The sequence below is a fragment of the Pseudidiomarina tainanensis genome (assembly GCF_004214835.1).
Classification (GTDB): Bacteria; Pseudomonadota; Gammaproteobacteria; order Enterobacterales; family Alteromonadaceae; genus Pseudidiomarina; species Pseudidiomarina tainanensis.
Genome location: NZ_PIQJ01000001.1, coordinates 518124 through 633466, shown reverse-complemented (window position 1 = coordinate 633466; position 115343 = coordinate 518124). Strand labels below are relative to the sequence as shown.

At 47.5% G+C, this 115343-nt stretch carries 104 protein-coding genes (2 of these 104 cut by a window edge); 21 read left to right on the top strand and 83 right to left on the bottom strand.

The window, feature by feature from the left end; translation table 11 throughout:
- The 4 genes from CWI82_RS03065 to CWI82_RS03050 all read right to left on the bottom strand — a co-directional run.
- Nucleotides 1–1051 carry the 5' portion of a sodium:solute symporter family protein gene (locus CWI82_RS03065; protein ID WP_130202637.1) on the bottom strand. The gene continues 662 nt to the left of window position 1, outside the view, so only the first 1051 of its 1713 coding nucleotides appear in the window; the start codon lies at nt 1049–1051; its stop codon lies off the left edge, out of view.
- Nucleotides 1052–1062: 11 nt separating this feature from the next.
- Complete coding sequence (locus CWI82_RS03060) at nt 1063–1329, bottom strand: DUF4212 domain-containing protein (protein WP_092856100.1); 267 nt, start codon at nt 1327–1329, stop codon at nt 1063–1065.
- A 160-nt stretch (nt 1330–1489) separates the two neighbouring features.
- Nucleotides 1490–2935, bottom strand: coding sequence for a tetratricopeptide repeat-containing sulfotransferase family protein (locus CWI82_RS03055; RefSeq protein WP_130202636.1), 1446 nt, complete (start codon nt 2933–2935; stop codon nt 1490–1492).
- A gap of 112 nt (nt 2936–3047) precedes the next feature.
- A complete protein-coding gene (locus CWI82_RS03050) occupies nt 3048–6020 on the bottom strand; it encodes a TonB-dependent receptor (RefSeq protein WP_130202635.1) in 2973 nt (990 codons plus the stop codon).
- A 335-nt stretch (nt 6021–6355) separates the two neighbouring features.
- On the opposite strand from CWI82_RS03050, the gene CWI82_RS03045 reads away from it, so the two are divergent.
- On the top strand, nt 6356–9802 hold the full coding sequence (locus CWI82_RS03045; RefSeq protein ID WP_130202634.1) for a PAS domain-containing hybrid sensor histidine kinase/response regulator: 3447 nt from the start codon (nt 6356–6358) through the stop codon (nt 9800–9802).
- Nucleotide 9803: 1 nt separating this feature from the next.
- Here the strand turns inward: CWI82_RS03045 and CWI82_RS03040 are convergent, their stop codons facing one another.
- The 5 genes from CWI82_RS03040 to acs form a co-directional block, all read right to left on the bottom strand.
- Entirely contained in the window at nt 9804–10271 is a 468-nt protein-coding gene (locus tag CWI82_RS03040) for a hypothetical protein (protein WP_130202633.1), read from the bottom strand.
- Nucleotides 10272–10346: 75 nt separating this feature from the next.
- Entirely contained in the window at nt 10347–14279 is a 3933-nt protein-coding gene (locus CWI82_RS11530; protein WP_165383869.1) for a S8 family serine peptidase, read from the bottom strand.
- Between the two features lie 97 nt (nt 14280–14376).
- Nucleotides 14377–16185 (bottom strand): Ig-like domain-containing protein, encoded by a 1809-nt coding sequence (locus tag CWI82_RS03030; protein WP_165383868.1) that lies wholly within the window; start codon nt 16183–16185, stop codon nt 14377–14379.
- A 434-nt stretch (nt 16186–16619) separates the two neighbouring features.
- Nucleotides 16620–17267: a response regulator transcription factor gene (locus CWI82_RS03025; RefSeq protein ID WP_130202630.1), complete on the bottom strand. Its 648-nt coding sequence runs from the start codon at nt 17265–17267 to the stop codon at nt 16620–16622.
- 7 nt (nt 17268–17274) lie between these two features.
- Nucleotides 17275–19218, bottom strand: a complete 1944-nt coding sequence (gene acs, locus CWI82_RS03020; RefSeq protein WP_130202629.1) for an acetate--CoA ligase — start codon at nt 19216–19218, stop codon at nt 17275–17277.
- Between the two features lie 327 nt (nt 19219–19545).
- Here acs and CWI82_RS03015 point away from each other — a divergent pair, with 327 nt between their 5' ends.
- Nucleotides 19546–20493 (top strand): DcaP family trimeric outer membrane transporter, encoded by a 948-nt coding sequence (locus CWI82_RS03015; protein WP_130202628.1) that lies wholly within the window; start codon nt 19546–19548, stop codon nt 20491–20493.
- On the opposite strand, the gene CWI82_RS03010 is transcribed toward CWI82_RS03015, so the two are convergent.
- From CWI82_RS03010 to gspC, 36 genes are all read right to left on the bottom strand, one after another.
- Nucleotides 20433–21287 (bottom strand): glycosyltransferase family protein, encoded by an 855-nt coding sequence (locus CWI82_RS03010; RefSeq protein ID WP_130202627.1) that lies wholly within the window; start codon nt 21285–21287, stop codon nt 20433–20435. The genes CWI82_RS03015 and CWI82_RS03010 overlap by 61 nt on opposite strands.
- Before the next feature lie 84 nt (nt 21288–21371).
- On the bottom strand, nt 21372–22538 hold the full coding sequence (locus tag CWI82_RS03005) for an O-antigen ligase family protein (RefSeq protein ID WP_130202626.1): 1167 nt from the start codon (nt 22536–22538) through the stop codon (nt 21372–21374).
- A 604-nt stretch (nt 22539–23142) separates the two neighbouring features.
- Nucleotides 23143–23673, bottom strand: a complete 531-nt coding sequence (locus tag CWI82_RS03000) for an acyltransferase (protein ID WP_130202625.1) — start codon at nt 23671–23673, stop codon at nt 23143–23145.
- Nucleotides 23674–24805: 1132 nt separating this feature from the next.
- Entirely contained in the window at nt 24806–26074 is a 1269-nt protein-coding gene (locus CWI82_RS02995) for an oligosaccharide flippase family protein (RefSeq protein WP_130202624.1), read from the bottom strand.
- A gap of 2 nt (nt 26075–26076) precedes the next feature.
- Nucleotides 26077–27240: a glycosyltransferase gene (locus CWI82_RS02990; RefSeq protein ID WP_130202623.1), complete on the bottom strand. Its 1164-nt coding sequence runs from the start codon at nt 27238–27240 to the stop codon at nt 26077–26079.
- The gene (locus CWI82_RS02985; RefSeq protein WP_130202622.1) at nt 27237–27998 is read right to left on the bottom strand and encodes an AglZ/HisF2 family acetamidino modification protein; all 762 of its coding nucleotides are present in this window, start codon (nt 27996–27998) and stop codon (nt 27237–27239) included. The genes CWI82_RS02990 and CWI82_RS02985 overlap by 4 nt, the downstream gene beginning before the upstream one ends.
- The gene (hisH, locus tag CWI82_RS02980; protein WP_130202621.1) at nt 27998–28621 is read right to left on the bottom strand and encodes an imidazole glycerol phosphate synthase subunit HisH; all 624 of its coding nucleotides are present in this window, start codon (nt 28619–28621) and stop codon (nt 27998–28000) included. The genes CWI82_RS02985 and hisH overlap by 1 nt, the downstream gene beginning before the upstream one ends.
- A complete protein-coding gene (locus tag CWI82_RS02975) occupies nt 28618–29772 on the bottom strand; it encodes an N-acetyl sugar amidotransferase (protein WP_130202620.1) in 1155 nt (384 codons plus the stop codon). Before CWI82_RS02975 ends, hisH begins: the two co-directional genes overlap by 4 nt.
- A gap of 26 nt (nt 29773–29798) precedes the next feature.
- A complete protein-coding gene (locus tag CWI82_RS02970) occupies nt 29799–30317 on the bottom strand; it encodes an acyltransferase (RefSeq protein ID WP_130202619.1) in 519 nt (172 codons plus the stop codon).
- Nucleotides 30318–30332: 15 nt separating this feature from the next.
- Nucleotides 30333–31448: a DegT/DnrJ/EryC1/StrS family aminotransferase gene (locus tag CWI82_RS02965; RefSeq protein WP_130202618.1), complete on the bottom strand. Its 1116-nt coding sequence runs from the start codon at nt 31446–31448 to the stop codon at nt 30333–30335.
- A 1-nt stretch (nt 31449) separates the two neighbouring features.
- Complete coding sequence (locus CWI82_RS02960) at nt 31450–32442, bottom strand: NAD-dependent epimerase/dehydratase family protein (RefSeq protein WP_130202617.1); 993 nt, start codon at nt 32440–32442, stop codon at nt 31450–31452.
- Nucleotides 32443–32470: 28 nt separating this feature from the next.
- Nucleotides 32471–33580, bottom strand: a complete 1110-nt coding sequence (locus CWI82_RS02955; protein ID WP_325049915.1) for a DegT/DnrJ/EryC1/StrS family aminotransferase — start codon at nt 33578–33580, stop codon at nt 32471–32473.
- A gap of 4 nt (nt 33581–33584) precedes the next feature.
- Entirely contained in the window at nt 33585–34172 is a 588-nt protein-coding gene (locus tag CWI82_RS02950; RefSeq protein WP_130202616.1) for an acyltransferase, read from the bottom strand.
- Nucleotides 34169–35140 carry a Gfo/Idh/MocA family protein gene (locus CWI82_RS02945; RefSeq protein WP_130202615.1) on the bottom strand — a complete coding sequence of 324 codons (972 nt, stop codon included), beginning with the start codon at nt 35138–35140 and terminating at the stop codon, nt 34169–34171. The genes CWI82_RS02950 and CWI82_RS02945 overlap by 4 nt, the downstream gene beginning before the upstream one ends.
- Nucleotides 35140–36444 carry a nucleotide sugar dehydrogenase gene (locus CWI82_RS02940; RefSeq protein ID WP_130202614.1) on the bottom strand — a complete coding sequence of 435 codons (1305 nt, stop codon included), beginning with the start codon at nt 36442–36444 and terminating at the stop codon, nt 35140–35142. The genes CWI82_RS02945 and CWI82_RS02940 overlap by 1 nt, the downstream gene beginning before the upstream one ends.
- A 43-nt stretch (nt 36445–36487) precedes the next feature.
- Nucleotides 36488–37402, bottom strand: coding sequence for a Wzz/FepE/Etk N-terminal domain-containing protein (locus CWI82_RS02935; protein WP_130202613.1), 915 nt, complete (start codon nt 37400–37402; stop codon nt 36488–36490).
- A gap of 19 nt (nt 37403–37421) precedes the next feature.
- The gene (locus CWI82_RS02930) at nt 37422–40145 is read right to left on the bottom strand and encodes an SLBB domain-containing protein (RefSeq protein ID WP_233340180.1); all 2724 of its coding nucleotides are present in this window, start codon (nt 40143–40145) and stop codon (nt 37422–37424) included.
- A gap of 265 nt (nt 40146–40410) precedes the next feature.
- Nucleotides 40411–40905, bottom strand: a complete 495-nt coding sequence (rfaH, locus tag CWI82_RS02925) for a transcription/translation regulatory transformer protein RfaH (RefSeq protein WP_130202612.1) — start codon at nt 40903–40905, stop codon at nt 40411–40413.
- A gap of 6 nt (nt 40906–40911) precedes the next feature.
- On the bottom strand, nt 40912–42408 hold the full coding sequence (gene pgi / locus CWI82_RS02920; protein WP_130202611.1) for a glucose-6-phosphate isomerase: 1497 nt from the start codon (nt 42406–42408) through the stop codon (nt 40912–40914).
- A 44-nt stretch (nt 42409–42452) separates the two neighbouring features.
- Entirely contained in the window at nt 42453–45515 is a 3063-nt protein-coding gene (locus CWI82_RS02915) for a YjbH domain-containing protein (protein ID WP_165383867.1), read from the bottom strand.
- 8 nt (nt 45516–45523) lie between these two features.
- Nucleotides 45524–46234: a YjbF family lipoprotein gene (locus tag CWI82_RS02910; protein WP_130202609.1), complete on the bottom strand. Its 711-nt coding sequence runs from the start codon at nt 46232–46234 to the stop codon at nt 45524–45526.
- A gap of 118 nt (nt 46235–46352) precedes the next feature.
- On the bottom strand, nt 46353–46655 hold the full coding sequence (locus tag CWI82_RS02905; RefSeq protein ID WP_130202608.1) for a hypothetical protein: 303 nt from the start codon (nt 46653–46655) through the stop codon (nt 46353–46355).
- A 151-nt stretch (nt 46656–46806) separates the two neighbouring features.
- Nucleotides 46807–47430, bottom strand: coding sequence for an outer membrane protein (locus CWI82_RS02900; RefSeq protein ID WP_130202607.1), 624 nt, complete (start codon nt 47428–47430; stop codon nt 46807–46809).
- A 101-nt stretch (nt 47431–47531) separates the two neighbouring features.
- A complete protein-coding gene (locus CWI82_RS02895; RefSeq protein ID WP_130202606.1) occupies nt 47532–48350 on the bottom strand; it encodes a mechanosensitive ion channel domain-containing protein in 819 nt (272 codons plus the stop codon).
- Between the two features lie 12 nt (nt 48351–48362).
- Nucleotides 48363–49136 (bottom strand): type II secretion system protein N, encoded by a 774-nt coding sequence (locus tag CWI82_RS02890; RefSeq protein ID WP_130202605.1) that lies wholly within the window; start codon nt 49134–49136, stop codon nt 48363–48365.
- Nucleotides 49133–49663, bottom strand: coding sequence for a type II secretion system protein GspM (gene gspM / locus CWI82_RS02885; RefSeq protein WP_130202604.1), 531 nt, complete (start codon nt 49661–49663; stop codon nt 49133–49135). The genes CWI82_RS02890 and gspM overlap by 4 nt, the downstream gene beginning before the upstream one ends.
- Nucleotides 49660–50886, bottom strand: coding sequence for a type II secretion system protein GspL (gene gspL, locus CWI82_RS02880; RefSeq protein ID WP_130202603.1), 1227 nt, complete (start codon nt 50884–50886; stop codon nt 49660–49662). Before gspL ends, gspM begins: the two co-directional genes overlap by 4 nt.
- 3 nt (nt 50887–50889) lie before the next feature.
- Nucleotides 50890–52140 carry a type II secretion system minor pseudopilin GspK gene (gene gspK / locus CWI82_RS02875; RefSeq protein WP_130202602.1) on the bottom strand — a complete coding sequence of 417 codons (1251 nt, stop codon included), beginning with the start codon at nt 52138–52140 and terminating at the stop codon, nt 50890–50892.
- Entirely contained in the window at nt 52121–52741 is a 621-nt protein-coding gene (gene gspJ / locus CWI82_RS02870; protein WP_130202601.1) for a type II secretion system minor pseudopilin GspJ, read from the bottom strand. The genes gspK and gspJ overlap by 20 nt, the downstream gene beginning before the upstream one ends.
- Nucleotides 52738–53145 (bottom strand): type II secretion system minor pseudopilin GspI, encoded by a 408-nt coding sequence (gspI, locus tag CWI82_RS02865; RefSeq protein WP_130202600.1) that lies wholly within the window; start codon nt 53143–53145, stop codon nt 52738–52740. The genes gspJ and gspI overlap by 4 nt, the downstream gene beginning before the upstream one ends.
- Nucleotides 53145–53771 carry a prepilin-type N-terminal cleavage/methylation domain-containing protein gene (locus CWI82_RS02860; protein ID WP_130203192.1) on the bottom strand — a complete coding sequence of 209 codons (627 nt, stop codon included), beginning with the start codon at nt 53769–53771 and terminating at the stop codon, nt 53145–53147. The genes gspI and CWI82_RS02860 overlap by 1 nt, the downstream gene beginning before the upstream one ends.
- 35 nt (nt 53772–53806) lie before the next feature.
- Nucleotides 53807–54223 (bottom strand): type II secretion system major pseudopilin GspG, encoded by a 417-nt coding sequence (gspG, locus tag CWI82_RS02855; RefSeq protein WP_130202599.1) that lies wholly within the window; start codon nt 54221–54223, stop codon nt 53807–53809.
- Between the two features lie 116 nt (nt 54224–54339).
- Entirely contained in the window at nt 54340–55590 is a 1251-nt protein-coding gene (gspF, locus tag CWI82_RS02850) for a type II secretion system inner membrane protein GspF (protein ID WP_130202598.1), read from the bottom strand.
- A gap of 3 nt (nt 55591–55593) precedes the next feature.
- Complete coding sequence (gspE, locus tag CWI82_RS02845; protein ID WP_130202597.1) at nt 55594–57117, bottom strand: type II secretion system ATPase GspE; 1524 nt, start codon at nt 57115–57117, stop codon at nt 55594–55596.
- Nucleotides 57110–59218 (bottom strand): type II secretion system secretin GspD, encoded by a 2109-nt coding sequence (gspD, locus tag CWI82_RS02840; protein ID WP_130202596.1) that lies wholly within the window; start codon nt 59216–59218, stop codon nt 57110–57112. Before gspD ends, gspE begins: the two co-directional genes overlap by 8 nt.
- A 9-nt stretch (nt 59219–59227) precedes the next feature.
- Nucleotides 59228–60133: a type II secretion system protein GspC gene (gene gspC / locus CWI82_RS02835; protein ID WP_130202595.1), complete on the bottom strand. Its 906-nt coding sequence runs from the start codon at nt 60131–60133 to the stop codon at nt 59228–59230.
- Between the two features lie 150 nt (nt 60134–60283).
- On the opposite strand from gspC, the gene hslO reads away from it, so the two are divergent.
- Complete coding sequence (hslO, locus tag CWI82_RS02830; protein ID WP_130202594.1) at nt 60284–61129, top strand: Hsp33 family molecular chaperone HslO; 846 nt, start codon at nt 60284–60286, stop codon at nt 61127–61129.
- 338 nt (nt 61130–61467) lie between these two features.
- Nucleotides 61468–62028, top strand: coding sequence for an REP-associated tyrosine transposase (locus CWI82_RS02825; protein WP_092856261.1), 561 nt, complete (start codon nt 61468–61470; stop codon nt 62026–62028).
- On the opposite strand, the gene CWI82_RS02820 is transcribed toward CWI82_RS02825, so the two are convergent.
- The 10 genes from CWI82_RS02820 to ndk form a co-directional block, all read right to left on the bottom strand.
- Nucleotides 62029–62406, bottom strand: a complete 378-nt coding sequence (locus CWI82_RS02820; protein WP_092856941.1) for an RNA-binding S4 domain-containing protein — start codon at nt 62404–62406, stop codon at nt 62029–62031.
- A gap of 403 nt (nt 62407–62809) precedes the next feature.
- Nucleotides 62810–64408, bottom strand: a complete 1599-nt coding sequence (gene der, locus CWI82_RS02815) for a ribosome biogenesis GTPase Der (protein ID WP_130202593.1) — start codon at nt 64406–64408, stop codon at nt 62810–62812.
- A 6-nt stretch (nt 64409–64414) separates the two neighbouring features.
- Complete coding sequence (bamB, locus tag CWI82_RS02810) at nt 64415–65602, bottom strand: outer membrane protein assembly factor BamB (protein WP_130202592.1); 1188 nt, start codon at nt 65600–65602, stop codon at nt 64415–64417.
- Nucleotides 65599–66204 carry a YfgM family protein gene (locus tag CWI82_RS02805; RefSeq protein ID WP_092856267.1) on the bottom strand — a complete coding sequence of 202 codons (606 nt, stop codon included), beginning with the start codon at nt 66202–66204 and terminating at the stop codon, nt 65599–65601. The genes bamB and CWI82_RS02805 overlap by 4 nt, the downstream gene beginning before the upstream one ends.
- Nucleotides 66205–66380: 176 nt before the next feature.
- Nucleotides 66381–67619 (bottom strand): histidine--tRNA ligase, encoded by a 1239-nt coding sequence (gene hisS / locus CWI82_RS02800; RefSeq protein WP_130202591.1) that lies wholly within the window; start codon nt 67617–67619, stop codon nt 66381–66383.
- Nucleotides 67620–67696: 77 nt separating this feature from the next.
- Nucleotides 67697–68806 carry a flavodoxin-dependent (E)-4-hydroxy-3-methylbut-2-enyl-diphosphate synthase gene (gene ispG, locus CWI82_RS02795; RefSeq protein ID WP_092856272.1) on the bottom strand — a complete coding sequence of 370 codons (1110 nt, stop codon included), beginning with the start codon at nt 68804–68806 and terminating at the stop codon, nt 67697–67699.
- Between the two features lie 138 nt (nt 68807–68944).
- The gene (locus CWI82_RS02790) at nt 68945–70006 is read right to left on the bottom strand and encodes a RodZ domain-containing protein (RefSeq protein ID WP_130202590.1); all 1062 of its coding nucleotides are present in this window, start codon (nt 70004–70006) and stop codon (nt 68945–68947) included.
- Between the two features lie 9 nt (nt 70007–70015).
- Nucleotides 70016–70783 (bottom strand): type IV pilus biogenesis/stability protein PilW, encoded by a 768-nt coding sequence (gene pilW / locus CWI82_RS02785; protein WP_092856276.1) that lies wholly within the window; start codon nt 70781–70783, stop codon nt 70016–70018.
- Between the two features lie 108 nt (nt 70784–70891).
- Nucleotides 70892–72025: a bifunctional tRNA (adenosine(37)-C2)-methyltransferase TrmG/ribosomal RNA large subunit methyltransferase RlmN gene (locus tag CWI82_RS02780; protein ID WP_092856278.1), complete on the bottom strand. Its 1134-nt coding sequence runs from the start codon at nt 72023–72025 to the stop codon at nt 70892–70894.
- Between the two features lie 143 nt (nt 72026–72168).
- Nucleotides 72169–72600 carry a nucleoside-diphosphate kinase gene (ndk, locus tag CWI82_RS02775; RefSeq protein ID WP_130202589.1) on the bottom strand — a complete coding sequence of 144 codons (432 nt, stop codon included), beginning with the start codon at nt 72598–72600 and terminating at the stop codon, nt 72169–72171.
- A 243-nt stretch (nt 72601–72843) separates the two neighbouring features.
- Here ndk and CWI82_RS02770 point away from each other — a divergent pair, with 243 nt between their 5' ends.
- Nucleotides 72844–73401 (top strand): acyloxyacyl hydrolase, encoded by a 558-nt coding sequence (locus CWI82_RS02770; RefSeq protein WP_233340179.1) that lies wholly within the window; start codon nt 72844–72846, stop codon nt 73399–73401.
- A gap of 107 nt (nt 73402–73508) precedes the next feature.
- Complete coding sequence (gene msrA, locus CWI82_RS02765) at nt 73509–74042, top strand: peptide-methionine (S)-S-oxide reductase MsrA (protein ID WP_130202588.1); 534 nt, start codon at nt 73509–73511, stop codon at nt 74040–74042.
- Nucleotides 74043–74085: 43 nt separating this feature from the next.
- Here msrA and CWI82_RS02760 read toward each other — a convergent pair whose 3' ends face one another.
- From CWI82_RS02760 to suhB, 11 genes are all read right to left on the bottom strand, one after another.
- Nucleotides 74086–75288: a type II toxin-antitoxin system HipA family toxin gene (locus CWI82_RS02760; protein WP_092856286.1), complete on the bottom strand. Its 1203-nt coding sequence runs from the start codon at nt 75286–75288 to the stop codon at nt 74086–74088.
- A complete protein-coding gene (locus CWI82_RS02755) occupies nt 75278–75565 on the bottom strand; it encodes a helix-turn-helix domain-containing protein (protein ID WP_092856288.1) in 288 nt (95 codons plus the stop codon). The genes CWI82_RS02760 and CWI82_RS02755 overlap by 11 nt, the downstream gene beginning before the upstream one ends.
- Before the next feature lie 128 nt (nt 75566–75693).
- Nucleotides 75694–76032, bottom strand: a complete 339-nt coding sequence (fdx, locus tag CWI82_RS02750; protein ID WP_092856290.1) for an ISC system 2Fe-2S type ferredoxin — start codon at nt 76030–76032, stop codon at nt 75694–75696.
- 154 nt (nt 76033–76186) lie between these two features.
- Nucleotides 76187–78133, bottom strand: coding sequence for a molecular chaperone HscA (gene hscA / locus CWI82_RS02745; protein WP_130202587.1), 1947 nt, complete (start codon nt 78131–78133; stop codon nt 76187–76189).
- Between the two features lie 99 nt (nt 78134–78232).
- Nucleotides 78233–78736, bottom strand: a complete 504-nt coding sequence (gene hscB, locus CWI82_RS02740; RefSeq protein ID WP_130202586.1) for a co-chaperone HscB — start codon at nt 78734–78736, stop codon at nt 78233–78235.
- A gap of 10 nt (nt 78737–78746) precedes the next feature.
- Nucleotides 78747–79070: an iron-sulfur cluster assembly protein IscA gene (gene iscA, locus CWI82_RS02735; protein ID WP_092856297.1), complete on the bottom strand. Its 324-nt coding sequence runs from the start codon at nt 79068–79070 to the stop codon at nt 78747–78749.
- A 12-nt stretch (nt 79071–79082) separates the two neighbouring features.
- The gene (gene iscU, locus CWI82_RS02730) at nt 79083–79466 is read right to left on the bottom strand and encodes a Fe-S cluster assembly scaffold IscU (protein ID WP_130202585.1); all 384 of its coding nucleotides are present in this window, start codon (nt 79464–79466) and stop codon (nt 79083–79085) included.
- 15 nt (nt 79467–79481) lie between these two features.
- On the bottom strand, nt 79482–80696 hold the full coding sequence (locus CWI82_RS02725; RefSeq protein WP_130202584.1) for an IscS subfamily cysteine desulfurase: 1215 nt from the start codon (nt 80694–80696) through the stop codon (nt 79482–79484).
- A 25-nt stretch (nt 80697–80721) separates the two neighbouring features.
- Nucleotides 80722–81204 (bottom strand): Fe-S cluster assembly transcriptional regulator IscR, encoded by a 483-nt coding sequence (iscR, locus tag CWI82_RS02720; RefSeq protein WP_092856303.1) that lies wholly within the window; start codon nt 81202–81204, stop codon nt 80722–80724.
- Nucleotides 81205–81432: 228 nt separating this feature from the next.
- Nucleotides 81433–82149, bottom strand: coding sequence for a tRNA (cytosine(32)/uridine(32)-2'-O)-methyltransferase TrmJ (trmJ, locus tag CWI82_RS02715; protein WP_130202583.1), 717 nt, complete (start codon nt 82147–82149; stop codon nt 81433–81435).
- Nucleotides 82150–82253: 104 nt separating this feature from the next.
- A complete protein-coding gene (gene suhB / locus CWI82_RS02710) occupies nt 82254–83054 on the bottom strand; it encodes an inositol-1-monophosphatase (protein ID WP_130202582.1) in 801 nt (266 codons plus the stop codon).
- 171 nt (nt 83055–83225) lie between these two features.
- Between suhB and CWI82_RS02705 the strand changes: the two genes are divergently transcribed.
- Entirely contained in the window at nt 83226–83393 is a 168-nt protein-coding gene (locus tag CWI82_RS02705; protein WP_092856309.1) for a DUF3545 family protein, read from the top strand.
- Between the two features lie 71 nt (nt 83394–83464).
- On the opposite strand, the gene ung is transcribed toward CWI82_RS02705, so the two are convergent.
- A complete protein-coding gene (gene ung / locus CWI82_RS02700) occupies nt 83465–84130 on the bottom strand; it encodes a uracil-DNA glycosylase (protein WP_130202581.1) in 666 nt (221 codons plus the stop codon).
- A 90-nt stretch (nt 84131–84220) separates the two neighbouring features.
- On the opposite strand from ung, the gene CWI82_RS02695 reads away from it, so the two are divergent.
- Both CWI82_RS02695 and CWI82_RS02690 read left to right on the top strand, forming a co-directional pair.
- Nucleotides 84221–85006, top strand: coding sequence for a glycosyltransferase family 2 protein (locus CWI82_RS02695; protein WP_165383866.1), 786 nt, complete (start codon nt 84221–84223; stop codon nt 85004–85006).
- A 22-nt stretch (nt 85007–85028) separates the two neighbouring features.
- Nucleotides 85029–85787: a glycosyltransferase family 25 protein gene (locus CWI82_RS02690; protein ID WP_130202579.1), complete on the top strand. Its 759-nt coding sequence runs from the start codon at nt 85029–85031 to the stop codon at nt 85785–85787.
- A gap of 21 nt (nt 85788–85808) precedes the next feature.
- On the opposite strand, the gene CWI82_RS02685 is transcribed toward CWI82_RS02690, so the two are convergent.
- From CWI82_RS02685 to CWI82_RS02665, 5 genes are all read right to left on the bottom strand, one after another.
- Complete coding sequence (locus CWI82_RS02685) at nt 85809–87824, bottom strand: S9 family peptidase (RefSeq protein ID WP_130202578.1); 2016 nt, start codon at nt 87822–87824, stop codon at nt 85809–85811.
- Nucleotides 87825–88054: 230 nt separating this feature from the next.
- Nucleotides 88055–89881 carry a DUF1302 domain-containing protein gene (locus CWI82_RS02680; RefSeq protein WP_130203190.1) on the bottom strand — a complete coding sequence of 609 codons (1827 nt, stop codon included), beginning with the start codon at nt 89879–89881 and terminating at the stop codon, nt 88055–88057.
- 255 nt (nt 89882–90136) lie between these two features.
- Complete coding sequence (locus tag CWI82_RS02675; RefSeq protein WP_130202577.1) at nt 90137–91012, bottom strand: hypothetical protein; 876 nt, start codon at nt 91010–91012, stop codon at nt 90137–90139.
- 273 nt (nt 91013–91285) lie between these two features.
- A complete protein-coding gene (locus CWI82_RS02670) occupies nt 91286–92215 on the bottom strand; it encodes an electron transfer flavoprotein subunit alpha/FixB family protein (RefSeq protein WP_130202576.1) in 930 nt (309 codons plus the stop codon).
- Nucleotides 92212–92961 carry an electron transfer flavoprotein subunit beta/FixA family protein gene (locus CWI82_RS02665; RefSeq protein ID WP_130202575.1) on the bottom strand — a complete coding sequence of 250 codons (750 nt, stop codon included), beginning with the start codon at nt 92959–92961 and terminating at the stop codon, nt 92212–92214. Before CWI82_RS02665 ends, CWI82_RS02670 begins: the two co-directional genes overlap by 4 nt.
- A 141-nt stretch (nt 92962–93102) precedes the next feature.
- Between CWI82_RS02665 and CWI82_RS02660 the strand changes: the two genes are divergently transcribed.
- Nucleotides 93103–93498: a SufE family protein gene (locus CWI82_RS02660; protein WP_130202574.1), complete on the top strand. Its 396-nt coding sequence runs from the start codon at nt 93103–93105 to the stop codon at nt 93496–93498.
- A gap of 34 nt (nt 93499–93532) precedes the next feature.
- Here CWI82_RS02660 and tcdA read toward each other — a convergent pair whose 3' ends face one another.
- The 10 genes from tcdA to rppH form a co-directional block, all read right to left on the bottom strand.
- On the bottom strand, nt 93533–94291 hold the full coding sequence (tcdA, locus tag CWI82_RS02655) for a tRNA cyclic N6-threonylcarbamoyladenosine(37) synthase TcdA (protein WP_130202573.1): 759 nt from the start codon (nt 94289–94291) through the stop codon (nt 93533–93535).
- Nucleotides 94292–94371: 80 nt separating this feature from the next.
- Entirely contained in the window at nt 94372–94758 is a 387-nt protein-coding gene (locus CWI82_RS02650) for an SH3 domain-containing protein (RefSeq protein WP_165383865.1), read from the bottom strand.
- A 17-nt stretch (nt 94759–94775) separates the two neighbouring features.
- The gene (locus CWI82_RS02645; protein ID WP_130202571.1) at nt 94776–96587 is read right to left on the bottom strand and encodes a hypothetical protein; all 1812 of its coding nucleotides are present in this window, start codon (nt 96585–96587) and stop codon (nt 94776–94778) included.
- A 101-nt stretch (nt 96588–96688) separates the two neighbouring features.
- Nucleotides 96689–98005, bottom strand: a complete 1317-nt coding sequence (locus CWI82_RS02640; protein ID WP_130202570.1) for a type II toxin-antitoxin system HipA family toxin — start codon at nt 98003–98005, stop codon at nt 96689–96691.
- Nucleotides 97999–98325 (bottom strand): helix-turn-helix transcriptional regulator, encoded by a 327-nt coding sequence (locus tag CWI82_RS02635; protein ID WP_092856339.1) that lies wholly within the window; start codon nt 98323–98325, stop codon nt 97999–98001. The genes CWI82_RS02640 and CWI82_RS02635 overlap by 7 nt, the downstream gene beginning before the upstream one ends.
- 477 nt (nt 98326–98802) lie before the next feature.
- Nucleotides 98803–99654 carry a thymidylate synthase gene (locus CWI82_RS02630; RefSeq protein WP_092856341.1) on the bottom strand — a complete coding sequence of 284 codons (852 nt, stop codon included), beginning with the start codon at nt 99652–99654 and terminating at the stop codon, nt 98803–98805.
- Nucleotides 99651–100481: a prolipoprotein diacylglyceryl transferase gene (lgt, locus tag CWI82_RS02625; protein WP_233340178.1), complete on the bottom strand. Its 831-nt coding sequence runs from the start codon at nt 100479–100481 to the stop codon at nt 99651–99653. The genes CWI82_RS02630 and lgt overlap by 4 nt, the downstream gene beginning before the upstream one ends.
- Before the next feature lie 3 nt (nt 100482–100484).
- Nucleotides 100485–101276, bottom strand: coding sequence for a sulfite exporter TauE/SafE family protein (locus CWI82_RS02620; protein ID WP_092856343.1), 792 nt, complete (start codon nt 101274–101276; stop codon nt 100485–100487).
- A 9-nt stretch (nt 101277–101285) separates the two neighbouring features.
- Entirely contained in the window at nt 101286–103559 is a 2274-nt protein-coding gene (gene ptsP / locus CWI82_RS02615) for a phosphoenolpyruvate--protein phosphotransferase (RefSeq protein WP_130202569.1), read from the bottom strand.
- 30 nt (nt 103560–103589) lie between these two features.
- Nucleotides 103590–104105 (bottom strand): RNA pyrophosphohydrolase, encoded by a 516-nt coding sequence (gene rppH, locus CWI82_RS02610; protein WP_092856347.1) that lies wholly within the window; start codon nt 104103–104105, stop codon nt 103590–103592.
- 57 nt (nt 104106–104162) lie between these two features.
- Here rppH and mutH point away from each other — a divergent pair, with 57 nt between their 5' ends.
- From mutH to arcA, 8 genes are all read left to right on the top strand, one after another.
- Complete coding sequence (gene mutH / locus CWI82_RS02605; protein ID WP_130202568.1) at nt 104163–104873, top strand: DNA mismatch repair endonuclease MutH; 711 nt, start codon at nt 104163–104165, stop codon at nt 104871–104873.
- Complete coding sequence (locus tag CWI82_RS02600; RefSeq protein ID WP_130202567.1) at nt 104866–105552, top strand: DUF2982 domain-containing protein; 687 nt, start codon at nt 104866–104868, stop codon at nt 105550–105552. The genes mutH and CWI82_RS02600 overlap by 8 nt, the downstream gene beginning before the upstream one ends.
- 150 nt (nt 105553–105702) lie before the next feature.
- Nucleotides 105703–106134: an ATP-dependent zinc protease family protein gene (locus tag CWI82_RS02595; protein ID WP_092856353.1), complete on the top strand. Its 432-nt coding sequence runs from the start codon at nt 105703–105705 to the stop codon at nt 106132–106134.
- Nucleotides 106131–107036, top strand: coding sequence for a 30S ribosomal protein S6--L-glutamate ligase (gene rimK / locus CWI82_RS02590; protein ID WP_092856355.1), 906 nt, complete (start codon nt 106131–106133; stop codon nt 107034–107036). The genes CWI82_RS02595 and rimK overlap by 4 nt, the downstream gene beginning before the upstream one ends.
- Before the next feature lie 152 nt (nt 107037–107188).
- Entirely contained in the window at nt 107189–108211 is a 1023-nt protein-coding gene (locus CWI82_RS02585; RefSeq protein ID WP_130202566.1) for a succinylglutamate desuccinylase/aspartoacylase family protein, read from the top strand.
- A gap of 18 nt (nt 108212–108229) precedes the next feature.
- Nucleotides 108230–109288: a class I SAM-dependent methyltransferase gene (locus CWI82_RS02580; protein ID WP_130202565.1), complete on the top strand. Its 1059-nt coding sequence runs from the start codon at nt 108230–108232 to the stop codon at nt 109286–109288.
- Between the two features lie 15 nt (nt 109289–109303).
- Nucleotides 109304–110950 carry an ATP-binding protein gene (locus CWI82_RS02575; RefSeq protein ID WP_165383864.1) on the top strand — a complete coding sequence of 549 codons (1647 nt, stop codon included), beginning with the start codon at nt 109304–109306 and terminating at the stop codon, nt 110948–110950.
- A 109-nt stretch (nt 110951–111059) separates the two neighbouring features.
- On the top strand, nt 111060–111815 hold the full coding sequence (gene arcA, locus CWI82_RS02570; protein WP_092856363.1) for a two-component system response regulator ArcA: 756 nt from the start codon (nt 111060–111062) through the stop codon (nt 111813–111815).
- Here arcA and CWI82_RS02565 read toward each other — a convergent pair.
- Complete coding sequence (locus tag CWI82_RS02565; protein WP_130202563.1) at nt 111795–112151, bottom strand: Hpt domain-containing protein; 357 nt, start codon at nt 112149–112151, stop codon at nt 111795–111797. The genes arcA and CWI82_RS02565 overlap by 21 nt on opposite strands.
- Before the next feature lie 140 nt (nt 112152–112291).
- Between CWI82_RS02565 and folE2 the strand changes: the two genes are divergently transcribed.
- From folE2 to ahcY, 3 genes are all read left to right on the top strand, one after another.
- On the top strand, nt 112292–113230 hold the full coding sequence (gene folE2 / locus CWI82_RS02560) for a GTP cyclohydrolase FolE2 (RefSeq protein WP_233340177.1): 939 nt from the start codon (nt 112292–112294) through the stop codon (nt 113228–113230).
- A gap of 92 nt (nt 113231–113322) precedes the next feature.
- Entirely contained in the window at nt 113323–114336 is a 1014-nt protein-coding gene (locus CWI82_RS02555; protein ID WP_130202562.1) for an adenosine kinase, read from the top strand.
- Nucleotides 114337–114460: 124 nt separating this feature from the next.
- Nucleotides 114461–115343, top strand: partial view of an adenosylhomocysteinase gene (gene ahcY, locus CWI82_RS02550; RefSeq protein ID WP_092856369.1) — the 5' portion only. 482 nt of this gene lie beyond the right edge of the window; only the first 883 of its 1365 coding nucleotides appear in the window; it begins with the start codon at nt 114461–114463; its stop codon lies off the right edge, out of view.

The window sequence follows — 115343 nt, the reverse complement described above, 5'->3', positions numbered from 1 at the left end:
TCTTGCCGTCTTCGTTCTTGTCTTCCCACGTGATCAAACCGGTTTTTTCCCAGTTTTTCACCCAATCTGGTGCAGCGTCATATTCAACGCCTTGCAAATCAGGACCATTCACGGTGTTAATGAGGTTTACTTTAGCGAAACCAGCAATTGACGGTGCAGTGAGGTAAACCACAGAGATGAATACCAATGCCCAACCAGCTGAACGACGTGCATCACGTACTTTCGGTACCGTGAAGAAGCGGACGATAACGTGTGGCAAACCAGCAGTACCAACCATCAACGCACAGGTAATGGCGAATACGTCAATTTTCGACTTAATACCGGACGTATAAGCAGCCAAGCCCAATTCAGCGGACAAGCCATCTAACCGGTCGAGCAAGTAAGTCCCCTCGCCCGCAACACCCTCAGCGATGGTTGCACCAAAGCCAGTTTGTGGCAGCACGTGACCCGTCATATAAATTGAGATGAATACGGCAGGGACAATGTATGCAAACGCAAGTACACAGTATTGTGCAACCTGTGTATAGGTAATCCCTTTCATACCACCCAATACAGTGTAGAAGAACACGATAACCGCACCGATGAATACACCTGTTGCGATATCAACTTCTAGGAAACGCGAGAATACCACGCCTACACCACGCATCTGACCCGCAATATAAGTAAATGAGATCAAGATTGCGCAGATAACTGCGATAGTACGTGCGGTTTGTGAATAGTAACGGTCACCAATGAAGTCAGGTACGGTGAACTTACCGAACTTACGCAAGTATGGCGCCAAACACAGAGCCAAGAGAACGTAACCACCGGTCCAACCCATCAAGTACACGCTGCCGTCATAACCAGCAAAAGCGATAATACCCGCCATGGAAATAAACGATGCAGCAGACATCCAGTCGGCGGCGGTTGCCATACCGTTCATCACTGGGTGTACGCCACCACTGGCAACATAGAAGTCAGAAGTCGAGCCCGCGCGTGACCAAATTGCAATAGCAATATACAGAGCGAACGTCAGGCCGACGATAATAAACGTGAGAGTTTGAATATCCATGATTCGGCCCCTTACTCTTCGTGAACTTCATATTTGTTATCTAACGCCGCCATACGCTTCACGTACACGAAAATTAGAATCACAAAGGTGATAATTGACCCTTGTTGAGCAAACCAAAAACCCAACTTGAAGCCGAAGAAAGTAAACTGATTCAGCCAGTCTACCAAGATGATGCCAAACCCGTATGAAACGATAAACCACACCGCCAGCAACTTCAGTACTAGGCTGATATTATCGCGCCAGTAGGCTTTTGCGAGTTCTTCGCTTTTGAAAGCCATACGCCCTCCAGATTGTTCTGTTATTGTTTATGTTGTTATGAGTGATTTATTCACTTATAGAATCACATATGCAATCTAGACGGGATATGGCAATAGGGGAAATAAGACATTGGTCTAAGTTGAAAAAAGCTTGAGCGGCAGCTCAGCGCAAAGCGCTGAGCTACGACTGCCGCCAAGCATCCAGGAAGTCTTTATATTGTGCCGATAAACCAATGCGTTTTTGATGAATCGGTTCATGCACCTGCCCCACACTTGAAGTGAATACAGGGCCGTTGTCTTTGTAAAAATGCAGCATGTTCGGTTCGAACGTCATACCTAAGTGAGCGCAGACCTGCTTTAAAGTTTGCTCTGGCTGCTGACACAAATCTTCGTATCGAATACTCAGAACACGGTCACCAAACACATCCAACCAATGCTTCATTAAGCGCTCTTCATGGCGCATATAACTCGCAATATCGCTCGGGCTCCAGCTCCAGTCTGCGCGGCTACGGAAGTTACTCTTAAAACACGACCACGCGACGTCTTCTGGACTACGCTGAATATAAATCGCTTTGCCCTGCGGAAACGCTTGAGCCCAAATAGCAAAATGACGGCTCAATTGGATAGTTTTATCCACCACCAAATTCGCACCACTAAACTGCTGATTAACCACATGTGCATACACATCAGAAATATGATCAATTGCGCCTTGTGGATCACCATGTTGCTTCATAAAACCTGGAAAATCGGCAAAATTGTCATTGCGCAAGTGCATGCTGGCATAACCAATCGCACCGGTTTCCGCAGCGCCTTTCACTTTGGAATGCGCCGCCAACATTTGCCCAAGTAGCGTTGTTCCGCTTCGCGGTAAACCAAGTAACGCGACTGCACGGTTATAGCTGGTTCGACTCTGTGGCAATTTCGCCACCGCTTCGGCACTGTGATTAGCAATAATGTCATTGATAAATTGTTCGTCAGCGCTCGCGGAAAAACGGCTAGCTTGTTGCATGATGGCAGCGCCAGCCGAATACGCTTGGTACGCGTCATCAAAGCGCCCCACATCGCTATAAGCTTTACCTAAGCTGTAATAAAACTGCTGACGATTCTTGGCATCAGCTTCAGGAATTGTCGCGAACGCTTGCTCAAGTTTGTTGAGCAATTCAGGATATTTTTTATAGTCCGTAATACTACTTAATGTGAACCACGTAATGCCCGACTGTGGCATTTTACGCAGCGCATGAATCAGATAATTTCGAGCACGGTCTAATTCACCGAGCTGAGCTTGGGCGGTTCCCGCAAAGTGATAAACACTGGGGTCGTCCAACTCTTTTTTAATCAACGGTTCAATCAGTTTCAGGCCCCGTTGAATGTCGCCAGTTTCTGCATAAACACCAGCGTAATTAATTAAATGACGCAATGTTTGCGGCATTTCTGCGCGATAGATATCCGCAGCTTGTTTCGCTTTGTCTAACTCGCCTATACGAATAGCTAACCCTGCAATTTTTAACCAATCACCGCCTATCTTTGGCTTACGCTCGAGAAAATCATTGAGTATTGCAACGGTTTCCGAACGGTGTCCTTGTCGCACAGCCGTTAAGGCATCATTCAGTGTGTACTGCTTTTGCAAGTGACTATCCTCATTATTATCGTGTTTTGAGTCAGAAAACTTGGGGAAATAAAGCCGGAAACCTGATGAGGTTTCCGGCTACTTTAGTTACTTAATTTAAGCTAAACGCTGCTTAGAAGCGAACGTCTACGCTGAAACGGAAGTAACGTGGCGTTTGATACGCATCTGGCAAGTTATACAAATAACTCTCAGCTGCACTATCCGTACCGTTCGGGTTGGCACCGCCGTCCCAGTATTCTGCAACTTCGTTACGCTCGGTAACAGCATCGTTGTTGAATACGTTGAACACGTCGGCACGCAACACAACTGGAATGTCGTTAACGTTCAACTCGTAGCGAGCTGTTAAGTCAAGTGACCAGTTGTTGTCGGTACGACCAACAGAACCACGTGGAACTAACTCACCGCCTTTGTAGAACGACTCAGCGCCGTACCAAGAAGCGAATACGTCAGTACCGTGAAGACCAAATGCACTCAACGGACGACCAGTTTCCCAACGGAAGTTAGCACCAAGTGTTAACGCTTCAGTGAACTGGTAAGCCGATTGAACTTTCAGCATGTGACGACGGTCGTTCGGAAGGTTACCGTACGCGCCATCAGTCAATCCTGGTTGGTCAAAGTTAGTGGTTAAGCCAGCGTCGGTTTGGCCGTTATCTGAACGTACGAAACCTTCGTTGTTACCCCAGCTATGTGACCAAGTATAAGTTGCGTCAACCATCCAGTTGTCGGCAAATGCACGACGAAGGTTGATATCAACAGCAGCATACTGACGCTTAGCTTCTGGGTAACCTAAGTAAGAACCAGGAATAGTGTACTGGCCGTACTCTAATGGACCATCGTAATCAGGGTCAGTTGTAACCGTTACATCATCACCTGGATTAGTCAGTACATAGTAATGGAAGCCAGAACAAGCAGTACAGCTTGAACCGAATTCAGCTTCTAAGTACTCATTAAAGCCGTAGTCAATCGCGATATCTTCAAGCGAGCTCTTCAGATCACGATACGTTGCTTTAACACCCATGCTCCAGTTGTCAGACAATACTTGCTCAAAGCCTAAGATGAATTCATCTTGGTACATTGGGTCAAAGTCTGCGTCAACGGTTTCGCCAGTACCTTTCAAAGTACCATCAGCGTATACCGCACCAGCAAGGATTTCGTCCTCGTTCACGATTGGCGATAAGTCCTCATTGATACCCAATAATTCATAAATGAAGATGGTGTATAACTCGTCACCCGCCAAACGGATGTTGGTGTTGGTAGCAACTGGTAAGAAATAACGGCCGTAGTTAGCAAACGCTTTAGTTTCGCCATCGCCGAATACGTCCCATGCCACACCGATACGTGGTGCCCACTGGTCAGAAACATCGACGAACTTCTCGCCAGCTTTGTTAAAGTTTTCGAACGTTTCGTTACGCAAACCAATACGTGCCGTAATAGTATCGGTCACGTTCCAAGTATCTTGCACGTAGAACGCACTTGATTTGGTTTGGAAAGAACCGCTGTTCACGTAAGTGTTGAAACGTACTAAAGCACAATCAGCATTCAGCAAGTCGCCTTCAGTTACTGCGTCCATGTTTGCACATGATTGATATTGATACAGCGTGTTACCAACACGTGCAGTTTCTTCAATCGCACTCATGTCTTCGTAATCGATACCGAAGCGCAAGGTGTGATCCATGCTCACGTACCAGTCAACATCGAAACGATAAGCTTTACGCTCATCTTCCATGATTGATGGCGTGTTCAAACCGAACTGAGTGAACTGACGACCAGATGGATAGTGCACTGCACCGACTGGTGTATTTGCAGCATTCACGTTGCTGTAAGTTGCTTTGTTCACGCCGTATAACGCGCTGATAGTAATATCATCAGAAACGATACCGGTGTATTGAACCGCATACGATTGACCACCGCGCTCAAGCACGTAGTCACCGAACAACTCACCACGCGTTTCAGTGCGGCTATCAAAGCCATACTTCGACGTATCGAGGTCGCTTGAGTTATCCCAACCAGTGAATTCAAGAATATGATCTGGTGTGATGTACCAGTCTAACTTCAATGCATACAACACGTCGCTACCATCGCGGTCATACGCAAGCGTATTGCCGGTGTAGTCGCTGGTGCGATCTTTGAAGTTAACCAAACCAAAGAAGAACAACTTATCTTGTACCAACGCACCACTTGCCCACAAGTTGTAGTTGGTTTCAGAAATCTTGTCGTTATGGTTTAAGCCGTAGTACTCGTAACCACCCAATTCTGCGATTGCGTTAGGATCAGTAACGATAGTGTCTGGTGCATTTTCACGCAGTGAATCCGGCTCAAAGTAAGCACTGAAGCCAGCTTCAAACTCGTTCGAACCAGATTTAGTGGTTGCGTTTACAACACCACCGGTTGAACGACCGTACTCAGCTGAGTAACCACCTGTTTTCACTTCAAACGTTTCGTACATTTCGAATGGCAACTCTGCGCCACCCAAGCCGTTACGGAAGTTAGTTACGTTCAAACCGTTCACGTAGTAAACGTTTTCACCAACCGAAGCACCACCAAAAGAGGTCAAATTACCAAACGATGAATCACCTTTGGTTGTACCTGGCGCTAATAGTGCTACCGATGCGATGTCACGAGGAACTGGAACCTTCTCAAGGAAGTCTTGAGTAACAACCAGTTGCGACTCTGATGACGTCGTGTCGATCATTGATACGCTTGAACCACGCACAGTCAATGTTTCCATTGCATCTGCAGTAGCCATCGTTAGGTTGATAGTCGTTGTACCAGCAACACCAACGTTAACACGTTCTTCAGCAACGGTGCCGTAGCCAGACTTCTCAGCTTTCAGTGAGTAAGCGCCCGGTGGCAACAATGGGAAACGGAAGTTACCGCTTTCATTGGTTGTTGAACTACGCGTCAAGCCAGTTTCAAGGTTGGTGATTGTTACCGTTACTTCGCTAACCACTTGACCAGATTGGTCAGTTGATTGGCCTTGTAAATAACCTTTTGAGTTATCCTGCGCCATAGCAGGAGCGGCAACACCAAGTGCAGAAGCAACTGCTGCAGCAGCCAACGTACTTCTAAAGAAAGTACTCTTCATTCTGTTATTCTCCATGGGTTGTTTTTATTGTTCTAAAAAAGATGTGAAGCGGGGAATCCCGTTTTAAGACGCACATCCAATTTGTGACAAAGTGTAACGAAGTGTTACACATACCCTGTTTTAGCAGTAATAGGTGGAAATTTAAACCCCCGAATAAGAAAAACATCATATGACAACAGAGATATTAGCTATTGGATATTAGATATTAGAGAAAACACAAACACTCGGTACAACGGCTCTCAAATCTTGTGGCTAATAGCTAACATCGTCTTTGCTTTTCAGCTCTTGGTGTTAATATCTAATATCTAATAGCTAATATCGATTTTGGTTTTCACATGACACTACTACTCATCTTAGCCTCATTGGCCTATATCGCCCTGCTCTTTGCCGTTGCGCACTGGGGTGATAAACCCAACTCATTGGCCAATAAAATTAGCTATAAACCAATCATTTACAGTATGTCATTGGCAATTTATTGCACCAGCTGGACGTACTATGGTGCGGTGGGTAATGCGGCAACTGACGGCTGGGCTTATATTCCGATTTTACTCGGGCCGTTCTTATTATTTATCTTTGCGTTGCCATTGCTGGAAAAGCTGGTAAGCGTGTCGAAACAGCAGAACATCACCTCGATTGCTGACTTCATCGCCAGTCGTTATGGCAAGCGTCAGCGTCTCGCTTTATTTGTAACTTTGATTGCGGCACTGGCAACAATTCCTTACATCGCGCTGCAATTAAAAGCTGTTGGTCTGACCTTTGTAGTGCTGACCGAAAACACCTCAGCGTTGACCCAATTTTCGATTAATGAGCTCGTCGCCGCCGGAATTATGGCGGTATTCGCCATGTTGTTCGGTACTCGTCACATTGAGGTCACCGAATATCGTAACGGGATGATTCTAGCGATTGCGTTTGAATCCGCAGTGAAGTTGCTTGCGCTATTAGCGGCTGCGGTGTTTGCATACTTCTTATTTAATGATGTCTCACCCGTTAGCATGTGGGAGCAAGTCACCACACCAAGTTCAAAAGCTTGGAGCTGGGAGGCGCTGACCGAGTTTGATTTCATTGTTCAAACTTTTATGGCAGCCGGCGTTATTCTGTGTCTACCGCGCCAATTTCACGTGGCGGTAGTGGATAACGTGAATGTAAACCATCTCAAAACCGCGCGTTGGGGCTTTCCGGTTTATTTAGTTTTAGTTGCCGTCGCCATTGTGCCAATTGCACTCAGTGGCGATCTATTTTTCGGTAACGGCTTTGATGGCGATACCTATGCCCTGCGCCTACCGTTGCTGCATGACCAGACTTGGCTTGCCGTATTTATCTTTATCGGTGGATTTTCTGCAGCAACCGCGATGGTAATTATCGCTTCAGTTACGCTCAGTACCATGGTCACAAACGACGTGATTATGCCGGTGATTTTGCAACGTCGTAGCCGCTTCCCCACAAGCTTTCAAAAGCGCCTCTTGTTTATTCGGCGCGTTGCCATCGCCATCATCTTATTATTGAGCTACTTATGTTACTACTTCTGGGCAGCCGGCACGGGGCTCGTCAGTATTGGCTTATTAGCATTCTCGGTGGTGTTACAACTATTACCGGCGGTATTGGGCGGCTTGTATTGGCGTCGCGGTCACGCACGTGGTGTGTATGTTGGCTTAGGAACCGGTTTGATAGCTTGGTTATTCGCAGTAGCGGTACCGATGTATTTACCGCACGACAGCACCGACACCAGCATCATCACTCAAGGTACTGTGATCAGTTTGGCAGTGAACACCGCTTTCTACTTTGTGTTTTCACTGCTGGCACAGCCGCGCTTGATTGACCGTATTCAGGCAACGGCCTTTGTGAAGCCGCGCACTCGAGTGCAAGAACACACCGTAGGTCGTCATCATCAAGCCACCAATGGCGATATGATGTTATTGCTACAAACCTTTGTCGGCGAGCAACGCACCGCACAGTTACTCGATTACTTTGCCGAAGCACAAGGCGATGACAGCAGCCATACCAATAAAGAAGACGTCGCATCGCGTGAATTCATCGATTACGTGGAGCGCGTGCTCACTGGCGTACTCGGTGCCGCAACAGCGCGTTCGTTGGTTGAAGCCGCGTTACGCGATCGCCGCTTGCATCTCGAAGAAGTGGTGCACTTTTTTGATGACACCACCCAAGCGCTTCAAACCCAACAGGCCATCTTGTTCAGCTCACTCGAGAACTTAGCGCAAGGTATTTCGGTGGTCGATGCCGACTTACGTTTGGTGGCGTGGAACAAGCGTTACCTTGATCTATTTGATTATCCCGACGGCATGGTGAAACCAGGCCAACCTATTGCCACACTGATTCGTTACAACGCCGAGCGCGGTGAATGTGGTCCTGGTGAAATTGACGAACTGGTCGCGAAACGTCTGAAACACATGCAAGTAGGTTCACCACACCGCTTCATTCGTCGCCGTGGCGATGGTCGGGTCATTGAAATGGTGGGCAACCCGCTACCCAATGGCGGTTTTGTAACCTCGTTCACGGATATTACCGAACACGTTGAAACACAACAGGCGCTCGAAGAAGCGAATATCGATCTTGAGCAGCGCATTAACGTGCGCCAGAAAAAAATCCGCGAAATCAACAATGAGCTCACTGAAGAAATTGAACGTCGCCGCAAAGTGGAAGTAGAGCTGAAAAAGGCCACGCAACAAGCTGAAGAGGCCAACGCCTCAAAAACGCGATTCTTGGCATTAGCGAGTCACGATATTCTACAGCCATTAAACGCCGCTCGACTGTATTTGTCAGCCATGGACGAAAACAACCTCAACCACAATAATTTGCAATTGGTGAGTAAACTCGATACCGCATTAGCTTCTACCGAGCATTTGCTGAGTACGTTGCTACAAATTGCGAAAATGGACCAAGGCGCGCTGCAACCAAGCTTTCGCCATGTGCGCTTAAGCACCATTTTGGAGCCGCTGATTCATGAATACGGTGTATTAGCCGAACAACGTGGTATTACTTTAAAAACCAATTTGCACGACGGGGTGGTGTATACCGACCCGACCTATTTGCGTCGCATTATTCAAAACTTCTTGTCCAATGCGGTGAAATACAACCGCGACCAAGGCAAAGTATTACTTGCGGTGCGCAAACGTGGTGAGCACTTACTTATCGCCGTTTACGACACCGGCCCAGGTATTACCGCGCAGCAGCGCCACCGCATTTTTGATGCCTTCTACCGTGGCTCGCAAACCCGTGTTGAAGGGGTCGGTTTAGGCTTGAGTGTGGCGAAACGTATGAGCGAACAGTTGCACTGTGAACTGCGGCTTAAAACAGTTGAAGGCTCAGGTAGTTGTTTCTCAGTACAAGTACCGCTTGGCAACCCTTCGCAGGTTTACGAAAAGCCACAACAAGCCAATACAGCAGACGTGAACCGTGGCATGCAGGTGGTTTGCGTTGATGACGACCAAGAAAACTTAAGCGCCTTACGCGCACTTTTAGAGAAGTGGGGCTGTACTGTCGAAACCTTCACCAGCAGCGCAACCGCGCTTGAATACGCCAGCACCCATGAACGCCCCGATGGCATCTTGTTAGATTATCAATTAGGTGATGACGAACATGACGGCTTAAGTCTAGCGCGAGCGCTACGGCATTACTGGGGTGACACGTTATCCGGTGCGTTAGTAACCGCCATGCGCGATGACTCGGTGCGTAAACAAGCGCGTGAACAAAACTTGCACTTTCTGGCCAAGCCAGTCAAACCAGCCGCTCTCAAATCACTACTGAAATATTTGGAGCGGCAATAAGTTACATGCGCGCGAGTGGCGTCGCGCGACAAATACCATTTTCAAGCGATAATTGAGGCTCAGGAATCACCTCGCAGGTGCTCATTTCCTGAGTCGCTTGAATATGCTCAATACGCAATTGCGTATACTCGTCTATCAATTGCTGCAGCGTCTTCTCATCCGTCTCTTGGGTTGAGTAGGCAATGTAATACTCAGGCCCACCGCAGGCGCGTTTGCCAACAGCCGCCATACGGCACTGATCAAACGAATCGGCGCGAGCAATCCCCACCATCGTACGAATCTGATTATCAAGCTCGGCAATGCGCGCATCGCGACTCGCATCAGCAGCAGGATCGACACTTTGTTCTTGCTCAGTTTCATGGGTCATGGACACACTCCCATCGCTATTGGCTTGTTCGGCATCAACACAGCCAGTTATTGCAACAGCGAAAACTAACATGCCCAGTGCTTGAGTTAATCCTTTAGTCATAGCAACACCTCGTTGAATTACGGCGACAGAATCATCCTATCGCCGTTTTATTATGAATTATAGCAACTTAACATTCTAAGCATGGCGGCGGCGTAACCACACTAAGGGCAGTGCTAACAACACCATTAACCAGCCAAACGCGCCTGAGCTTTTCTTCGGTGGCGTAATACTCACCGACACCGTTTGCTGAGCGGTTGCTAGGCCGTCTGAGACTATAACCCGCACTTGTACCGTGGTTGCCGTCTCAACCGTTGGCGCAGTGAAACTTGCTGTAGCTGAAGTCGCACCAGAGAGTGAAACACCAGAGCCACTGACAACCGCCCATTCGTAAGTCAACACATCGCCATCGGCATCGCTGCTTGCAGAGGCATCAAGCCGCACCGTGTCACCTGAAGTTGCGGAATTTGGTGCATCCACGCTCACGACTGGTGCCGTATTGGTAATTTCGACCGTCACCGTCGCTGTTGCAGTAGGCGAGCCAGCTTCATCAACCAAACGCACGTTGAAACTATCACTGCCCGTATAATCGGCATCCGGTGTATAGCTCAGCGTCGCGCCAGTGAATGTCGCTGAACCATGCGCAGGCTGACTCACCAACACGCCAGTCAACGCGCCTTGTGGCTGAATCGAAATTGGTAGCTGGGCAGCATACTCAACCGGCGAACCGGCATCGGTGCTGGTAATATTCATCAACACCACGTATTCACGCCCTAACTCGGCCGTTGCTGTCGCGAAATCAACTTCAGCAGTCTGGTTGGCGGTGCCGGTTACCGTCACATCCGCGAGCGGGCCAATGTTACTTACCATGACTGGCACATTCATTAACACTTCAGCGCGCTCACCATACGTAAAGCTAGCCGCCAGTGTCGCGCCATCCGTTGGATAGCTACCAATACTTGCAGCCGATGAATAATGCGTTGCACCTACATCACCGCGCAAGTTCTCTAAGCCAATCGCAAGCTTGTAAGTTGGTGTGCCGCTATTCACGTCGACATAGTTATAAATCACTTCATTGGTGCCCAACTTGAACCACACGTTGAAAGTAAAACGTACGCCACTGTCGGTGCTGCCTGAGGCAACCCAACTGCGGGCATTTTGCCATTCCAGCACCAAATAGGTATCCGACCCTTCAGTGACAATGGCGTAATTCATCTCACCATCACCGTTCACGAACTCAAGGTCCGTCCAAAACGGTGCAACAATGCCATTCGGCTCACTCTCATTTGGGAACGAATCAGCGGCAACGGCAGTAAACAATGCGCGGCTTGCACCCAGCTCAACCACACCGTTACTCCACATCGAGAAAACGTTATGGTCAATGCCATCAAAACTCCAAGTAGCACCATCGCCTTCAAGCTCAACTTCCGCTACCAAATCATCACAGCCTTCACTACAAACACTGGAGATACTGATATCGTTGCTGAGCGCCACATCGGCTAATGACATACCGGCAAAAGCAAAACCCGACATTGTTGCAATATTGGCCGCATCCGGCGCATCATTTTGATCGCCCTGCCAAATCACCGAGCCAATCGTTTCTTCAACTGTTAACGCCGTTTGCGTGCTACGTTTTAGCTGTAAATCGATCGTATCGTAATCAACCGCAATACCGCTGCTGGTCGGTAGCGCCACTGAAAAGGTGGTCGCACCATCGGTAAAGCCCAAGCCACCACGCAATTGTAACTGCATTGCCTCGCCAGCTACCGCCGCACCCGAGGCAATCGAACCCGAAATGATCCGTGGGTCATCGGACGTTGAGGTATATACGGCAACCGGCAAACGTGCTGGCGAATAGCCGCCCGAGTTCGCAGTAAAGGTTACGCCACCATACTGCCAACCTGCTTGTGCAAACGCCGTATTCACAGTAATCGTGAATGCCTTGGTTTCGTTCGCTGCCAGCGTAAACGTGGCTGGGAAAGTCGCCGACATATCTGGGTCATCAAAAGTTGCAGTGACATTCCACGTTTGCGCGCTATTTGTTAGGTTGGTCACACTGCGTGTAAATTCGCACATGCCTATACATGCATTGTTATTCAAATAGGCACGATCAAAGCCGATTCCTGAATCGGCCGCAGCAGCCAGATCAATGCGTCCAGCACCCACTTGATGCGGTGTCGCTTGATTGTCGTTGTCACTTTGCTTAATCGCAGGATTTGCCGCAGTCATCAACACCGACTTAATTTGCTGATGCGTCCAGCTTGGTTTGAGATCACGTAATAACGCTGCCGCGCCGGCCACATGCGGGCTCGCCATTGAAGTTCCGCTCAATAACGCCACTTGGCCGCCCGGATAAGCCGACAAAATTCCGGTTCCTGGCGCCGCTACTTCTGGTTTCAAGATCGTACTATCGCGATTTGGTCCCCGCGAACTAGAAGCGGCCAAACGGTCTTGAGCTGATTCATTGATCGTGCGCTCAGGCGGATTAATCGTCACCTGCTCACCTGCGGTCCAGTCGGTTTCAAGTTGGTCGCCGGTAACTTTATCAATCGAAACGCTAGGAAGTGTCGCCGCCCCCATATCCATGCTAATTGAACCGTCAACATTGTTATAAAGCACCATGGCGCGGGCGCCAGCGGCTTGTAAATTATTCGCCTTTTGCTCGAAGGTACAGGTACCGCGCTCTACCAACACAATCTCATTGGTGAACAATCCCGAACTAAAACTACTACAAGCTAGTGGATTCGACGGCGCATCGTTCTTAACAGTGCGAAAAGCACCACTAATCGGGCTTGAAATAGTGAAATCCCCTTGCCCAATTAGCACAGGAATCGCATTACTATAATCACTGTGTTCCATCGTGACCGCAAAGCTGCGACCGGTTTGGGTATTGGCTACCGCAAACATTTCATCCAGACACGCAGGGCATCCCATGCTGCTCTCAGTCGGGCCATCGTTACCGGCAGCCGCGACATTAATAATGCCCATTTCGTCAATAGCGCGCACAATATCGGCTTCGTATGGCGCCACGCCATTATCTAAGCTACCCCATGAGTTGTTAATCACATCAGCGCCGTCATCCGCGGCTGCTTCAAGCGCCTGAGCTAAACTGATCGACGAGCCCGTGGTGGTGCCATCAGCATTCACCCACAGCGCTTTGTAAACCATCAAATTAGCGCCTGGCGCAACACCTGAAAAGTTAACGGCAACGCCATTGAAGGTCGTACTCACTGGGTTACCAGCGGCGGTACCCGCCACGTGCGTGCCGTGACCATCTAAATCTTCCGGTGAATTTAAGAATTCATCTGGGTGCAAGTCAGCACCGGTTGGTGCGAAATAGCGCGCAACCACTAATTTGTCATTACAGAATGACGGTGTGGTCGCACAATAATCATCGGTCACGCCCAAATCTGGTCGGGTATGTCCGTTATCTTCAAACATGATGTGATCTGGGTCGATACCGGTATCTAAAATAGCAATGTTCACCCCAGCACCAGCTTGTGCTTGGCCACCTAAGCGTTGCCATAATTCTGGCGATTCAATAATGCCGTTCGATGTATCTGTTTGCACAAAAACTTCACGGTCGGCATACACACCTTTCACACCTGGCATACCCGCCAACCGCTGCGCTAAATCATCACCGTCATATTCCACCACCATGGCGTTCAACAACAGTTTCATTTGCTGCTTCATCGCCACCGCTGGTACTTTCTGCGCTATCGCCGCAAACACGTCTTTCTGGCGCTTCTGCACATAATTTGAATAATCAGCAACCGCTTGGCTACCAACCTTTAAGCGCTCGTTACCGGTTACACTGGCTGAAGTTGCCGCATAACCAGCAATACCACCTTTGTAAGTCGCCACACTCGGCTCATCGAGTTGAATTAAGTAGCGTTTAGGCGCATTAATGCGCACCTTGGCCTCGTTTGCTTGCGGAAGTTTACGCTGTGGTGCTGGCACGGTGCGCTCGTTCACTTTCACCTGAATATCAGTGGTAAGAGCCGTAGCCGAAGCGCCGCCAGTCAGCAGCGCAGCAATGGTTAGTGCAAGGGTTGTCTGTAGTGTTTTCATAGTTCTTTTTATACTCATAAAAAACGGCGATAGTTCATACTATCGCCGTTTTAGACCAAATTACAAAAGAATAAATTTTGTAATAATTTATTTTAACTTAACCTTTACTACGGCGTAGCCATACCAACGGCAGAGCTAGCAATACGAACAACCAACCCATTGAACCGCTTGATTTTTCTTCTGGCTCAATCGTAATGGTGATCATTTGCTGGCTGCTCGCACGACCATCAGAAACCGTCAGCACAAAGTTCGCTTGAGCTTCTTCAAAGACACGCGGTGCCGTGAAGGTCGCAACCGCAGTATTTGCGTTATTCAACGATACCGTTGCACCGCCAGCGAACTGCCAATTGAAGGTTAAGGTGTCATCCTCGGCATCAGTGGTACCAGATGCATCCAGACGCACAATTTCATCGGCTGAAACTGAACTTGGCGCATTGATATTGATTACCGGCGCGGTGTTTGGATCAGCTAACACAGTCATCACCACATCGCTCGTCGCAGAAGCAAGACCATCGCTCACGGTTACCGTGAATCCAAAGTCAGTGTCCTCTTCTTCAAACAATGGTGCGGTGAAACTAGCCTGCGCTGTATCTGCACCGCTCAGCTCAAGTTCAGGACCAGCAGTTTGCACCCAGCTGTAGGTTAACGCATCGCCGTCAGCATCCGCTGCCGATGATGCATTTAACACCACGGTATCGCCGTTTTCAGCGGTTTCCGGTGCCGTTGCAGTTACGGTTGGTGTTGCGTTGGTAACCGTCATTGAAACCGTATTTTCCGTTGACGTTGCGCCTGAAGCATCGACCACACGATAACTGAAGCTATCGGTACCCACATAACCTGCATCCGGTGTGTAGGTTGCGGTCATGCCATCAAGGCTGACGCTACCGTGCTCTGGTTGCACCGTCACTTCAACGGTTAAACCGCCGTCTGGTTTAATCAGCAACTTCAATTCAGCGTCATGAGATGTCGCGCCGCTCGAAATATTCAAATCTGTTACTAACTCTCGTTGCGGTTTCCCAACACTTTCAGTCAAGTCAAGAATAAACGGTCGACTATGAACACCAGAGCCAGTAGCTGCACCCACAACTCCAAACGTCGGCACAAGAAAATCAATATCAATTTGCATAGACGCAAGTTGGGCATCATCAGCTTTCGCCGCAATTACTTGTCCATCAATGGGGAAATCACCACTTCCATTATAAAATTTTAATTGCCCAGAAATTCCATCGGAGCTTTCCAATCCAATAACACCGTACGTCAGAGCACCAGCTGCAGTAATATCAAGGTAGTTAAAATAAACTTCGTTGGTATTAAGGCGAAACCACGCGTTGAAACTATAACTGGCGCCACTCGTTTCACCCCACTCTTGCACTTTGTACCACTCAAAAATTAACCACTGGTCGGTGCCATCATCATAAATGTTGTAGCGCAACTCACCCTGTCCGCCGATAACCTCAAAATCTGACCATAGCGGCGCCAATAATCCGTTTGGCGTGGTAACATTTGGTAATTCCTGCAACTTCCATGTTGTCGAAACATCCGTATGACCAATCTCAACTAAGCCATTCTCCCAAAATGTAAGCGTCGTAAAATCTTGCCCTTCATATTCCCAAGTACCAAAAACGGAAATATCAATTAAGACTGACTTTTCATCACAGCCTGAGGCACACTCGACATAGGCAGTCACATGCTCACTTAATTCATCAAAACCCACGCCTGCATAACCAAAGTCAAAATCGTCGACAAAAGCTAATTGCCCTTCGGCATCTGCCTGTACACCTATCCATGTGTACTTGTTTATTGAAGCGTCAAAGTATGACGTTGAAGTCGTGCTCAAAATCTCGGTCAGCTCGACAGAATGTTCATCGACCACAAAGTACTTATTACTCGGAAAATCAATCGTCATGATCACATCTTCAGTAGCATGCCCGAGCTTACCTAGCGCCGATATGGTTATTGGTTGTCCGGCGGCAATTTCTCCAGCGGCAATACTTGCATGAATTGCGGATGAACTCTCTGTGGAAGCCGAATAAACGACAGTGGGTTGGTTTGATTGATCGTACTTTTGGATAGTTTTGGTAATACTTGGTGAGGGATTCGTTTCTGTGTTTGTTGGTGGAGCTTGAGGTCTTGCTTGCGATTGGGGAACTAGTGATAAAATTGTCAGTGAAAATAAAATGCCCCAACACGTTCGTTTGGTTAAATACATAAATCGTCCTTAATTTTTAGTTGTGTTTGTACGACATTTCCTGCCGTAAATTAAGAACTTACTGACACACGATTAATAAATACACAGTTAATGAACAATTTTTGTAACAAATTGTAACAAGGTTTAACAAATCAGGTGGGATTAGGTTCGAGTTGTAGACGCTCAGCCAAGAGGACGGCTTGCGTACGGCTGTATACACCTAGTTTACGGAAAATCGCTGTGATGTGCGCTTTCACTGTGGCTTCGGTGATGTTGAGTTGATAGGCAATTTGCTTATTCAGCAAACCTTCATGCAACAAATACAACACGCGATATTGTTGGGGGGTGAGATCAGCGACTTTTTTCGCTAATTCTTGGTCTTCATCGGAGATGTTATCTAAGCGCCCACGCATTTCTTCAGGCACCCAAGTGTCGCCTTGCAGAATCACGTCGATGGCTTCGGCAATCTTCGCTGACGATAACGATTTAGGAATAAAGCCCAGCGCGCCAAAACCAATACATTTGGCCACTACCGCTGGGTCTTCAGAGCCGGAGATGATGGCAACGGGAAGTAATGGGAAATCTTCGCGAATACGAATCAACCCATACAAATCGCCGCTGCCCGGCATGTGCAAATCTAATAACAACAAATCAAGATCATCGTCCTCAGCAAGCCCCGCCAGGGTTGCGTCTAAATCGCCCGCCTCGCGCAACTCAAGCTCAGGATAATGGTTCGCGAGCGCCCCTTGCAGGGCCTCGCGAAACAAAGGATGATCATCTGCAATTAAAAATTTGGCCATGCCACCGTCATTTGTTCAATCGATTTTCGATTAACGAATCTACCACAGACGGATCGGCAAGCGTAGAGGTATCGCCTAAATTTTCAAACTCATTAGCGGCGATTTTACGCAGAATACGGCGCATGATTTTTCCTGAACGCGTTTTCGGTAAATCTGGCGTCCAATGAATAAAATCAGGCGTTGCAATGGGGCTTAATTCTTTGCGTACCCAATCGCGCACTTCTTTGGTCAGCTCGTCGGTAATTTCGGTACCTGCCATCGCTGACACATACACATAAATGCCCTGACCTTTCACATCATGCGGATAACCCACCACCGCAGCTTCAGAAATCTTCGTGTGTTCAACCAACACCGACTCAATCTCAGCCGTACCTAAGCGGTGACCTGACACGTTCAATACATCATCCACACGGCCCGTGATCCAGAAGTAACCGTCTTCATCGCGGCGCGCACCATCACCAGTGAAGTACACATTTTTGTATGCCGAGAAATAGGTTTGCTCAAAGCGTTCATGATCGCCCCACAGCGTGCGCGCTTGGCCTGGCCATGAATCTTTGATCACCAAGTTCCCATCAACCGCGCCGTCAAGTTCTTGACCGTCAGCATCCACCAACGCAGGCTGCACCCCAAAGAACGGACGAGTCGCCGAACCTGGTTTCAAATCTGTCGCACCTGGTAATGGCGTGATCATGATGCCGCCAGTTTCGGTTTGCCACCAGGTATCGACAATCGGACAACGCTTCTCACCGATAACTTTGTAATACCATTCCCACGCCTCAGGGTTAATTGGCTCACCGACTGAACCCAACGTGCGCAATGACTTACGCGTTGAGGTTTCAGCCGCAGCGGTACCTTTCGCCATCAAAGCACGAATCGCTGTCGGTGCAGTGTAAAGAATATTAACGCCGTGCTTATCGACAACTTCACCAATACGACCCACGCCAGGATACGTTGGCAAGCCTTCAAAAATTAATGTGGTCGCGCCATTCGCAAGCGGACCGTACACAATATAACTGTGACCCGTAATCCAGCCCACGTCGGCTGCACACCAGTACACATTATCTTCGTGGTAATCGAACACCAACTCGTGCGTCATTGACGCATACACCATGTAGCCGCCGGTAGTATGCAACACGCCTTTCGGCTTACCCGTTGAGCCTGAGGTGTACAAAATAAATAGTGGGTCTTCCGCGTTCATCACTTCCGGCTGACATTCAGACGGCACGTCTTTAACCAGTTGATCCCACGCCACATCGCGACTGTCATCCCACTCGGTTTCGCCATGCGTGACTTTCGCTACCACAACCTTCTCAACGGTCGCACAACGACCGCCGCGCAATGCTTCATCCACATTCGCTTTCAATGGCGTCGTTTTACCACCGCGACGACCTTCGTCGGCAGTCACAATCACTTTCACGCCGCAGTCATTCACACGGTCAGCAATCGCATTTGGCGAGAAACCACCAAAAATAACCGTATGCACCGCACCGATGCGCGCACAGGCCAACATCGCATAAGCAGCTTCAGGCACCATCGGCATATAAATCGCCACACGGTCACCTTTTTGCACGCCGAGCTTCTTCAAGCCATTGGCAAAGCGTGATACCTCATGGTGCAACTGCTTATAGCTAATCTCTTCACTAACACTTGGGTCATCACCTTCCCAAATAATCGCCGTTTTATCACCACGCTCCGCCAGATGGCGGTCCACGCAGTTGTAGCACGCATTCAAGGTGCCATCTTCAAACCATTTTATGCTCACATTACCCGGCGCAAAGCTCGTATTTTTCACTTTTGAGTACGGGCTAAACCAGCTAATCCGTTGCCCCTGCTCTCGCCAAAATCCTTCCGGATCTTTCACGCTTTGCTCATACATCGCTAAGTAATCGTCATTCGTTACGAGTGCCCGCGCTTTGGCATCCGCCGGCACTTTATAAACGTCATGTTGCATAAAACCTCCTAATGAACTGCAAATTCGATATTAGCTATTGGATATTAGATATTGGAAGAGCCAGAGTTGTTTTGGGTTTTTGCTAATATCCAATATCCAATATCCAATAGCTAATATCGCTCTTGTTTTTTATGCCTATACCTTCAGTTATTGCGCTCGATCAAGCCATTAGACCATAGTCTAGATTGATAATTACGCCTGCATGTTAAAAGCTTAACCCAACGTATATTTGCTGTTCGATATGACCGAGTAGGTGCCACCTACGGTTCTAATATCAAATATCGAATAGCTAATATCGCCTTTGATTTTCACAACAGGAGCACAGCAATGTTGCACAAAACTTTAACCAAATCGCTAGTTGCCAGTGCAGTTTTTGCCAGCTTAGCAGGCGGCTTAGTCACCAAGGCTCACGCAGCAGAAGGCCCAGAGTGGTCATTCAGCGGTTATGTCAAACTCGATGCCATGATCTCTGACTATGGTGACGGTTCAGCCGGCGCCGGTACCGACAAAAACATCGGTCGCCAGTTCTATATTCCTAGCTTAACGCCAGTGGGCGGTCAAGGCGATGACGCCGTAACCGATTTCCATGCGCGCCAATCACGCTTCTTCTTCGACGTGAAGCAAAAGCTTGAGAACGGCGAAGACATCAGCGGCCGTATCGAGATCGATTTCATGACAGTGCCAAGTGGCGATGAGCGTATCACCAACTCTTACGCACCACGCTTACGTCAAGCCTACCTGCAATACAAAAACTGGTTGATTGGTCAGGCTTGGTCAAACTTCCAAGACTTAAGCATCTTGCCAGAATCTGTTGATTTCGTAGGTGCAACCGACGGTATGGTGTTCATGCGTCAACCGCAAGTTCGCTACACCAGCGGCGCTTGGAGCTTCTCAATTGAAAACCCAGAAACCACAGTGAGCTTGGTGAACCCAGACACGGGCGCCGTATCGCGTGCCGCTACCAGCGAAGGCATCATGCCAGACTTCACCGCCAAGTATAAAGGCAAAAGCGGTAACTTCAGCTACAGCGTGGCCGGTTTAGTACGTCAATTAGCGTACGACATCGACAGCGATGGTAGCGACGAAACCGCAACCGGCTACGGCGTCACCTTAGGTGGTAAATTAGCGTTTGATAACGGCAACGACATCCGTGCAAGTTTCACCGCAGGCTCAGGTATCGGCCGTTACATGGGCTTAAATACCTTCAACGGTGGTTACGTTGACCCGAACAACAGCCTCGAATCACTCGACGTGATGGGCGTGACTTTTGCGTAGGGGAGACCTAGGGCTATGTAATCATAAACTTTAGTCCCAAAGTCGTAGTCCGGGTCACGAATAATTGTTAAACCGTAATCCGCATCTAGCATATGTTGATACATTTCTTCCTCTTCCATTCTAGGAAGAATATCTACTTCTCCAAAGCCATTAGTTAAATTTTTATAATAGTTCACTAACCAATCGTTTCTTTTAGGATCAGCTCCTATCAATCTCACTAAATTCGGTTGATCTCCATAACGTTCCGAAATGACTTTTAATAATTTCTTTACTTTATTAACCCCATATTCGGAAAATTGACCTGCACACACAAACGTAAGCCTTTTACGAATAGAGTTGCCATGTGCGGTGATCTTTGACTTTTTAAGTCTTTTTATCAGATTAATACGTTCATCAGAAATACCATTTGGAATCATAATTATATTCCTACCAGAAACACTCTCTAGATGCCTTTGTAAGCCCGGTGTACAAGTAATCGTTAAATAGGACCGTTGAATAAGAAACCATTCTACTTTTCTACTTACCCAAGCTTTTATTGGTTTTCTTCTAACATTACCTCCATAACCTGTCGCCTGAGCAATCGACCAACCGTCACGAATGTCAAGAATGATTCGTTTTCTAAGGCAAAAAAACTTATAAAAGTTCCGAAATGGTGGCATAGATACAAAAATTTTCTGGTTTAAGGATAAATTTCGTGTACTTTCTAACTCCTCAAAATAATTCTTGAAAGATAACAATCTTGAGTACGATGGTTTTCCCGCCATTCTTTCATCAATATGAAATTTTATTTCCATTTAAAATTAAACCTAAAAAATAAATTAAATCAATAAAAATTGGGATTATTTAAAATAATAATCATAAAAAATTTAAATCCGTCATCACAAATTTCGTTCCTGACGGTAATGTGTATAAAAAATTACCAATAGTAGTGATATTTTCGGCACCAAGTAGTAAGAGGACGGCCACGCCAAAGGAATACCGATTATAAATGGCAAAGTGAAAAACAAAGATATGCTATTCTCTCGTTTGAAATAGCGTAAAATAGAAAAAAGTAAAGAGATAGCAAAAATGGAATATATGACAAGCCCCCAAACAGCAAGTATATATAAATGCTCGTTATCCATCGCTCTTGAGTAGTTCCCGAAAAACTCTTTACCATACCCACTAATTAAACCTAAAGGACTCTCCGACATCAAATGCCATATGTAAATAGTTTTCTCACCGCGTGCCTGATAGGAGCTTCTTTCTAGGCCTTGCGAAAAAAGTGTAAACAAATATCGTAACTCGTTGCTGAACATAATAATCACACACGCAGCCAATAGAACAAGTAAGCATAAAAAAAGAACTGCACGCCTTCTAGATATCAAGTAATTTCTGTAGTAAAAGAGAGTGAAAATCAAAGTGAAAACAAAAAATAACAATCCAACAAACGCAGTCTGCGATTGACTCATTAAAATTGTTACGTAACCAATTAAAATATAAATCAAGTCATTCGAACGGTGGCTATTTAATTGAAAGAAATAATTTACCGACAAAATGATGGTTATAAATAAAACCATCAATCCATGAGTCCCTGGGTCTGGGCTAAGTCCGAGTGATCGACGCGATATATAGAGTGCATTTTCGACGTGTGAACGAGTCGAATAAAGATCTGTAGCAAGATCAATTAATCGCCCGCCGACATCGAAAAATTGAAATGAGCTTAGAACAAAATCCGTTAACAGATAAACTTTTAAAATTAGAATTAAATCAGATAGGTTTAGTCGGATTTTTTTTACTGAAATATATATAATTACAAGGAAGAATACTCGACCGTACTCCAAAATATCTCGATAATCGAAATTTTCGATTCCTATAATAAAATATCTAAAAATGAATAACAAAAACAACACTAAAAAGAACACTAACAAACAATAAACATCGAAGCGAGTAACGGATACCCCATAAAGCCCGATTGTAAAAACCACGAGTAAAAAAAGAACTGCATAAAACTCAAGAATATCCTTTGCCGGTGACAAAATGACGACCAGAAGTAAAAGTTTCAAAATGGAATAACTACGTATTCTCAACATAACCAAGGCATCTTTCCTTTAGTCAGATAATGAAAGCAACGTTCAGTGAAATCATTGTATCGGAACGCACCTCAACAACTGATATATCGTTAAGTTCTGATTTTTATGGATAAATCCTATTCATTTAGAAGATTCAAGATCAAAGTTTTTGGGGCTTTCTCTAATTTTTTGTGCGGCGCCGTGCAGAATAGTTTCATCCTTTGATTTTTAGTTTGGGAGGTTCTCGGAATGAATTGCTCGCGTTAATTTTTTGGAAAAAATACTCTCAAAGAGAGTATTAAATGTTTTGTTACCTTAAACAGCCAAAACGCCAATGATTAGAAATATTTTATGCATATTCTGCGTTTACACTAGGTGTAAATCGAACCAATCAGGACTATCTATTGCGTGAAATCACTCAACATGGTTATTATAGGCTTGATTAAGAGTTGGCCTTGTAAATAGTATTTATATGACCTTTTCTCTCCAGCTTTTCGGAATAATCCAATAGAATTTTTGCGGTCTAATCGATAAAGCGCGATACAGGTTCAAAATAGTTTCTGAGAAGCCTATTCATAAATAGGAATGCAATCTATGATTACCTTTCCCGCACCTTTCGTGCTGGATTGCCAGCAACTATGGTATAGCTATCGAATTTTTTAGATATAACGCTTCCCGCGCCAACAACAGTTCCTGTAGCTATGGATTCCATTATTATACTGCCTGTCCCTATCCAAACGTCATTTGCAATTGTTATTTTTCTCAGAACCCCCGGCTGCTGATTGATAGGAGTATCTTTACTGCTAAATCCATGTTGATTTTTACCACTTAGAAAATGACAATACTGGCCTATCAAGATATTATCTGAGAAATCGACTAAGCCAACAGTATTGTAAGGACCAAATCGAACGTTGCTGCCAATTTTAATATTCTTGTGGCTAAATATTACACCGTAAGAGAATAGAACACCCTCTCCAACCGAGTCTAAAGTACGTTTATAAAATTCATATCGAATAGCACTTCCTAATGTGAAGGGAATCTTAGATACTAATATACTTACGTTAATAAATTTTGAGTAACGTGAAATTAGAACGAAAAAATAGACCACCGGAATTAAAAAAATCTTCATTTTATTTACCTAATAAAAATATAAACTATACATATACTTTATTGATCCAGATGTGTATCGCTTCTGGCATACCTTTTTACGGTATCCACATAATCCTCGCTTGAATTCAATATTAACAGCAACACTTTCTAATCAATCATAGTGCTTCACATTTTGTGAATACATCCTCGTGGACGAGGATAGAATAAATTTCATTGATTTCAGAGTTAAAAGTTACTTTTTTAGATCAAGGAGGCTCAGCCGCAAACTCTACAAATAACTTCATTAGAAATGATGCTAGTGAAATAGACCATTTAGATATTCACTTTACTTCCAAAAATTATAAAGTTTGGCGAGGTTGATATGGGGTTTTAAGGTCTTTCTTCTAAACGCCCCCTTTAAAATAAATGCGCACACATTATGTAACGCTCTCTATCCGTTTGAAATTACTCTGAAGCCTCCTGCGGTAGAATCGACCAATCTAGCTTTGAATCTTTTCTTATAAATTAGCAACTAAAATTGACACTTAATGGATTTACCTTTGTTAAATTTCGTACCTACATTTAATCGGGTTTATTTCCCGATTTAACTCGACTAACATTTTTATCGACGCAGGCTAACCATTTTGACAGTTTAAGATCTTTCTATTCGGCTTCTAGTATTATCTAGATTGATTAACGCTAGAGCTCGTATAGCAGCTGGTCACTATCACGATTATAAAACACAAGTAAATTGTATATATTTTCGTTACGGACTACTAGTGGCCTGGTAGTTCCAAAACTCATAGGTAGTCGTTTAAGATTCTGTTTTCTATAATGCGTAATCAACAATACGATTTATTTTCATCTAGAAGTTCTCTGTAATACTTTTGGGGCTAATTTTTTATTGCTCATAAGCCAAATCAGTCAAATGCGTTCTTATTAGATTACATATTAATTTGGTGTCTATTGCCCTATTCCAAAGAGAAACCCCACATTTTCTATTTTCCCCACAAGATATTTTAACGAGACAAGCAATTAAATATCAAAACCTAATACCTCGAGCTATTATCAACTATTCATTTTATAATTCATCTGCTATTTGAAAACTTAACCTACAACATTTGAGTAGCTAACAATTTCTATTGGCCTAGACCTTATTGTTAGTATTTTAGTTATGATTTCCGATAAGAATTCATAAAGATAGGAAAGTATCGTTCTGAAAACATAGCATTCAAAGCGAAATAAACAAACGATGAAATCAATGTAGCGTAAGCAGCTCCTAATACACCCATTTTTTGAATTAAAAATATGTTCAATATCAAATTTAATATCCCTGATAATATATTTATGAAGGCTAAAATAACTGTTCTTTTGGAGAGCACCAATCCCGGGAAAAATATATAACCTGCGTGAATGAGAACAGATACACTCAATATCGGTACTAATGCAGCAGACTCGTTATATTCTTTGCCAGCAACCAAAGCAACCGCAAATTCAGATAGAAGATTTATCGCTAAATACACAATCACACCACAAAATACAAATAACACAAATAGCTTCTGCAGGTCCTTCTTAAGATGTTCGTTCTTGCTATTCGCATAAATTAGTGGCGATAGCGCAGTCTGAAAACCAATAGTAATCAACACCATTACGGATGCAAACTTTGCCGCTACTCCATAAATTGCTACATCATCGTATGACATGTAATGTCGAATCACGATTCTATCAACCATTGTTAGTGTGATAACGCTAATACTTGAAACCACCAGCGGTGATGAGAACTTTAACATTTCAAGCAGTATCTTGGGTTGAAACTTAAAAGTTAAACTATCTCGGATGAGATAAAAACACAAAGTACTAACTATTGACTGACCAATTATCAGACTTGCGAAAACGCCATAAACTCCAAAATCAAAAAACTTGAACACTAATATGGTGGTAGTTGCTACAACAGAAGCATTTAAAAATGACGAATATGCCGCTAATTTCGATTTTAGTTGTGATCTAAAAATAACATTACTTAGATAGCTGAGAGCCGCTGTAAAAAAAGCTAGTAATGCTAATAACGTTAGCATCAGATTATCTTTTGAATCAGTTAAGAACAGACTTACCTCATCTAAAAAAAGAAGTGCTACCGATAGAAAGACAAGATAACAAATTATCGTGAACCAAAAACCGTGAGATATATAAAGCCGCTGAATATCCTTATCGTGACTACTTTCCGCTCCAAATCTGATAACACTTTGCGAGATTTCCAACGCTACGATCACTGTAATAAAACTGCCAACAGCGATTATATAATCATACATGCCAAGTTCCGTTTTAGTTAAATACGAAACATATATTGGTAGCATTAAAAGCCCAATGCCTTTTGTAAAGACAATTGCGAATACAAAGAGCATAGAATCGGAGAAGAATTTCTTAATAATTCCACTACTCATTATTATCGCGCTTCTGAAATGAGTTTTGCGAACCTTTCATATGCCACATCGTCAGCTACATTATTAATTGCCCACAGATATCCGGCTTCTGCATACTTCTTCTGTAGACTCGGTTCATCTAATAACTTCTTTAAATGATCGTACACAAGCCAATATGGAGTTACCATCCATGCCTCGGTTACATTTTCAGATAAAGTTGTTTCTATCTCAGGGTCTGCCGAAGTCAACACAGCACATGAGTTTGCCAAGGCTTCCATAGTAAAGACTCCGGGCATAAATGCATAGAATTCATTTAAAACGATATGTGCTTGCTTTAAGTTATCTAAGATTACTTGATGTGGAACATTTATTAATTCACGATACTCAAACTCATATCCCTCTTGCTGTAACTTTTTAATTGCCGCTCTTACTAAAGGCGTCCCTTTGATTAAGGGCGAAGATGGACCATGCACAATAACTGGCTTAAAAGTACCTACATACTTACCAAGATTGAGGCTGAATAAATTTTTATCTACAAAATACTGACAAGGAAGCGTTTCACTTGTCATATATGACATCTGATCCATGGGTGGATTGAATATAAAGTCTGCATATTTATCAGAAGCTAAAGCAAGTTTATAACGTCTACACTCAGCCTTCGGACTAGCTAATGCTGGATTCGTTATAGCTTGATAGGTTGTCAAAACGTCAATTCCATTTTTTGCTGCATATTCATTAAGTAGTTTAAAAGAACGAATTTCACTCCCCCCGTAGTAACAAACGATTGTCTTTTTTTTGCATTTTAGAAATTTAAATTCCCACTCACGACCATCATCGTAGAAACTACAAAATCCCGAGCTGCCTAAATAAATAAAATTATTGTGGTCTGCAGCAAGCTTCCCCAATAGCCAAGGCCTAACCAATAAAAGATTGAAAATTTTGAACCGATTAGAGGTTGAAAAATCATAATCATATTCAAACTTATAATACTTATTCTTCTCAAAGTTAACCGAGATGCTATTTGGAAGCGCACTTGCTAAATTATAAAGCATGCTGGCTGTCTCAGCGCCTGCTATCACCCATTTTCTCTGAAGTGAGTATGGAAAAAATAATTTATAAAAATAAAAGCTAAACAAAACAATAGCTTGCTGTGTACGAAAGAAAGCTCCTTTGACATAAGCTCTCATTTCAATGCTGCTCCTAGCGCTACTTTATCTGGAAAGTTAACCAGGACCCCCATATCTTTAGCTTGGTAAACCACCATATTTCCTAGGCCTACTGCAGATACACGTCCTTCCTTCACAACTTTTGCAATGCTATCAATACTATCGCATCCACCGTTTGCAATAACCGGTACAGATAACACATCAGTTGCTTGGCGATACAAATCGATATCAAAACCACTCCAACATCCTTCGTTGTCAATATCCGTAAGTAAAATTTCACCTGCGCCGAGGTCTTGCATATACAACAGCCAATCTACTAAATTCCTCGGAGTCTTCCGGCTACCGCAACCGGTCATCACAAACCGTCTTTTGAGCCAATCCTTCTTCACATCCACAGAAACAATGACAGCTTGCGAGCCATATTTCTCCGAAATTTGCTTCACTAAATTAGGGTTAGCGTGCGCGGAACTATTAAGAACAATTTTTTCAAATCCCATAGTAAACAATTGTTCGGCTTGGCTTAACGAGTTAATACCTCCGCCATACGAAAGCGGCATAAAACATTCGTTAGTAATGGTCTGTAATAATTCAAAATTAGGCGGCTTATGGTTTCGACTTGCAGCGATATCTAAAATACAAAGCTCATCAACTTCAAGTTCATTGAATATGCGAACTGTGTTTATCGGATCACCAATATACCGAGGGCTTTTAAAACGTTTGGTTTTGACTAACACTTCACCTTGGAGCAGCAGGCACGGAATAACTCGAGTTCTTAACATTACATTTCCGAAAAGTTTTTAAGTAGTCGCATTCCAAATTTGTGGCTTTTTTCTGGGTGGAATTGAACCCCCATAATATTATCTTTGATTATCCCACAATCGAACTTCAACCCATAATCACATGTCATCAAAGAGTTCTCTGATGAGTGAACTTCGACAAAATATGAATGCACAAAATAAAAACGGACTTCGTCTAAATTCTGAAATCCGTCTACCAAAGAACATTGACGTTCGAAATTGGAGTTAACGACATTCCACCCCATATGTGGAACTCGATATTCCCTCTCAATTCGGCCTCGAAATGCTTTCGTTTCTGCGTCAATATAGCCTAATCCCGCTAGTTTCCCTTCATCTGAGCGAGCTGTTAGTAACTGCATGCCTAAGCAGATGCCTAATACCGGAACTTTCTCTTCTAACGTTTTGTAATCAAGAACTTCTCTAATACCACTTTCATTGACTTTGGTCATTGCGGCGTCGAATGCGCCTACTCCAGGTAGAAGAATTTTTTCGGCATCTCTTATTTCGTCTAGGTTACTCGTAACTTTGCTCTCTACACCAATATACCTAAACATATTGGAAATAGAGCCTAGATTTCCCATGCCATAATTAATAATTGTGATCATTTTGCATCGTCTAGTGGGAAACAATATTTTAAATAGAAACTGGTTGGAACCAGTTTCGCTTTAACAAGGATTTTGAACAAAGGTCGTAGTCTCTCAAATCGCTTTTTATAAGTTTTGAAATCTCTGAACGTTCGCTTCTCCCCCTGAACGATGTCAGTTAAGTCTTGCTCGGTTAAATTCAGACGTTTCCTTACATAGTTTATCAATTCAGGGTCAGCTATCACCGGCTGTCGATAAATCTCTAATGCGTCTTCTTGGCTCATTTTACCGGCACGAACATCAGCTGAGAGAGTCCAGTTTCGATTATCGATATTGAATTTCACTGGATTATAATAAGTATGCAAAAACGCCGCCGAACGGTTTTCTAAATGGTGTCCCCCATAATATTGCCAACCGGTGCGTTCAATAAGTAATTCTCGAGCCTGTTCTTTTGAATAATCTAGGTACCATAATGGACGAATAAACTTCTGTCTATAAACTAGCGCCCATTTCATAAACTGAAAGAAGGTCATATTGGGGTAGGTTCTTAATTTCTTTAAGCGGCCGTACTTCTTGTGAATGTCTTTGATATACTTGCCATCAAAATAGTTTTTGCCCATTGGAGAAACCCCTTCAGCAACAAATGAATGCCCTTCAAGGATATATTTCACCCCGAATTTTGCTGCTGTACTTCGGATTACTTGAACAAAGCCGATATCGGTTGACGCATCAAACTCCGGAACACCTGCAAATAGGAAGGAACGAAATAAGTCTTCTGATTCGCGGTTGTCCAAAACATGCGTATAAAGGTCTATCTTTAATGCACTTGTCACTTTTCGAATATTCTCAGTGGCTATTGCGCTGTTCCATGTATTGTCATAATGAACAGCTAATGGTCTGAGGCCCCACTCAAGTGCTTTTATTAACAAATATGAGGAGTCTGTACCACCGCTTACACCAATAACACAGTCGTATTTTTTGCCTTTGCCATCTTTTTTAATTTGCTCAATAATCGACATTAATACTTGTTCACCCTCGGGTTGCCCAGTACTAAAATCAACTTTCAGTTGTTCGACTTGTCGGCAGTAATTGCAAACTCCTTCAGCGTCGAATTTGATAGCTGGTACGTGCTCATCATAAATACAGGTTTTGCAAATCTGAACTTCTGACATTATTTAAAGATATCCCTAAAACTATTTTATTTGACGTTGGTACTACCAACAACTCGACATGGCGTTCCGAATGCCTTTGCATTCGACGGTATGTCCTTATTAACTAAACTATTAGCACCAATTATCACACCGTCACCTATACGCACACCTTTTTGAATAATCGTGTTTGGTCCGATATAACAATTTGAACCTATATAAGTTGAATCTTTGGCAATTGGAGACTTGCCGCCGGAAATTGATCTAGCGACTGTGTCATGTGTGTATATTTGAACACCTGCGGAAATAGAGCAGTTCGATCCGATGACTAATTCACCACCGCTTCCGTCTAAAATAGTATTCGGCCCAATCCAAGTATTCTCACCCACCTTCACTGTGCCTAGTACAAGCGCCGAATCATAAATACTTGTTCCACTACCGAACCCTAAATAGCCAGCCTTCTCCCACCGGTCACTTAAATAATCACCAACAGGAAGAACCCGGTTAAACTTCTTACGAACTTTTAACCGAGTTGATTGCAAAGACCTTTTTAGCCACCATAGAATCAATTGCGCATCACTTCTTTAATTTAAACTGTCTGATAACGCCTGTACGACTTTTATCGCAGTATTTCTGTCATAAATTTCACAGAACGGTAACGCTAAACCTTGAGTAAACAACTCATGACCAACTAAAGTTGTGACTTGGCTGTTATCGACTGTTGGATAAATATTTAACGTTGTTAAAGACTGTGCACCCAAACTCGATTCAACGCCCTGAGCACGCAATAACGTAATAATCTCATCACGATTGTATCGGCGATCAAGCACAATCATAAATGTTTGCCAACTATGTCCACTATTGGTTTCAGGCAATCTTATTTTGCCTTCGACTACTAACGGCTGAAGTAACTCAATATAGTCTCTCGCTAGAGTCACTCTTCTTTTCAGCCAGTTTTCAAGCTGTTGTAGCTGGTGACGCCCCAAAGTTGCCTGAAAGTTGGTCAGACGATAATTCAAACCTGGGTAAAAAAACTTCATTCCCTTGTCAGTTCTCTCCATACCGTGATTTCGAAACCGACGAAGCTTGTCGGCTAATTCAGCATTATTCGTAACAACGAGCCCCCCCTCGCCAGTAGTCAATGTCTTACGAGGGTGAAACGAAAAGCAACCGATGGTTCCGATAGTTCCCATTTTCCTGCCATCACGAGATGCTCCAATTGCGCATGCCGCATCTTCAATTACTGCTAACGAGTGTTCATTAGCTAATTCAACAATCGCGGACATATCTGCTGGGAATCCAAACTCATGAACGGGCATAATTGCCTTAAGTTTCTCCGGACCCTGCCAATTCCTGACTGTGTCTCGTAGTTTTTTTATATCGATACAGTAATTCTCACGATCGACATCCACTACAACTACTCTAGCTCCGCATACAGCTACCACATTGGCGGTAGCTGGATAAGTGAAATCGGGAACAATAACAGCGTCGCCAGGACCAATCTCGAGCGTTAATAATGCTAAATGCAGAGCGGCGGTGCCATTCGAACAAACCAAAGCATGATTAACATTAAGATAAGTCGCAAGCTCCTTCTCAAACGCTAAACATTCTTCACCGTGCACTAATTGACCAGATCGAATGACCTGATTCATCGCGTCTATAGCATCTTCACCTATATTTGGAGTAGACAACTTAATCATGTTATTCGCTCTTAAAGAAATCGCTGAGCTCTGGAAGTGATGTTAAGTTACCACCAATCCACTCAGCAGTGCGTTTTAGGCCTTCCTCAAGATCAACTTTTGCTTCAAATCCGATTAAATCTCGAGCCTTATAAACTTGAGGAATTCGTAACTCAATATCAGCTGATAGCGCATCACGGAAAATAATCTTTGACTTGCTTTCTGTTACGCGACAAACTGTTTCGGCAAGTCCAAAAATCGTTGTTACAGCGCGGCTGTTACCAATATTAAACGATTCACCGACAGCATTTGGATGCTCAAGACAACATAAAACGCCTTCAACCATATCATCGACATAACACCAGGCTCTAATTTGAGTACCATCACCGAAAATCATGAGGTCTTGATTTTGAAGGGCCTTGCGAATAAAAATCGATAGCGCGCCTTCACCGGTTTGACCTGGACCATATACATTGAATGGACGCACTGTAACTGTCGGTAACCCATATTGATCATGATATGCATGAGCTAAATGCTCGCCTGCAAGCTTCCCAACTGCATACGTCCAGCGAGCTTCACCCACAGCACCAGTACTCGTTTGGTGGCGCTCGTCCACTTTAAAAGCATGGCTACCAAACACTTCTGATGTGGAAAACTCAACAAAACGTTCGATGCCTCCCACCTGGTGCGCCGCTTCTAGCGCATTTGCTGTTCCAAGCATATTAACGCGCATCGTTAAAACAGGTTGTTTAATAGTGGACTCAATACCAGCGATCGCAGCGGCGTGGACTACTAGCTGATGTCCTTGCATTGCTTCTTTCAATTGATCAAAATTCAAAACATCACCTCTCACCTGAGTTACATTCGGGTGATTAGCATATGGCGTGTCTTTTAAAGTATTGCGCGTGTAATTATCGTAAACTGTAATTTCGTTATCGTCAGCAAGACGCGAGATCAACATGCTCGCAATAAAGCCCGCACCGCCTGTAATAAAAATTTTTTTCCCTTTAATCATAGCTCTCTCAATTTTTCTAAGTTTAAACCTAACCTTTTACGGCAGTAACGATTGTTTCGACATCATCAGACATCATATATGGATGCATTGGAATACTAAAAACTTCTTTAGCTAGTTTTTCAGCGATTGGAAAGTCACCTTGTTTATACCCTAAGCCTGCAAATGCCGTTTGCATATGCATGCAAGTGCCATAATAAATATTGCTAGGTATTCCCAAATCTTTTAACTTCGCCATGATTGTTTCGCGACTAGGGTGCTTCAACGTATACTGAGCCCATGAACTAACATACCCCTCTGGGACCGTTGGCGTTTCAAAATGAACAGCTAACGCTTCGGAGTATTGATTCGCAATTTTATTGCGTGCTAACAGTTCACTTGGAAATGCATTCAACTTTTCGATAAGAACGGCTGCTTGGAGTGTATCAAGCCGGCTGTTAAGACCAATACGCACGTTGTCGTATTTATCTTTACCTTTACCATGTACACGCAATGAACGGCACAATGCTGCGTAATCATCATTATTAGTCATGACGGCACCGCCATCGCCATAACAACCTAACGGCTTAGCCGGGAAAAAGCTCGTTGTTGCTATATCCCCAAAACTTCCAGCTTTTCGATTGTTTATGCTTCCACCAAAACCTTGAGCCGCATCTTCAATAAGCTTCAAGTTATATTTATTCGCAATCTGCTCTAGCGCATTGTAGTCAGCAGGTAAACCAAATAAGTCCACAGCGATAATCGCTTTCGGATCTAGTTTACCTTCTTTTAACACCTCTTGTATCTGAGCTTCAAGATGCTCCGGACTCATGTTAAATGTGGCTTCATCAGAATCTACGAATACAGGCGTTGCTCCCGCCAAACCAATTACTTCAGCCGTTGCAAAGAATGTGAATGTAGGACAGAAAACTGCATCACCTTGTTTTATGCCAAGGGCCATCATAACCAGCTGTAATGCATCAGTTCCATTTGCACAGCTAATCACATGTTTTACGCTTAAATACTCTGCAAGTTGATTTTCAAACTCTTCGACTTCAGGTCCCATTATATAGTTACCTTCAGCTAATACTTTGGCTATACGGCCATCAATTTTTTCTTTCAAAGCATTGTACTGTGAAGCCAGATCAATAAATTGCATCATATACTTAAGCGCCTAAAGATATTTTTGAAATAGAATTGCCATTTAAAATGTACTTTGCCCCAGTATGCTGGCAAATCACCTCACCAGAGCCAGTTAGTGGTAAATCAAGTTGCTCACCAAATTCACTCATCCAGCCTATCTGTTTCGCTGGAACGCCAACCATTAGTGCGTAAGCAGGTACGTCTTTGTTGACAACTGCACCGGCCCCTACAAATGCAAACTCACCAACCGTAATTCCACAAACTATTGTGCAGTTGGCACCAAGAGTTGCGCCTTTTTTTATTAAGGTGTCGCGATACTGGTCTTTTCGTTCAATTAATGAGCGCGGATTATATACATTTGTGAAGACCATACTTGGTCCACAAAATACGCCTTCTTCCAGGTAGACATTGTCGTAAACCGAGACATTGTTTTGAATCTTACAATCGTCCCCGATTTTTACACGGTTACCTACAAAAACGTTTTGACCAAGCGAAACACCTCTACCTATTTCCGCGCCTGCGCACACATGAACGAAGTGCCAAACTCGACTGCCATCACCAATTTTGGCGCCTTCATCAACGATCGCCGACTCATGCTTGCTGTAACTCATATTGAATCCACTTGTTGATTGATCAGCAACCGCTCTAGCATCGGATGTTTCTCTTCATCGGTTGCCTTTGACGGTTTCTGGTTACGAATTGATTCGACGGTTTCTACACAGTGTCGAGCATCTTCAATTCCATATCCACGGCCAGCAAGAATTTCTTGGTAACTCACTGTGTGTAAATCAGTAAAGCCTTTAGAAAACTCTAGTTCCTCGCCATCGCAGGTTATCGTTCTATATGTACTTTGCTTGCCAATAACAGACTCGGGTAAATCATTCGCATCAATCGATAAGAACCAACGAACTCGCGCTCGTTCGTATTCTAAAAATCCAGATGCTTTCATGTCATCGCTAAAATGCAACACATTCTTCTGAAGTTTTCCGAAAATAAAGTGGAGCATATCGAAAAAATGAACGCCGATATTCGTCGCGACTCCAAATGAACAACGAGGATCGCCTTTCCAACTCTCCATGTACCATTTACCACGAGATGTCATGTAGGTTAGCTCAACATCATGTTTATGATTTTGAGGACTGCCTTCAACTTTTTTCTTTAGATCAATAATGGCCTGATGATGACGCAATTGAAGAATATTAAACACCCGCTGACCGGTTTCCTTTTCAACCAAAGCTAATTCATCAAGATCTGCACTAGTCGGCACTAGTGGCTTTTCACAAATGACATCACACCCCAGTCGAAGACCGGCTGTAATATGTGATAAATGCATATGATTTGGTGTGCAAATCGAAACATAATCTAACTTACTATCAGCATTTCGCTTTAGGCGCCAAGCATGATCGTAAAAACGTTCAAAGTCAGTAAAAAACTCGCTAGCTGGCGAAATGCTATCGATAACTCCAACCGAGTCATTAATATCATAGGCAACACTTAGATTATTACCTGTATCTTTAATAGCGTGCATGTGTCGTGGCGCGATGTATCCAGCTGCGCCAATCAGAGCAAAATTCTTCATTAGGCTTTTACCACTTTTCCATTAACGTGACGATATTTCCCACGTGAGTCGACAATAATTTGAGCATGTTCATAGATAAGTTCATAGTCGAACTTATCATGATCAGTTGTTAGAACCACTGCGTCAAACGAACTTAATGTAGCCGCAGTCAATTCAACACTATTAAGATCAAAGCTATGTTCGCGCATTTTGGGGAACTTTGGAACGTGAGGATCGCTATAAGCAACTTCAGCACCTTTTGCCTGAATCAGCTCCATAATTTCAACGGAAGGCGATTCTCGCATATCGTCCACATTCTTTTTATAGGCAATACCTAATACAAGAATTTTACTTCCTCGTAGCGATTTATTTTTATCGTTCAATGCATCCATGAGTTTACTGACGACATAATCAGGCATCGCTTGATTGACTTCACCTGATAACTCGATAAAACGAGTGTGAAGTCCGTACTCACGCGCCTTCCAAGTCAGATAAAATGGATCAATTGGGATACAATGCCCCCCAAGACCAGGACCTGGGTAGTATGCTGTAAATCCAAATGGCTTTGTTTTCGCTGCATCAATTACTTCAAAAATATCAATACCCATTCTATCGGCAACAACTTTCATCTCGTTGACCAAGCCAATATTTACAGCACGGTGAATATTTTCTAGAAGTTTTGTTAACTCAGCTGCCTTTGTGGAACTTACTGGGACAATTTGATCAATGGCTTGCTCGTATAAAGCAATACCTATTTCTCTACACGCTTCAGTGTGGCCGCCGACAACTTTAGGAATGGTACGTGTTTCAAAATTCGGGTTGCCCGGATCTTCACGTTCTGGAGAGTAAACCAAGAAGATGTCTTCTCCAACTATCAATCCATTCTCGGTAATTCTCGGAAGAAGAATTTCCTCGGTCGTGCCAGGATAAGTTGTACTTTCCAACGAAACAACCTGCCCCTTGCGTACATATGGCTTAAGCATGTCAGTCGTGCTTACAACGAATGACATATCCGGTTCTCGGTATTTATTCAATGGCGTTGGTACACAAAGAATAAGAGCATCACACTCTGCGACTCGAGAAAAATTACTTGTAGCTTCAAATCCATCTTTTCTCGCGCGTAATACTTTTTCGTCAGCGATGTGTTCAATCCGACTATGCCCTCTGTTTAGTTCATTGACTTTCTCTTTGTCAATATCAAACCCCAATACTTTGAACCCAATATCTGAATATCTTAATAGTAACGGCTGCCCGACATAACCGAGACCAAGTATGCCTATAATACCTTCTTTTCGTTTAAGTTTTTGCAACAGTTCCGTTTTCATCTCTAACCCTATATCTAAAATATGAAAATTAATTTTTAAGACATTAAAACTTTAAAATCGTCGAGCGGAGCAAGACAAAAAAAGCCCCAAAAAAGGTACCAAGTGCGGTCGCTACGATTACAATAAGAGAGCGTCTTGGCTTTACTTTCTGCTCTGGAGCTATTGCTGGATCAATAGTTTGAAATATGTACTCAGGTCGAATGTTTGCCAACATCATTGTTTGAGTCTGTTTTTCTATCAGCTCGAAAAAGACCTGTTGCATATTACTCAACGAAGTCTGCTTAAGTTCGTTCGCAAGAAACTCTAGACTACGCTTCGCTTCGTTTATATCACGCTTTCTCATTTCATCATTGATATCCATGACCAAAAGCTCTACGAATCTTTTTGCAAAAATAGGTGACTGATGATGAATTGAAAGTCTAATAAGGCCGCTTTCTGGCTCTCGCGTTATCGTCAACAAGTTGTTTCTTATATGGTTGACATACTCCCAGCTTGTAGGCTTCGCTTGTTGAACCCAAATATCTTGTTGCGAATCATATATTTCTTCATTAAAAACAAGGCCTTGATTTGGGCTCCATTCTTTAACTGCCATTATTTCGCGCAATATTTGATGTTTCTCAACAAACTCCGTCAAAAATCCTCGAGATTTTAATATTTCCAATGCAATTGTTGTCTTGTCAGCTTGGTTGCCCCCAAGGCTAAGTCCTGCGAAGCTCGCCAGACCACCCAAGCCACCTACCATTCCTGTAAGCCCACGACCTTGACTATCTTCCGAAGGGGCAAGTAACACTTCGGACTTATATATATTGGGTAAACTCAAAGCACAGCTAATTGAGCCGATCGCAAATAAAAATGTAAATGCAGTAATAATCCATTTACCGCGCCACAGCATGGTAAACAGTTCACGAAGGTCTATTTCGTCATCTGCTAACGGGCGATGTTCTATTTCGTTAGTCATAACTGTTCAATTTCCCTTATTAAATTGCAGCCAATGCTGCCAATGCCACACCAATCTGATACACAATCTGAGTGGCTTGAGACCATACTGTCAACCCGTCTTTATACTGCGTATCCAATGGCACCACTATGGTATCGCCAGGTTCTAGTCGCTTATCATTTCCTAAACCGAACCAGCCGCCATCACCTAACATTTGAATACTGCCGTTTGATTTCACAATAAATATACGTTCCTCGTCGGCTTTTTTACGAATCCCGCCAGCGCGACGAATATAATCTTGTGCAGTTAGGCTACCGTCGTAAACGTACGAACTCGCCATTTGCACTTCACCAATAATATTCACGGTATTGCGACGGTTCGGTATGACGAGTTGGTCTCCGTCTTTTAATTCAATATCACCTGATACACCACCCGCTACAATTTGTGGTAAATCAATAATGAGTCGCCCAACTGGTTCTACATTCATCAAGTCAGTTAACAACTGACGGGTTTCATCGTAGCTGCGAGTATTATTTTCGGCGCCAGTAATTGCATTCGTCGCAATCTCTTGCTGCAACTGCTGCGCCAATACACGCATGCGCTCTTTCTCAAGCGTCTTCAATTCTTCGCGAGTGAATATTGCACCTTGAGGGAATGCATAGTCCGTAAACCCACCGGCGCGCTCAACCAAGGCTGATAGTGTTTCACCACGACGCACGGTGTAAGTTCCTGGGAATCGCACCTCGCCCTTAAGTGTCACTTCAACCGTGTTCTGCCATTCCGGAATTTGGAATACGTGCAAACTATCGCGCCCTTTCAACTGCACTTGTTCAGTACCCGCGAGACTTTCGCGTAAATTGACAGTGACGTAGCTTGTTTGTGTTTGCCCATCAACGATTGATGAACGAGTTACCTCAGCACGATCTAAATATGCCGATTCTTTAAAGCCACCGGCGGCTGCAATTAAATCCATCTCACTGGCATTTCTAGCTAACGGATAAATACCCGGATAGCGTACTTCACCGGTGACACTCACAATTGGTAATTCACGGTTATAGCTAAACTGATTGCGAAGTTTCGCTAAAATTGGCTCTAACAAATTGTTACGTGAATACAACGCGTATTCTTCAATTTCATCGCCTTCTTCAATTTCAGAGCGCGCAAACAAGCCTTGTAACTTTGAGGCAACTTCTGATTCGCCAAAAATATCTTTCTCTTTGTCTTCTTCCTCAACACCGGCAAGCTCACGATAATATTTCTTTCGGTATTCACGAAGCAGTTCTTGACGTTCTTTACGTTCTTTCTCGCTTTCGTTCAGTATCCAATCACTTAACTGAAGTTTTTCGTCCGCTACATTCTCGTAACGCGAGAAAATAACAATCTGATCGCGTGGCTTAAGTTCTAAGTTATCTTGAGGTTGCCCAGAAACTGCTCCCGCCACGTCAAACTGATACACATCGATATCACGGCGCAAGTTACGTTCGCGTACAACAATGCCATAGCCTAAATCAGCGCTGCTCAGTAAACCGCTACTCACATTTTTAATAATCTGGTTGACGCGAATACCTTCGCGCCACTCGTAATAACCTGGGCGCGCCACAGCACCAACAAGCATGATGCTTTGGTTCATTTCGCTTGATACGGCATTAATCTCAACTTCATCGCCATTTCGTAGTTGAATGGCGTTTGCTGCATCTAAATCGACCGTTTGAGTAATACGCTGACTGCCATCAATACGTTTCACTCGAATTGCATCGGTATAAGCGCCGGCCTTGGTGCCACCGGCAAGTCGAATCACATCCGTTAAACGACGCTCATTCTTCAATTCGTAAATTGCAGGGCGTAACACTTCCCCATACACCCGAACCATGTCGCCACGAGGAGGAATAAAAACAATATCGCCTTGTTGCAACAGTCGGTCGCCTGAGGCATCGCCTTTAATCAAGAAATCATATAAATCAAGTGTCGTTATTGTTTTACCATCGCGTTTTAATTGAATGTTACGCAGTGATGCAATATCAGAAACGCCGCCGCTGACAATCAACGCCTGCATAATGGTGGTGAGTGAACTAACGGTATAGGTGCCAGGTTGATAGGCTTCACCCATCACATAAATTTGAATACTACGCAGCTCGCCCATGGATACGGCAGCTTGCATACCAATCATTCGGTTGGCGACTTCACTGTTGATCAGTTCCTGAACATCACTAAAACTTAAGCCAGCAACTTGAATGGGGCTTAATTCAGGAATTGTAATGCGACCTTGGCGGTCAACGGTGAGTTCATAATTTTGGCTCTCTTTGCCGTACAACTGAATACTCACCGTATCACCTGAACCCACGGTGTAATTGGACGGCACCGGTGCATAGCTCACCGGAGCAAATGTTGTTGGCTTACCTGCAAATAATTGGTAACCAAATGGCTGCAAACTTTTATCGCTCACATCGAACTGCTTTTCGAGATCTTCTGGCGTGGTCTGTTGCTGCTTTTCATTGGCACTATCACGCGCTTCCATAATTTCAGGAAATTCTTGAGCGGCGGCGTTTGAACCACGATTACTTGACCCGCCTTGCAGCAGGCTTACATCAAAACCATACTGTCGCGCTAACATTTCTTGTTGCGCGCGAGGTAGCTTTTTAAACTGCTCAATTTGTGCTTGGCTGATGGCTTGCGCATTTGCCGTTATCAACGGGTTTGTCGCAGCCATCATCCATAACGATGTTGCCATGGCGGCGGTGAGAAGTTGTTTGATAATGCCTCGCATTATCTGCTCCTTATGGTTCGTTTATCGCGTACGTTTATTAAAATTATGTGTCAGACACGCTACCGCCCGTAGTTTGCGGTAAACCAATGCCCGATATACGTTCAGAAATCTGGAATAATGCAGAGTATGTAACGAATAATTACATGCGCAATTATTATAATTTTGTGAATAATACTACCATGCGCTGGTGGTTGTGAATACCGCTGAACCACCTTTACACAAGTGTTTGTTGGTTATTTAAACAGTCGAATTTATTGATTAAGAATTAACCCTGATTTTTCTCAATCTGCGAGTAATCCACACTTGCACTAACCTGTTGATTTAACCAATCTAATAGCACGATACAGCGGCTTGCGCCGTCTAACTTTATCACTTTCGCTAAGAAGCCTTTGAATGGTCCATCATTTATGGTGACTTTGTCACCTGGCTCGGGTGCTGACTTTAATCTGACTGAATGTTGTTCGTTCAACTTTTGTAATTCAACAATAAGTTCATCATTAACCTCAGCCAGTTTTTGCCCAAACCTTAATATGCTAAGTACGCCGAAGGTATGTTTAACTTTATGAAGGTTTTCTAGCGTATCGGTTAACTGTATAAATAGGTAGCCGGGAAACATTGGTTCGTCTATGTCCACACGTTTACCGCGACGCACCTTACTTGAAGTAAGCATCGGTAAAAATACTTGAATGTTTTGGTTTTCAAGATTCTGAAGCGCGCGTAACTCTTGACGGGGCTTTGTTCGAACAACCAGCCATGGCATAACTTATTACATCCGTTTAATAATACTGTCGGTGCTCGGGTCAAACGTTTCTTGAGCATTCCCATCAATCACTTCAAGAATTTCAACCGCGCATTTTTTACCTTTTTCTACGCCCGGCTGATCAAAACTATTGATGTCCCAAATAACACCTTGCGTAAATACTTTGTGCTCATAGGCTGCTATCAAAGCTCCGAAACTTTGCGGGGTTAACTCATCAACGTAGAGCAAATTGGTTGGGTGCCCACCAACATATGCGTTTCGTGGATCTTGGTGACTTTGAAAGCCTTCCCACATTAGCTTGCGATGCGCTAAGCAGTTACTTACTGCGAGGCGTTGTTGTTCACGCAAAGAACGTTGAACATCTTCACTGAAATTAGGAGCTTTTCGGTGTAATACGGCTATAAAGTCGGCCGTGAAGCTATCCCAACCTTGATGTAAATGCTGGAAAAAAGCGTGTTGTCCATTTGGCCCGTAACCGCCCCAAATGATTGGCCCTGTTGGCGTGGTAATTGATTTATTATCATAGCTAGCCTGTTTGCCATTACTCTCCATGTCCAGTTGTTGCATGTAGCTGGGTAAATAACGCAAACGGCCGTCGTAGGGAAGAATCGCTAAATTATTGATCTCGCGTACTTCACGGTTATACACCCCGATAAGCGCCAACAACAAAGGGATATTTTCAAGCACCGGAGCGTTGGCAAAGTGGTCATCTATCGCTTTTGCACCATCTAGCATTTTACCAAATTGGTTAGCACCTACGGTTAAGGCTATTGACAACCCAATAGCTGACCACAAGCTAAAACGGCCGCCCACTGAATCGGCAAAACTGAGCTGTTGTGCTGGCGGAATACCAAAATCCGTCATGGTCTGATTATTCGCACTTACGCCAATCACATGGCGTTCCAACCATTGTTGTTCTGTTAGCTTTGATTTCGTCCAAGCTTTGACGGTGTTGACGTTGGCAAGTGTATCGATAGTGCCAAAACTTTTACTGGCAATAATGAATACGGTTGTTTCTGGGTCAATGATTGGCAGCACCGCATAAAGCTGACCACCATCCATCGAGCTCACAAAATGAGTATGTAATGTATGTAGGCTATTATCGTCAGCAAATTCTTTTAACGCAAACGAGCCCATCATGGGGCCTAAATCACTGCCGCCAACACCAATATTCACCACGTCGGTTATCACTTTCCCCGTAGCACCCAGCCATTGACCACTGCGCAGCTGGCGTACAATTTCAGTGAATCGATTTTTACCGTTGCCGGCTTTGACCACGTTATGAATACTACGGTTTAAGCAATGACTCACTTTACGGTTTTCGGTTTTATTTTCGAATTCGCCGTTCAGTAGCTGGTGCCTTAACGATTCAAAGTTGGCTGGCAGTTTCTTTTGTGCAAACTCTGCTAGCTCGTCAGGGCTTAAGCCTTGAAAGCTATAATCGAGATTCAAAAGTTCCATTTCAACACTGTAAACAGACGATGCTGGATTGTTGTTTACCATGATTACTTATTTCCTTTATAAAACGTTTTATAGCTCACCAATTCTTAGTCTGTATAAAACGGACTACGCTTATCCGTCGCACCGTATAAGCCGACACCACCGCCAAGCATTTGACCACCATCACGCGTTAGCGGCGTCCAGCTAATGGCACCTCGACCAGGGCTATAGCGCAACTGCAGTATGTCAAACGGAATGCTAATATAGAAGCCTTTGGTGAAGCTGCCTTCGCCGTACTCTTCAGCAGAAACGTTCGTCTTAGCTGCATAAGCACCAACTATTATACCGCTGTCGAATTTATGGTCGACCGATACTTGCACGCCACGGTCACCCGCCAAGAATTGACCAGCTGCGACACGCACTAGCGTATTTGGCATAAAGCTTGGGCGCCAATAGCCAGTTAAGTGGCCGGTTACAACATCGTAATCGCGGAAACCAAAGTGGTTTTCCCAGTCACGCTGTTTCGCATAGTTGACGTCTAAGCCGACGGCCCAGTTGCTATCGAGTTCGCGATACAGCACTTCACCACCAAAGCCACCAAACATTTGTTCTTGGTATCCTACATAACCTGCGGCAAACCAGCTGTCGTCAATCTGGAAGCGATGGACAAGCTGCAAGTTGCGCAAGAATACATCGCTGCTGGTTACATATTCACGTACATAGGTTCGTACGCGCGGCAATGCGCCGGTTTCGTTACCCGTGGTGTAATTAAACTTGTCGTAATTATCTGCAATGCGTGCACTTGCGGTACCGAAAATGTAGGTGTTACGGCTTAACGAATAAATCACGCGTGCATCAACACCCACCTGATACATATAAAAATCTTCCGGCCCACCAAAGCTTTGGTCTAAAAACGGCTTCACACTGACAGTTGGCAAATCCGCGAATTCAAAATCATATTTATAGAGTGTATCACCCGGCGTTTGGGTCGCTTCACTGCGGCTATAGGCCTGTTGTGTTGTCGCATTGATTGTTCTACGCGCAATGGCATCTTTAAATATGTCAGCGTCAATATTGTTTTGCGCCAAATTAGTGGAGCCGATTTGATCCACAAACTGATACGTTTTAACCGAGTCTGGCACTTCAGTCGCTAACACACGAGCCATTTTTTCAAGGCCAAGTTCACTGTCACGATAACGATATTGGTTGCCATAGAGCGTTAGCGTTTCTTTGTCTTCGCTCAGCGCGATTTCACTTACCCAAGTGCTGGCATCCGAGTTTAGAGCAATGCGTAACTTGCTAAGCTCTTCTTGTTGCTCGAGTTGCGCAATATCCTGCATGCGCGGTGGCGCTGGCGGACGTTTTGGTGTATCAATCTTCGGTTGCACTGCGTTAGCTAGATTCGTACGGATGGTGAAGCCAAACATAAACGTATTGCCACGCTCATAGCTCGCTTTGATACTCATGTTGTTGCCGAGGTCGTATTCTAGGCCATAGTTCCAGCGTGAGTCTTGCGGCACGGTGACTCTTGATGGTTCATTACGATAGTTATTACTGTCGTATTCAACTTTGATAGTGAGCGGGTCCCACGGCGTTTGGTACTCAACTCCTCCGAACCAAGCGGTATTGCCCTTAAACCATTTATCGACTTCGAAATCACCGCCTGTGCCAGTAGTTCCAGATGGACGATTACAAAACTCATCGGTAAGTTTACAAAATGGATTAGTGATATTGGCATTTTTACCCAGATACCCCCACCCTAAGCCAGCTGTGAAATCAAAATTACCGATACGCTTACTTGCCGCGATGTATTCGCCAGCGAATAAACCTGTCCCGGCGACATCTCGGACGCCAACACTCGTTTCCGGCAGCCAGCGGCTCTCTTCGGTTAACCGTAGTTTTAAATCGACACCACGATCTTTGTAGGTTTGATCGCCTGAGAATCCTTCAAACTGGCTGTAAAGTCGCGTGCGGATATCGTTATAACGAATGGTTGCTTCTAGCCACGGGAACAACTGCAGGTTTAACGCCCAACGGCGATATTCTTCTTGATCATGATAGGTGAAACTAAATTCACCTTGCTCAGCGTGGCGGCCACTTGGCATTTGCAATAAACCAACGCTACCGAAATCGCTGATAGACGGGCGGAGTTTTTCTTTAGGCTCGCCTAACCATAAAGTCGGCGGCTCAATTTTAGTTCCTGTTTGTGCGTCGGGTACATATTGGCTGAGCGTAGTGAAGTGCGCTCTGCGTTGTGCACCTAATGTTGGTTGCAATGGGTTCCAATATTTCGCTAACTGCACCAGTTCTTGGTTAATGTGTTTGAATTCATTGGGTAGTTTTCGCTCGTTGAATAGCACTACCAATTTTGCACCAGCCGAAAATTTCTGGCTATGCGCGTTGTGTGGATCAATATTGATGATTTGAACATCGCCTGCGGCACTAACTTGTACTACTTTGCCATGTTGCGCTATCGCTTCAATGCGATCGTGAAAATTCTCATTAACGCTGCTTTCTCGTGCAGTAAAGTTTGGATGATAACGCATCACAAACGGCACCCACACCGCGCCTACAACTTGCAAGTCTGCAAACTGATGCTCCGCAATCGTCGGCATCAATAACTGATAGCGTTTTGGTTGTTCGGCGCTACCTTGGGGTAGCATCGGGTTTGCATGGATATTTAAACGCGCCTCATCAAAGTTACTGCTTAGACTACTCTTTTTATTGATATCAACGCCGTAGGTAATATCCTTTGGTCCTTGCTCAACATGACCTCGACCAATCGGTTCTGCCCCAACTAACGGCCAATCAGCAACCTGCACGGCCATGCGATTCATTAGTTGCGCATAACTATCTTCACCTTGCTCGCGAAAATGCGCTTGCAGTGCATATAAATCTTGAGTGAGCTTGCGTTGTCGCTGTGTAATCTCGAAATGCTTTTCGGCACTGACTAGACGCACACCCGGCCAAAATATTTCCTCACTATTTAAGTTCGCTTGCTCAAACACTTGTGACAAACGCGGACTACCCGCGAATTGGATTTCTGGTTGATATTGTGGCCCCTGAATTTTTACTGCCACAGTTGCTTGCTGTGCGTTAGCAACGAAGCTGCCCGAACCTAAAACGAATGCAATAGAAGCGGCAATAACTGAGTGATTTTTTATTTTCATGTTGGTTTTCATTTCTCAGCTATCCCTTCGTTGGTGTAGGGCTTAACTTCTTCAATATCGGCATACACGTTTGGTGGCGCGATAAGCTGACGTGACTTAACGATTCTGCCACTATCAGTATCAATGAAAAACGTATTAGTAAACGCTTCATTGGTTTCTTCAATTTTGATGGCTTTAAAGGTTGCGCCAGTGGCCAACGTCACTTGTTCGGCTTCTTTTTGGCTAAACGTTGACTGATAGTGATACAACCGGTCATTGATATGTTCAGGCGTTGCTGTCGTCACCCAAACGTCCCGCTCCCATTTTTGGGGACAATGCGCAGTGGTTGTTTTATTGATAATCGCTATTCGAATGCAGGCTAGAGGATCATTGTCTAATTGGCTAGTTAGGGCTATCGCACCACTCATGTTGTTAGTGGCAATAATGCGGCCATGTTTGGTATGGATGATTTCATCTCCACCAGTGCGCCATTTGAGCACGCCCTTATCATCGAATGCCAATGCCATAAATGCGCGCGGACGCTCGGTGACTTGAATATAGCTACCGGCGTATGGGAATTCTTCGATCTCTTGCAGGCTGAGGGTCACGTCTTCTGGAGAACTGAACAATGCCGACGTGATTTCTGCATAGTTTTGGAGGCGCACACTGCAGCCGCCAAGCGCGAATGAAATGACTATTAGAAACAAAATACTGATGGATAGCTGTTGGCGCGACGTCATTTATGTCAGTTCTTAGTTTATAGTTATTGAGCCGACGAATAGTAACATAATTATTACGTTTCCCCAATAAAAAAGCCGCAAGCTTGCGCTTGCGACTTTTATTTTACTTCAAACTAACTTACATACCTGCAGTAGAGGTAGTGGTACCAGGTGCAGTTGAAGTAGTAGTACCTGGGTTAGTTGGCTCTTCTGGCTCTTCCGGATCAACTGGATCAACTGGCTTTGGAGCTACGAAGTCGTCGTCGTCGTCAGTTGCAACAACTAAAACGGCTACGCCAGCAACACCAGCTGCTACCATTGCACCAGTAGTGAACGCAGCACCTGAACCAGATGCTTCAGCGCCACCAGCTTGACCAGATGCCATTGCAGTTGGCGCTAACGCCATTAATGCAGCAGCAAACAATGCTGATAAAGTTTTCATAGTATATCCTCTTCCTTACGTCTTTGATTGGCCAATCAGCCCACGTCTATGTGGGTGATTACTTTGAAATCTATCAGGTTGTTGCATAAGTGTAAAGGCGAATTTTGTAAGTCAGAGGTGGGGTGCAGTCCAAGGACTGCACCCTCTTCCTTTAGAAGTGGAAGTTACCACTCAGTGCAACATAGCTGTTGTCGGAGTCAACGAGCGTATAGCCAAGGCCGAGGCTGAAATCGCGGTTGATGTAATACTGGCCGCTGATGCTCCACTCTTGGTCGCTGTCGTCGTAGATGTCGACGTGGCGCACGTTGGCGTCAACTTCGAAGGCGTCGGTTAGGCGGGTACGCATACCAATTTGCGCGTTCCAGCCGGTGTCGTCTTCACTGAAGTCGCCAGCACCAGAGGTGTCGATGTCGATTTCGTTGTATACCAAGCCACCGCTGACATAGGCCACCATGTTGTTCATTTGGTAGAACTTGAAGCCAAGGTTGCCGTACAGCGTGCTGGAGGTCGCGTCGACGTCGAAGCCGCTAACGGTATAGTCGTCGGTGGCGTAGATATAGTTGACGTCAAAGAACCAGTCTTGGTTGATTGAGCGGTTGAACTGCAGACCGGCGCCGTTCAAGGTTTCACCGTCGAGGTCATAGTTGACGTAGCTAACGCCGAGTTTGTCGAAGCTTGGCTGCTGTTGTGTTTGTTGAGCCTGTGCGGTTGTCGCAGTGGTTAATGCGGCAATTACAGCTGCGGCTACTGACATTTTTGTTACGAAAGGTTTCATTGCTCTCTTCCTTTTGTTGAAGTCCTGGCTTCAGCATAGGCGAGAGGTGGGGTGCAGTCCAAGGACTGCACCCTCCTTTTGCTCAGAATTTACGTGCTTTCTTAGTCTTGCTTGTGCAAGTGCACATCCATTTGAGGGTATGGAATGCCGATATCGTTTTTGTCTAATGCGATCTTAATTTCACGCATCAAATCCCAATACACACCCCAGTAATCCGAGCTCTTAACCCACGGACGAACAATGAAATCGACCGATGAGCTGTTTAACGCATGCACCTGAATATTCCACGCTGGGTCTTTCAGCAAGCGGCTTTCGGCTTTCAGCACGCTTTCAAGCACTTCTTTGGTTTTGTGCAAGTCGGCATCGTATGACACGCCGATGAGCAGATCGACGCGGCGCGTATCTTCTCGGTTGTAATTGGTGATCGGCGAGCCAGTAATCTGCGCATTTGGAACAAATACGACCTTGTTATCTGGCGTTTTCAAGATAGTTTGGAAGATGTTTACTTCCTCAACGGTACCTGACACACCACCCGCATCGACGTATTCGCCGGCTTTGAACGGACGGAACAAGATGATCAACACGCCAGAGGCCATATTTGACAGTGAACCCTGCAAAGACAGGCCGATTGCCAAGCCGGCAGCACCTAAAATGGCGATAAATGAAGTGGTTTCAACACCGACTTGCGACAATGCCATCAATACTGCGGCAATGAAAATAACCGAGCGAACAATGGCGCCAAGGAAACTAATTACGGCTTTATCGGTGCCGCGCTTTTCCATGCCTTTGCCCATTAATTTGGCAACCGAATTCGCCACAATCTTACCGACAATTAAGATGATAATTGCGACGATGAATTTCACCGTGTAGCTGAGAATTAGCTCTTGATTGTCGCTAATCCAGGTCATAACTTGATCCATAAATACTCCTTTTTACCATTTAAAGTTGTAGCGGCCTTGAGCGTCTGGTTTTCCGATGAAAACTAACAACTCGGAAATTGGCTGTGGTGTTTGCAGCGTTGGTTTTAGACTGCCGGTTAAGCTTACTTGCAGCGCATCGATACGCCCATTTACTTGTGCGTCTAAACGTAAACCGACGATGTTATTATCGTCGATTCTAACATTTATGCCATTTTCAGCGTTGCATGTGAGCGTTGCTAAATAATCACCAAGCTCATGCCACTGTTGATTGATGCGCATTTCTGTTTGCCGTGTGTTGATTGTACCAGCTAACGCATCGCAGATCTTTCCGCTATTAAAATCAGATACTTGATAATCATTGATATCAAGTTCGAAGTTACCAGCCATAGTGATCGGTACGGGCAGCTTTAGTTGTTGGATCGCCGGCTGCATGGCCCCTTTGAGATTACCTTTGAGTTGCGCTTGCGAAAGGCCGGCATTAATTTCGGCAGTGCCGTAAAGATAATTCTTCGACGGAATATCGAGTGCGATTTCAGCTTTCGCCAAGAACAACTTCCACGGGTTCAGTTGCCACTGCACATCTTCAAGAACTAAGGTGCCGCCGGTTGGCAATTCGGCGCTAATATTCGCCTTGCCGTTCCAAATCGTTCCGGCGGTGGAGGAGACGTGCAGTCCCTGCTCCGGAGCTAGGCCTGCACCCCACTTAACCACCGAAGCTGGTGTCAGCGCCACCAACGCGATTACGTACAACGGGATTAACCACAATAACCAACGCCACGACATCATTCAGCCACCTGCAAACGGCGCACGCGCACGATACCCGGTTCGCCGCCTTCTGTTGCATCAAGATGCTCAATGACGAGTCCGGCTCGCGTTTCGAGGTTTTCAATCAGCTGCAATAAGGTGTTAAACGGCACTTGGTCTATCACGACGACCAAACTATCCGATTGCGGTTGCATGCGTGTGACTTCAATTTTGGCGGCGCTGGCGAGGCGTGTGACGCGCTCGCTCATGCTACCTGACATGCTGGAGGTGGGGGTGCTGTCCTTGGACTGCACCCCTCCTGTTTGCGCAAGGTAGCGGCCGGTGTTTTCACGCACCCACTGCAATAACTCTTGCTGCGCATCGATTTTTGCTTCGCGCTCGGCGATGCCATCAGCTAACGGTTTCCACGCAATGAAATACGCCAGCGTAATCACAAAGAGCACTACGGCGACACTTACCAGCAGCTTCTCGCGCTGATTCATTTGATTTAACTGTGCTTCGAGACCCGGCACGCGCTGCACAAACTGCTGTAACAAATTAGCCATCATGCGTCCTTCTTCACAGTTAATGCGCCGCTAACAGCACCGCTTTGGTTATTCACAGGGCCTTGCTCAACAACGACTTGTCCGCCTTGATTCGCGACTTTACGGAAATTCTCTAAGCTCGCAAAACTGTTGGCTGTTACTTGCATGCGTAAGGTTTTATCGTCGTAACGAATCAGCTCAACTCTGACATCGCGATTGGCTTTAAACGCACCTTCAAGATGCGCTAATAACTCAAGCGGCGATGATTTCGTGCCCTGCATCCCGACGGTTTCCAAATGACGATTCAACTGCGACCGAACATTCACAATACGCTTTTCGTCTGGGAACGCATCGCGGTAGGTTTGCTCGATGGCCTGTTCAAGTTGCTCACTTTGCTGACCCAGTTGCACGTAGTTAATCACCTGCGTGGTATAAGCAATCGCCAACAACACACCTGCGGCAATCGCGGCTGGTTTGTAAGTGCTTGCTTTCACGCTTTTGCGCTTCTTACTTTGTGAGCGGAAATCTTGTTGACGTAAATTAATCATCGGTGGCGCCGCTTTACGCGCATTATAGGTCGTCGCAACCACGCTCAGTGGCACCTCAATATCCATTTGCTCGACCGGTTGCAGCAGCATACCTTCTGTCACGACCGGTGCCAGTGCCGTATCTGTTGTGAAACCAGTGTATTGGCCGATACGCACAATAACCGTATCGCCCAGCGTGAGTGAGGTGGCGTGCAGTCCTTGCTCCGGAGCGGGGTCTGCACCCTCTTGTTGATCTGCGTTTTGCGGTTGTGCAATAGGTGCCGGCACCATGAAAATATCAGGGTAGATTTCATCGCACTGAATATCAGCAGTATCAAGCGCATTCAGCCAATTTTGCATGGCGTCGCGGGCGACAACAGCAACGTGCAGTCCAAGGACTGCACCCCCTTTTTTCGCCGGAGGCCAGGCAAAGTGCAACTCGCTAATGTCCTGCGCCAACTCATCTTCCAGCGCATTCGGCACCACTTGCGGCAACATGCGAATCGCGCTACTTGGCAGCTCCACTTGAGTCAGCAGCACGTCGGTGCCCGGCGCATAACAAATCACCTCGCGACTGCGCGCATGATCAGTCAGTTGGTTCAACTCGGACAGATCATTCAGCGTTCCGCTTGCAATTAATTCGCTTTGCGCTGGGCTCCAAATCAGCCAGTGCAGTGGCTCGCGTTCTGCCGAGCCCAAGCGGATAAATAGTTGTTCCATAATCTAAGGTTCTCCTGCGCCGCGATACAATACTTCTGCGGTCTCGCTGGTGATTAAAAACTGGCTTTCGGCCGCCATCATGAGGTCACCATAACCAATTTTTGCGTTTAATTGAAAATACTTACTCTTCACATCTAAATCGTCAAGTGCGCCGCCGATGGTTTGCGCGGTAACGCCCGATGGCGTCACACCGCCACCAAAATTCGGCCGCGTCCCGCGTGTCGCCGCATCATTTAAAGCGCCATTATTACGCGCATCATCCATACTTTCATAGCCATCTTGCCGACGCGACGCCAGGTAACTTGCGGCATCGCCCCTCGACATGGCCCCCACAGTGACGGCTTGCAATAGCTCTGGTTGATTTTTATCTACGGTATTAATGTTCAGTTTTAATGTGTTATCTCGCGGTATCACACAAACGTACGGTTTAATTTGGTTATAAATACGCGCTGTCACACCCCGCACTAAGCGTAATTCGCTCACGTGAACCAGCCAACTGTTCGCCGCGCGATATGGGAACTGCAAGCTTTGATAATCGACCGACTCGGCGCCATAACTGCCATCAATGTCGTCGTCGCTATCGAGCCAATCCGCTAACGAATCGACAATGACATCGGCTGCGTACGGTTCCATATTTTCGTCTGTCGCCATCAATAACATGCGCAATTGTGCTTTGCGGCGCTCGCGCAATACGTCGGGTGCAATGGAGCCACCGGTGTTGCCGCTGGTGTTCGCATTTGGATTCGTGTTGGTACCGGAGGTATTCCCAGTTGTGTTGCCCGTGTTCAGCGCTTGCGGAGGTGGGGGTGCAGTCCCAGATCCGGCCCCTGCTCCGGAGCGCGAGCCGCTCCCATCTTCCACGCGTAACGAATTCAAATTAAAACAGCTATGTAAATCTTGAATTTCACCTTTAATGGCGCCGCCATCCACCGGGTAAATACTGTCGCTTTTGCTTTGCTGATACCACATCTGTTGCTGGTGAACGACGCCGTCACTCTCGCTAATTTCGCGTTGTAGCAATTCGCGTACAATCTCTTCAGCACTGAGCCAATACCAATACGCTTGTTCGGCTTGTTGAAAATTGCCAGTGCGCAACACGGTAGTTTGTAAGCGCCCACTTAAGGTAACCGCCATAACGGATACCAGCGCCACCACGAGCAATACCATCAGCAAAGCAACGCCGCGTTGGCGTTTTACAGTCAGTGCGCTTGCGCCTGTTAGACGTGTTCTCACGTTATGGCGACGGCTGGTCATCTAAACCTCCGTCATTAATTAAAAACACCCGCTTGATGGTGCCCCATGCTTTCGTTTCTAGCGTGATTTCCAGCGCCGGTGGTAAGCCTTCGATGTCGTTGATGTCGTTCGAATTATTCCGCTGCGAGGTGGGGGTCTGTCCTTGGACTGCACCCCTCCTTAGCGGTTTGGCGGTGAAAGCGGTAACGCCTTCCAGCACAATGCGCGATACCGGTTCCGATGATTCGCTCACATCCACAAAATTAAAATGCTCGCGGACCAAGTTACCTTCTCGGATCACATAAGCAACCGGCTGCAATTCACTGCGCGGGAACAATCCCAGCGGATTAAACCAGCCGGAACGGACAAAGCCTAAGCGGCCTTCATCGATGAATATATAACGCCCCGTAGGATTATCTCTAGCGACGATTTGGCGAATGTCTTGTTCTAAAATCAGCATACTGTACTGGAGCTTTTCGAGCCGTGCGATAGCCGCTTCGCTCTGCTCACTAGTACGCATAATGGCGTTAATCACTGCGGCCGAAGCCAAGCCGATCACCGCCATAATGACAACGGTGACTAGCACTTCCACTAAGGTAAATCCACGCCGGCGTTGCATCATGGCTGCGCCTCATTAGCACCAGAACCAGAGTCCGGTCCAAGGTAGCGGCTTAATACCACCAACGCGCCGTCATTATTATCCGCTGACTGAGGTTGCTCTTCGAATACCCGCACGGTCACATAAAACACGTCTGCAGTTTGTGTTTTCAATACTTCTGAGCGCCAAAACCATTCTCGAGAACCCACCATTTCCACTCCAGTTGCGCCGTTTTCGGGTGGATAATCCAAACTCACTCGCGCCATTGCATTAGCGCCGGCATATTGAGCCATCGACTTATCTTGCATGTAATTTAAGTCGTTTAAGTGTTGGCTGGTGGCGGCCACAGCGGCCAAAGCCGCGAGAGCGAAAATGCCCAGCGCAAACATCACTTCAACTAAGGTGAAACCGTGCTGACGCTTAGCCATTAATCTTCACGCCCCACATCTCGTTTCAGTTCGATATCAACGCCATCGGTACTAGCAATTTGCCAACTGACCGGCTCACCCAGTAATCCAACGTTACGCACAAACAATTCAAAGGGTGGGAGATCGCCGCTACCAAAAATAAATAATTGGGGTGTGGGTTCACTCGGTGGTTCGTCGTCATCAGAACGCGTACCGAGGTCGTCATCCTCCACCGCGAATACTTCGTTGAGATCAGTGTCATCTTGCTGCAGGAGTTCAAGATCGCCAGCTTCTACGGAAATCTCAATGTTTGTATCCAGCTCGGTTCGGCGCAGGCCACGATGGGAGATATTTTGCCAGCGACCATCGGTGAATTCTAAAAATCGATAGGTATGGCCATTGTCGATGCGCAGGCCTAATACCGCGTGGCGCACTAATGCATATTCGCGAGCATAGCGGATGCGTTCGTATAACACGCGGGCGCTTTCGGCCGTTTCATCGTCGTTGCGATCGGGCACCACAAAGCTGACGGTGAGCGCCAGCATACCAACAACCGCCATGATGACCATGACTTCGACGATGGTGAAGCCTTTAACGCGGTTGATTCGGCTTCTGCGGTTCGCGGCATGATTTGTGGGTATCATCATGAACGGCCTTCGGCCACCCGGCGTAAAACGCCGGGCTACTCGATGTTCCAGTTGCCGATATCGTCGTCGGTACCGGTTTGACCGTCAGGACCAGCCGAGAAGATGTCGAAATCACCGAATTCACCTGGACTTAATAACAGGTATTCGTTGCCCCACGGGTCGGATGGTAAGCGCTGGATGTAACCGCCGCGGCGGTAGTTGCGTGGGCGCGGGTCAATGTTTGGCTCTTCGGTAAGGGCTTCAAGACCTTGTTCGGTGGTCGGGAAGGTGCCGTTATCAAGGCGGTATTGCGCCACAGCATTTTCCAACGAAATGATATCGGTGCGTGCTTTTTGGCGGTTGGCTTGGTCAGCTGAACCGAGCACGTTGGGCAGAATTAATGAAGCCAACAGGCCGAGTATGGCGATGACGACCATTACTTCCATAAGGCTGAATGCGGATTGTTTTTTCATGGTGTTCCTCTGTTTAACACTAATTATGGTTGGCATACGGGATGCCATAAATATTTGGCATTCGGGATGCCACAAATATTAACCGTGCTTCGCACGTCCCGGCGTGAAACGCCGGGCTACAGTCCTACGCTTTGGTTGAGCGCGAGTATGGGTTGAATGATGGCGAGCACGATAAGTAAGACCACGCCAGCCATGACAACGATCAGCGCTGGCTCAAATATTTTTAGCGCGACGTTCATGGTGGTTTCGAAATCACGGTCTTGGTTATCGGCGGCGCGCCCTAACAATTGTTCCAACTCGCCTGATTTTTCGCCGGCGGCAATCATGTGTAGCATCATCGGCGGAAATAATTTGGTTTGTGCTAAGGCAGCGCGTAGCGACGAGCCTTCACGCACACGGTCGCAAGCCTCTTCGACCGCAATTTGCATGGCGCGGTTGCTTAACACGCGGCCGGTTATCCGCAAGCCATCTAATAGCGGTACTGCTGAGGCGGCCAAAATACTCAAGGTGCGTGCAAAGCGTGCGGTGTTTACCCCTTTGATGACGCGCCCAACCAACGGCACTTTTAATAGCACCGCATCAAATTTATCGCGACGCGACGGTTTACGTAATAACTGTCCGCCAACAACTAAGCCAACCAGAATTATCCCCAGCAGGAAGAGCCCATAATTTTGTAAGAAACCACTGACAGCTAACAAGAACGTCGTGGTTGGCGGTAATTCTTGGTCGAGGCCACTAAATTGTTCAACAATTTGTGGCACTACGCTAACCAGCAAGAAAATAATCACGCTAATGGCAACCAGCGTCAAAATCGCCGGATACACCAAGGCTTGCACTAACTGGCCTTTGAGGCGGTTGCGCTGCTCGGTGTAGTCAGCGAGACGGTTCAATACTTCATCAAGATGCCCTGAGCGCTCACCTGCTGCGACCATCGCGGTAAATAATTTATCAAATACATGTGGGTATTCGGACATCGCTTCGGCTAACGAATACCCTTCAACAACTTTTGAGCGAACCGCCATAATTAACTTTTGCAGGCGTGGTTTGTCGGTCTGCTCCGACACCGCAAACAAGGCTTGTTCGATTGGCAATGCAGCCGCAACTAAGGTGGCCAGTTGGCGGGTGATCAAAGCTAAGTCGGCCGCGCCAATACCGCGCGTTTGTAGGCGCTTCAGGAGGGGTGCAGGCCCAGCTCCGGATCCGGTACCGGAGCGAGGACTGGTCCCCTCCTCTGCCAATTCGACAGCAACCGGAATCAAGCCCTGCTCACGTAACTGCGCACGCACTTGGCGCTCGGTGTCGGCTTCAATAACACCTTTCGTTTTGCGTCCGCTGGCGTTTAACGCCTGAAATGCATAGGCTGCCACCGGTTACTCCTCGCGCGTGACGCGCAACACTTCTTCTAAAGTGGTGACGCCGGCAATCACTTTCGCCAAGCCATCGTCACGAATTGACGGTGCCGAAGCGCGCACGTATTTCTCAATCGCTTGCTCGCCATGACCGTTGTGGATCAGCTCACGCACGCGTTCATCCACCACTAATAATTCATGAATACCGGTTCGGCCGCGATAGCCGGTGTGGTTACACTTGTCGCAACCGACCGCACGATACAGCTGCGCTCCACCATCAACGGCACCATCAGCAACATATTCCAGCTCATCGGCAGACGCTTGATACGGCTCTTTGCAATCGTCACACAAGGTACGCACCAAGCGCTGCGCTAGCACCGCCAACAACGACGATGACAGCAAAAATGGTTCCACGCCCATGTCTTCTAAACGCGTAATCGCGCCAGCGGCGGTGTTGGTGTGCAACGTCGACAATACTAAGTGCCCCGTCAAGGACGCCTGCACGCCAATTTGTGCGGTTTCAACATCACGTATCTCACCGACCATCACCACGTCAGGGTCTTGCCGCAAAATCGCACGTAATCCGCGGGCAAAGGTCATGTTCACCTTCGGATTCACCTGCATTTGGCCAATGCCTTCAATGGAATACTCAATTGGATCTTCCACCGTCAAAATATTACGGTCGCGTGAGTTGATCTCCATCAAACCGGCATACAAGGTGGTCGATTTACCCGAGCCGGTCGGGCCGGTTACCAAAATAATGCCGTGAGGCTTTTTAATCAGTTGCGAGAAAATGCGGCGATTCGCTTCGGTCATGCCAAGCTGTTCGAGATTCAAACGCGCGTTATTCTTATCCAGCAAACGCAACACCACCCGCTCACCGTGATTCGATGGCATGGTGGATACCCGCACATCCACTGCGCGCCCAGCAATGAGCAAGCTAATACGACCATCTTGCGGCACCCGCTTCTCGGCGATATCCAACTGCGCCATGACCTTGATCCGCGACACCAGCAACGAGCTCAATTTACGGTTCGGGCGAATCACCTCGCGCAATACGCCGTCGATACGAAACCGCACCAACAGGTCTTTCTCAAAGGTTTCAATGTGAATATCCGAAGCGCCTTCTTTGATGGCTTCCGAGAGCATGGCGTTGATGAGTTTGATGATTGGTGCGTCATCTTCGCTTTCCAGCAAGTCTTCGGTTTGCGGCAGCTCATCGGCCAACGAAAATAGGTTGCTTTCGTTGCCAATATCTTCCATTAGCTGCTTCGCTTCCGACGAATCGCGTTGGTACGCCTGCGTCAAAATCGCTTCAAACTCATCGGCGCTGTGTTCTTGCAATACAAACGGGGCGCCCAAAACACGGCGCACTTCGAGCAGCGCTTGTGGCGTGACGCCGTGACGCGCATGCACCACCGCATCATTCGCAGTGCCATCATCTGCGGCATCAGCGTAGGCCACCACCACGCCATGGCGTTTTGCAAACGCAAATGGCAACCGTCGCGGTGCCACTTGCGCGGCCACATTCGCGATATCAGTCATTGCCACTGCCCTTTTTCTCTTCTTCCATGTACTTTTCAAACGACGGCGGCAACGTTAACGGGCCATCCCACTCCGGCAATACCGGTTGGTCGGTTAATGGCATCAATGAAATGCCATCTTCGTCGGCTTTAATTTGTTCAGCCCGAATATAATTGTATTTCCGTGACGAGATCTGCGTTGCCGCTCCGCTATCACGTACAATGGTTGGGCGTAAAAACACCATCAAGTTGCGCTTTTGACGCGATGTTGAGGTGCTCTTAAACAGATGTCCCAAGAATGGAATGTCGCCTAAAATCGGCACCTTTGATTCTGACTCTTGCACGTCTTCGTCAATCAAGCCGCCTAATACAATGGTCTCGCCGTCGTCGGCCATCACCACAGTTTTCAATTCACGTTTGTTGATGGTGATATCTACTGCGGTAGCGCCGCTAATACTCGACACTTCCTGCTCAATCACCAACTGCACGCCGCTACCTTCGTTAATTTGCGGGGTAACTTTTAATTTAATACCCACATCTTCACGCTCAACGGTTTGGAACGGATTATCGTTGTTCGAACCCGTCGTCGCACCGGTAATCGTCGGCACCGATTGACCGACCAAGAACGATGCTTCTTCGTTATCCACCGTCATAATTGACGGCGTCGCCAAAATATTCGAGTTGGTATTGGTGGTCACGGCTTGCAAAATTGCGCCCCAATCGTTACGCACCACACCAACCATCATGCCGTTCACATTCTGCAAAACCTGCGCCAATAGAGACACGTCACCCGGGCGATCCGGTTCGCGGGTTTTTACCACGTTGCCATCAACAATCGTGGTGGTTTCCGTACCCGGTTGCTCACGGGCTAAATATGCACCCGCCGCAACCTGACCAATCGGTGCCTGACGGCCATTGTTGTATTGCACCATACCGCCGTCTTCGCTAATCCATTGCAGACCGAAATCGACGCCATCGCCTTCCATGATTTCAACAATAATCGCTTCAACATGTACCTGTGCACGACGAATATCGAGCTGACGAATCACGCCTTCTAAGCTGGCTAACAAATCTGGCTGTGCGGTAATCACCAAGGAGTTGGATGCATCATGCGCACTAATTGAGATTTGGCCATTGGACGAGCTCACACGACGCGCCGCGGCAGTGGTGCCAGCGGCAGCCGACGCTGACTCTTTCTCAGCCTGTAAACTTTGGCTGACGCCCTGCAGCACTTCAACAAGCTCTTCAGCTTTCGCGTATTTCAAGTAGTAAACGCGGGTGTTGCCTTCGGTTTTCAAATCTTGGTCAAGCTGGTTAATCAGCTTCATCACGCGCTCGCGGGCACGCGGCTCGCCGCTAATCACTACACTGTTGGTACGCTCGTCGGCAACGATTTTCGGAATCAATAATGGTGGTGTGCCATCGTTGGCTTTTTCAAACAAGCTCAAGGCAATGCGCACCACTTCGGAAGCCGATGCAAATTCAAGCTTCACCACGGTTACGTCTTGGTCGCCGGCACGGTCAACGCGCTCGATAATCTCAACCAAGCGTTGTACAGTCTCGCTGCGACCGGTAATCATGATCACGTTCGACGGATCGTAGCTCACCACGTTGCCGCCACCACTTTGGTCGTTCAGCAATCGTAACAGTGGCGCGAGTTCACGCACGCTGACGTTAGCAACCGGCACCACGCGCGTAATCAGCGTATCGCCGCCTAATGAATTGTCATCCACCACTGGAATCGCGCCGTTGCGGGCGTCTTTATCGCGCATGACTTTAATCACGCCCGACTCCATTTCAATGGTGGCGAAGCCGTACACATCCAACACGTTCAAGAAGAACTGCCAGTATTGGCTTTCGTTCATCACATCGTAGCTGCGCACGTCAATACGACCGCGCACATCCGGGTCAATAATGATGGTGCGGCCCAAATTACGTCCGACCACTTGAATAAATTCGGTAATATCAGTGTTTTTAAAGCTGGCGGCGTATTCAACTGGCTCATCTGCCGTTTGGCGTTGCTGCTGCGTTGCTTGGCGTGATTGCTGTGCGCTCACATCGTGGAATGTTCCCGAGAGCGCGGCGCCGAGTGTGATGGCCAATGCCAATGAGGTTTTACGCATACTTATCCCTTAATTTCCTTGCTCTTGGTCTTGCACAACCTCAGCAGGTAAATCTCGAATATCGAGTTGCAAGTCGACCGGTTCATTGCCGCGCAGCACGGTTACCGTAGCTTGTGTCATATCACCGAGTTCGCTGGTGACTTTCATCGCGGTACTTATGTTCGTTAAATCTTGGCCATTAATAGCCACTGCCAAGTCGCCGTCACGAAAACCGGCTTGGCGGAATAATTCTGGATTTTTACCTGGGCTCAAACGATAACCACGAATACCGCTACCGCCGCGCACAGGCATGATTTGAATATACTCCAGTAAGCTTTCTGGATTCACTGCCGACGCGGTGACTTCTGTCGGTGCATCACTGCGACGCGGGCTTGAGCCACCATCACGCACGGCACGACCTGAGGTGCGAACTTCTGCATTCGACATATTTGCCATGGTTAATGACAGTCCATCGCTCAGTTCGCCGATGCCCTCGAGTTCAAGGGTTTCAAGACGGCCGTTGTTATCGAGGATCACGCGGTCTGCGTATATTTCTTTAATGAGTACCTGTGTGCCTTCCAGCTTATCACCCACCACATAAACTTCTTGATTGCCGCTACGTTCAATAATTGCTGCGGAGCGCTCCGGCACATTCGAAGCGGATACACCGAGCAGTCGGATATTCAAAGACGTTTTTGGGGCATTGGAAGACGCTTGTGGCGCATTGGTACTGGCGGAGCCAAATAAGTCGAGCGCAATAATAGACCGTGCTGAATAGGAGGTGTCAGCACCTTGGTTGGCGATTTGAATGGGCCCCGAAGGCACCTCGCTGGCGGGCGTTATCAGCTGCCAGGTAAGTTGCGCGCCAAACCAAACTGCCGCGACTGCGCAAACCGCAGTGATCAGTGCGTTGACGTGCGTGTTCTGTATCTGCATGGGTTAATACTACGCTTTCGTTATAATTATGTGACAATTGCGTCTTTTGGTCATTCTAGCCTTACTATACACAAGAGAACAGATCAAATTCGAGGATTCTGGTATAATGCCGCCACTTTTTTACACAAGTATGACAGACGTATTATCACCATGAGCAAAAACGATACCCATTACCCAACCGATCAGCTGTTGCGCTATACGTTTTTAGAGCAAGACGTGCGTGGCGAACTGGTGCAATTGAGCACCAGTTATCAACGCATGATTCTAGGACACGATTACCCGGCGCCAGTTCAACGTTTGTTGGGTGAATTAATGGCGGCCACCTCTTTATTAACCGCCACGTTGAAGTTTGAAGGCCATATTTCGATTCAAATTCAAGGCGATGGCCCAGTGAATTTTGTCGCGGTGAATGGCTCGCATCATCAGGAGCTACGCGGGATTGCTCGTGTGCGTTCAGACATTGCTGACGATATGAACGACTTGCGTACGTTGATGGGCGCGAAAGCGGTGATGGTGATCACGTTAACGCCACTGGAAGGTGAGCGCTATCAGGGCGTGGTCAGTGCCGATAACGATTCGATTGCGCGCGTTGTCGAAGATTACTTTATGCAATCTGAACAGTTACGCACGCGTATTTGGCTATTTGCTGACGGTGAGCACGCTGCTGGAATGATGCTGCAGGTGATGCCTGCAGCAGGCACGACCTTGGAAGCCTTCGAGCACCTTGAGCACCTCACCGACACCATTAGCGCAGTTGAATTATTTACTTTGCCAGGCGAGCAAGTACTACATCGCTTGTACCATGAAGAGCATGTTGAGTTGTACCCCGCTCAGCCGGTTAGCTTCAAGTGCGGCTGCTCACGCGAAGGCACGCTCGAAGCTTTGGCATCAGTGTCGCCCGAAGAACTACGCGAAATCATTGCCGAAGAAGGCGCCGTCGTGATGACCTGCGACTACTGCCAAACCGAGTACCGCTTCACCGAACAGGACCTGTAGCCCGGCGTTCCACGCCGGGTGGCGCAACGCGCCGTTATTATCTGGGGCTTCCGCGATGGTGGTAGCCCGGCGTTCCACGCCGGGTGGCGCAACGCGCCGTTATTATCCGGGGCTTCCGCGATGGTGGTAGCCCGGCGTTCCACGCCGGGTGGCGCAACGCGCCGTTATCATCCGGGCATTCTGCAATGCCATACATTTCACAAAATTCGAGATTAACGGCACCACGTGCCACCCGGCGTAAAACGCCGGGCTACGCTATCTGGCGCGCAGCAACGTAAGCCAATATCCCACAGCAATATAAACTCGCCCAACCCGCCTTTCTGCGCAACACTCAACCTATGAGAAACGTTCGCAGATTTTTCGAGCGCGGTTACTACTTTTTCACTGTATGTACCTATCGCCGACAGCCAGTGCTAACTCGCCCCGACGTCATCGCAGCGCTACGCAATGCCGTGCGCGAAACAATGAAAACACATCCATTTGAAATTGAAGCCTGGACAGTAATGCCTGATCACATTCATTGTGTATTAATTATCAAAGATGATTTCGTTCCATTACGCTGGGGAAAAATAAAAGCGTTAACCACCAAGGCCCTTCCGGAATTTTCCTCAAAGTCCCGAAGAAATGCTAAGAATACAGAAGCTAGACAAGCACATGGGTATGGAAAATTATGGCAACATAGCTATTGGGAACATGAGATTCGCGATGAACGCGAATATATGATGTATATCCTCTACTGCTGCTTCAACCCAGTAAAACATGGTTACGTAAAGAATGCGTGCGATTGGCCGTACTCAACCTTAAATCGCTATTTGAGCGAGGGGCGTTATCCGGATGATTGGAAATACATTACGCCCGCTTGGCTTGACGATAATTTCAGTGATTATCAAGAACCTTAACTATTGGTTTTTAAATTTAATTAGCTCGCGCCGCTCTTTTTTATCGGGTTTGTGGTCAGGGTGCGGATTGTACAACGCATTCATTTTACGTAGTTCGGCTTCTTTTTCGCGGCGTGCAATAGAGTCTTCAGTTTCACGGTAGAGTTCTTGAGCTAACGGCGCGCTGAGACGGTTTTCGCTTAAGCCCAAAACTTCCACCTCATAGATATCATGGCCGCGTGGGGCTTTGACAATTTGCCCGATGGCGATGGTTTTTGAGGGTTTGCAACGTTGACCATCAACAGACACTTTGCCCGCTTGCACGAATTGGCGCGCAAGCGAACGTGTTTTGTAAAAACGTGCGGCCCAAAGCCATTTGTCGATTCGTACGGGGTCCATGTTTAGTACCTCGGCGTCGTAGCCCGGCGTTTTACGCCGGGTGGCACGTAGTGCCGTTAATCTCGAATTTTGTGAAATGTTTGGCATTGCAGAATGCCCCGGGTAATAACGGCGCTTTGCGCCACCCGGCGTAAAACGCCGGGCTACCAACATTGGGGATGCCCCGGGTAATAACGGCGCTTTGCGCCACCCGGCGTAAAACGCCGGGCTACCAACATTGGGGATGCCCCGGGTAATAACGGCGCTTTGCGCCACCCGGCGTAGAACGCCGGGCTACCAACATTGGGGAAGCCCCGGGCAATAACGGCGCTTTGCGCCACCCGGCGTGGAACGCCGGGCTACCAACATTGGGGATGCCCCGGATAATAACGGCGCGTTGCGCCACCCGGCGTAAAACGCCGGGCTACTTTTTCTTCTTGAGGAATTTCATTAGGCGCTTGCGCTTGCGGGTTTGCGAGAGCGTCAGCTGGTTTTTGCGGCCGGCATATGGGTTGACGGATTCGCGGAACTCTATTTTGATGGGGGTACCCATCACGCCTAATGATTTGCGGAAGTAGTTCATCAGATAGCGTTTGTAAGAGCCCGGCAGCGAGTCAACTTGGTTACCGTGAATAATCACGCGCGGCGGGTTGTAGCCGCCTGCGTGCGCATATTTGAGTTTGACGCGGCGTCCGCTCACCAATGGTGGTTGATGATCTTCGACGGCGGTTTCCAAAATACGCGTAAGCTTAGCGGTGCCGACGCGAGCAGATGCTGACGCGTAAGCTTCAAGTACCGATTCGAACAAGTTACCGACGCCACTACCGTGTAGTGCCGAGATAAAATGCACGCGGGCAAAATCGACGAAGCCTAGGCGACGGTCAAGTTCACGCTTGATTTCTTCACGGTGATCATGAGACAAGCCATCCCATTTATTGACGGCAATCACGATTGAGCGACCGGCGTTCAAGGCAAAACCAATCAAGTTTAAGTCTTGATCAGAAACTGTTTCGCGCGCGTCAATCACAGCAATCACCACGTTCGCGTCTTCAATCGCCTGCAAAGTTTTAATCACCGAGAACTTTTCAACGGTCTCGTCAATACGGCCACGGCGGCGCACACCAGCGGTATCGATTAAGATGTATTGGCGACCTTCACGCTCCATCGGAATATAAATTGAGTCGCGCGTGGTGCCCGGCATGTCATACACCACCACCCGTTCTTCACCGAGAATACGGTTAGTGAGCGTTGACTTACCGACGTTCGGGCGGCCGACAATAGCGAGTTTTAATGGCAGCGCATCGTAGTCGATTTCGTCGTGACTACGGTCGCCCAACTGGCCAATGATATTACCTTCGTGATCGATGATATTGCCATCGGCATCGACGATATTGCCGTCGCCATCGTAAACGTTGCCGTCTTCGTCGGGTTCGACAATATTACCATCAGAATCAATGGGATTGCCTTCAGCGTCGAGGTTGACCGCCACGTCGTCCGAACCAGCGTTGCGCACGCGTACGTCCGGATATTCATCCAGCAGCGGGTCAAAACATTCTTGCAGGAGCTGTTCGACGCCACGACCATGCGCAGCGGCGATACCATGCACATCACCTAAACCGAGTTCGAAGAAGTCGGCACGAGCCGCGTTGGCGTCAATGCCATCGATTTTGTTAGCAACCACGTAAGCTTTTTTGCCAAGGCGACGCAAGTGTGTCGCAATGCCCATGTCAGCCGCCGTGATACCGTCACGTGCGTCAACCATGAACAGCACGACGTCTGCTTCATCGATAGCGCGCAATGACTGTGATGCCATTTCAGCATCAATGCCTTCTTCGTCACCGTGAACACCCGCGGTGTCGATGACAATAAATTGGTAACCGTCGTAGTTGGCCTGGCCGTATTTTCTGTCTCGCGTTAAGCCAGGAAAGTCTGCAACCAAGGCGTCCCGGGTACGGGTAAGCCGATTAAATAAGGTTGATTTGCCCACATTTGGGCGCCCTACCAGGGCAACTACGGGTAACATATAACGTTAAATCCTTACCGCGAGTAAACTGCCGTCGCGTAACTGAACATAAAGGGTGTCGTCAACCACAATTGGTGCGGTGTATACGTCTTCACCCACTTCTAAACGGCCTTCGGTTACGCCGCTTAGTAAATTGATAAAATGCAGATAGCCGAATCGATCGCCGACCACAATGTAGTCACCAAAACGCACTGGCGCGGTAACGTTACGGCCGGTGTAGTCGTTGTTTGACCACAACTCTACGCCGCCTTGGGCATCTAACGCTGAAATGGCGTCATCCGCATCAGTAACAAACAAACGGCCGCCAGCGAATAACACGTTTTGATAGGAGGAGTAATCCCGACGCCAAGCGATTTCACCGGTGTTGGCCTCGATTGCCGCTAAGGCACCGTTATACGCCACATTGTAGACGAAACGGCCAGCAAGAACTGGGCGTGAGTCGACATCAACGAGACGTTGTAATTCTGTGGTACCGCTTGGAATTGCTAACCGCGCTTCCCACGCTGGTTGACCATTTTCGGCAATCAATACAATGACTTTACCAGTCGAGGTGCCAACGAAGATACCGCCCTGCTCGTACACTGGCGATGATGTACCGCGCAATGACAATGCTGGTGTTTCTGAGGTGTGCTTCCACAACTCTTCGCCGGTTTCTTCATTTAGTGCAATGACTTCACCGGTCGAACCTTTGACCACGACAAAACCACCGCCAATAGCTGGGTCAGACATGATTTCAGAGCGCACCACTTGATGCCACTTGACGCTACCGTCAGCAGCGTTAAGCGCAACCACGTCACCGTTTTCGCTGCCTAAGTACACTACGCCGTTAAGTGCTGATAAACCACCCGCAATACGCATCGGTTCACCGGCGCTCCACCATGAGCTTTTTTCTAAATCTAATACCGAACGCAAATCAACGCGCCATAGTTCGTTGCCAGTTGCGCGGTCGAATGCTTCCACTACGCCACGGCGGTCAGCAGCAATAATACTGTCGCCAACAATCACCGGATTGAGGTGCGAGAAGAACGTATCGATGCCGTCACCCACACTGGTATCCCAAACGACGCGCGGATTAATTTGCGCATCAAATGATTGCAATTCTTTGTAGGTAATCTCTTCGGTGCTAAACAGCGAACAACCACCGACGAACAGAGTTGCGAGCGCTGCTAGACCTAAGGTTTTTACTTGTTTCATGAACCCGCCACAATGCTGTTGAGTTTGATCTCGGCGATGCCTTGCGCACCAGCGTCGAGAGCGGCTTGATAAGCTGCACGTGCACCCGCGTTGTCACCTTTTGCTAATAAGATATCGCCTTTTAGCTCAGCGGCTTGTGCTTTGAAAGCTTCAACTGATTCAGCCGCTTGGGCTGCAGCTAGCGCAGCGTCGTACTGCTCTTGCGCCAACAATACGCGCGCTTGGCGAATATCGGCGACAGCGCGAAGTGCGGGTTGCGCGTTGTCACGTACCGTTTGCAATGCACTGACGGCCGTCGCTAAATCATTGTTATCCACGGCATGCTTAGCAAGCTCTAACGCTGCTAAAAGCGCGTAGGTGCTATCGCTTGAGTTCACGAACTCTTGTGCTGCCGCTGTGCTATTTTCTTGATCAGCTTCAAGTTGCACTAAAATGCTCTCAAACTTTTCAGAAGCAGCTTCTTGGTCAGCACGCACTTGGGCGTCGTAGTAGCGCCAACCGTAGAATAGTGCAAAGCCTACTACGAGGCCGGCGACGATGCCTTTGCCGTGTTCGTTCCAAAACTGTTTAATTCGTTCGACTTGTTGTTCTTCAGTTTCCATTTTTAACTCCCGGTAGCCCGGCGTTTCACGCCGGGTGGCACTAGGTGCCGTTAATCTTAATTTTTTCTGCAATGTTTATAATTGCGACTTCCGCAATCTTTATAATTGCTAAGCACTGACACCGCTTAAGCCCATATATTTACGGCGCTGCGCGCCACCCGGCGTGAAACGCCGGGCTACAGTTCCTCTATGCTGTTTAGCAGCTGCGAGGGGATGGTGCGGTCGCGCAGGTGCTTTAACTCGAAATCGGTGTCGCGAACGAGCAAGGCATAGGTGGCGCCTGACTTGTCGGCTTTCGCCAATTTCTTTTTCATGTTCTGGGTGCCGCTGTGCAACTGTACTTTCAGTTGCGGCTTGGCACTTCGAATTTGTTCGGCAACGGCTGGGGCGATTAGTTCCGCCGCTTCAGTTGCCGCAATCACGTAAATATCAATGGCTTGCTCAGCTGGAATTTTACCTTGCGATTCCAACAATAAAACCAAGCGCTCCATGCCCATAGCAAAGCCAACCGCTGGGGTTGGTTTACCACCGAGCTGTTCCACTAAACCATCGTAACGCCCGCCGGCACAAACAGTACCTTGCGCGCCTAGTTCGGTGGTCACCCACTCAAACACGGTGCGGTTGTAATAATCGAGACCACGTACCAAGCGCTCGTTCAAAACGTATTTAACGCCAGCAGCATCAAGACGCTTACATAGGCCATCAAAGTGCTCGCGTGATTCGTCGTCCCAATACTCCGATAACTTCGGCGCATCTGCAAGTACCGCCTGAGTTTCTGGCGATTTGCTATCAAGTACACGCAATACGTTGGTGTCTAAACGGCGCTTCGAATCTTCGTCCAGCTTATCTTCATGGGCACGCAAAAACTCACGCAATGCCTCGCGATAACGCGCACGCGCTTCATTTGAAGCCAATGAGTTCAGTTGCAATTCGACTTGCTCGCTAATGCCAAATGCTTGCCACAACCGTGCTGAGAGCAGAATCACTTCAGCATCGATATCCGGGCCATCCATACCGAAGGCTTCGATACCAAACTGATGAAATTGGCGATAGCGGCCTTTTTGCGGGCGCTCATGACGGAACATTGGCCCTAAGTACCACAAACGTTGCGTTTGGTTATACAGCAAGCCATGTTCATTACCGGCGCGTACGCAACTCGCTGTGCCTTCTGGGCGCAGGGTCAGGCTGTCACCGTTGCGATCATCGAAAGTGTACATTTCTTTTTCGACAATATCGGTGACTTCGCCAATGGAGCGCTTAAATAGATCGGTGCTCTCGAGCACCGGCATGCGGATTTCTTGGTAAGTATATTGGGCTGCGACCTGACGGATCACGCCTTCAACGTATTGCCACGCTGGCGATTGATCCGGCAGGATGTCGTTCATGCCGCGAATTGCTTGAATATTTTTTGCCACGTTCGAGTTCTTTTCTGCTTAGGGTCTACTTAAGACGGAAATTTATTACGAAAAATGGCGCATAGTATACCGCAGCTTTACGCTTGCTTCACGGGAATCTGTTCAGCTTCTAAACGTTTTACCTGTTCACGGATACGTTTTTCGAGTTCATCAACCAAATCGGCGTTGTCGAGACGGTCTTTCTGGCGCTCACCGTTGAGGTAAAAACCGCTCTTGTTCTTCGCACCAGCTAGGCCGACATGCGAAATCAGCGCTTCACCTGGGCCGTTCACCACACAACCGATAATTGATACATCCATCGGCACGGTCACGTCTTCAAGGCGTTGCTCTAGCGCATTGACGGTGCCAATCACATCGAATTCTTGGCGTGAGCAGCTTGGGCACGCGATAAAGTTAATGCCGCGGCTACGAATGCGCAGGGATTTTAGGATATCAAACCCAACTTTGACTTCTTCAACCGGGTCGGCCGCCAGCGAAATACGCAAGGTATCGCCAATGCCTTCGGCCAATAGCATGCCAAGGCCAATGGACGATTTTACTGAACCGCTGCGCAGGCCACCGGCTTCGGTGATACCTAAGTGCAACGGCTGCTCAATTTGTTTTGCTAATAGACGATACGACTCAACCGCTAAAAACACATCAGAGGCTTTCACGCTCACTTTGAAATCTTGGAAATTCAAGCGATCGAGAATGTCCACGTGACGCATGGCTGATTCCACTAAGGCCGCAGGTGTTGGTTCGCCGTACTTTTCTTGCAGATCTTTTTCGAGCGAGCCGCCATTCACACCAATACGAATTGGAATACCGCGGTCACGTGCCGCATCGACTACTGCGCGAATGCGCTGCTCATTACCGATGTTACCCGGGTTAATCCGCAAACAGTCGACACCGTACTCAGCCACTTTCAAAGCGATGCGATAATCAAAGTGAATATCGGCCACGACCGGAATCGGACTTTGTTGCTTAATGAATTTAAACGCTTCAGCGGCATCCATGGTCGGTACGCTTACCCGCACCAAATCAGCACCGGCATTGGCAATCGCTTGAATTTGCTTGACCGTCGCGGCCACGTCGGTGGTCTCGGTATTGGTCATGGATTGCACAGCAATGGGTGCGCCATCGCCAATCGGCACGTTACCGACGTAGATACGGCGTGAAGGTCGACGTTTGATGGGGTTTAAATGCATAAATTCGTACGCTTCGCTATTCGTTGTTCGTACACTTCGTTGTTCGTGCGCTTTGCTTTTCGTTAGTTCCGAACAGTGCACTTGTGCACGAACGAATAACGAACAGTGAGCGTAGCGAACGGACGAAGCACGCTTTTATCAGTTTAAAGTCATGGTGACGCTGCGGTTGCGGCGATAGTTGCTCAAATCAACCGGTTCACCATTATACGTCATTTCGACGAATTCTGGTTTGCATAAAATGATATCAAATGGAGGCTCGCCCGTCAGCGGCATTCTGTAGCCGGCTTCTTTGACGCCAATCGCGATATCGGTACCGGTGCCGTCGGTGACTTTAATCCAGCAGGCGCCGCTGAATTCCATGATTAAGCTAGCTTGATTCGCAGCAACATTTTCGCTTACAACGGGCGCTTCACGGCTGGTGTCGGCGACGACTTCTGGTTCATCATCGGCATTCGATGTTGTTGTAGAACGCGAGGTTGGCTCCGGCTCTTCGGTCACCACTGGCGATTCTTGTTCGTTATCGACTGCGGTGACGACTGGGCTGTTGGTATCCGCCGTATTGTCAGCTTGACTATTGGTATCAGTGTTACCAGCATCATCAGTTGTACGAACCGGTTCTGGCTCTGAAGTGGTCTGCAATTGTTCGCGTACTTGTTCTTCGGTGCGACGCATTGGTTCACGCTCGGTGATTTGCTGACTTGTGCCTTTATTACTGCTGCCATTCGCGTTGGCAAACATGTCGCCGGCGTTGCTGTCTTGCCACCACCACACCACTGCCATGGCAATCACAATCGCGATAATCAAATAGCTAATGAGCATCAAACGATTATCGTTGCGCTCACGCACTTTGCGCTTCGAGAAGCTTTGCATGGTAATCGTACTTGGCGCTACCTCACCAAAGCCCATTTTGCTGTAAGCCTCGAACACGCGCGCTTCGTTGACATCCAGTGCCTTACTAAGCGAGCGCAAATAGCCACGCACGTACGTTGGCGACGATAATTTGTCGTATTCGTCGGCTTCCATATACTCAACCACGACCTTGCGTAACCGCAGATTATCGGCCACTTGCTGCGTAGTTAAGCCTTTCGCTTCGCGCGCTTCACGGAACATTTGCCCCGGTGTTTCGCCGGTATATGGCTCCGGCTGTGGCGCAGCCTGTTCTTCGCTATTTTCATCAAATAAGTCTTTATCTTGTGCCATGGGGTATCGCTATTTAATAAGTTTTAGATAATCAGTCGCTTGCTGCGATGCAGGAAAGCGCTGCACAAGCAGATCGCCGAACTGTTGTCGTTTATTCTTCTGGTTCTGGACATGGGCTAACTGCACTTCTAACCATAGATACTGTGCCGATAACTGGGGGTAATTACTGCGACGCTCGATCATGGTTGCCGCTTTGTCGTAGCGCTTTTGCTGCATTAACAAAGTAGCGTAATTCTCTAATATGGTGACGCCACCACCGCTGTGATTTAGCGCCAATTCATAATATCTATCCGCGTTGGCCATATCGCCTTGCTCGGCAGCACAACGAGCAGCGTTCTCGTAGGTGCTGGCAACCTTGACATAGCCTGGTTGCGCGACGGCTTTGCGAAACATTTGGTCGGCATCATTGTAGCGCTGCTGACCACATAACAACACGCCTAAATTGTTGTAGTTGTCACCATCTTTCGGTTTTAAATCAATAGCTTTACGGTAGTGCGCTTCGGCGCTTTTGAAGTCACGTACTTGCTGATAGTAATACGCAAGGCCGGTATAAACGTCGGCGTTATCGGGAGTATATTCGCGGGCGCGCTCTAAATTAGCTTTGGCTTGTTCAAAATTACCGCTACGTAAATACTGCAAGCCAAGCGCAAGGCGGGTTCGCGAAGCTTCCTCGGCATTGAACTGTTGAGCTGGTTGTTGCTTGCCATCGACAGTGCGCTGACTGACGCAACCGGTTGTTGCGAGCACAGTAAACAGCACAAGCAGTAGTATCCGCATGTAAATCCCCCTGTAAAGAAAGCTATCTTAACCTTTATCAGCGGCAGATCAAGCTGTGCGGCGTCAAAGCCGTGTTAAGTTTGTCTTAAGCAGGGGTATTCTGGACGCTTATACAGCTTTCACTTGAATGCCGTCACCACCGCGCTGCGCTTGCTGCTTTTTCAGAATGCGCTTGGTACGGTCAATCACATCACCCACTAGCTGACCACATGCGGCGTCAATGTCGTCGCCTCGAGTACGACGAACCACCACAATGTAGCCCTTTTCCATCAGCACTTTGGCGAACCGATCGATGCGTGAATTGCTCGAACGACCATAGTCTGAACCTGGGAATGGATTAAACGGGATGAGGTTAATTTTGCACGGCGTATCTTTCAGAAGCTCTGCGAGCTCAGCCGCTTGTTCCATTGAGTCATTGATGTGATCAAGCATCACGTACTCAATGGTGATGTTTTTATTGGCTTTGCTACCGTCAATGTAATCACGGCTCGCTTTTAAGAATTCTTGAATGTTGTACTTCTTATTGATTGGCACAATTTCGTTACGCAACTCATCGTTCGGTGCGTGCAAGGAAATAGCTAATGCCACATCAATTTCTTCTTTCAATTTGTACAACGCTGGCACCACACCTGAGGTGCTGAGCGTGACACGACGTTTTGATAAGCCAAAAGCATTGTCATCGAGCATCAAGTCCATGGCTGGTACCACATTGTTCAGGTTGAGCAACGGTTCGCCCATGCCCATCATCACCACGTTGGTTACCGCTTTTACGCCGGTGTCGCCAAAGGCGCCGAGCAATTTGTTGACGCGCCAAACTTGACCAATGATTTCCGCCACTTTGAGGTTACGGTTAAAGCCTTGCTGCGCCGTTGAACAGAATGTGCACTCTAGTGCACAACCCACCTGCGAGCTGACACACAAAGTGGCACGGTCACGATCTGGAATCCAGACGGTTTCCACATCCTGACCGTCGAATAAGGTCATCGCAAACTTAATGGTGCCGTCTGATGATTGCTGCTGCATACGCACTTCAGGCGCGCGAATTTCGGCTACCTGCTTGAGCTTCTCTCTTAAGACCTTATTGAGATTGGTCATTTGATCGAAGTCGTCGACGCAATAGTGATAGACCCACTTCATCACCTGGTCGGCGCGAAACGGTTTTTCACCCAACTCTTTGAAGAACGCGCGCATACCTTCGCGGTTCAAGTCGAGTAAGTTCACTTTTTTGTCTACAGCATTCATATAAAACCTTAAGGCGTTGTTCGTTATTCGTGCGTTCGCTTCGCTCACTGTTCGTGCGCGCTTTGCGCTGTTCGGAAAAACAACCTACGAATAGCGCAGCGGACGAACAGCGAAGCGATCGAATAACGAATAACGCTTTTTAATTAACGGGTGCGGGCGCAGAGTTCTTCTTCAGTGAAGAAATAACCAATTTCGCGAGCCGCTGATTCTAACGCGTCAGAACCGTGAACCGCATTTTCATCAATAGATACAGCATAGTCTGCACGCAAAGTTCCTGCCAATGCGTCAGCTGGGTTAGTTGCACCCATGATGTCGCGGTGACGTTTTACTGCGTCTTCGCCTTCAAGTACTTGCACCATGATTGGGCCAGAAGTCATGAAGTCAACCAAAGCGCGGAAGAAAGGACGCTCTTTGTGTTCAGCGTAGAAGCCTTCTGCTTGTTCGGTGCTCAAGTGCATCATTTTCGCTGCAACGATACGGAAGCCCGCAGTTTCGAAGCGGTTGTAGATTGCGCCGATGACGTTTTTGCCAACTGCGTCTGGCTTGATGATTGATAAAGTGCGCTCTAAAGCCATGATTTTCTCCAATCGAAGTTAAATATAAAAGGGTCAAAATTTTAGTCGCGCGGATTATACATAAAACGTATGACAAGCGAAAGGAGGGGTGCAGTCCTTGGACTGCACCCCTCCTTTTACTTTTTCGAACAAGGTAATCGAATTTTCGAGTTATCCGAACTCTTACATACATTCGTGCATGTATGTAAAATATCGCCTTGTGTTGGATAGAGTTTTTAGCGCTTGTTGTAAGGATGTAGGCGTATGAAAAAAATACAAAATATTGCATTTGGTTTGTTGTTTTTTGTGGTTGTGTTGATGGCTGCGATTGTTCCCAAGGCGCATGCCGATGAGGCGCATCTGGCGGTGAGCTACTCAACCGAGCATCTCAATGGTTTGCGCGCAGGCTATCGTTGGACCGATGGCCCGAAATTTTTGCCGCAAAGTTGGTTCGATTTGATTGGTTCACCGCGGGTACATTGGGAAGCGGCGGTCAATACATGGGTCAATTCGCGCAACTCGCATGATCGTATCAATGCGGTGACTTTTAGTCCTGTTTTGCAGTGGTCGCTGACCGCTGGTTCACAGCCGCTGCTATTGGAAGCTGGAATTGGTGTGTCACTGCTTGATGATCAGCGGATTTCAGACCGCGAGTTGTCGATTTCATTTCAGTTCGAAGATCGAATTGCGTTGGCTTGGCAATACGACCCAATTAGCAAAGCGCGCTTGAGTTTTGGCTATTCGCACTATTCTCAAGCTGATATTAAACGCCCCAACGACGGTTTAGATTTGTGGGTTCTCACTTGGCACGTGCCTATTTAGAGAAAGGAGGGGTGCAGTCCAAGGACTGCACCCCTCCTCTTGCGCTTTGGGTGGAACGGGCGTAAAGTGTGGGCATCTAGACGTCCATATAATTTAATGAGGTAGTTATGACGCAACAAATTACATTAGGTGGCGGTTGCTTTTGGTGTCTTGAAGGCGCCTTTAAGCAAGTGCGTGGCGTACTGAAAGTTCAGTCCGGTTACGCTGGTGGTCATAAAGCGGAACCGACTTACGAAGAAGTCTGTAAAGGTGATACGGGTCACGCTGAAGTGGTTCAAATTACTTTTGACCCGGCCGCGCTGAGTGTGCGTGAAGTTTACGAAATCTTCTTTGCGTTGCATGATCCGACGCAGGTGAACCGACAAGGAAACGATGTCGGTACGCAATATCGCACCTCGATCTTCTATCAAACTGACGAGCAAAAGCGTTTAGCAGAAGAAATTATTGCTGAAATGGAACGAGAGCAAACGTGGGATGCGCCGATTGTGACGACCATTGAGCCGCTCGAGAAGTTTTGGCCGGCCGAGGAATATCACGAGAATTACGTGGAGCGTAATCCAGAAAACGCTTATTGCCAGGCGGTCGTGCATCCTAAATTGGCGAAATTCAAACGTACTTTTGCCGAAAAGCTTGACGGTTAATTTGGATGAAAAGGAGGGGTGCAGTCCTTGGACTGCACCTCTCCTACTTAATAATACTGCGCAGGATTTCGATGTCGCCCGCACCCACGCCGTGGTGTTTGAAGTAAACCTGCCATTCTGCGACTAACTCTTGTACCTCTTTCACAACCGCCCGAGCTTTATATGGCTGTAGGCCAAAACGACGCGACTGCGATAATACGTTTTCCACCGTGCCGGCACGCCCGTCATCACCGATTCCAAAACCATGCTCTTTGCTATTGCTAATGGGGAGAACGTCATACGCCGGCGCCAAGCGCCAGTGACGCTCTTGTAAATGCCACAACATGGCATGATTTCGTGCATGGTCGTCGGTATTACCAATCAGCACGTTAAATACCATGCGCTTGAATAACTCCGGGGCGTCGTCTGCTGACGCACTGTGCTTACGCAATAATTCTGCGAGCGCGCCATAGGAATACCAACTGCGTAATGCTGCCTCGTTGACATGGTCGTCCATCAATAGCGAGTTTGCACTAATGAAGTGATGCGATACTGATTCGCTCTCGCCATCCAGTCGTCGATCGAAACGCTTTACCATCAGCACATCTTCTTCACCTTCAAGCAACCGCACGTCAGCAGTGCGAACACCATCGAGCTCTGCTAGCATCTGCATGGTGGCGTACTCAACTCGAGCCACATTATAAAGATCATCAGCTCTATTAAACTTCAATAAATACGTCTGATTGTTATCTACCAATAGTGTTTTAGGCCGGGCTCCGCCCATTGAATCGCCGAATTGAAATGCTTTTTTTACTTCAATACTGACGTCTTCAGCATTCAGAATCGCTTTTTTACCACGTAGCAATAAGTCTAAATCTGCCAACGTATTACGAGATTGCTTCGCCTTTGCTTTGCTACGCGACAAACTAAAGCTTATTGCACCGACACCCATCGTGGCACCGGCTATCAAGAACTCGAGCTCGTTTTGTGGCTTGGTTCGGCGTAATTGCAAGATGAGTTTGCGCCCCCAAGCATCGGCGCCGGCGTCACTTAATACACCGAAGATACCTTTGTTGAGTTTGGTGGTAAAAATCTCTTGGCTTAGTGGCAAGTGAATGGGATCAAGCGGGAATGCATCCTTGCGTGCTAAATATGACTTTCCGTAACGCAATTGGCCTACTTTACGCGTCACGTCATAACGAAACTTCGCGCAGATGACTGGCTCTTCCTCCAAGCCTTCAATAAACACGTAGGCTTCAGAAATCATTGGAGAAGTCCTCGATCGGTTTACGACGCTTGCGCTCTGGCGCATCGACTACTTGCGCGAGTTGCTCATCAACCACATCAGTGAATTCTCCCAGCAAGCCGAGTAATTCAAGCGCAGATACGAGCGTCATTGCATTCACGCCCTGCCCGTTTTCCATTCGGTAAATGGTATTCACGCCACAGCCCAAGCGCTTAGCGAACTCTTCTTGATCCATAGTTTGCGTGCGGTGCTTCTTGATCAACTCACCGACGGATTGCAGGAATTGCTCTGAATTCATAAACCACCAAATATCATCGATAAATAGCTAATAAATGAATTATGGTGGATAAATTAAAATCGTGCAAGTTTTGAGCGGGAGGAGGGTGCGAAAGGAGGGGTGCAGTCCTTGGACTGCACCCCACTTACTTAGTGATTTTCTTTGGCGTGGTTAATGCTGTACTTGGGTATTTCAACTACAAGATCTTCGCCGTCCACGCGCGCTTGGCAGCTTAAGCGTGAATCTGGATCGAGGCCCCAGGCTTTGTCCAGCATATCGTCTTCGTTTTCTTCGATTTCATTCAACGAATCCATGCCTTCACGAATGTAAACGTGACAGGTGGTGCAGGCGCACACTTTCTCGCAGGCATGTTCGATGCCGATGCCGTTGCGTAACGCAACGTCTAGTACGGTTTCGCCGTCGGCGGCCTCAATGGCTGCGCCTTCTGGACATAATTCTTCGTGCGGTAAAAAAATAATCTTCGGCATAAAAGCAACCTCTTGTAGCCCGGCGTTCTACGCCGGGTGGCACATCGTGCCGTTAATCTAAAATTTTCCTGCAGTGTCGGTGAATTAGCATTGGCTTTGAATTCGGTTATAACGGTGCTTCGCACCACCCGGCGTAAAACGCCGGGCTACGGCACTACAGTTCGTCGACTTTGCTGCCGGAGAGGGCTTTACGAATGCTCTCGTCCATGCGGCGGGCTGCGAAATCATCGCTGGCTTTATCGACGGCTTCAATAGCTTTTTCAATGGCGTCGGTGTCAGTTCCGTTGCGGGCAATACGTAAAGCTTCCATAGCATCATCCAATGCACGACGCTCGCTGTCGCTTAACAAGGCACCATCTGCGGCTAATGCACTGCTCAATGCTTCCAACACGCGGTCGGCTTCCACTTGCTGTTCGCGCAGCATACGCGCCGCCATGTCTTCTTTGGCGTTGGTCATCGATGATTGAATCATTTTGGTGATGTCATCATCGCCTAAGCCATAAGAAGGTTTAACCTGTACCGATGCGGTAACGCCGCTCGATTTTTCCATCGCGGTAACGCTTAGCAAACCGTCGGCGTCCACTTGGAACGTTACCCGAATATGTGCGGCGCCCGCTGCCATCGGTGGAATGTCGGTTAAGACGAAACGGGCCAAGCTTCGGCAATCATCGACTAACTCACGTTCGCCCTGTACCACGTGGATCATCATGGCGGTTTGGCCATCTTTAAACGTGGTGAATTCTTGTGCTTTTGCCACTGGGATTGTGGTGTTGCGCGCCACAACTTTTTCGACCAAGCCGCCCATGGTTTCAAGACCGAGTGATAACGGAATCACATCGAGTAACAGCATGTCTGAGTCTGGCTTATTGCCAGCTAAGATATCGGCTTGCACTGCGGCACCAATTGCCACAACTTGGTCCGGGTCGATGGAGGTTAATGGCTCACGTCCAAAGAACTCGCCAACCGCTTCACGAATACGTGGCACGCGGGTTGAGCCGCCGACCATGACGACATCGAGGATTTCATCGGCACTGACGTCGGCATCTTTTAGCGCGCGACGGCAAGCTGCGAGTGTGCGACGCACTAATGGCTCGATGAGCTCGTTAAATTTTTCAACAGACAATGCAATGGCTGCCTTCGATTCAACACCGTTGACTGGTTCGATATTGACGGCTTCACCACCCGGCGAACCTTCTGCATCTATTCGAGATTCACGGTGCTGCGCACCACCCGGCGTGGAACGCCGGGCTACGTCCGTCAATTGCTCTTTTGCGGCTTTGGCAGCGTTGACGAGGTCGCGTTCGGTGCGGGCGTCGACGTTGTCGGGTAGTTGCCACTCTTGCTTGAGCCAATTGACAATGAGTTGGTCAAAGTCGTCGCCACCAAGGGCACTGTCACCGCCGGTTGCTAATACTTCGAACACACCGCCTTGCAGGCGCAGAATAGAAATATCGAAGGTACCGCCGCCTAAATCGTACACGGCAATCAGACCTTCGCGGCCAGAATCTAAGCCATAAGCGACAGCGGCTGCGGTCGGCTCATTTAATAAACGTAATACTTTTAAACCAGCTAATTGCGCTGCATCTTTGGTGCTTTGACGTTGTGCATCATCAAAATAGGCTGGGACGGTGATAACGACGCCCGTCAGTTCACCGCCTAATGAAGCTTCGGCACGCGCGGCTAAAGTGCGCAAGATATCGGCTGATACTTCAACGGCATTTTTTTCACCAGCAGCAGTGTGGAACACCGGTACACCGTTGTCCGTTTCGCTCATGCGATACGGTAAATTCGAGAAATTCTTTTGCACATCGGCAATCGTACGGCCGATAAAACGTTTCACAGAAACGATGGTGTTTTCGGTTTCAATGCTTTTGTCAGCATGCTTCGCCAGTGCTTCGTGCCCAGTCAATACTTCATCGGGACCGTAATAAACAACGGACGGTAAAATGGCGCGGTCTTGCTCGTCACGCAACACTTTGGCTTCGCCACTGCGAACGCTGGCAACCAATGAGTTGGTGGTGCCTAGGTCGATGCCGGCGGCAAGTCGATGTTGGTGGGGGGCGGTGCTTTGGCCCGGCTCCGCAATTTGTAGTAAAGCCATTTAAAACCTCTTTTTAAATTACAAGAGCGATATTAGCTATTAGATATTGGATATTAGAAAAAGCGCTAAACATCAGATCTAATACCTAATATCTAACGGCTAATATCGAATTCGCTCTTCAATCTGTTCGAGTTCGTGGTGCAGTTTGTGCATAAACTTCAACTTACGCACCGTATTTGCTGCCTTGTCATTGGCATCACTATTCAGCTGCTGTTCAAGCTCTGATTGCAAATCACGCATCTGCTCTTGCAAATCTTTGTAGGCCGCGTCAAGCGAATCAAAATCATCAACTTCTTCAATGCGCTCGCGCCATTCCATTTGCGCCATGAGAAACTCAGGGTCTTGCAAGGTGGTTTGCTCATGGGCGAGTTCAATGCCACGTAGCTCGAGTAAATACTCAGCGCGCGACAGCGGTGAACGCAAGGTTTGATACGCATCATTAAGTTGGGAAGTACGTTGTACTGCCATCAACTTATCGCGCTCGCTGCCGTTAGCAAAGCGATCGGGATGCATGGTTTGTTGTAGTTTTCGGTAGCGCTGTTGTAATTCCGCCGCATCCAAATTGAATGCGGCGGGCATATCAAACAGTTCAAAATGATTCATTTTTTACCTGTTAAACGTTGAAGCTCTCGCCGCAACCACATTCGCCTTTGGCGTTCGGATTACGGAATTCGAAGCCTTCGTTTAGGCCTTCTTTGACGAAGTCGATTTCGGTGCCATCGAGATAAACCAAGCTCTTGCCATCTATGACAATGTTCACGCCTTTGTCTTCAATGATGGTGTCGGTATCGTCGACTTCATCAACAAATTCCATCACGTAGGCAAGGCCGGAGCATCCGGTGGTTTTTACACCTAAGCGGATACCAACACCTTTACCGCGTTGTTCCAGAAACGAACGGGCACGCTGCGCCGCTGCTTCAGTTATGGTAATTGCCATTTGTGAACCCAATTAACCTGCGTGTTTCTTTTTGTAGTCAGCAATTGCTGCTTTGATTGCGTCTTCAGCCAAGATTGAGCAGTGAATCTTCACTGGTGGCAACGCTAACTCTTCAGCAATTTGCGTGTTCTTCAATTGCTCCGCTTCCGCAATAGACTTACCCTTCACCCATTCGGTGACCAGCGAGCTTGAAGCGATTGCAGAACCACAGCCGTAGGTTTTGAATTTTGCATCTTCAATGATGCCGTCGTCGTTAATTTTCAATTGCAATTTCATCACGTCACCACAAGCTGGTGCGCCAACCATACCGGTTGCAATTGATGGGTCGTTTTTGTCGAACGCGCCTACGTTACGCGGGTTCTCATAATGGTCGATTACTTTTTCGCTATATGCCATACCGTGTTACCTCTTTTAGTGTGCCACCCATTCGACCTTGGTTAGATCGACGCCGTCTTTGTACATTTCCCAAAGGGGTGACATGTCGCGTAGACGACCAATTGAATTATTAATTTGCTTAATGGCGTAATCCACTTCTTCCTCGGTGGTGAAACGACCGAAGCTAAAGCGAATTGAGCTGTGCGCTAACTCATCGTTGCGCCCTAACGCACGTAATACGTACGACGGCTCAAGACTTGCTGAGGTACAGGCAGAACCTGATGATACCGCTAAGTCTTTCAATGCCATGATCAAGCTCTCGCCTTCAACGAAGTTAAAGCTGATGTTGAAAATGTGCGGCACCGCATGTTCTTGGTTGCCGTTCACATATACTTCTTCGATATCTTTTACACCGTTCCACAAACGGTCGTGGAGCATTCTGAAACGCTCGCTTTCGGCAGCCATCTCTTCTTTCGCAATGCGCGCTGCTTCACCGAAGCCAACGATTTGGTGTGTCGCTAATGTGCCTGAACGCATACCACGCTCATGACCGCCGCCGTGCATTTGAGCATTCAAGCGCACCCGTGGCTTACGACGCACGTACAACGCACCAATGCCTTTCGGGCCATACATTTTGTGCGCTGAAATACTAAATAAGTCGACTGGCAATTTTTCCATGTCGACATCAATTTTGCCGCAGCTTTGCGCACCGTCCACGTGGAAAATCGTTTTGTTGGCACGACACAAGTTACCGATGGTTTCGATATCTTGAATCACGCCGATTTCGTTGTTAACGTGCATGACACTTACCAGCACCGTGTCTTCACGCAGTGCGGCTTTGAATGCGTCGATGTTAATCAAACCGTCTTCTTGCACATCTAGGTAAGTTACTTCGAAACCTTCGCGTTCCATTTGACGGCAAGTGTCCAATACCGCTTTGTGCTCGGTTTTAATGGTAATGATGTGCTTACCTTTTTTGCTGTAGAACTCTGCTGCACCTTTAATCGCAAGGTTGTCAGATTCAGTCGCACCTGAGGTGAATACGATTTCACGCGGGTCTGCGTTGATGAGTTCTGCGACTTGATTACGGGCAATATCAACCGCCTCTTCAGCTTGCCAACCGAAGCGATGCGAACGCGATGCTGGGTTACCGAATTGCCCGTCTGGGGTCAGGAACTGCATCATTTTCTCAGCAACACGCGGATCAACCGGTGTGGTTGCTGCATAATCAAAATAAATCGGTAATTTCATCAAGCTACTCCTCTTGCCAGACTGCTTACTGGCTCAATGCAATTTGGTTTTCGCGTTTTTTCTGGTCGGAAATTATCTTGTTTTGGCGTAAGGCCACTTGCGCAATGTCTTCTTGCTTGACCAGCTCTGCCAACGTGATGTTAGCCAGAAAATCTTCGATACGTTCACTCAAGTCGGTCCATAACGAATGCGTCAGACACCGACTTCCGCCTTGGCAGCCGCCTTTACCTTGGCAGCGCGTGGCATCAATGCTTTCATCCACCGCTTGAATGACAGCACTAATTGAAATTTGATGGGCTTCTAAGCCTAAACGATAACCGCCACCTGGTCCGCGTACACTGCTTACCAGACCTTGTTTACGCAAGCGCGCAAATAATTGTTCAAGATAACTCAGCGAAATACCTTGGCGTTCAGAGATATCTGCCAACGGTACTGGACCTTGTTCTGTATGTAGCGCGACATCAATCATCGCGGTAACGGCGTAACGGCCTTTTGAGGTTAAGCGCATAGCGGTGTTGCCTCCATTTAGTTAGGCCACAATTTTGCCATTCCCGAGTGTTTTAGTCAAGTATTAGCGACAAAGTCGCTAATACCGTAGCCCGGCGTTTCACGCCGGGTGGCGCGCAGCGTCGTTATTGCCTGTTATCAGGCGATGCTCTCAAATTATTGCCTGTTATCAGGTCATATTTATGACCAGACAATTACCGCCTGCGGCGTCCCGGCGTGGAACGCCGGGCTACTTTATTTTCTTGTCGATTGAAGTCAGGATGCCGCGCAGGATATTGAGTTCCGCTGATTCTGGGCGCGCCCGATTAAACAATCGACGTAGCTTTGCCATCACCTGACCGGGGTGGTTTTTGATGATAAAGCCCGTTTCGCCTAAGGTTTCTTCAAGGTGCACATAGAAGCGCTCCAGATCTTCAGCGAGTGGGTACTCACTTTGCTCACGGTCTGGTTGCGTGTCGGCTTCTAAAAATTGCATCCGCACTTCGTACGCCAACGTTTGCACCGCCATGGCAAGGTTCAACGAGCTGTAATCAGGATTCGATGGAATATGCACATGGTGTGTGCACTGCTGTAATTCTTCGTTGGTTAAGCCACTGCTTTCGCGGCCAAACACCATCGCCGCCGGATAATTCGGCGCTTCCGCTAACACTTTGGCAGCCGCTTCTCGCGGGCCCAACAATGGCCAATCTAATGTTCGGTTACGGGCACTGGTACCTACCACTAAACCGCAATCCGCAATTGCTTCGCTTAGCGTGCTTACGATCTTCGCGTTATACAACACATCGGTCGCGCCAGCGGCAAGTGCCGATGCATGACTATCCGGCTCCTGCACTGGGTCGACGAGATAAAGTTCGCTTAGCCCCATGGTTTTCATGGCGCGAGCCACGGAACCGATGTTACCGGTGTGGCTGGTGTTGACTAGCACAATTCGAATTTTTTCCAGCATGACTTAAACCCCAACTTCGATATTAGCTATTCGATATTGGATATTAGAAAAAGCCTATCACAGCGCTAATATCTAATATCCAAGTGCTAATATCGTTTTTGCTCTTAACGAAGTGATTCAGGTAAGTGCGGGCGGGCTTTGGTTAACAAGTGCTGCACCACTTTCGGATTACCCGCAACCACGTGACCACTGCGCATAAAGCTATGACCGCCCGAGAAGTCAGTCACGATACCGCCTGCTTCACGCACGATCAATTGACCGGCGGCGATGTCCCACGGCTTCAGGCTGAATTCCCAGAAACCGTCGATACGACCGTTGGCAACGTAAGCAAGATCTAACGCTGCTGAACCGTCACGACGCATGTCCGCGGTGTGCTCAAATAGCGATGCGAATACCGCCAGATAATCTTTGGTCATGTCTTTGCGTTTGAATGGGAAGCCGGTTGCTAATAAAGCACCGTTGAGGTCGCGCTGTTTGGTGACGCGCAAACGCTTGCCGTTAAGCTGAGCGCCTTGGCCTTTGGTGGCCGTGAATAGTTCTTCGCGTAGCGGGTCATAAATGACCGCTGCGTGCACAACCCCTTTGAATAAATAGGCGATTGAAATGGCGAAGTGAGGAATACCGCGCAGGTAATTGGTGGTGCCGTCGAGTGGGTCAATAATCCACTGATGGTCGCTATCTTTGCCAACCACTTCACCGCTTTCTTCTGCTAAGAAGGAGTGATCTGGGTAGGCTTTTTGAATGGTGCGAATGATGGCACTTTCAGCCGCTTTATCGATTTCAGTGACGAAATCATTTTGGCTTTTTGTTTGAACGTTAAGGTCAACTTCTACGCCAAAGTTTTTGACTAAAATTTTGCCGGCCGCACGCGCTGCGCGCACCGCTATGTTTAACATCGGATGCATACCAATTACCTGTGCTGTGAAAGAACAATTTTGTGGGCGCGGATTATACGTAGAACGATGCAGTTAAGCAAGTGTTCACTTTTCAAACAGCTCGTGTTATAACCATGTTGCGCTATGCAAAAAAACAGGCACAAAATTAGAACAACAACACAATAAAAGCCGGAGGATCCAATGGATCATTCAGAAGAGCTAAAGCAAGTTGAATCTAAGTCTAGCAAGAAAGCAGCCCCTCGTAAGTGGCGTGAAATTGAGATGCTGAAAGAAAAGTATCGGTTACGCGACGAACTCCAAGATATCGATTTTGAATTCGATGCCGAATTGGATGAATTAGACCTATAAAGACAAAAACGATATTAGCACTTGGATATTAGATATTAGCGCTGTCTTGGCCTTTTCCTAATATCCAATATCTAATAGCTAATAACGGTTTTGCTCTGCTGCGTGAGTAGCTCGTTGGTGCGACGGAAGTGACCCGCGGTGAGAAAACCGCGATGCGCCGACAAAGGCGATGGATGCACTGTCTCCAACACGTGATGGCGCTTGCGGTCAATCAAGGCGCCCTTCTTTTGTGCGTGAGCGCCCCACAACAAAAACACAATCCCGTTACAGTGCCGATTAATTTGTTCCACCACTTTATCGGTAAACGTTTCCCAACCCCAACTAGCATGCGAATGGGCTTTGCCCTGCTCTACCGTTAGCACGGTATTCAACAACAACACACCCTGCTGCGCCCAATGTTCAAGGTTACCTGACTCAGGTATCTGAAAATCAAGATAATCGTGCTGAATGGCTTTGAAGATATTACGCAGTGACGGCGGGTGCTTCACCCCAGCTGGTACTGAAAAACATAAGCCATGAGCTTGGCCTGGGCCGTGATATGGGTCTTGACCGAGTATCACAACCTTCAAATCAGCTAGCGCAGTCAGTTTAAATGCTTGAAATACCTGGTCGCTTGGTGGATAAATTTGTTTACCCGCATTGCGCTCGGCCTGTACCCGCTGCATGAGCTCAAGAAAATACGGTTGATTCTTTTCATCGCCGAGCAGGTCGCTCCAGCTGAATGCCTGTGCTGTCATTTATGGGCTAACCTTTGTATTATTGTGCCACTATCTACTCGATATCCTAACATCGAGATGAATTGTGATACCAACAAAAGAGAGCATTTCATGAGTAAGCCCTACCCGCCAATGAGTGTGTTTGTGATTACGCTCAACGAAGCCGAGCATTTAGATGAGGTTCTTGAGAGTGTTCGTGGCGTTGAAGAGATTGTCATTATCGATTCAGGATCAACGGACGCTACGTTGGAAATCGCCAAAAAGCACGGTGCTCGAATTGTTCACAATGACTGGCCTGGTTATGCGAAGCAAAAAGCTTTTGGTATTGAGCAGTGCACGCACAACTGGGTACTGAACCTTGATGGTGATGAAGTACTGCCGAAGGGTGGCTTGCAAATGATTCGTGAGCGTATTGCCGAGGGTGATATTAACGGTATTTGGATTCACCACGATGATATCTTTATGGGCCAAAGCTTAAACAAGGCGCGGCATCACAAATACCGTCGCGTGTACCGTAAAGATCGTAGCCGAATGGATACCTCGGTATTAGTGCACGAACACATTCAAGTAGATGAACCGACAGGCTATTTGCCAATTTATTTGAAGCATTATGGGTACGACTCAGCCCACGGCTATACGGATAAGCTCAATAAGTATTCGAAACTTAAAGCCGAGCAACGTATGGAGCAAGGTCGCCCCTGCAGTTTGCCTCGGCTGTTAGTAATTTTTCCGTTAATGTTCTTGAAGTTCTATCTCGGCAGGCAGATGATCTGGTCGGGCTGGCGAGGGTTTATCAAGGCAAACATCGACGCATTTCATTTTTTCTTAACCGAAGCGAAACTTTACGAAATGCAGTACCGTCAAAGGCATCAGCACGATGAGCCAAGAGATGAGTAATTACATGTCATAAGGGGGCACTGTGAAACAGTCTGAACAGCCTAACTTCAAGATATTTATCATTAACTTGGCACATTCAACTGAGCGTTGGCAGCATGTTTCGCAGCAACTCGATAAACTTCAATTACCCTACGAGCGTATTGACGCCGTAAACGGCAAGGTTCTGACCGACTCAGAAATTGAGACGGTTTTTTCGACTGCGCTCGCGGATAAATATTTCCACTACCGTTTAACTCGCGGCGAGATTGCTTGTTATCTTTCCCATATTAAGGCTTGGCAGCGTATTGTTGATGAAGGTCTCGATTTTGGCATTGTGCTTGAGGACGATATCAATTTTAACGCCCTATTCGCTGAGGTTCCGCAACGTATTGCAGCCTTTGAGAATGCATGGGATGTGATCAAGCTTGCGGCGCCATTTAAAGATCAACCGTACGACATCATTGAATCCGATCGGCAACTTAACGTGGTTCATTATCGACGCAAACCACCAATGGGGGCTTGTGCTCAAGCAATTAGTTATGCCGGCGCACGTCAGCTGTTGCGTTCACGTCCACCAATTTTCAGACCTGTTGACGTTGATCTTCAGTGGTCGTTTGAACTTGGCATTCGAACGTTCGGGTTGGTGCCTTACACAGTGGATAACACGCACCAGCATGGCAGTGAAATATTTGCCGTCGAGAACAGACATGATGTTCGCAAAAGTGGATGGCGCCGTTTGAAGCATCAGGTTGGTTTGTATTTTGATAACAAAAAAGCGCGACGTCGAACGCCGCGCTTGTAATATATCACCGTTGCTTCTTGGTTATTTGTGCTCTTCAAACCAATGCAGGATATAAGCCACTTTCGCCATTAAGTTTGACGGGCGTCCCGCAATACCATGAGGCGCATCTGGAATACGAACCATCGCGGTTTCTACCCCTGCTAACTTCAGCGCTTGGTAATACTGTTCAGATTCTGAAATTGGCGTACGATAATCTGACTCACCGGTTAGCAACATGGTTGGTGTTTTCACATTGCCCACGTAGCTAATTGGTGAATACTTCATGTAATGTTCTTGATTCTCCCATGGCAAGCCAGGGAACCAATATTTGGTGAAGTAATTGTACATATCAGCCGTGAGTACAAAGCTATACCAGTTAATCACTGGTTTAGCGACAACAGCACCGGCAAAACGGTCAGTATGACCAACAATCCAAGCTGTTAACACACCACCACCGCTACCACCGGTAACATACAAACGTTCTTCGTCAATGAAGCCCTTTTCAATGACAGCATCAACGCCGTCCATTAAATCGGTGTAATCTTGGCTCGGGTAGTTATGATGAATTTCTTGCGCGAATTCAACGCCGTAGCTGGTGCTTCCGCGTGGGTTGGTGTACAGCACCACATAACCTTTCGCTGCCATCAACTGAATTTCAGCTGCAAATGAGCCGGCATATGCGGTATGTGGACCACCATGAATTTCTAGAATTAGTGGGTATTTTTTAGTTGGGTCAAAATTGGGTGGATAAGCAATCCAGCCTTGAATTTTGTAATCATCATGGCTGGATTCGTACCAAATTTCTTCAACACGACCTAGCTCTTTGTGAGCTAAAGCATCTTCGTTCAGGCTCGTAAGCTTACGTTTGATTTTACTGGTTTGCAGCATCAAATCGGCTGGTCGATAAGGGTTGGCCATGGTAAATACCAGATCGCCACTCTTACTCACATCGAAGCTACCACCACTATACGGACGCGTGTAACTCAAACCACCCATTGCATCCGTTAATACACGTCGGCTACCACTGAGACTTTGATAAGCAATGTTACCTTTACCTTCTTTATCATAGCTAAAGTAAAGTCCACGGCTATCGTCTGACCATTTTACGTCGTCAACCGAGTAGTCAAGTTCGGTCGTCATGAGCTTCGGCACGCCGTTACCGTTTAAGTCCATGACATACAGGTGGGTTAGCTGATAACTCTTATAATTATCATCGTAACCCAGCCAGGCGAGTTTCTTACCATCAGGACTAACCTGCGGTGAACGATCTGGTCCGTTGCGATCGGTAAGTTGCTTGATTTCGCCATTTTCTAGCGCAACTTGATAGAGCTCAGAATTATTCGGCTGCTCAAAGGCATCATCACGACGATTCGCTGAGAAAATAATATTCTGGCTATCACCTGTCCACGTCAACTGGCCACCGTGATTGAAATCGTCATGGGTGATTTGGCGCGGCGTACCGCCACTAGCTGGAATCACGTAAATTTGTGTGAAGCCTTCTGGCGCATAGCCCGCACCATCAAAACGATAGTTGTCTTTGTCAATATAGCGCGCTGGCTCGGCCCACTCCGCGCCTTTTGGCTTGCCCGGCAAGCTAACCGGTGCAGGCTTGCTGCTCGGGGTAAACATGGTAAACGCTAGCCATTTACCATCTGGTGACCAAGTTAGGTTACTTGGGCTGCCGGTTAAACGTGTAACTGGCGCATGATCACGCGTGTCCGTCCAATACAAATGGATTTGGTTAGCACCTGTTCGGTTCGATACAAATGCTAATGTTTTGCCATCAGGTGACCAGGTAGGTGAGTGATCATTGGCGGTACCGCCGGTTAGCGGGCGCAACTCACCTTTATTATCCACGCGCCATAGATTACCTAAGCGACGGTCGCTCATGATATCCATGTAATTGCGCACAAATACGGTATAAGCACCGTCTGGATGAATGGTGGGTTGACTGGCGTATTCGAGCTGAAACACGTCTTCAAGCTGAAGGGTGTTGTCGGTGTTGGCGAAGGCGCTTGTCGCTGCCAAAGCCAAGCTAAGCGTTAAGAGTTTTTTCATCGCTGAAACCTCGTTGTTCGTTATTCGTGCGCTGCGCTGTTCGTCCGTGCTTCGCACTGTTCGTGTATTAAAGATAACGAAACAATCAGAAAGTGAAATAATAAACCCGCCGAAGCGGGTAGATAATGCGCCCAAATACACTCCCGAATAGCGCAGCGCACGAACAGCGTAGCGCACGAAAACCGAACAGTTTAACGGACGAAAAAAAACCCGCCGAAGCGGGTTTTTTCTTAGAAGCTGTAGCTGAAGCTGACGGCTGCGAAATCGCGGTCATCGGCTGCATCAAACTCAGCACCGTCGGTGATGTTATAGCCAACACCAACCTTGTATTTGCTAAGGTAGCTGAAATCGACGCTTAAACCGATTGTCTTACGACCTTCGATAAAGTTTGAGTTCGCTGAATAACCTTTCACGTCGTGACCAAATGCTAAGGTTGGCGTCATGTTCCAGCCAGAGAATACGTTATTGTATTCACCGACAATACGTGCGCGGTAACCCCATGAAGTCGCAGTGACGAACCCTTCACAGTTAATGTCTGCAGTAGCGGTTGGGTTGCCTAATGCCGCTTGGTCAGCAACGGTCAAACACTTACCAAACACTGGGTTACGACCGTAGCGCTGCTCGTCTAAGCCCGCTAAACCGTGAACCTTGCTGACTGCTACTTCACCGATAAAGGTAATACGGTCAGCGCCAAGTGCTTGGTCAAAGAAACGTACACCCGTCAACTGCCACTGGCTCACATCATACTTGTCGTAACCTTCTTGCAACTCACCTAGGTTAGTAATAGTACCGGTTTCATCACGCTCAATGCGGTTAGAGAACGTGCTCGGTACGCCTGCACGTAAACCGGCCGTCAAGATTTCAGTGGTGTTGATTTGCACTGGCATGTCGAAACGATGGCTAACTTCACCACCAACAGACCATTCACCAACCAAGGTTGAAGCACTGAAACCAATGATTTCTTGGTCTTCAGGGAATTGCAACACATAGTCAGGACCAGCAATTGGAATACCATCTGGGTGGCTTAGCGCAGGTGATGGCTGCTCAACCCAGTTATACAAAGAGAAAATTGGAGTCTGCGTGTGAATGTTCATGTAGTACACACCGAATTCAGTGTCGATGTCGGTTGCATAGTGACGCAACGCAAAACCGTACTGACCGCCATCGTCTGGCTCGATATCAGGGCGACGCTCAAGATAAGTACCAAATTGGATTGATTCCAAATCGCTCAAGCTTGAGCTTGGCACACCGGCTACCAGAGTCGGGTTAAGGGTAATTTTGTTACAGCCTTCACCGCCTAAGATATCAACCGTAGAGAAGAAAGTACCACAACCATCGAGTTTGTAGTCGTCCCACTCATATTGATAGAACATGTCTAAGCTGGTTTCGCTGGTCAAACCTAAGTTGACGTTCAACATACCAACTGGCAATAACGCTTCTTTAATTTCAACACCAGGACGACGAATCGCGTTCACGTCTACTGGGTTAATGGCGTTCACGCCGTTGAAGATGAAAGTACTTTCACCCCAACTGAGTACTTGGCGACCTAGGCGCACGTTAACTGGCACATCGCCCATGTCAAAGTAGCCATAAACGAAAGCGTCAAGCAACTTGATTCCTGAACCGGTTGACCAATCGTCAAGACCGTCGTTATCAAGCGTTACGTTTGGATAGTAATTGGTAGAAGTATGGCCGTGTGCAACTTCCTCATTCTTGATGACATCGTCATACCAGTATTTGAAACGAATGAAAGCACCGTAGTCGCCACCATCGATACTTAAATCGTGCACACCTTTAATAACAGAAGAGACCATGTCGCCTTTGTCATAGTTCAGGTTACCGTCATCGGCTGTACCTGACTGACCCAGACCACCTGCCATGTTACCTGGGTGGATGAAGCGCATGTCACGCTCTTCCATACGCCATGCGGCACCATAGGAAATAATGGAATCGAACTTAACGCGGAAGTCACCTACTTCAAACTCCGCTGCCTGGACGCTTGCTGTTCCTGCTATTGCCAGCGCGATAGCTGACGCGATAGGTAATTTTTTTAGCATAGTTGTTCTTCTTTTCATGTTAGCCACCTAATCCGATTAGGATGTTATAGGTTCAATCATGTCCGATGAGTTACAAATATGCAAGTGATTCGTTAGGAAAAAAACAAAGTCGATATTAGCTATTAGATATTGGATATTGGAATGGCAAGTTCGATATTGGATATTGGATATTGGATATTGGATATTGGATATTAGATAGAGCCCGACATTTCAGGGCTAATATCTAATATCCAAGTGCTAATATCGTTTTTGAATTCAAAGGTGGCGTAGGAGTGCGCCGTGATCTGGGTTGCTAATCACTCCCTCAGTGCGCAACTGCTTCGCCAAGTGACTCACACAGGACACATAATCACCGTGATTTTTCGCGTCGGCGTCGCAGGCCAGTACTTTGTCAGTCACAGAGCAGCCGACGCTATCGACACTGTTCGTCACCCCAGTATCGGTGGCGCCGACTACAACGCTGCGACTCATATCAGACGCTGGACATGCGTCCACATCATCATTGATACCGTCACCGTCACTATCCGCTGTGAGGTAATTCACTTCCGTGACAGGCCCATAGATGTAGACCACATCGTCACCATCGGCTGTTTCCACGTTTGAAAACAAAGTAGCGTTCACGTACCGGGGAGTGTTTACGAAACGTGGAAACTCAGCCGTTGATGCGAACAAACTATCACGCGGTCCGCGCAAATTGAGGTTAAGCTGGCTGTTAAAGCCCGCTTCGGTGAAGCCGGTCATTGCCCAACTGGTGTAGTTGGAACGGTTACCATAATCGAAATATAGCGTGTTGGTGGTTGGTGCATTGAGCTGACTTGCAGTGAGCGGTTGACGCACGGTTAAGGCATTGCCCGCACTATCATAGACGCTTACGGAAACGCGCTCGATAGCGTCGGAGTACTGACGCCACGTGCTGGCTTGATAAACCAACGGCATTTGCGCACCTTGCACAATTTCAAGGACATATTCGCCGCCGTCATACTGCGTGACGCCAGCTGGATTGAGGCTATAGCCAAAGTTGATTTGGCCGCGCACTTCGATTGTTTCGGCGTGCGCTTCTGGTGCATTGATTAAAGTTAGGGCGGTGGTCAGGGTTAATGCTGTCAGAGACTTTATTGGTGTTATTTTCATGCCTTGAGCATCCTTCAATATTAACGTTGATATATGATCATTGACGTATACGAATGTTATAGCAACGGTCTCGAGAACTGTCCACGCACTTTGCATAGTTAAAAAACCGCAAAGACGATATTAGCTATTGGATATTGGATATTGGATATATAGAGAGGGTGGATATTAGATATTTGAGGGGATGGGTATTGGCTAATGGTTGAGCGAATGAGATAAAGCCCGAATCATCGGGCTAATATCTAATATCCAATAGCCAATATCGCTTTTGTCGTTTTAAAGCTTTTGCTCTAGCTCTGGCAGTACATCGAACAAATCAGCGACTAAGCCATAATCTGCCACTTGGAAGATTGGCGCTTCTTCATCTTTGTTGATTGCCACGATAACTTTCGAGTCTTTCATACCGGCTAAATGCTGGATAGCACCGCTGATGCCGACAGCAATGTAGAGCTCCGGGGCAACGATTTTACCGGTTTGGCCAACCTGCATGTCGTTTGGTACGAAACCTGCGTCAACCGCGGCACGTGATGCACCGACTGCAGCGCCAAGTTTATCAGCGACTTTTTCAAGCAAGTGGAAATTCTCACCGTTTTGCATGCCGCGACCACCTGAAATGACGACGCGTGCTGCGGTCAGATCTGGGCGTTCGGATTGGGCAAGTTCTTCGCCCACAAACTCAGCTTTATCATTACTCACGACGTTGTCGATCGATTCAACACTGCCATTACCGCCCTCAGCTGCGACCGCATCAAATGCAGTTGCACGAACGGTGATCACTTTGATGGCGTCTTCAGACTGCACGGTTGCGATAGCATTACCGGCGTAGATTGGGCGCTTGAACGTATCTGCGCTTTCTACTGCGATAATGTCCGAGATTTGCGCAACATCAAGCAGTGCAGCAACACGCGGCATGAAGTTTTTGCCGGTAGTTGTTGCTGGCGCCAATATGTGCCCGTAGTCTTTTCCTAAATCAGCAACCAGCTGACCTAAGTTTTCCGCTAAGAAGTGGCCATAAGCTGCATTATCGGCGAGCAATACTTTGCTTACGCCGTCGGCTTTGGCAACTTCGTCAGCGACTGCTTGGCAACCTGCGCCAGCAACGAGTACGTGAATGTCACCGCCAATTTGCTTCGCCGCAGCTAAAGTTTTTAGCGTAGCGCCATTGAGTTGTGCGTTGTCATGTTCGGCAATAACGAGAATGCTCATATCACTTTTGCCTCATTTTGAAGTTTTTCAACCAATTCTGCGACGTCTGCTACTTTGATACCGGCGCTGCGTTCTGCAGGCGGTTCAACTTTTAGCAATTTCACAGTACGAGTCACGCTAACGCCCAATTCATCTGGCGTGGTTACATCAAGCGGTTTCTTCTTCGCCTTCATGATGTTCGGCAATGACGCATAACGTGGTTCGTTCAAACGTAAATCGGTGGTGACAATAGCTGGCAATTGCAGCTTCACCGTCTGTAGACCACCGTCAACTTCACGCGTCACATTCACACTGCCATCTGCAACGTCTACTTTTGATGCGAAGGTGCCTTGCGGCATGCCCGTCAGCGCACCCAGCATTTGACCGGTTTGATTGTTGTCAGAGTCGATGGCTTGCTTACCCAGAATAACCAATTGTGGTTGTTCTTTTTCCATCACACCTTTTAGCAATTTGGCTACCGCAAGAGAATCTGGCAGTTCGTCAGTTTCAACTTGAATGGCGCGATCAGCACCTAAAGCCAATGCTGTACGCAACTGTTCTTGCACCGCTTTCGGGCCGATGCTCACAACCACGACTTCTTCGGCAATGCCTTTTTCTTTGAGTCGTACTGCTTCCTCGACAGCGATTTCACAGAACGGGTTCAGGGCCATTTTTACGTTGGCCAGATCAACGTCTGATTGGTCCGCTTTCACGCGAACTTTCACGTTGTAATCAATGACGCGTTTGACCGCCACTAATACTTTCATGTTGTCGTTCCTGTTGTTTAAAGTTCTGTTCAAATGAATTTGAGACCGAGCAAGATTAACATTTTTCGGCACAAAAATGGTACTCTTACGGGCGTTTTTATTGATTAACCTGACGAATTAACCCTTTTCACTAGGAATTACATGTACGGCATTTTAAGCGAATCTGATCTGTTGGCACTGCGCGAGCAACTTGGTTCTCGTGAAAATCGTATGCGCTATTTGGTGCAATTGGCGAAGCAAGCCGAGATACCTGATGGCTTTCGTACCGACGAGCGCGAGGTGTTTGGCTGCGAGGCGCGAGTTTGGGTGCAGGTTCAATGGTCTCAAGACCAGTTGGCGTTAACGATCGATAGTGAGTCACGTACCGTATTGGGGCTATTGATGGTGATTCGACAAGCCTTACATGGAGCTAACTCAAAACAAGTTGCTGACTACTCGTTAGATGGTCACTTTGATGCGCTTGGCCTAGCTGACTTTGTCACGTCGTCGCGTCGCAATGGCTTGCGTAACGTGATCGCTAAATTGAAAAGCAGATAACGGCGCAGCGCGCCACCCGGCGTATAACGCCGGGCTACAATTTTTTCAGGAGGAGTGCGGTGGCGTGCATGGCGAAGGTGGCGGTGACAGGCATCGCGGCACCGAAGCCTGTGGCACAATTCATGCGCATACTGCCAGCACCCGGTTTGGCGTGAGACCATTCGCCATCACCCGTTGGATATCGCAATTGCTCGGTTGAGTACACGGCAGTGACGCCAAACGAGCGTTTAGGATTCTTCGAAAAATTAAAGTCACGACGTAGCATTGAACGCACTTTTGCTAATAGCGGGTCTTGCGTTGCTTTGGCTAAATCGGCCGACTTCACTTGGCTTGGATCAACCTGCCCGCCAGCCCCACCACAAGTTACCAGTGGTAATTTCCGGCGTTTACACCATGCAATCAATGCCGCTTTTACAGTCACACTATCAATTGCATCTAACACAGCGGTGACGGGTTCGCCGAGATATTCGCTAAGATTATCTGCGGAAAGAAAATCATCAATGACGCGCACGTCGCAATCAGGGTTAATATCTTTTACCCGCGCCGCTAATACCTCGGTTTTAAGTTGACCAATGGTGCTGCTAAGAGCCGGTAACTGACGGTTGATATTGGTTACGCATACATCATCAAGATCAATTAGAGTGAGCGCACCAATACCCGAGCGCGCTAGCGCTTCTACTGCCCACGAACCAACGCCACCGAGGCCAATTACCGCAACGTGGTGGTGCTGAAATGACTGCGCGGCGGTGGTTCCGTAAACACGTTGAACACCGGCAAATCGCTCTTTACTCATGACCTTGATAACTCAGCTGAAGAAAAACTGCGGCATTCTACCAGTTTTATCTCGATTTTCACACGCGCTGACGACCACGTTTAAGCGTCGATTGGAACCAATAGACTCTCGTGGATATAGCCTTCCGTGCCACTGGCCAAGCGAACATAAAACCAAGCTTCAAACGGCTTTTTCTTTAATATGGCGACATGTTCATTGGGCCCCACCGAGGCAACCACCGCCGTTTGTGTCGAGGTTCCAGCTCTCACGTTTACGTTGCTGTTTGCCTCAACACGATACATCACGCCTTGGGCAACGAGTGTCTCGTTGGTAACCCATTGAACGTCATTAAAACTTGTTAGTGAACGGTAGTAATCACCGAGAGGCAACTCACCAAGCACCTCGCCGAGTTTGCGTCCCCAACCGTCTTGGGCAGCCGCCGGTGCACTTGCGATGAGGCCTATCGCCAATACCATGGCAGATGTCATGTTCATTATTCCGCGCATTAGTCATCGCCTCCAAATAAACTCAAGCCAGCTTCCAATAAACTCGCCGCGTGCTCCAATGATTCAAATACGAGCGTACTCATCTCGCTATCGACGGCCGCTTCAAATTGTAAAATCGCATTACTACCGTTACCGGCGATAATTTGATTAATGAGCTCCAACGCAAGGTCTTCGCCAGCTCCTTGCGCCAACTCCTTCATGGTCTCATTTAACTCATCAAGAATATCTTGTTTGACTTGCTCTGAAACGCTTTGACGTGATGGTGGCACCTGGTTTTGGCGGGTATTGAAGGTGTCACGAAGCATCGCCGTGGCACTAATATGGCCAAAGGCGTCGGCACTTGCTTTGAAGTTACTCGGTAACTGCGGTTGCCGTAACCCTGCACGCCAGACTTGTTGTTGATTAACTCGATAGAATACGGTGGCTTCAATCGTTGGGGCCCCAGAGGTCAAGCGCCCAACTGGCAATAAATGAAACTGCAGCTGTTGTTGCTCAAAGTTAGCGAGTGCGGCATCACTAAATAGTGCCGTACCCTGCCCGCCTTTGCTTTCCTCGGGAAAGTACGCCGACATAATTGTCGCTAGGGTGTGACGTAATTGTTTTGCAAACGAACGGTGGAATACATGATCTTGCGACCGATCAGAGATTTCTTGAAAGAGCCGTTGAATAAAATAAGAGTGCGCCAATTGTCGCACTATTGGCTGTTGTTGCTCGGTTAATGTTCCGTGCAATAACTGCTCTACGAATGCCAAAAACTGGCCAATTTGCTCGTTGACAAATTCTTGGGCACTGTCAACTTTCGCTAGCTGTTGCCGAATCGCAGCAAAACTAGTGCGTTCATTTGCATATCTTTCCGAAACGTCACGCAGCGTGAATGCATTGATGCCAAGTGCACCCCAGCGCTGCTCAAATTCAGCAAGTTTTGCGCGTTCAAGTGCATTCAAACTGTCATATTTGGTCAGTTCATTATCTGGACCAGTATAGCTATACCAACCTTCTTGAACCTGAATATCGAGCGCTAACCCTGCTGTTCGTTGCGTTTCGCGCTGCGAAAGTTGACGATTAATGAGTTGCATAAAATTAGCAACCAGATACAGCTTGCTATAACGCTGATAGGCGCTGGCATCACGTTGTTGCAAGGTACTACCGGCATTACGATATAACCGCTCCAGTGTTTGCACACGCTGACGATAGGTTTGGAAAATGGCTTGATGCTCGTGCTGGATGATTTCTACGATTTTTCGCGGCGGCCAGCGATAACTTTGGCAAAACTTAAGCGCCTTTTCATAAGCCCAAACGGTGCCGTGCTCACGCGCGATGTCGAGCTGCTCTTGGCACAGTCGATTGCGACGCGGAAAATACAAGACGCCACCCAAATTCGACAACCCGCCGAACTTACGCTGAATGAAAAACGCGAGATAGGTTGCAGGGAAAATCCACCACCAAATATGCAATAGCCAGCTGGCACCAGTTGGCGGTACAAAAGCTAAGTTTGCACTTTTGGCTAAGTCATCATTAAAACGTCGAAACTCTTTGGTTGTTGGATTGTACAGCCCAACCTTCGCCCGTTTCGCCTCGGTGGGTGCTAACTTATTGATTGCCCACGCATAGTGATATCGGGTGCCACTGGCATCATCACGTAAGGTGGTGGTGTAGTCGGTATGCACAACATACGACGGCGGACCAAAGAGCATACCGAGCAATGCGGCGAATACCGTTAGCAGGATAAAGCCTCGAAATTTGCGGGATTTAAAGAAAAAGAATACTGCTAGCAATAAAACTGCTAAAGCTATCCAAGCTATTGCTGACATCCGAGCTCTCGATTGTTGTTATTATGAACTTAGCTGGATGTTAGCAAATTGTTTTTCAAGAGATAAGGGCTAAGACGATATTAGATATTAGATATTAGATATTAGAGGTCGAGACGATGGTTGTTCGCGATCTCGCTAATGAGATCGTTGGGTACCAGTTGTTCTTTGGCGAGCTTTGGCCACAGCGATACCGCCTGTGTTGTTTCCTCCAGAATTCTATCAATGCGCTTGCGAGTAAATAGCGGACTCACTTTTTCGAGGCTGTACAAGTCGGTGCGGGTGAAATCCTCACGTTTGCCATTCAGTTGCATCCAATGTTGATTGACCCATTTACTGCCGGGCTTGTAGCTGTACGCGACATCATACGCAGGTGCTAATTGCCAGCGGTTTTGATGGTATAGAAATGCGAAATTTTTCGCATGATCGTCATGATTGCGAGCCACAATATTAAACATCATGCGGCGCAATAACTGCTCTGCCTCGTGCGCGTTCAGTTTTAATTGGCGAGCAACGGCAAATAACTCGGCGTACGAGAAACTACCCGGCTTTTTGAAGTCGACATGAGCGATACCTGTCAATGTTTGCACATGCAGCTTTTCGTTTTCGCGCCGATCAAAACGTTGGGTCAGGAAGTGGCGCCGATCACCTTCGTCAAGCAAATGACATGGCATCATCTCAATTCCGCACTCACGCGCCATGAGGTAATAGACGTACTCCATTGCACCGAAGCCTTGTGGGTCGTCGAAGGTTTCACGTTGGACACTGCGTTCAGTCACCCCATCAAACTTCATGATGTAATGCACAAAACCTTCAGGGGCGTCAGTTTGCCCTGAGCAGACTTCAGTGAAGTCGCCACTAAATGCGAGTACCGCCTTGGGTCTTGCCCCACCAGCACTCATCCCAACCGAAAGTAGCGATAACATGGCTTCTTGATCGGCTTTACCGCTCGGGTCAAGTTCGACGTGAAATTGTGAGCGCTTGTTGAGTACTTCTTGCGCCACTTTAATGAGCTCTTTGATCTCAACGTCTTGCGATTTTTCAAACCCCCGCAGTCGCGTCGCCGGTCGATATTCAAGCGCCCCCATGCCGCGCTTACCGGTATATTGCAAACGTTGCAACGGCGTAATATCGCTAGGTTGTCTGCCTTGGCTGGCAACCCAGGTATTGAGCACTGCGTTTCCAAAATCATCGGGCAATGAATCGGCCGTTAATCCCGGAAGCCCGTAAAACGTTTCAAAGTTTAACTCTGGGAAGCTATAAATTTGTTTTCGTAATGGCATTTTCAGCGGTGCCAACTCAATACCACTGGCTAGAAAGTCTGGCGTATATTCAAACGCACCGACACCTCTTTCGGTATCGAAGCTTAATGCCCCGACTTCGTGGTCTTGGTACCATACGCCAATGACTTCCATTACCATGCGTCAACATCCAGTTCGTCGTCATATTCTTTGCCACGGCTACCCGTTGCGCGTTGACGCTTTTTTCCCTGCAGCTTTTTCAGTTGCACAGGCGAAATAGGCTGTGGCGGTAAGAAATTGTTTAATTGCTCGGTTAGTTCGAGTGCCTGCATTAATGCCACAAAATTCTCAAGCGTTGCTTGGCCTTTCTCAGCATTCAGCACAATCTTACGTGATACCCCCGCCTGCTCTGCAAGCTCTACTTGGGTAATATTCGCGTTAAGTCGCGCTTGTTTGAGGCGTTCGCCGAGTTGTTCGGCTTGGGCTGACGGTGAGAGCATGACTTTACGTCCGTTATTGGTTAATCGTTATTGGTTATTGGTTAATCGTTAAAGCGTAGACCTTATACGGAATAAAGTAAAGTGCACTTACTAGCACATTAACCAATTAAATTGATATAAATTTCAATTTATGGAACATTAAATTAATCATACAGGCAATTAATTAAGCTTGATATTATTTAGTTTAAAGAGCCAAAAATGGCACTTTATTTGATTTTAAACCAATTAAAGTTACCTATTCGATACATTATAAATACTCGATAAAAGACAGCTTTTGAGAAAAGGGTATATATACATACCTTTCTCTCGCTTTGGTTATTCGTGTTAAGAAGATCTGGGGTTTGCTGCAATGCCGAGTCGTTACACAATGCTCTCTTCGAATAACCAATAACGAATAACGAGTAACGGCTAACTATTAGCCCCAGATATTCACGGCGCTTCGCGCCACCCGGCCTTGCCTTGCACAGGGACGCCGGGCTACACGCTGAATGGGTAGGCAATTGGTGGATGGTGTTTGTAATTGTGGACGGCGAAGTCGTCCATGGTGACCCAGGTCTCTAGGTCTTCGAGAGTTTTGATGTCTGGGTTGATTTCGAGTTGTGGCGCTGGGTATGGCTCGCGCTTTAACTGCACGTCGCGCATCAATTCTACTTGGTCTTCGTAGATGTGAGCGTTGACTATTTTATGGTAAGCCACGCCGGCTTTGTGGCCGGTGATTTGCGCCATGAGCGCTAAAAATGTAAACACTTGTACTTGGTTAAAGTTAAGGCCCAGCGGTACATCGCATGAGCGCTGGTAGCTAGTTAAGTACAAGGTATCGCCCAGCAGTGAAAAGTTGTGGGTGTGCATGCATGGGCGCAGGCAGCCCATGTGGAATTCGCCTGGGTTATAGAAGCTAATAATTTCGCCGCGATCATCAAGGCCACGTGACAGGTTGTCGACCACTTTACGTAGTTGATCAACGACGCCGCCATCAGGCTTTGCCCAGGCTCGACCTTGCACGCCATAAACACGGCCCATGTCGTCTTCGCCTTTGCGGTGCGGGTTAGCTAACCAAGCTTCGTTTAAGTTCGCGTTCGCGTCCCAAGTGGGTGTGCCGATTGCGCGAAAGTCTGCCGCATTTGAATAGCCGCGAATGTAGCCGAGTAGTTCTGCAATCGCCGCTTTCCAATAGCTTTTACGAGTAGTAATTAGCGGAAACTCATTACGGTCGACGCGATATTCAAGGTCAGCGTTAATCACAGTTAGGCAGCGTTTGCCGGTACGCTCATTTTCAATCCACACGCCTTCATCGACAATACGTTGGCATAACTCGAGATACTGTTTCACGCTTTCGCTCCGTTTTTATTATTTTTATACGCTAACAATATTAACACGGCGCCCGCCAGAATCATCGGCGCGGACAACCACTGCCCCATCGACCAACCGAAGGTTAATAATCCCAAGTGGCTGTCAGGTTCACGGGCGTATTCCACCACGAAACGCGCCAAACCATAGCCAATCAAGAATAAGCCACCGATAGCGCCAACTGGGCGCGGTTTGCGGCTATACAATGCCAATACAATAAATAACACCAGCCCTTCAAGCAATGCTTGATAAAGCTGTGAAGGATGGCGCGGTAATGGCCCCGCTGCAGGGAAAATCATCGCCCACGGAACGTCAGTAACACGACCCCACAATTCACCATTGATAAAATTACCGATTCGACCAGCGCCTAAACCTACTGGAACCAGCGGGGCGACGAAATCACCGACGGCAAGGAGCGATTGCTTCGTCTTTGCCGCAAATATCCAAAGCACCGCGATAACACCAAGCATACCGCCATGAAACGACATGCCGCCGCTGGTGATATCGAATAAATAAAGTGGATTTTGGATGAAATACTCAAATTGGTAAAACAGCACATAACCGATGCGGCCGCCCAAAATGACACCCATAAACGCCCAAAATAACAAATCGCTGAAGCGCTTCTCGGTCCAGCCTTGGTTCTCGTAATGTGGCATCCGACACTGACGATTCCCCCACCACCAGGCAAACAGAAAACCAACGAGATACATTAAGCCATACCAGCGCAAATCAAGCGGCCCGATGCTCACAATAATCGGATCAATATTGGGATGCACCATATAGTCGGCTGACAAATTCGCTGTTTGCATGAATTATCCTATCGCTAGTTTTATTGAAATAATAACCAAGAACACCGCAAATCCGCGCTGTAAATGTTTCACCGGAAGACGCTGCGTTAAACTGGCGCCAAGCGGTGCACACAGCATGGAGGTAATTGATATCGCTATCCATGCCTTAACATGCACGTAGCCGAGCAGCCCGTCGGCGCCTTCAAGTTGTTGGCCTAGCACGATAAACGCGATAACTGCGCTTAAACCAATGCTCAAGCTACCAATGGAGGATACCGCAATTGCCTGACGGATGGGAACTCTTAAGCGTTGTAATAGCGGTACCGTCAGCGATCCACCACCAATACCTACCAACGCAGATAAAGTACCCATAGCGGTGCTAATCAGTGCCATCAAACGCTTTGATACGTCGGTAAGCGGTTCACCGCCGCGTTGCGGAATCAACATTCGAATCGACAGCAACATGAGCACACCGGCAAAGATACGCTGCAGCCACTCAGGGTGGATTAACGTGGCCAGCCAAGCGCCCAAAACGGCGCCTACCATTAACCCGGGAATTAAACGGCGTACCCAAAAGAAACTGACTTGCCCATGCTTTAAGTGAGAACGCGCTGAACTACTGGTCGTCATGATGATGGTTGCGAGCGAGGTTGCCACAGCCATTTGCACCACCAAATCGGGGGCGACACCCAGCAACGGCAGTAAATAGATGAGTAAAGGAACAATAACAAGGCCGCCGCCAATGCCGAGCATGCCGGCAAGTAAGCCTGCCACCATGCCTCCGGCTAAACACCATAACCAGCCCGTTAAGAGCACTGCTTCTCCTTAACCACCGGCACGAACAAAACCGCCGAGGCCGGCGTTTTCCAGTGCCATGATAACGTGTTGTTTCACTTCTTGCGGGGAACGCGCGGCGAGTGCGCGCTGTAAAACCTGCTCTAAATCCGCCGCGGCAATATGCCGAATAATCCAGCGGATACGATCTATATTATAGCTATTCATGCTGAAATTGCGGTAACCCATAGCAAGTAATAACAACGCACCACCTGGTTCACCGGCTAACTCACCACATACCGACACCGGCTTGTTCAGTTCATCGCAACGTTCAATAATTTGCTTCAAAGCGTGCAATACCGCCGGATGGAACGCGTCATAGAGGCTTGCTACACGTGAATTGTTACGGTCGACTGCCAGCATGTATTGGGTTAAATCATTGGTGCCCACTGAAAAGAAATCGACTTTATCGGCCACACAATGTAACTGATAAATCAACGCAGGTACTTCGATCATTACGCCAATTTGAGGCTCAAATAATTGCTCATCAACGCTGCATTGCAATTCTTCGGCAACTTCATGGTAGGCCTGATGAATCATGCGAACAGCTTCATCAACTTCTTCCGCACTGGTGATCATCGGTAGCAAAATACGTAAATTATTGCGCCCCACAGAGGCCCGCAGCATGGCACGAATTTGCACCAAGAAAATTTCTGGATGATCAAGTGTCATCCGAATACCGCGCCAGCCTAAAAATGGATTCTCTTCATCCATGGGTAGATATGGCAACGGCTTATCGCCGCCGACATCGAGCGTTCGCATAACGACCGGTGCACCGCGGAACTGCTCGAGCACCGCACTGTACAATTCTTCTTGTTCATCTTCTGTTGGCAAGCGCTCACGCATCATGAACGGAATTTCGGTACGATAAAGCCCAACGCCATGCACGTTCAAATCGTTTAACCAATCGCGCTCGGTGTTTAAGCCAACATTCAAATTAAGTTGAACACGCACACCATCGGTAGTTTCGGCTGGCAGGTCACGCGCCTGCATTACTTTTTGCCGCAGCGCTAATTCTTCATCCGCAAGTTGGCGATATTCATTTTCGACCTGTAATGGCGGGTTAACAAAGACATCACCGTTGTAGCCATCGACAATCAGTGTTTCGCCACTGACTTCATTCAGCTCGATGTCGTCAACCCCAAGTACGGCTGGAATACCCATGCTACGCGCCATAATAGCAGCATGAGAATTACCCGAACCGCGAAGCGATACCATGCCAATAATTTCAGCCTGCGGTAGCTCCGCTAACATGGTTGCGGTGACTTCATCAGCAACCAAAATACACTGCTTCGGCGGATTAAATTTGCGCGCTTCGCGGTTCTGCAAATGAGCGAGAATACGATTCCCTAAATCACGCACATCACTGGCGCGCTCACGAATATATTCGTCATCGAGGTTCTCAAACTGATTGACCAACTGCTCAACCACCAGTTTTAAGGCCGTTTGCGCGCGCCAGCCATCATTAATCGTTTGCTCAACCTCTTTACCAAGGCTCGCCGAATCCATCATGGCGTGGTAGACGTCGAAAATCGCTAACGTCTCTTCGGCTACCTGCCCTTTCATGCTATCGCTAATGGTTAATAGTTCTTGGCGAGTGCGGGCAACAGCGGCGCGAAATGCGCGGATTTCATGTTCCGGCATATCACTTCGTTTGGGCGTCACTTCACTAAGACGTGCCGGTGGTTTCACTACAAACGCTTCACCGATAGCAACGCCCGGTGCCGCAGGTAATCCTTTAATTGTCTGTAACCATGGGGACTGCTTAGCGGTTCTCAACAAGCCTTTTGCCTCAGCGTGAGCAATCACCACAGCTAACTGTGCTGCGAGTGTTACCACAAAGGCTTCTTCATCGCGGGTGAAGGCTCGTGCCTGCTCTTGTTGCACGGCCAGCACACCAAGCACGCGGCGACGATGAATCACCGGCGCTGCCAGCATCGCTTTGTAGCGATCTTCAACCACGTGTTCCAAGCGTAAGAAAGCTGGGTGCTCCGACGCGTTGGCAATATTCAACGGTTCTTCACGCGAGGCGGCAAGGCTGATCACACCCTCACCAAAAGGAACATGAATCGGTTTATCGGAGCGAATTTCTAGGCCATCAGTTGCCGCTAGGGCAAATTGATGTTGTTCGTGATCAGCAAGATAGACGGTACAGGAGTCAGTGTGCAGGGCTTCTTTAACTTGGCGCACCATGGTTTGTAGCGCCAGCTCGAAATCTGGCGCTTGATTCACAGCTTCAACGATGCGTTGTAGTACTCGAAGCATAGGCTGCCTTGTAGATCACCAACGGTTTGTTTAAGAACGACGGCGGCGCGGTGGCTTTGAACGGCGTGGCATTGCGTTCATCACAACGGCAGAAAACTCTTTTAGAACCCGTCGATAAACTTCTCGTTTGAACGACACAACTTGCCGCACAGGGTACCAAAAACTTACCCACCGCCAATCATCAAACTCAGGATGTGACGACTGCATGACGTTCACATCGCTCTCGTTGCATTTTAACCGCAGTAAAAACCATTTCTGCTTTTGACCAATACAGGTTGGTCGTTGTTCGCGTCGTACCAAACGCTTTGGCAGTCGGTAACGAAACCAATTGCGACTGGTATAAACAATTTCGACTTGCTCGGGCTTAAGCCCTACCTCTTCCCAGAGTTCACGGTACATAGCTTGTTCAGGCGTTTCGCCATCATCAATACCACCTTGCGGAAATTGCCAGCTATGTTGCCCGAATCGACGCGCCCAAAAGACTTGTCCCTGCTCGTTGCAGATAATGATTCCTACATTGGCGCGAAATCCTTCTGCGTCTATCACGCGAGCGCCCTCATAAATTCGACATATGGCTTGGATTTTTCCATAATCGCGGCATGAATGAAAGGATTAATCCGTTTAGACGAGGTAATTGTGCAACTCAAACAGCTCTTTGATCAGGCCAGCGCGCTCGCTGGGCTTAGTTTTGCAGAGTTGGCGACGCAACTGGGCATGACCGTGCCTAATGATCTGCGCCGCAACAAGGGTTGGGTTGGACAACTTCTCGAAGCTGCGCTCGGCGCCAGCGCCGGTTCACAAGCATTACAAGACTTCCCCGAACTCGGTGTGGAACTAAAAACTATTCCGCTTGATGCCCAGGGCAAACCGCTCGAAACAACCTTTGTGTGCACCACCCCGCTCATTGATGTGCATCAGTTAACTTGGGAGACCAGTAACGTACGCAACAAGTTGCAGTGTGTACTTTGGATTCCCATCGATGGCCGCCGCGAGGTGCCATTAGCGGAACGCACCATTGGTACCGCCTTTTTGTGGCAACCCAATACCAAGCAAGAAGCGCAATTGCGCGCGGACTGGCAAGAGCATATGGACAAAATTGCACTGGGTGAAGTGGAATCGATTACTGCACACCAGGGCGAAGTATTGCAATTACGTCCGAAAGCAGCCAATAGCCGTGTGCTAACTGAAGCCATTGGTGCGAACGGTGCGGTCATTCAAACCTTGCCACGCGGCTTTTATCTAAAAACCCAATTTACCGGTCAAATCATTCGCGAGACGTTTGGTTTGTCCGATCCGGCTCGTGCCTATGACTGATACGTCGACACCCGAACGCATTGTTTATGTGCAGCCGCTCGCCCGCGCGCATGGGTTCGGATTTAATGCGCTTGGCGTGGTCATTTTTGCCGTAACCATGTTTTTATGGCTTACCGACACCCCCATTATTGCTGCCGCATATGGGTTGCTATTTATCACGAGTGCAGTGTTGATATTTTTAGGCAGTGCCAAAATTTTTGAGCCCCCAGTGAGTATGAGCATCACACCACAGGCAATCACGTATTTGCACCGGCGTGGAACTTGGCAAATTCAGTGGGATAATATTCTACGTTTTGATATCCCTCGATTGCATCGCGGTCTTGAGCTCGAATCTATGCCTTATATTGGTTTTCGTCTGCACGATATAGAACCTGTGCTGCAGAGTATTACCCCGCGGCTTGCCGTGTATTTACTCAGCGAACAACGGCATTTATTGATTGCCGCCCTGCGTCATGAGCGACCAGATTTACGTGAGTACTCGCCATATTTCGAAGTTCCAGACCGTTATAAGGGCGCGTCGGGTACAGAGTATCGCGGCGTACAAGCGATGTTCGCGGTAAGATGTGAACACTTTCGCGAATTATTAGGTTATGATTTGTTTGTTTCGGCGACGGCGCTTGATCGCCCCCCGGAAGAATTCATCACGTGGTTACAACAGTTGAAAAACACAAGAACGTGATTCGTTATTCGTGCGTTCACTTCGTTCACTGTTCGTCCGTTCGGCTGCGCCTCTCTGTTCGCGGTTATTATTGTCGAACAGCGCGTAGCGCGGACGAACAGCGAAGCGTACGAATAACGAACAACGCTTTTGATCAGTAAGGGTTTTTTTATGCAAACACTTGGTTGGCGCGAATGGGGTTCACTCCCCGAGCTTGGCATCGACGCCCTAAAAATGAAAGTAGATACCGGCGCACGCACCTCTTGTTTGCATGCCTTTAAGCTTGAACCGTTTGAGCGCAATGGCGAGAACTGGTTACGGATTTGGTTGCATCCAGAACAACACAGCGACCGTGAATTGATGTGTGAAGCGAAAATTCACGATCAACGCGAAGTGACAGATTCTGGAGGTCATACTGAGCTGCGATATGTTATTCTATCGACATTACATTTAGGTGAGTTTTCGCAACCGATTGAGTTGACGTTGACGAACCGCGACACCATGAAATTTCGTATGCTGTTGGGGCGCCAAGCCATGCGCGGCCACTTTGTCGTGGACCCTGACAAATCTTATTTACTCGGCCAGCCTGGAGCTACCGCATGAGAATTGCAATTTTATCGCGAAACCCGCGTCTTTATTCAACCCGCCGCTTAGTGGAGGCTGGCGAAGCGCGAGGGCATATTGTTGATGTGCTCGATCCGCTACGCTGCTACATGAATATCAACGCCCGCGAAAGCTCCATTCACATGAAAGGTAAAGATCTGCCGCAATACGATGCGATTATTCCACGTATCGGTGCATCGATTACCTTCTTCGGTACTGCTGTGCTGCGCCAATTTGAAATGATTGGCACGTATCCGTTAAATGAATCTGTAGCCATTTCACGTAGCCGCGATAAATTGCGCTCACTGCAGTTGCTGAGTCGCAAAGGCATTGGCTTACCAACGACTGGTTTTGCAAGTCAGCCGCAAGATATCCCCGATTTGATTGAGATGGTCGGCGGCGCACCGCTGGTTATCAAACTACTCGAAGGTACCCAAGGTATTGGCGTGGTACTTGCCGAAACGCGCCAAGCAGCGGAGAGTGTTATCGAAGCCTTTATGGGGCTGGAATCGCACATCATGGTGCAGGAATACATTAAAGAAGCTGGCGGCGCCGATATCCGCTGCTTCGTGATTGGCGATAAAGTTATAGCGGCCATGAAACGCCAAGCTAAGCCTGGCGAATTCCGCTCAAACTTGCACCGTGGTGGTTCAGCTAGCCTAGTAAAATTAACACCAGCTGAGCGCGCAACCGCAGTGAAAGCCGCCAAAACAATGGGCCTGAATGTTGCTGGTGTAGATATCTTGCGCTCCAACCATGGCCCACTCGTGATGGAAGTCAACTCATCGCCAGGCCTCGAAGGTATTGAGGGCGCGACTGGCAAGGATGTGGCTGATCAAATAATCAGCTTCATTGAAAAGAACGCAAAAGCGAATAAAACCAGAACCAAGGGTAAGGGCTAACACCAAAAGCGTTATTCGTTATTCGTGCGTTCACTTCGTTCTCTGTTCGTGCGCTCTTCGCGCTGTTCGAAGTTAACATCGATTAGTAAGGCGAAGCCGAACGGACGAACAGCGAAGCGCACGAACAACGAAGAGCGTAGCGAACGAATTTTATGAAGCATAAATCTTTTCAGTTAGCCAACCAGCGCATTGCTCCTGGCTCGCGGCACAGCGTCAAAATACCTGCTGCGCGGTTGTATAACGATACACCGATGGACTTGCACGCCGAAGTATTTCATGGAGTGAAGCCTGGCCCGAGGTTGCTGGTCTGTGCGGCGATTCACGGCGACGAACTTAATGGTATTGAAGTGTGTCGGCGCTTAATGGGTGAGCTGGATCCGTTGCAGTTGGCAGGTACGGTGATTATTGTGCCGATTGTGAATGTGTTTGGGTTTATTCAGCAATCGCGCTATTTACCCGATAGACGTGATCTTAATCGATGCTTCCCAGGCTCTGAACGAGGTGCATTGGGTAGCCGTTTGGCGCACTTGTTCAACGAAAGTTTGGTGCAAAATGCCACGCACATTATCGATTTGCATACCGGTGCTATTCATCGCAGTAATTTGCCGCAGATTCGGGTTGATACCGATAATGGCGATGCGCTAGAAATGGCTGAAGCGTTCGGTACCCCGGTTATTTTGCATAGTAAGGAGCGCGATGGCTCGTTACGCTCGTTGGCGTCTGAATTGGGTATTCCGCTGATTCTTTATGAAGCCGGCGAAGCGCTGCGTTTCGATTATGCTGCTATTAAAGCCGGCGTTACTGGCGTACAAAATGTGATGAAAAGCCTGAAAATGTTGAAGGGCCGGCGTAGTCGCAAGAAAGTGAAGCCGGTTGTGGCGCATCGTAGCGCTTGGATCCGCAACGAATATGATGGTTTAGTGGTACCCAAAGTAGAGCTTGGGCAGACCATTAATAAGGGGCAAGTTGTTGCGCAAACAGTGAACCCGCATGGAGATGATCTGCATGCGATTAAAAGCCCATACCATGGTATTGTAATTGGCATTAGCAACATTCCGGTTGCCAACGAAGGCGAAGCTTTGTTCAATGTGGCACAATTTGATGGTGAGCGCATTGAGCACGCCAGCGAAAACGTTGATGTTTTCGTGGAAGCGTACGATCAGAAACCAATATAACGTTTAGAGAAGCACATATTGAAGCATTTGAGTCCACCTTCACAACTTGTTCTGCGCCAGCAAACTCGACTCGAAGATGAGCCGTTGCTGGTTGTTAACGCTCCTGATGCGGAGTTAGCCCAGTTATTACCGGTGGTTAGTTGCTGGCAATGGCACGCTGGTTACGCGCAGAAGTGGCAACGCCAAGCGCCCGAAATTTTGCACCATTTTGGTGCTGACGCCCCGCAAGCCGGCTCTGCTAAAGCTGCACTCGTTTGGTTACCGAAAGAAAAGCAACTCACTCTATATGTGCTCGAAGCACTGCGTCATGTGTTACCCGAAGGTGCAACCATTTGGTTGGTTGGCGATAATCGCGGTGGCATAAAGAGCATTCATAAGCAATTTCCAGATACGGTAGCACCGGCGCAAAAAATGGCCGTGGGGAATCATTCCCTGCTGTTAAGAACCAGTGTGAATCAGCACGCTGAGCATTTTAACGTTGAGGACCATTTTGCTTACGTGGAGTTAGACCAGCCACAACGAAGCTCGCCGTTGAAATTAGCCAGTTTACCGGGCGTATTTGCGTTCCCAAGTATTGATACCGGTAGCGCAATTTTACTACAGCACCTGCCAGTGTGGTCACAAGGTAAGGTACTCGACTTTGCCTGTGGACATGGCGTTCTCGGTGCTTGGCTTAATCGGCAATCGCCAGCCCTAGAAATCACTTATTTGGACGTGAGTGCACTAGCCCTACGGGCAACTGAACGTACCCTTGAACTCAACGGGTTGGATGGTTCATGCCTTGCCAGCGACGGCCTCGACAAAGCATTAGGGCAATTTAATTACGTGGTGAGTCACCCGCCGTTTCATACCGGCATTGCAACTGATTATGAAATTGGTAAGCAGTTTTTACGGCAAGTCTATGACCATTTGTATGGGCATGGTGAGCTCTGGTTGGTTGCGAATCGCTTCCTGCCATGGCCAGAGCTCATCGAACAAGCATTTGGTCACTGCGAGCGTGTGGCCGAAGATAACAAGTTTGCGGTTTATCGTGCGACGAAGAAAAGCACGACAAAAAACCATACCAAGCGACGCTGACGAGGTATGGCTACGATGACGTTTAAAGTCAGTTCAATCAAACGCAGCGTCACCAGCTTAGTCATTTTAATTACGACTATCTCGGTGGCGTTGGCGTGTATTGTCCTGAGCTTTAACTTCATTCTCGATACCCATCAGCGCTTACTTCGTCAAACCGACGAAGTTGCAAGCTTTATTGCGGGCAACGCAAACGCTTTCATGGTTTACAATCAAGCCGACTCGGCGGAGCGCTGGCTGCGCTCATTTCAAAGCTCGCCATTAATCAAACATATTCACCTATACCGTCACGACCCAGACAGTGACTCACTAAGTTTCTTCGCCAGTTACTACGCTGAGCAAGAAGCTTCTATTCCGGTGCGTTTTGAACGTGCACGCACACTAACTCAAGCGCGCTTTACGGACACCTATGTGGAAACTGCACGCCCATTGATGGTTGAAGATTCGCTGCAAGGCTATGTCTACATCCGCACATCACGTGAAGATTATGACCAAGCACAGTTGTTCTCGCTGGCTATTAGTGCGGCAATTACAACGGCGAGTTTAATTTTAAGTTGGCTGATGTCACTGTGGCTGCGGCGTATTATCACGCAACCCCTCGATGAGATGGTTGAGAGTATTCAAGATATCGCCCGCGATAAAAAATATGGCACGGCACTGCACGAATTTGAACTGCAAGAGCTCGATCGTGTGGCTATTGCGTTTAACTCTCTCTTGAGCCGTATTCAGCAACATATCAAGCGCCAAGAACAAGCTGAGCGCCAAGCCAGTGACTTGAATGCTGAACTTGAGCTGCAAGTGAAACAACGGACACAAATGCTATTTGAGTCCAACCAAGAATTGCAGCAAGCGCTTGCCACCGCGCACCAATATCAAAATGAATTGGTGCAAGCGGAAAAAATGCAAAGTTTAGCCAAGCTGGTTTCTGGTGTGGCGCACGAAGTAAATACTCCGGTTGGTTTGGCGGTGACGTCAACATCGATTCTGCAAGATAACTTGGTCTCGATGAAACAGAAGTTTGCGGAGAAGAAGCTGACCAGTCAGGAGTTTCAGCGTTACATGACATCCTTTGATGAAAACTTAGCGCTGATTAGTCGTAATATTCGCCGTACCGCTGACTTAATCAGTAACTTTAGTAAGTTATCGATGGATCAGTTCAGTGATGAAGATCGTCCCGTACAGATTGCTAAATTCTGGGATGATATCGAGCAAAGTTTGCGCAGTCGTCATCCCGAGTTGGCGCAGATTCAACTGAGCGCTGAATTCCCAGAAGATCTTACAGTGAATGTGCGACCGGGTCCGCTTAATCAAGTGATCAATCAACTGGTTCAAAACGCATTACAACATGCATTCGCGCATACCGTGAAGCCGAGCATTAAATTTGAGTTTCGCTATCACGCCCTCGAAGACGATGCTGAACGCGGTGAACTCGAGTTGAATTATTATGACAACGGGGATGGTATTCCAAATGAATTGCTGAAAGTGGTGTTCGACCCCTTCGTAACAACGAAACGTAGCCACGGAGCCGCAGGTCTTGGTTTGCACTTGGTATATAACTTGGTGGTTCATGCGTTACAAGGCCAAATCAGCCTAGCCAGCCCGTCACAGCGCGGTACCGAGTTCCATATTAGCGTGCCGGTAAGACAAGTCGCACCAAGCAAGTAAACTTTTGTAAGAATAGTTGCATGATTATGAAGCTATATATAAAATCGCATGCTACACTATATTTCATTACCAAATTTCAACACATGTTAACAGATTCTTGGAACCCTCTATGAGCGCCAGATTACTAATCGTTGAAGATGAAGTTGTCACACGAAATACGCTAACTCGCCTATTTCAGCAAGAAGGCTATGACGTGTTTGATGCTGCCGATGGCATGCAAATGCAACGCATTATGGCTCGCCAGCAAATTGACCTCGTGATTATGGATGTCAACTTACCCGGTAAAAGCGGTATCGAACTTGCTGAAAAGTTACGCGAGAACGACAACATTGGCTTAGTATTCCTGACTGGTCGCGATGCTGAGGAAGATCGCTTACTCGCCTTGGAACTGGGCGCTGATGATTACCTCATCAAGCCTTACAATCCGAAAGAACTAATTATTCGCGTGCGCAACTTGTATCGTCGAATCGAAGCACTGAAGAGCCAGCAGAAAAACGTTGGTCATGACAGTGTGGTGTATGAATTCAATGGCTGGCGTTTAGAGAGCGACAGTCGCTGCTTATTCTCACCAGACGGTAAAATGTTCCGTTTACCAAAAAGTGAATATCGCGCGATGGAATTATTCCTGACTAACCCAGGTAAAATCCTTGACCGTGAAACCTTAGTGAAGAAAATGCTCGACCGTGAATTGCGCCCGAATGACCGCACCGTTGATGTTGCCATTCGTCGCATCCGTCGTCATTTCGAAGCACAACCTGATTCACCAAATCTGATTACCACCATTCATGGTGAAGGCTATCGCTTCATTGGTGATGTTTCAATTCAGCACCTTGAGCAACCGTCGTTAAATGCCCCGAGCATGTAACCAGCGACGTAATTGATGCTGGTGCAGTGGCAATTCAATCGCCCACTGCTCCAGCAAATCATCTGCATCATCCCAGTGCCAATCTTCGCGTTCTAAGCGCTCCATTTGACTTGCTAATTGACGTAACCCAACAGCGCGACAGGCGCCTTTCACTTTATGAGCTTGCCGACGTGTTTCTATTTCGTCACGCTTTTTTACGAGATGTTGAAGGTGGTCTAAATAACCGGCAATGTTGTCACTGAAGGTATCGTACATTTCGTGTACACCTTCATTTCCGAGTAGCTCGTGGTACTGCTCTAATAATTTTTCATCCAACATCGTGGTTTCCTTATCCATATTTTTCGATTCACCTAATCGAAAACTTTTCCTTCGGTTATAAACCCAATCTGGCAAACTACCGTATTGAGCATAATTCTTGTATACTATCGCCCCCTTTCGCAGGGATCAGTATTTTTAACGTTTGGAGCCGTACAAGCATGCCAACAGCTACACCAACAATGATGCCAGACATCGCCAATCAAACTCGCGCACAAACCGAGGGCAAACTCGATTGGGTCGGCATGAGCAATATCGAGATGCCTCTGGTAGTCGGTGCTGCACAAGAACCTGAGCGCCCAGTCAGTGCGCATGTTGATGCATTCGTCAATCTTACCGATCCGAAAGCGAAAGGCATACATATGTCTCGCTTGTATCTATTGTTGGAAGATCTATCAAACAATGATGTATTGAGCCATCACTCACTCGGTAAATTATTGCATGACTTTATAGATAGTCACGATGGGCTTGCAGATCAAGCTTACGTGAAATTTAGTTTCGATTACCATTTGCGCCGTAAGTCGTTGATCAGCAAAAAACAGGGCTGGAAAGCGTATCCGGTGACGGTAACTGGTCGTTACGACAGCGGCAAGTTGAACCTCGAACTCGGTGTTGAAGTACCGTATTCAAGCACTTGTCCATGCTCAGCGGCGCTTGCCCGTCAGTTGATTCAAGATGCGTTTGCCAACCAGTTTGGCACTGATGCTGAAGTTGATGCCGAATTAGTGCACCGTTGGTTGGGTACCACACAAGGTATCGTGGCAACGCCACACAGCCAGCGCTCCATTGCGCAAGTGAAGGTCATCATGGGTGATAACGTGAGTGAATTGCCGATTATTGCCCTAATTGATGCCATTGAAGATGCGTTGAAGACGCCGGTACAAGCTGCCGTAAAACGCGAAGACGAGCAAGAATTTGCACGCCTCAACGGACAAAACTTGATGTTCTGTGAGGACGCTGCGCGTCGCTTACAGCACGCATTGAATTTACAGGCGCAATTCTCTGACTTCTGGGTTCGTGTAAATCACTACGAATCACTCCACGCACATGATGCGGTCAGTATCACCACCAAGGGCGTTCCTGGCGGTTACAAAGCTTAACCAATTTATCGACCTACTAATCCGGCTGCGGTATACTTTGCGGCCGGATTTTTTTGTTTTATAACGTAATGAAAACCTTATACGAGAAAGGCATGGAACCTATTGATATCGTTGGAATTGGCAACGCGCTCGTTGATCAGGAATTTGAAGTCACAGACGAATTTCTACAGCAGCATCAAATTGAAAAAGGCATGATGACACTGATAGAAGATGAGGACCAAGAGCGCCTTATCAAGTTATTGGCTCAACGCGGCGAATTAAAGAAGCAATCTGGCGGTGGTTCTGCAGCCAACTCGTTAGTGGGTTTTGCCCAGTTTGGCGGCAAAGCATTTTATTGCTGTAAAGTTGCTGATGACCACGCTGGCAAATTTTATTGTGAAGATTTGGAGCAAGTTGGCATTACCACCAATACAGGTAGCCAAAAGCACGAAGGTAAAACCGGTCGCTGTTTGGTGATGGTCACCCCAGACGCCGAACGTACGATGCGCACCTACTTGGGTATCACTGCCGATCTATCTGTTGACGAGCTTGATGAAGACGCGATTGCGCGCGCTCAGTATCTCTACATTGAAGGGTACCTGGTCACCTCAATGGTCGCGCGTGAAGCTATCGTTCGCGCGAAAGAGATTGCCCGTGCCAACGGTACGAAAATCGCTGTCACCTGTTCCGATCCAGCCATGGTGAAGTATTTCCGTGATGGCATCGATTTGATTCTTGATGGTGGCGTTGACGTTCTATTCTGTAATGAAGAAGAAGCTGGGATCTTAACGGGCACCACAGACGTACAAGAAGCGCTGCAGCAATTACAACAGCATGCCGATTTGGTCGCGATTACACTAGGCAAGAACGGCGCTTTACTAGGCGACGGCGAACGCCAGGTGGTGATTCCTGGCGTAAAAGTTAAAGCGGTTGATACCAATGGTGCGGGTGACATGTTTGCTGGTGCCATGATGTATGGGCTCACGCGTAATTATTCATTGGCGGCATGTGGTTTGTTGGCGAGCCATGCGGCAGCCGAGGTGGTATCGAATTTTGGTCCTCGGTTGAGTCTTGATCGGCAGCAGCAGTTGTTGATTCGCCTCCAGCACGAACCCGAATTTAATTAAAAGCAAACATGATATTAGCTATTGGATATTAGATATTAGCCCTGATGTTTCGATTTTCTCTAATATCTAATATCCAATAGCTAATATCGAACTCGCTTTTTGAGTAACGAATTAAGAGGTATTTATGCAAGATTACAAAGTCGCAGACATTAGCTTGGCCGATTGGGGCCGTAAAGAAATTGCTATCGCAGAATCTGAAATGCCAGCATTGATGACCATTCGTCGTAAATATGCTGATAGCAAGCCGCTATCTGGTGCTCGCATCATCGGCTGCATTCACATGACCATTCAAACTGCGGTTTTGATTGAGACCTTGATTGAGCTTGGTGCTGAAGTGCGCTGGTCATCTTGCAACATCTTCTCGACGCAAGACCACGCAGCAGCAGCTATGGCAGCCGCTGGTGTGCCAGTGTTTGCTTGGAAAGGTGAAACTGAAGAAGAATATGAATGGTGCCTCGAGCAAACTTGTCATAAAGACGGTGAGTTGTGGGATGCCAACATGATTTTGGATGACGGCGGTGACTTAACCCTGCTGATTCACGAAAAATATCCGCACATGCTCGATAAAATTCACGGTATCACCGAAGAAACCACAACCGGTGTGCATCGTTTATTGGAAATGCTCAAGCACGGCACCTTAAAAGTACCTGCAATCAACGTGAATGACTCGGTTACCAAATCGAAAAACGACAACAAATATGGTTGCCGTCACTCGTTAAACGACGCGATCAAGCGTGCAACCGACCACTTATTATCAGGTAAGAAAGCTTTGGTCGTTGGCTACGGTGATGTTGGTAAAGGTTCAGCGGCAAGTCTGCGCCAAGAAGGCATGATCGTCAAAATCACTGAAGTGGATCCGATTTGTGCTATGCAGGCATGTATGGACGGCTATGAGGTTGTATCGCCGTACATCAATGGTGTTAACACGAACTCTGCCGATGGCATCAATCGCGACTTGTTGCAAAACATCGATTTGATTGTCACCACCACCGGTAACGTCAATGTGT

What these genes read in the sequence shown, in the direction of transcription:
- CWI82_RS03060 (WP_092856100.1), bottom strand. Translation starts at nt 1,329, where the DNA reads ATGGCTTTCAAAAGCGAAGAACTCGCAAAAGCCTACTGGCGCGATAAT.
- CWI82_RS03050 (WP_130202635.1), bottom strand. Translation starts at nt 6,020, where the DNA reads ATGAAGAGTACTTTCTTTAGAAGTACGTTGGCTGCTGCAGCAGTTGCT.
- CWI82_RS03045 (WP_130202634.1), top strand. Translation starts at nt 6,356, where the DNA reads ATGACACTACTACTCATCTTAGCCTCATTGGCCTATATCGCCCTGCTC.
- CWI82_RS03040 (WP_130202633.1), bottom strand. Translation starts at nt 10,271, where the DNA reads ATGACTAAAGGATTAACTCAAGCACTGGGCATGTTAGTTTTCGCTGTT.
- CWI82_RS11530 (WP_165383869.1), bottom strand. Translation starts at nt 14,279, where the DNA reads ATGAAAACACTACAGACAACCCTTGCACTAACCATTGCTGCGCTGCTG.
- CWI82_RS03030 (WP_165383868.1), bottom strand. Translation starts at nt 16,185, where the DNA reads ATGACGATTGATTTTCCGAGTAATAAGTACTTTGTGGTCGATGAACAT.
- CWI82_RS03025 (WP_130202630.1), bottom strand. Translation starts at nt 17,267, where the DNA reads ATGGCCAAATTTTTAATTGCAGATGATCATCCTTTGTTTCGCGAGGCC.
- acs (WP_130202629.1), bottom strand. Translation starts at nt 19,218, where the DNA reads ATGCAACATGACGTTTATAAAGTGCCGGCGGATGCCAAAGCGCGGGCA.
- CWI82_RS03015 (WP_130202628.1), top strand. Translation starts at nt 19,546, where the DNA reads ATGTTGCACAAAACTTTAACCAAATCGCTAGTTGCCAGTGCAGTTTTT.
- CWI82_RS03010 (WP_130202627.1), bottom strand. Translation starts at nt 21,287, where the DNA reads ATGGAAATAAAATTTCATATTGATGAAAGAATGGCGGGAAAACCATCG.
- CWI82_RS03000 (WP_130202625.1), bottom strand. Translation starts at nt 23,673, where the DNA reads ATGAAGATTTTTTTAATTCCGGTGGTCTATTTTTTCGTTCTAATTTCA.
- CWI82_RS02995 (WP_130202624.1), bottom strand. Translation starts at nt 26,074, where the DNA reads ATGAGTAGTGGAATTATTAAGAAATTCTTCTCCGATTCTATGCTCTTT.
- CWI82_RS02990 (WP_130202623.1), bottom strand. Translation starts at nt 27,240, where the DNA reads ATGAGAGCTTATGTCAAAGGAGCTTTCTTTCGTACACAGCAAGCTATT.
- CWI82_RS02985 (WP_130202622.1), bottom strand. Translation starts at nt 27,998, where the DNA reads ATGTTAAGAACTCGAGTTATTCCGTGCCTGCTGCTCCAAGGTGAAGTG.
- hisH (WP_130202621.1), bottom strand. Translation starts at nt 28,621, where the DNA reads ATGATCACAATTATTAATTATGGCATGGGAAATCTAGGCTCTATTTCC.
- CWI82_RS02975 (WP_130202620.1), bottom strand. Translation starts at nt 29,772, where the DNA reads ATGTCAGAAGTTCAGATTTGCAAAACCTGTATTTATGATGAGCACGTA.
- CWI82_RS02965 (WP_130202618.1), bottom strand. Translation starts at nt 31,448, where the DNA reads ATGATTAAGTTGTCTACTCCAAATATAGGTGAAGATGCTATAGACGCG.
- CWI82_RS02960 (WP_130202617.1), bottom strand. Translation starts at nt 32,442, where the DNA reads ATGATTAAAGGGAAAAAAATTTTTATTACAGGCGGTGCGGGCTTTATT.
- CWI82_RS02955 (WP_325049915.1), bottom strand. Translation starts at nt 33,580, where the DNA reads ATGATGCAATTTATTGATCTGGCTTCACAGTACAATGCTTTGAAAGAA.
- CWI82_RS02950 (WP_130202616.1), bottom strand. Translation starts at nt 34,172, where the DNA reads ATGAGTTACAGCAAGCATGAGTCGGCGATCGTTGATGAAGGCGCCAAA.
- CWI82_RS02945 (WP_130202615.1), bottom strand. Translation starts at nt 35,140, where the DNA reads ATGAAGAATTTTGCTCTGATTGGCGCAGCTGGATACATCGCGCCACGA.
- CWI82_RS02940 (WP_130202614.1), bottom strand. Translation starts at nt 36,444, where the DNA reads ATGAAAACGGAACTGTTGCAAAAACTTAAACGAAAAGAAGGTATTATA.
- CWI82_RS02935 (WP_130202613.1), bottom strand. Translation starts at nt 37,402, where the DNA reads ATGACTAACGAAATAGAACATCGCCCGTTAGCAGATGACGAAATAGAC.
- CWI82_RS02930 (WP_233340180.1), bottom strand. Translation starts at nt 40,145, where the DNA reads ATGCGAGGCATTATCAAACAACTTCTCACCGCCGCCATGGCAACATCG.
- rfaH (WP_130202612.1), bottom strand. Translation starts at nt 40,905, where the DNA reads ATGCCATGGCTGGTTGTTCGAACAAAGCCCCGTCAAGAGTTACGCGCG.
- pgi (WP_130202611.1), bottom strand. Translation starts at nt 42,408, where the DNA reads ATGGTAAACAACAATCCAGCATCGTCTGTTTACAGTGTTGAAATGGAA.
- CWI82_RS02915 (WP_165383867.1), bottom strand. Translation starts at nt 45,515, where the DNA reads ATGAAAATAAAAAATCACTCAGTTATTGCCGCTTCTATTGCATTCGTT.
- CWI82_RS02910 (WP_130202609.1), bottom strand. Translation starts at nt 46,234, where the DNA reads ATGACGTCGCGCCAACAGCTATCCATCAGTATTTTGTTTCTAATAGTC.
- CWI82_RS02905 (WP_130202608.1), bottom strand. Translation starts at nt 46,655, where the DNA reads ATGAAAACTTTATCAGCATTGTTTGCTGCTGCATTAATGGCGTTAGCG.
- CWI82_RS02900 (WP_130202607.1), bottom strand. Translation starts at nt 47,430, where the DNA reads ATGAAACCTTTCGTAACAAAAATGTCAGTAGCCGCAGCTGTAATTGCC.
- CWI82_RS02895 (WP_130202606.1), bottom strand. Translation starts at nt 48,350, where the DNA reads ATGGATCAAGTTATGACCTGGATTAGCGACAATCAAGAGCTAATTCTC.
- CWI82_RS02890 (WP_130202605.1), bottom strand. Translation starts at nt 49,136, where the DNA reads ATGATGTCGTGGCGTTGGTTATTGTGGTTAATCCCGTTGTACGTAATC.
- gspM (WP_130202604.1), bottom strand. Translation starts at nt 49,663, where the DNA reads ATGATGGCTAATTTGTTACAGCAGTTTGTGCAGCGCGTGCCGGGTCTC.
- gspL (WP_130202603.1), bottom strand. Translation starts at nt 50,886, where the DNA reads ATGGAACAACTATTTATCCGCTTGGGCTCGGCAGAACGCGAGCCACTG.
- gspK (WP_130202602.1), bottom strand. Translation starts at nt 52,140, where the DNA reads ATGACCAGCCGTCGCCATAACGTGAGAACACGTCTAACAGGCGCAAGC.
- gspJ (WP_130202601.1), bottom strand. Translation starts at nt 52,741, where the DNA reads ATGATGCAACGCCGGCGTGGATTTACCTTAGTGGAAGTGCTAGTCACC.
- gspI (WP_130202600.1), bottom strand. Translation starts at nt 53,145, where the DNA reads ATGGCTAAGCGTCAGCACGGTTTCACCTTAGTTGAAGTGATGTTTGCG.
- CWI82_RS02860 (WP_130203192.1), bottom strand. Translation starts at nt 53,771, where the DNA reads ATGATGATACCCACAAATCATGCCGCGAACCGCAGAAGCCGAATCAAC.
- gspG (WP_130202599.1), bottom strand. Translation starts at nt 54,223, where the DNA reads ATGAAAAAACAATCCGCATTCAGCCTTATGGAAGTAATGGTCGTCATC.
- gspE (WP_130202597.1), bottom strand. Translation starts at nt 57,117, where the DNA reads ATGACTGATATCGCGAATGTGGCCGCGCAAGTGGCACCGCGACGGTTG.
- gspD (WP_130202596.1), bottom strand. Translation starts at nt 59,218, where the DNA reads ATGCGTAAAACCTCATTGGCATTGGCCATCACACTCGGCGCCGCGCTC.
- gspC (WP_130202595.1), bottom strand. Translation starts at nt 60,133, where the DNA reads ATGCAGATACAGAACACGCACGTCAACGCACTGATCACTGCGGTTTGC.
- hslO (WP_130202594.1), top strand. Translation starts at nt 60,284, where the DNA reads ATGAGCAAAAACGATACCCATTACCCAACCGATCAGCTGTTGCGCTAT.
- CWI82_RS02825 (WP_092856261.1), top strand. Translation starts at nt 61,468, where the DNA reads ATGAGAAACGTTCGCAGATTTTTCGAGCGCGGTTACTACTTTTTCACT.
- CWI82_RS02820 (WP_092856941.1), bottom strand. Translation starts at nt 62,406, where the DNA reads ATGGACCCCGTACGAATCGACAAATGGCTTTGGGCCGCACGTTTTTAC.
- der (WP_130202593.1), bottom strand. Translation starts at nt 64,408, where the DNA reads ATGTTACCCGTAGTTGCCCTGGTAGGGCGCCCAAATGTGGGCAAATCA.
- bamB (WP_130202592.1), bottom strand. Translation starts at nt 65,602, where the DNA reads ATGAAACAAGTAAAAACCTTAGGTCTAGCAGCGCTCGCAACTCTGTTC.
- CWI82_RS02805 (WP_092856267.1), bottom strand. Translation starts at nt 66,204, where the DNA reads ATGGAAACTGAAGAACAACAAGTCGAACGAATTAAACAGTTTTGGAAC.
- ispG (WP_092856272.1), bottom strand. Translation starts at nt 68,806, where the DNA reads ATGCATTTAAACCCCATCAAACGTCGACCTTCACGCCGTATCTACGTC.
- CWI82_RS02790 (WP_130202590.1), bottom strand. Translation starts at nt 70,006, where the DNA reads ATGGCACAAGATAAAGACTTATTTGATGAAAATAGCGAAGAACAGGCT.
- pilW (WP_092856276.1), bottom strand. Translation starts at nt 70,783, where the DNA reads ATGCGGATACTACTGCTTGTGCTGTTTACTGTGCTCGCAACAACCGGT.
- CWI82_RS02780 (WP_092856278.1), bottom strand. Translation starts at nt 72,025, where the DNA reads ATGAATGCTGTAGACAAAAAAGTGAACTTACTCGACTTGAACCGCGAA.
- ndk (WP_130202589.1), bottom strand. Translation starts at nt 72,600, where the DNA reads ATGGCTTTAGAGCGCACTTTATCAATCATCAAGCCAGACGCAGTTGGC.
- CWI82_RS02770 (WP_233340179.1), top strand. Translation starts at nt 72,844, where the DNA reads ATGAAAAAAATACAAAATATTGCATTTGGTTTGTTGTTTTTTGTGGTT.
- msrA (WP_130202588.1), top strand. Translation starts at nt 73,509, where the DNA reads ATGACGCAACAAATTACATTAGGTGGCGGTTGCTTTTGGTGTCTTGAA.
- CWI82_RS02760 (WP_092856286.1), bottom strand. Translation starts at nt 75,288, where the DNA reads ATGATTTCTGAAGCCTACGTGTTTATTGAAGGCTTGGAGGAAGAGCCA.
- CWI82_RS02755 (WP_092856288.1), bottom strand. Translation starts at nt 75,565, where the DNA reads ATGAATTCAGAGCAATTCCTGCAATCCGTCGGTGAGTTGATCAAGAAG.
- fdx (WP_092856290.1), bottom strand. Translation starts at nt 76,032, where the DNA reads ATGCCGAAGATTATTTTTTTACCGCACGAAGAATTATGTCCAGAAGGC.
- hscA (WP_130202587.1), bottom strand. Translation starts at nt 78,133, where the DNA reads ATGGCTTTACTACAAATTGCGGAGCCGGGCCAAAGCACCGCCCCCCAC.
- hscB (WP_130202586.1), bottom strand. Translation starts at nt 78,736, where the DNA reads ATGAATCATTTTGAACTGTTTGATATGCCCGCCGCATTCAATTTGGAT.
- iscA (WP_092856297.1), bottom strand. Translation starts at nt 79,070, where the DNA reads ATGGCAATTACCATAACTGAAGCAGCGGCGCAGCGTGCCCGTTCGTTT.
- iscU (WP_130202585.1), bottom strand. Translation starts at nt 79,466, where the DNA reads ATGGCATATAGCGAAAAAGTAATCGACCATTATGAGAACCCGCGTAAC.
- CWI82_RS02725 (WP_130202584.1), bottom strand. Translation starts at nt 80,696, where the DNA reads ATGAAATTACCGATTTATTTTGATTATGCAGCAACCACACCGGTTGAT.
- iscR (WP_092856303.1), bottom strand. Translation starts at nt 81,204, where the DNA reads ATGCGCTTAACCTCAAAAGGCCGTTACGCCGTTACCGCGATGATTGAT.
- trmJ (WP_130202583.1), bottom strand. Translation starts at nt 82,149, where the DNA reads ATGCTGGAAAAAATTCGAATTGTGCTAGTCAACACCAGCCACACCGGT.
- suhB (WP_130202582.1), bottom strand. Translation starts at nt 83,054, where the DNA reads ATGCATCCGATGTTAAACATAGCGGTGCGCGCAGCGCGTGCGGCCGGC.
- CWI82_RS02705 (WP_092856309.1), top strand. Translation starts at nt 83,226, where the DNA reads ATGGATCATTCAGAAGAGCTAAAGCAAGTTGAATCTAAGTCTAGCAAG.
- ung (WP_130202581.1), bottom strand. Translation starts at nt 84,130, where the DNA reads ATGACAGCACAGGCATTCAGCTGGAGCGACCTGCTCGGCGATGAAAAG.
- CWI82_RS02695 (WP_165383866.1), top strand. Translation starts at nt 84,221, where the DNA reads ATGAGTAAGCCCTACCCGCCAATGAGTGTGTTTGTGATTACGCTCAAC.
- CWI82_RS02685 (WP_130202578.1), bottom strand. Translation starts at nt 87,824, where the DNA reads ATGAAAAAACTCTTAACGCTTAGCTTGGCTTTGGCAGCGACAAGCGCC.
- CWI82_RS02680 (WP_130203190.1), bottom strand. Translation starts at nt 89,881, where the DNA reads ATGCTAAAAAAATTACCTATCGCGTCAGCTATCGCGCTGGCAATAGCA.
- CWI82_RS02675 (WP_130202577.1), bottom strand. Translation starts at nt 91,012, where the DNA reads ATGAAAATAACACCAATAAAGTCTCTGACAGCATTAACCCTGACCACC.
- CWI82_RS02670 (WP_130202576.1), bottom strand. Translation starts at nt 92,215, where the DNA reads ATGAGCATTCTCGTTATTGCCGAACATGACAACGCACAACTCAATGGC.
- CWI82_RS02665 (WP_130202575.1), bottom strand. Translation starts at nt 92,961, where the DNA reads ATGAAAGTATTAGTGGCGGTCAAACGCGTCATTGATTACAACGTGAAA.
- CWI82_RS02660 (WP_130202574.1), top strand. Translation starts at nt 93,103, where the DNA reads ATGTACGGCATTTTAAGCGAATCTGATCTGTTGGCACTGCGCGAGCAA.
- tcdA (WP_130202573.1), bottom strand. Translation starts at nt 94,291, where the DNA reads ATGAGTAAAGAGCGATTTGCCGGTGTTCAACGTGTTTACGGAACCACC.
- CWI82_RS02650 (WP_165383865.1), bottom strand. Translation starts at nt 94,758, where the DNA reads ATGACATCTGCCATGGTATTGGCGATAGGCCTCATCGCAAGTGCACCG.
- CWI82_RS02645 (WP_130202571.1), bottom strand. Translation starts at nt 96,587, where the DNA reads ATGTCAGCAATAGCTTGGATAGCTTTAGCAGTTTTATTGCTAGCAGTA.
- CWI82_RS02640 (WP_130202570.1), bottom strand. Translation starts at nt 98,005, where the DNA reads ATGGTAATGGAAGTCATTGGCGTATGGTACCAAGACCACGAAGTCGGG.
- CWI82_RS02635 (WP_092856339.1), bottom strand. Translation starts at nt 98,325, where the DNA reads ATGCTCTCACCGTCAGCCCAAGCCGAACAACTCGGCGAACGCCTCAAA.
- lgt (WP_233340178.1), bottom strand. Translation starts at nt 100,481, where the DNA reads ATGCAAACAGCGAATTTGTCAGCCGACTATATGGTGCATCCCAATATT.
- ptsP (WP_130202569.1), bottom strand. Translation starts at nt 103,559, where the DNA reads ATGCTTCGAGTACTACAACGCATCGTTGAAGCTGTGAATCAAGCGCCA.
- mutH (WP_130202568.1), top strand. Translation starts at nt 104,163, where the DNA reads ATGAAAGGATTAATCCGTTTAGACGAGGTAATTGTGCAACTCAAACAG.
- CWI82_RS02600 (WP_130202567.1), top strand. Translation starts at nt 104,866, where the DNA reads ATGACTGATACGTCGACACCCGAACGCATTGTTTATGTGCAGCCGCTC.
- CWI82_RS02595 (WP_092856353.1), top strand. Translation starts at nt 105,703, where the DNA reads ATGCAAACACTTGGTTGGCGCGAATGGGGTTCACTCCCCGAGCTTGGC.
- rimK (WP_092856355.1), top strand. Translation starts at nt 106,131, where the DNA reads ATGAGAATTGCAATTTTATCGCGAAACCCGCGTCTTTATTCAACCCGC.
- CWI82_RS02585 (WP_130202566.1), top strand. Translation starts at nt 107,189, where the DNA reads ATGAAGCATAAATCTTTTCAGTTAGCCAACCAGCGCATTGCTCCTGGC.
- CWI82_RS02575 (WP_165383864.1), top strand. Translation starts at nt 109,304, where the DNA reads ATGACGTTTAAAGTCAGTTCAATCAAACGCAGCGTCACCAGCTTAGTC.
- arcA (WP_092856363.1), top strand. Translation starts at nt 111,060, where the DNA reads ATGAGCGCCAGATTACTAATCGTTGAAGATGAAGTTGTCACACGAAAT.
- CWI82_RS02565 (WP_130202563.1), bottom strand. Translation starts at nt 112,151, where the DNA reads ATGGATAAGGAAACCACGATGTTGGATGAAAAATTATTAGAGCAGTAC.
- folE2 (WP_233340177.1), top strand. Translation starts at nt 112,292, where the DNA reads ATGCCAACAGCTACACCAACAATGATGCCAGACATCGCCAATCAAACT.
- CWI82_RS02555 (WP_130202562.1), top strand. Translation starts at nt 113,323, where the DNA reads ATGGAACCTATTGATATCGTTGGAATTGGCAACGCGCTCGTTGATCAG.